Annotated in this window: 105 protein-coding genes and 2 tRNA genes (2 of these 107 cut by a window edge); 48 read left to right on the plus strand and 59 right to left on the minus strand. The window is 61.8% G+C overall.

What is annotated here, in order from left to right; all coding sequences use genetic code 11:
* Positions 1-49, plus strand: partial view of a recombinase RecA gene (gene recA, locus PQT43_RS02610; RefSeq protein WP_011059579.1) — the final stretch only. 1,004 nt of this gene lie to the left of the window's left edge; only the last 49 of its 1,053 coding nucleotides appear in the window; its start codon lies off the left edge, out of view; the stop codon is at positions 47-49.
* An 8-nt stretch (positions 50-57) separates the two neighbouring features.
* Positions 58-525, plus strand: a complete 468-nt coding sequence (recX, locus tag PQT43_RS02615) for a recombination regulator RecX (protein WP_102878592.1) — start codon at positions 58-60, stop codon at positions 523-525.
* 40 nt (positions 526-565) lie between these two features.
* Here the strand turns inward: recX and PQT43_RS02620 are convergent, their stop codons facing one another.
* Complete coding sequence (locus PQT43_RS02620; RefSeq protein ID WP_102878593.1) at positions 566-1,684, minus strand: LOG family protein; 1,119 nt, start codon at positions 1,682-1,684, stop codon at positions 566-568.
* 453 nt (positions 1,685-2,137) lie between these two features.
* Between PQT43_RS02620 and PQT43_RS02625 the strand changes: the two genes are divergently transcribed.
* Positions 2,138-2,332, plus strand: coding sequence for a hypothetical protein (locus tag PQT43_RS02625; protein ID WP_110594975.1), 195 nt, complete (start codon positions 2,138-2,140; stop codon positions 2,330-2,332).
* A 1-nt stretch (position 2,333) separates the two neighbouring features.
* Here the strand turns inward: PQT43_RS02625 and PQT43_RS02630 are convergent, their stop codons facing one another.
* Positions 2,334-2,759, minus strand: a complete 426-nt coding sequence (locus tag PQT43_RS02630; protein WP_102861428.1) for a quorum-sensing-regulated virulence factor family protein — start codon at positions 2,757-2,759, stop codon at positions 2,334-2,336.
* 191 nt (positions 2,760-2,950) lie between these two features.
* Here PQT43_RS02630 and PQT43_RS02635 point away from each other — a divergent pair, with 191 nt between their 5' ends.
* The gene (locus tag PQT43_RS02635) at positions 2,951-3,661 is read left to right on the plus strand and encodes a tRNA-uridine aminocarboxypropyltransferase (RefSeq protein ID WP_272753472.1); all 711 of its coding nucleotides are present in this window, start codon (positions 2,951-2,953) and stop codon (positions 3,659-3,661) included.
* On the opposite strand, the gene PQT43_RS02640 is transcribed toward PQT43_RS02635, so the two are convergent.
* The gene (locus PQT43_RS02640) at positions 3,645-4,553 is read right to left on the minus strand and encodes a DMT family transporter (protein ID WP_272753473.1); all 909 of its coding nucleotides are present in this window, start codon (positions 4,551-4,553) and stop codon (positions 3,645-3,647) included. The two genes, PQT43_RS02635 and PQT43_RS02640, sit on opposite strands and share 17 nt — an antisense overlap.
* Before the next feature lie 237 nt (positions 4,554-4,790).
* Between PQT43_RS02640 and erdR the strand changes: the two genes are divergently transcribed.
* Complete coding sequence (erdR, locus tag PQT43_RS02645; protein ID WP_102861431.1) at positions 4,791-5,441, plus strand: response regulator transcription factor ErdR; 651 nt, start codon at positions 4,791-4,793, stop codon at positions 5,439-5,441.
* 73 nt (positions 5,442-5,514) lie between these two features.
* Complete coding sequence (locus tag PQT43_RS02650; RefSeq protein ID WP_011059587.1) at positions 5,515-5,877, plus strand: diacylglycerol kinase; 363 nt, start codon at positions 5,515-5,517, stop codon at positions 5,875-5,877.
* On the opposite strand, the gene PQT43_RS02655 is transcribed toward PQT43_RS02650, so the two are convergent.
* Positions 5,874-6,800: a LysR family transcriptional regulator gene (locus tag PQT43_RS02655; protein WP_102861432.1), complete on the minus strand. Its 927-nt coding sequence runs from the start codon at positions 6,798-6,800 to the stop codon at positions 5,874-5,876. The genes PQT43_RS02650 and PQT43_RS02655 overlap by 4 nt on opposite strands.
* 119 nt (positions 6,801-6,919) lie before the next feature.
* On the opposite strand from PQT43_RS02655, the gene fpr reads away from it, so the two are divergent.
* Entirely contained in the window at positions 6,920-7,699 is a 780-nt protein-coding gene (gene fpr, locus PQT43_RS02660) for a ferredoxin-NADP reductase (protein ID WP_016966062.1), read from the plus strand.
* A gap of 122 nt (positions 7,700-7,821) precedes the next feature.
* On the opposite strand, the gene tsaA is transcribed toward fpr, so the two are convergent.
* The 5 genes from tsaA to rimO all read right to left on the minus strand — a co-directional run bounded on the left by tsaA (position 7,822) and on the right by rimO (position 11,823).
* Positions 7,822-8,517, minus strand: a complete 696-nt coding sequence (gene tsaA / locus PQT43_RS02665; protein WP_110594979.1) for a tRNA (N6-threonylcarbamoyladenosine(37)-N6)-methyltransferase TrmO — start codon at positions 8,515-8,517, stop codon at positions 7,822-7,824.
* A gap of 76 nt (positions 8,518-8,593) precedes the next feature.
* Positions 8,594-9,055 (minus strand): DUF1456 family protein, encoded by a 462-nt coding sequence (locus tag PQT43_RS02670; protein ID WP_110594980.1) that lies wholly within the window; start codon positions 9,053-9,055, stop codon positions 8,594-8,596.
* A gap of 66 nt (positions 9,056-9,121) precedes the next feature.
* Positions 9,122-9,832, minus strand: a complete 711-nt coding sequence (locus PQT43_RS02675) for an rRNA pseudouridine synthase (protein ID WP_272753474.1) — start codon at positions 9,830-9,832, stop codon at positions 9,122-9,124.
* An 82-nt stretch (positions 9,833-9,914) separates the two neighbouring features.
* Entirely contained in the window at positions 9,915-10,388 is a 474-nt protein-coding gene (locus tag PQT43_RS02680) for a GNAT family N-acetyltransferase (RefSeq protein ID WP_102861435.1), read from the minus strand.
* Between the two features lie 97 nt (positions 10,389-10,485).
* Positions 10,486-11,823 (minus strand): 30S ribosomal protein S12 methylthiotransferase RimO, encoded by a 1,338-nt coding sequence (gene rimO / locus PQT43_RS02685; RefSeq protein ID WP_047284184.1) that lies wholly within the window; start codon positions 11,821-11,823, stop codon positions 10,486-10,488.
* Between the two features lie 381 nt (positions 11,824-12,204).
* Here rimO and PQT43_RS02690 point away from each other — a divergent pair, with 381 nt between their 5' ends.
* The gene (locus PQT43_RS02690) at positions 12,205-14,046 is read left to right on the plus strand and encodes a potassium transporter Kup (protein ID WP_375106688.1); all 1,842 of its coding nucleotides are present in this window, start codon (positions 12,205-12,207) and stop codon (positions 14,044-14,046) included.
* A gap of 168 nt (positions 14,047-14,214) precedes the next feature.
* Here the strand turns inward: PQT43_RS02690 and PQT43_RS02695 are convergent, their stop codons facing one another.
* From PQT43_RS02695 to PQT43_RS02715, 5 genes are all read right to left on the minus strand, one after another.
* On the minus strand, positions 14,215-14,490 hold the full coding sequence (locus PQT43_RS02695) for a DUF3077 domain-containing protein (RefSeq protein WP_272753476.1): 276 nt from the start codon (positions 14,488-14,490) through the stop codon (positions 14,215-14,217).
* A gap of 436 nt (positions 14,491-14,926) precedes the next feature.
* The gene (locus PQT43_RS02700; RefSeq protein ID WP_272753477.1) at positions 14,927-16,225 is read right to left on the minus strand and encodes a virulence factor family protein; all 1,299 of its coding nucleotides are present in this window, start codon (positions 16,223-16,225) and stop codon (positions 14,927-14,929) included.
* Complete coding sequence (gene mprF / locus PQT43_RS02705) at positions 16,225-18,873, minus strand: bifunctional lysylphosphatidylglycerol flippase/synthetase MprF (protein ID WP_253083837.1); 2,649 nt, start codon at positions 18,871-18,873, stop codon at positions 16,225-16,227. Before mprF ends, PQT43_RS02700 begins: the two co-directional genes overlap by 1 nt.
* 278 nt (positions 18,874-19,151) lie before the next feature.
* A tRNA-Met gene (locus tag PQT43_RS02710) sits at positions 19,152-19,228 on the minus strand.
* A 202-nt stretch (positions 19,229-19,430) separates the two neighbouring features.
* Positions 19,431-19,507: transfer RNA gene (locus PQT43_RS02715), tRNA-Met, on the minus strand.
* 294 nt (positions 19,508-19,801) lie between these two features.
* Here PQT43_RS02715 and dinB point away from each other — a divergent pair.
* Positions 19,802-20,869 carry a DNA polymerase IV gene (gene dinB, locus PQT43_RS02720; protein WP_110594983.1) on the plus strand — a complete coding sequence of 356 codons (1,068 nt, stop codon included), beginning with the start codon at positions 19,802-19,804 and terminating at the stop codon, positions 20,867-20,869.
* A gap of 77 nt (positions 20,870-20,946) precedes the next feature.
* On the opposite strand, the gene PQT43_RS02725 is transcribed toward dinB, so the two are convergent.
* The 4 genes from PQT43_RS02725 to PQT43_RS02740 all read right to left on the minus strand — a co-directional run bounded on the left by PQT43_RS02725 (position 20,947) and on the right by PQT43_RS02740 (position 25,719).
* Positions 20,947-21,897: a hypothetical protein gene (locus tag PQT43_RS02725; RefSeq protein WP_102878604.1), complete on the minus strand. Its 951-nt coding sequence runs from the start codon at positions 21,895-21,897 to the stop codon at positions 20,947-20,949.
* A gap of 17 nt (positions 21,898-21,914) precedes the next feature.
* The gene (locus PQT43_RS02730) at positions 21,915-23,630 is read right to left on the minus strand and encodes a proline--tRNA ligase (RefSeq protein ID WP_102878605.1); all 1,716 of its coding nucleotides are present in this window, start codon (positions 23,628-23,630) and stop codon (positions 21,915-21,917) included.
* Between the two features lie 127 nt (positions 23,631-23,757).
* The gene (locus tag PQT43_RS02735) at positions 23,758-25,323 is read right to left on the minus strand and encodes an AmpG family muropeptide MFS transporter (RefSeq protein ID WP_102878606.1); all 1,566 of its coding nucleotides are present in this window, start codon (positions 25,321-25,323) and stop codon (positions 23,758-23,760) included.
* 42 nt (positions 25,324-25,365) lie between these two features.
* Entirely contained in the window at positions 25,366-25,719 is a 354-nt protein-coding gene (locus tag PQT43_RS02740; protein ID WP_253083838.1) for an MGMT family protein, read from the minus strand.
* 159 nt (positions 25,720-25,878) lie between these two features.
* On the opposite strand from PQT43_RS02740, the gene PQT43_RS02745 reads away from it, so the two are divergent.
* Positions 25,879-26,886 (plus strand): DUF481 domain-containing protein, encoded by a 1,008-nt coding sequence (locus PQT43_RS02745; protein ID WP_253083839.1) that lies wholly within the window; start codon positions 25,879-25,881, stop codon positions 26,884-26,886.
* Positions 26,887-26,991: 105 nt separating this feature from the next.
* Here the strand turns inward: PQT43_RS02745 and PQT43_RS02750 are convergent, their stop codons facing one another.
* On the minus strand, positions 26,992-27,201 hold the full coding sequence (locus tag PQT43_RS02750) for a cold-shock protein (RefSeq protein WP_002554837.1): 210 nt from the start codon (positions 27,199-27,201) through the stop codon (positions 26,992-26,994).
* Between the two features lie 352 nt (positions 27,202-27,553).
* Between PQT43_RS02750 and dcd the strand changes: the two genes are divergently transcribed.
* Both dcd and PQT43_RS02760 read left to right on the plus strand, forming a co-directional pair.
* Positions 27,554-28,120: a dCTP deaminase gene (dcd, locus tag PQT43_RS02755; RefSeq protein WP_016965530.1), complete on the plus strand. Its 567-nt coding sequence runs from the start codon at positions 27,554-27,556 to the stop codon at positions 28,118-28,120.
* 105 nt (positions 28,121-28,225) lie between these two features.
* Positions 28,226-28,438: a hypothetical protein gene (locus PQT43_RS02760; RefSeq protein ID WP_102861446.1), complete on the plus strand. Its 213-nt coding sequence runs from the start codon at positions 28,226-28,228 to the stop codon at positions 28,436-28,438.
* Positions 28,439-28,507: 69 nt separating this feature from the next.
* Here the strand turns inward: PQT43_RS02760 and PQT43_RS02765 are convergent, their stop codons facing one another.
* The 6 genes from PQT43_RS02765 to PQT43_RS02790 all read right to left on the minus strand — a co-directional run bounded on the left by PQT43_RS02765 (position 28,508) and on the right by PQT43_RS02790 (position 35,478).
* A complete protein-coding gene (locus PQT43_RS02765; protein WP_267269482.1) occupies positions 28,508-29,272 on the minus strand; it encodes an ABC transporter ATP-binding protein in 765 nt (254 codons plus the stop codon).
* 13 nt (positions 29,273-29,285) lie between these two features.
* The gene (locus PQT43_RS02770) at positions 29,286-30,404 is read right to left on the minus strand and encodes a succinylglutamate desuccinylase/aspartoacylase family protein (protein ID WP_267269483.1); all 1,119 of its coding nucleotides are present in this window, start codon (positions 30,402-30,404) and stop codon (positions 29,286-29,288) included.
* A gap of 23 nt (positions 30,405-30,427) precedes the next feature.
* Positions 30,428-31,138 carry an ABC transporter permease gene (locus PQT43_RS02775; RefSeq protein ID WP_102861449.1) on the minus strand — a complete coding sequence of 237 codons (711 nt, stop codon included), beginning with the start codon at positions 31,136-31,138 and terminating at the stop codon, positions 30,428-30,430.
* Positions 31,135-31,863, minus strand: a complete 729-nt coding sequence (locus PQT43_RS02780) for an ABC transporter permease (RefSeq protein ID WP_102861450.1) — start codon at positions 31,861-31,863, stop codon at positions 31,135-31,137. Before PQT43_RS02780 ends, PQT43_RS02775 begins: the two co-directional genes overlap by 4 nt.
* Before the next feature lie 56 nt (positions 31,864-31,919).
* The gene (locus tag PQT43_RS02785; protein WP_102878612.1) at positions 31,920-32,702 is read right to left on the minus strand and encodes a transporter substrate-binding domain-containing protein; all 783 of its coding nucleotides are present in this window, start codon (positions 32,700-32,702) and stop codon (positions 31,920-31,922) included.
* A 334-nt stretch (positions 32,703-33,036) separates the two neighbouring features.
* Complete coding sequence (locus tag PQT43_RS02790; RefSeq protein ID WP_267269484.1) at positions 33,037-35,478, minus strand: penicillin acylase family protein; 2,442 nt, start codon at positions 35,476-35,478, stop codon at positions 33,037-33,039.
* 266 nt (positions 35,479-35,744) lie between these two features.
* Between PQT43_RS02790 and PQT43_RS02795 the strand changes: the two genes are divergently transcribed.
* Positions 35,745-36,293, plus strand: a complete 549-nt coding sequence (locus PQT43_RS02795) for a cysteine hydrolase family protein (RefSeq protein WP_102861453.1) — start codon at positions 35,745-35,747, stop codon at positions 36,291-36,293.
* 49 nt (positions 36,294-36,342) lie between these two features.
* Here PQT43_RS02795 and PQT43_RS02800 read toward each other — a convergent pair whose 3' ends face one another.
* From PQT43_RS02800 to PQT43_RS02815, 4 genes are all read right to left on the minus strand, one after another.
* Positions 36,343-36,543, minus strand: coding sequence for an SEC-C metal-binding domain-containing protein (locus tag PQT43_RS02800; protein WP_007923047.1), 201 nt, complete (start codon positions 36,541-36,543; stop codon positions 36,343-36,345).
* 6 nt (positions 36,544-36,549) lie between these two features.
* Complete coding sequence (locus tag PQT43_RS02805; RefSeq protein WP_267269485.1) at positions 36,550-37,035, minus strand: LEA type 2 family protein; 486 nt, start codon at positions 37,033-37,035, stop codon at positions 36,550-36,552.
* Between the two features lie 63 nt (positions 37,036-37,098).
* A complete protein-coding gene (locus tag PQT43_RS02810) occupies positions 37,099-37,575 on the minus strand; it encodes a YchJ family protein (protein ID WP_102861455.1) in 477 nt (158 codons plus the stop codon).
* Positions 37,576-37,579: 4 nt separating this feature from the next.
* The gene (locus tag PQT43_RS02815) at positions 37,580-38,077 is read right to left on the minus strand and encodes a DUF6231 family protein (RefSeq protein WP_102861456.1); all 498 of its coding nucleotides are present in this window, start codon (positions 38,075-38,077) and stop codon (positions 37,580-37,582) included.
* 190 nt (positions 38,078-38,267) lie between these two features.
* Here PQT43_RS02815 and PQT43_RS02820 point away from each other — a divergent pair, with 190 nt between their 5' ends.
* The 4 genes from PQT43_RS02820 to PQT43_RS02835 all read left to right on the plus strand — a co-directional run bounded on the left by PQT43_RS02820 (position 38,268) and on the right by PQT43_RS02835 (position 40,950).
* The gene (locus tag PQT43_RS02820; protein WP_272753478.1) at positions 38,268-38,960 is read left to right on the plus strand and encodes an OmpA family protein; all 693 of its coding nucleotides are present in this window, start codon (positions 38,268-38,270) and stop codon (positions 38,958-38,960) included.
* A gap of 89 nt (positions 38,961-39,049) precedes the next feature.
* Positions 39,050-39,778 carry an OmpA family protein gene (locus PQT43_RS02825; protein ID WP_267270022.1) on the plus strand — a complete coding sequence of 243 codons (729 nt, stop codon included), beginning with the start codon at positions 39,050-39,052 and terminating at the stop codon, positions 39,776-39,778.
* Between the two features lie 139 nt (positions 39,779-39,917).
* Positions 39,918-40,199, plus strand: a complete 282-nt coding sequence (locus PQT43_RS02830; RefSeq protein WP_102878616.1) for a DUF1145 domain-containing protein — start codon at positions 39,918-39,920, stop codon at positions 40,197-40,199.
* Positions 40,192-40,950, plus strand: a complete 759-nt coding sequence (locus PQT43_RS02835) for a collagen-like protein (protein WP_253083844.1) — start codon at positions 40,192-40,194, stop codon at positions 40,948-40,950. Before PQT43_RS02830 ends, PQT43_RS02835 begins: the two co-directional genes overlap by 8 nt.
* 56 nt (positions 40,951-41,006) lie before the next feature.
* On the opposite strand, the gene PQT43_RS02840 is transcribed toward PQT43_RS02835, so the two are convergent.
* Positions 41,007-41,471, minus strand: a complete 465-nt coding sequence (locus PQT43_RS02840; protein WP_253083845.1) for a CopD family protein — start codon at positions 41,469-41,471, stop codon at positions 41,007-41,009.
* Positions 41,472-41,570: 99 nt separating this feature from the next.
* Between PQT43_RS02840 and dinG the strand changes: the two genes are divergently transcribed.
* The 5 genes from dinG (at position 41,571) to pdxH (ending at position 49,522) form a co-directional block, all read left to right on the plus strand.
* A complete protein-coding gene (gene dinG, locus PQT43_RS02845; protein ID WP_102878618.1) occupies positions 41,571-43,715 on the plus strand; it encodes an ATP-dependent DNA helicase DinG in 2,145 nt (714 codons plus the stop codon).
* 93 nt (positions 43,716-43,808) lie between these two features.
* Entirely contained in the window at positions 43,809-46,208 is a 2,400-nt protein-coding gene (locus tag PQT43_RS02850) for a beta-galactosidase (RefSeq protein ID WP_272753479.1), read from the plus strand.
* A 112-nt stretch (positions 46,209-46,320) separates the two neighbouring features.
* Positions 46,321-47,466, plus strand: coding sequence for a serine hydrolase domain-containing protein (locus PQT43_RS02855; RefSeq protein WP_267269486.1), 1,146 nt, complete (start codon positions 46,321-46,323; stop codon positions 47,464-47,466).
* Positions 47,467-47,606: 140 nt separating this feature from the next.
* Positions 47,607-48,851 (plus strand): OmpA family protein, encoded by a 1,245-nt coding sequence (locus PQT43_RS02860; protein WP_272753480.1) that lies wholly within the window; start codon positions 47,607-47,609, stop codon positions 48,849-48,851.
* A gap of 23 nt (positions 48,852-48,874) precedes the next feature.
* The gene (gene pdxH / locus PQT43_RS02865; protein ID WP_110594995.1) at positions 48,875-49,522 is read left to right on the plus strand and encodes a pyridoxamine 5'-phosphate oxidase; all 648 of its coding nucleotides are present in this window, start codon (positions 48,875-48,877) and stop codon (positions 49,520-49,522) included.
* A gap of 10 nt (positions 49,523-49,532) precedes the next feature.
* On the opposite strand, the gene PQT43_RS02870 is transcribed toward pdxH, so the two are convergent.
* Positions 49,533-49,769, minus strand: a complete 237-nt coding sequence (locus PQT43_RS02870) for a hypothetical protein (protein WP_102878622.1) — start codon at positions 49,767-49,769, stop codon at positions 49,533-49,535.
* A gap of 173 nt (positions 49,770-49,942) precedes the next feature.
* Between PQT43_RS02870 and PQT43_RS02875 the strand changes: the two genes are divergently transcribed.
* On the plus strand, positions 49,943-50,407 hold the full coding sequence (locus PQT43_RS02875; RefSeq protein ID WP_025127763.1) for a glycine zipper 2TM domain-containing protein: 465 nt from the start codon (positions 49,943-49,945) through the stop codon (positions 50,405-50,407).
* Positions 50,408-50,485: 78 nt separating this feature from the next.
* Here the strand turns inward: PQT43_RS02875 and nhaA are convergent, their stop codons facing one another.
* Positions 50,486-51,673, minus strand: a complete 1,188-nt coding sequence (nhaA, locus tag PQT43_RS02880; RefSeq protein WP_267269488.1) for a Na+/H+ antiporter NhaA — start codon at positions 51,671-51,673, stop codon at positions 50,486-50,488.
* Positions 51,674-51,992: 319 nt separating this feature from the next.
* On the opposite strand from nhaA, the gene PQT43_RS02885 reads away from it, so the two are divergent.
* A complete protein-coding gene (locus PQT43_RS02885; RefSeq protein WP_102878624.1) occupies positions 51,993-53,087 on the plus strand; it encodes a PLP-dependent cysteine synthase family protein in 1,095 nt (364 codons plus the stop codon).
* A gap of 132 nt (positions 53,088-53,219) precedes the next feature.
* On the opposite strand, the gene PQT43_RS02890 is transcribed toward PQT43_RS02885, so the two are convergent.
* The 3 genes from PQT43_RS02890 to PQT43_RS02900 form a co-directional block, all read right to left on the minus strand.
* On the minus strand, positions 53,220-54,833 hold the full coding sequence (locus tag PQT43_RS02890; protein ID WP_213664831.1) for an NAD(P)/FAD-dependent oxidoreductase: 1,614 nt from the start codon (positions 54,831-54,833) through the stop codon (positions 53,220-53,222).
* Positions 54,834-54,945: 112 nt separating this feature from the next.
* A complete protein-coding gene (locus PQT43_RS02895) occupies positions 54,946-55,623 on the minus strand; it encodes a COG3650 family protein (RefSeq protein ID WP_181430784.1) in 678 nt (225 codons plus the stop codon).
* A 194-nt stretch (positions 55,624-55,817) separates the two neighbouring features.
* Complete coding sequence (locus tag PQT43_RS02900; protein WP_102878627.1) at positions 55,818-56,417, minus strand: short chain dehydrogenase; 600 nt, start codon at positions 56,415-56,417, stop codon at positions 55,818-55,820.
* Between the two features lie 102 nt (positions 56,418-56,519).
* Between PQT43_RS02900 and PQT43_RS02905 the strand changes: the two genes are divergently transcribed.
* Entirely contained in the window at positions 56,520-57,428 is a 909-nt protein-coding gene (locus tag PQT43_RS02905; RefSeq protein WP_102878628.1) for a LysR family transcriptional regulator, read from the plus strand.
* A 71-nt stretch (positions 57,429-57,499) separates the two neighbouring features.
* On the opposite strand, the gene PQT43_RS02910 is transcribed toward PQT43_RS02905, so the two are convergent.
* From PQT43_RS02910 to PQT43_RS02950, 9 genes are all read right to left on the minus strand, one after another.
* Positions 57,500-58,009 (minus strand): DoxX family protein, encoded by a 510-nt coding sequence (locus tag PQT43_RS02910; RefSeq protein ID WP_110594999.1) that lies wholly within the window; start codon positions 58,007-58,009, stop codon positions 57,500-57,502.
* Positions 58,010-58,011: 2 nt separating this feature from the next.
* A complete protein-coding gene (locus tag PQT43_RS02915) occupies positions 58,012-58,782 on the minus strand; it encodes an HvfC/BufC N-terminal domain-containing protein (protein WP_102878630.1) in 771 nt (256 codons plus the stop codon).
* On the minus strand, positions 58,779-59,672 hold the full coding sequence (gene bufB / locus PQT43_RS02920; protein WP_416375946.1) for an MNIO family bufferin maturase: 894 nt from the start codon (positions 59,670-59,672) through the stop codon (positions 58,779-58,781). The genes PQT43_RS02915 and bufB overlap by 4 nt, the downstream gene beginning before the upstream one ends.
* Before the next feature lie 22 nt (positions 59,673-59,694).
* The gene (locus tag PQT43_RS02925) at positions 59,695-60,000 is read right to left on the minus strand and encodes a BufA1 family periplasmic bufferin-type metallophore (RefSeq protein ID WP_102861476.1); all 306 of its coding nucleotides are present in this window, start codon (positions 59,998-60,000) and stop codon (positions 59,695-59,697) included.
* A 148-nt stretch (positions 60,001-60,148) separates the two neighbouring features.
* Positions 60,149-60,850 carry an ABC transporter ATP-binding protein gene (locus PQT43_RS02930; protein WP_267269490.1) on the minus strand — a complete coding sequence of 234 codons (702 nt, stop codon included), beginning with the start codon at positions 60,848-60,850 and terminating at the stop codon, positions 60,149-60,151.
* Entirely contained in the window at positions 60,851-61,618 is a 768-nt protein-coding gene (gene livG / locus PQT43_RS02935) for a high-affinity branched-chain amino acid ABC transporter ATP-binding protein LivG (protein WP_253083850.1), read from the minus strand.
* On the minus strand, positions 61,615-62,871 hold the full coding sequence (locus PQT43_RS02940; protein ID WP_102861477.1) for a high-affinity branched-chain amino acid ABC transporter permease LivM: 1,257 nt from the start codon (positions 62,869-62,871) through the stop codon (positions 61,615-61,617). The genes livG and PQT43_RS02940 overlap by 4 nt, the downstream gene beginning before the upstream one ends.
* Positions 62,868-63,791 (minus strand): high-affinity branched-chain amino acid ABC transporter permease LivH, encoded by a 924-nt coding sequence (gene livH / locus PQT43_RS02945; protein WP_102861478.1) that lies wholly within the window; start codon positions 63,789-63,791, stop codon positions 62,868-62,870. The genes PQT43_RS02940 and livH overlap by 4 nt, the downstream gene beginning before the upstream one ends.
* Positions 63,792-64,021: 230 nt before the next feature.
* A complete protein-coding gene (locus PQT43_RS02950; RefSeq protein WP_102878632.1) occupies positions 64,022-65,149 on the minus strand; it encodes a branched-chain amino acid ABC transporter substrate-binding protein in 1,128 nt (375 codons plus the stop codon).
* Between the two features lie 339 nt (positions 65,150-65,488).
* Here PQT43_RS02950 and PQT43_RS02955 point away from each other — a divergent pair, with 339 nt between their 5' ends.
* Positions 65,489-65,794: a DUF2288 domain-containing protein gene (locus tag PQT43_RS02955; protein ID WP_102878633.1), complete on the plus strand. Its 306-nt coding sequence runs from the start codon at positions 65,489-65,491 to the stop codon at positions 65,792-65,794.
* Positions 65,795-66,048: 254 nt separating this feature from the next.
* Here the strand turns inward: PQT43_RS02955 and PQT43_RS02960 are convergent, their stop codons facing one another.
* Entirely contained in the window at positions 66,049-68,229 is a 2,181-nt protein-coding gene (locus PQT43_RS02960; RefSeq protein ID WP_102878634.1) for a hypothetical protein, read from the minus strand.
* A 197-nt stretch (positions 68,230-68,426) separates the two neighbouring features.
* Between PQT43_RS02960 and PQT43_RS02965 the strand changes: the two genes are divergently transcribed.
* Entirely contained in the window at positions 68,427-69,323 is an 897-nt protein-coding gene (locus PQT43_RS02965; RefSeq protein WP_267269491.1) for an NAD(P)-dependent oxidoreductase, read from the plus strand.
* On the opposite strand, the gene PQT43_RS02970 is transcribed toward PQT43_RS02965, so the two are convergent.
* Together PQT43_RS02970 and PQT43_RS02975 are read right to left on the minus strand one after the other, a co-directional pair.
* Complete coding sequence (locus PQT43_RS02970) at positions 69,214-71,490, minus strand: putative bifunctional diguanylate cyclase/phosphodiesterase (protein WP_267269492.1); 2,277 nt, start codon at positions 71,488-71,490, stop codon at positions 69,214-69,216. The genes PQT43_RS02965 and PQT43_RS02970 overlap by 110 nt on opposite strands.
* A gap of 142 nt (positions 71,491-71,632) precedes the next feature.
* The gene (locus tag PQT43_RS02975) at positions 71,633-72,001 is read right to left on the minus strand and encodes a YkgJ family cysteine cluster protein (RefSeq protein ID WP_102861484.1); all 369 of its coding nucleotides are present in this window, start codon (positions 71,999-72,001) and stop codon (positions 71,633-71,635) included.
* A gap of 329 nt (positions 72,002-72,330) precedes the next feature.
* On the opposite strand from PQT43_RS02975, the gene PQT43_RS02980 reads away from it, so the two are divergent.
* On the plus strand, positions 72,331-73,677 hold the full coding sequence (locus PQT43_RS02980) for a spinster family MFS transporter (RefSeq protein WP_110595004.1): 1,347 nt from the start codon (positions 72,331-72,333) through the stop codon (positions 73,675-73,677).
* Between the two features lie 64 nt (positions 73,678-73,741).
* Here the strand turns inward: PQT43_RS02980 and rapA are convergent, their stop codons facing one another.
* On the minus strand, positions 73,742-76,591 hold the full coding sequence (gene rapA / locus PQT43_RS02985) for an RNA polymerase-associated protein RapA (protein ID WP_102878638.1): 2,850 nt from the start codon (positions 76,589-76,591) through the stop codon (positions 73,742-73,744).
* A gap of 218 nt (positions 76,592-76,809) precedes the next feature.
* On the opposite strand from rapA, the gene PQT43_RS02990 reads away from it, so the two are divergent.
* The gene (locus PQT43_RS02990; RefSeq protein ID WP_102861487.1) at positions 76,810-77,151 is read left to right on the plus strand and encodes an aspartate-semialdehyde dehydrogenase; all 342 of its coding nucleotides are present in this window, start codon (positions 76,810-76,812) and stop codon (positions 77,149-77,151) included.
* On the opposite strand, the gene PQT43_RS02995 is transcribed toward PQT43_RS02990, so the two are convergent.
* The 3 genes from PQT43_RS02995 to PQT43_RS03005 all read right to left on the minus strand — a co-directional run bounded on the left by PQT43_RS02995 (position 77,148) and on the right by PQT43_RS03005 (position 79,778).
* Positions 77,148-78,356 carry an aminotransferase class V-fold PLP-dependent enzyme gene (locus PQT43_RS02995; protein ID WP_267269493.1) on the minus strand — a complete coding sequence of 403 codons (1,209 nt, stop codon included), beginning with the start codon at positions 78,354-78,356 and terminating at the stop codon, positions 77,148-77,150. The two genes, PQT43_RS02990 and PQT43_RS02995, sit on opposite strands and share 4 nt — an antisense overlap.
* The gene (locus tag PQT43_RS03000; protein ID WP_102878640.1) at positions 78,353-78,823 is read right to left on the minus strand and encodes a RidA family protein; all 471 of its coding nucleotides are present in this window, start codon (positions 78,821-78,823) and stop codon (positions 78,353-78,355) included. The genes PQT43_RS02995 and PQT43_RS03000 overlap by 4 nt, the downstream gene beginning before the upstream one ends.
* 88 nt (positions 78,824-78,911) lie before the next feature.
* Positions 78,912-79,778 (minus strand): LysR substrate-binding domain-containing protein, encoded by an 867-nt coding sequence (locus PQT43_RS03005; RefSeq protein ID WP_262924944.1) that lies wholly within the window; start codon positions 79,776-79,778, stop codon positions 78,912-78,914.
* A 205-nt stretch (positions 79,779-79,983) separates the two neighbouring features.
* Here PQT43_RS03005 and PQT43_RS03010 point away from each other — a divergent pair, with 205 nt between their 5' ends.
* Together PQT43_RS03010 and ccoM are read left to right on the plus strand one after the other, a co-directional pair.
* Positions 79,984-80,145, plus strand: coding sequence for a hypothetical protein (locus PQT43_RS03010; RefSeq protein ID WP_162884110.1), 162 nt, complete (start codon positions 79,984-79,986; stop codon positions 80,143-80,145).
* A gap of 144 nt (positions 80,146-80,289) precedes the next feature.
* Positions 80,290-80,406: a cytochrome c oxidase subunit CcoM gene (ccoM, locus tag PQT43_RS31200; protein WP_015634423.1), complete on the plus strand. Its 117-nt coding sequence runs from the start codon at positions 80,290-80,292 to the stop codon at positions 80,404-80,406.
* Positions 80,407-80,533: 127 nt separating this feature from the next.
* Here ccoM and PQT43_RS03015 read toward each other — a convergent pair whose 3' ends face one another.
* On the minus strand, positions 80,534-82,009 hold the full coding sequence (locus PQT43_RS03015; protein WP_272753481.1) for an inorganic phosphate transporter: 1,476 nt from the start codon (positions 82,007-82,009) through the stop codon (positions 80,534-80,536).
* A 376-nt stretch (positions 82,010-82,385) separates the two neighbouring features.
* Entirely contained in the window at positions 82,386-82,586 is a 201-nt protein-coding gene (locus PQT43_RS03020) for a hypothetical protein (protein ID WP_102861491.1), read from the minus strand.
* A gap of 687 nt (positions 82,587-83,273) precedes the next feature.
* Here PQT43_RS03020 and pcaR point away from each other — a divergent pair.
* From pcaR to pcaC, 11 genes are all read left to right on the plus strand, one after another.
* The gene (pcaR, locus tag PQT43_RS03025; RefSeq protein ID WP_016962563.1) at positions 83,274-84,116 is read left to right on the plus strand and encodes a pca regulon transcriptional regulator PcaR; all 843 of its coding nucleotides are present in this window, start codon (positions 83,274-83,276) and stop codon (positions 84,114-84,116) included.
* Positions 84,117-84,405: 289 nt separating this feature from the next.
* A complete protein-coding gene (locus PQT43_RS03030) occupies positions 84,406-85,752 on the plus strand; it encodes an MFS transporter (protein WP_253083857.1) in 1,347 nt (448 codons plus the stop codon).
* Positions 85,753-85,942: 190 nt separating this feature from the next.
* On the plus strand, positions 85,943-86,800 hold the full coding sequence (locus PQT43_RS03035) for a CoA transferase subunit A (RefSeq protein ID WP_102861493.1): 858 nt from the start codon (positions 85,943-85,945) through the stop codon (positions 86,798-86,800).
* The gene (locus PQT43_RS03040; protein ID WP_102861494.1) at positions 86,800-87,579 is read left to right on the plus strand and encodes a CoA-transferase subunit beta; all 780 of its coding nucleotides are present in this window, start codon (positions 86,800-86,802) and stop codon (positions 87,577-87,579) included. Before PQT43_RS03035 ends, PQT43_RS03040 begins: the two co-directional genes overlap by 1 nt.
* On the plus strand, positions 87,576-88,781 hold the full coding sequence (gene pcaF / locus PQT43_RS03045) for a 3-oxoadipyl-CoA thiolase (RefSeq protein WP_180988530.1): 1,206 nt from the start codon (positions 87,576-87,578) through the stop codon (positions 88,779-88,781). The genes PQT43_RS03040 and pcaF overlap by 4 nt, the downstream gene beginning before the upstream one ends.
* Positions 88,782-88,818: 37 nt before the next feature.
* Entirely contained in the window at positions 88,819-89,523 is a 705-nt protein-coding gene (gene pcaH / locus PQT43_RS03050) for a protocatechuate 3,4-dioxygenase subunit beta (RefSeq protein WP_272753482.1), read from the plus strand.
* Position 89,524: 1 nt separating this feature from the next.
* Positions 89,525-90,091, plus strand: coding sequence for a protocatechuate 3,4-dioxygenase subunit alpha (gene pcaG, locus PQT43_RS03055; protein WP_102861497.1), 567 nt, complete (start codon positions 89,525-89,527; stop codon positions 90,089-90,091).
* A 251-nt stretch (positions 90,092-90,342) separates the two neighbouring features.
* Positions 90,343-91,638: an MFS family transporter gene (locus PQT43_RS03060; protein ID WP_102878644.1), complete on the plus strand. Its 1,296-nt coding sequence runs from the start codon at positions 90,343-90,345 to the stop codon at positions 91,636-91,638.
* 48 nt (positions 91,639-91,686) lie between these two features.
* On the plus strand, positions 91,687-93,051 hold the full coding sequence (locus tag PQT43_RS03065; RefSeq protein ID WP_272753483.1) for a 3-carboxy-cis,cis-muconate cycloisomerase: 1,365 nt from the start codon (positions 91,687-91,689) through the stop codon (positions 93,049-93,051).
* A gap of 11 nt (positions 93,052-93,062) precedes the next feature.
* Entirely contained in the window at positions 93,063-93,851 is a 789-nt protein-coding gene (pcaD, locus tag PQT43_RS03070) for a 3-oxoadipate enol-lactonase (RefSeq protein WP_253083859.1), read from the plus strand.
* Between the two features lie 22 nt (positions 93,852-93,873).
* Positions 93,874-94,266: a 4-carboxymuconolactone decarboxylase gene (gene pcaC / locus PQT43_RS03075; protein ID WP_102861501.1), complete on the plus strand. Its 393-nt coding sequence runs from the start codon at positions 93,874-93,876 to the stop codon at positions 94,264-94,266.
* A 69-nt stretch (positions 94,267-94,335) separates the two neighbouring features.
* Here the strand turns inward: pcaC and PQT43_RS03080 are convergent, their stop codons facing one another.
* Complete coding sequence (locus PQT43_RS03080) at positions 94,336-95,598, minus strand: OprD family porin (protein WP_170002632.1); 1,263 nt, start codon at positions 95,596-95,598, stop codon at positions 94,336-94,338.
* A 622-nt stretch (positions 95,599-96,220) separates the two neighbouring features.
* On the opposite strand from PQT43_RS03080, the gene PQT43_RS03085 reads away from it, so the two are divergent.
* The 4 genes from PQT43_RS03085 (at position 96,221) to PQT43_RS03100 (ending at position 100,185) form a co-directional block, all read left to right on the plus strand.
* Entirely contained in the window at positions 96,221-96,478 is a 258-nt protein-coding gene (locus PQT43_RS03085; RefSeq protein WP_102861503.1) for an Os1348 family RiPP precursor, read from the plus strand.
* A gap of 93 nt (positions 96,479-96,571) precedes the next feature.
* Entirely contained in the window at positions 96,572-97,042 is a 471-nt protein-coding gene (locus tag PQT43_RS03090; RefSeq protein ID WP_267269494.1) for a GNAT family N-acetyltransferase, read from the plus strand.
* A 20-nt stretch (positions 97,043-97,062) separates the two neighbouring features.
* Positions 97,063-98,223, plus strand: coding sequence for an aKG-HExxH-type peptide beta-hydroxylase (locus PQT43_RS03095; protein WP_102878647.1), 1,161 nt, complete (start codon positions 97,063-97,065; stop codon positions 98,221-98,223).
* A 15-nt stretch (positions 98,224-98,238) separates the two neighbouring features.
* The gene (locus PQT43_RS03100; RefSeq protein ID WP_267269495.1) at positions 98,239-100,185 is read left to right on the plus strand and encodes a multinuclear nonheme iron-dependent oxidase; all 1,947 of its coding nucleotides are present in this window, start codon (positions 98,239-98,241) and stop codon (positions 100,183-100,185) included.
* 209 nt (positions 100,186-100,394) lie between these two features.
* Here PQT43_RS03100 and adeC read toward each other — a convergent pair whose 3' ends face one another.
* From adeC to emhA, 3 genes are read right to left on the minus strand one after another with little or no spacing between them, the layout of a single operon-like run.
* Complete coding sequence (adeC, locus tag PQT43_RS03105; RefSeq protein WP_267269496.1) at positions 100,395-101,855, minus strand: AdeC/AdeK/OprM family multidrug efflux complex outer membrane factor; 1,461 nt, start codon at positions 101,853-101,855, stop codon at positions 100,395-100,397.
* Positions 101,852-104,995 (minus strand): efflux RND transporter permease subunit, encoded by a 3,144-nt coding sequence (locus PQT43_RS03110; RefSeq protein ID WP_102861507.1) that lies wholly within the window; start codon positions 104,993-104,995, stop codon positions 101,852-101,854. The genes adeC and PQT43_RS03110 overlap by 4 nt, the downstream gene beginning before the upstream one ends.
* Positions 104,996-104,998: 3 nt before the next feature.
* Positions 104,999-106,156, minus strand: a complete 1,158-nt coding sequence (gene emhA, locus PQT43_RS03115) for an efflux RND transporter periplasmic adaptor subunit EmhA (RefSeq protein WP_102861508.1) — start codon at positions 106,154-106,156, stop codon at positions 104,999-105,001.
* Between the two features lie 265 nt (positions 106,157-106,421).
* Between emhA and emhR the strand changes: the two genes are divergently transcribed.
* Positions 106,422-107,054, plus strand: coding sequence for an efflux system transcriptional repressor EmhR (emhR, locus tag PQT43_RS03120; protein ID WP_102861509.1), 633 nt, complete (start codon positions 106,422-106,424; stop codon positions 107,052-107,054).
* Between the two features lie 162 nt (positions 107,055-107,216).
* Positions 107,217-108,101, plus strand: a complete 885-nt coding sequence (locus tag PQT43_RS03125) for a DMT family transporter (RefSeq protein ID WP_102878650.1) — start codon at positions 107,217-107,219, stop codon at positions 108,099-108,101.
* A gap of 64 nt (positions 108,102-108,165) precedes the next feature.
* Here the strand turns inward: PQT43_RS03125 and PQT43_RS03130 are convergent, their stop codons facing one another.
* Both PQT43_RS03130 and PQT43_RS03135 read right to left on the minus strand, forming a co-directional pair.
* Positions 108,166-109,215 carry an alkene reductase gene (locus PQT43_RS03130; protein ID WP_267269497.1) on the minus strand — a complete coding sequence of 350 codons (1,050 nt, stop codon included), beginning with the start codon at positions 109,213-109,215 and terminating at the stop codon, positions 108,166-108,168.
* 33 nt (positions 109,216-109,248) lie between these two features.
* Positions 109,249-110,410, minus strand: partial view of an MFS transporter gene (locus PQT43_RS03135; RefSeq protein ID WP_272753484.1) — the 3' portion only. 5 nt of this gene lie beyond the right edge of the window; the window shows 1,162 of its 1,167 coding nt (coding positions 6-1,167); its start codon lies beyond the right edge, outside the window — the gene reads right to left on this strand; it ends in the stop codon at positions 109,249-109,251.

A 110,410-nucleotide genomic window follows, 5' to 3' on the forward strand; every position in this document is an offset into this window, starting at 1 on the left:
CAATCCGGTGAAAGAGACCGAAGACGATATGGCCGACGCTGATATCTGATTGATCCAATGACCGCCGTACTCGATACCCTCGTCGCGGTGCGGCGAACTGCAATGGACCTGCTCGCGCGACGCGAGCACGGTCGAGTCGAGCTGACGCGTAAACTGCGTCAGCGCGGCGCTCCTCCTGAAATGATCGAAGCCGCCCTGGACCGTTTGACGGAAGAGGGGCTGCTGTCCGAATCCCGTTATCTCGAAAGTTTTGTTTCCTATCGTGCGCGCTCAGGCTACGGGCCGATGCGTATTCGCGAAGAACTCAGCCAGCGTGGCTTACAGCGAGGTGATATCGATCTTGCTCTGCGCGAGTGCGGTATCGACTGGCAAGAGCAGTTGCGAGACGTCTGGCAGCGCAAGTTTGCCGGGCAGTTTCCTGTGGATGCCCGTGAACGGGCCAAGCAAGGGCGCTTTCTGAGTTATCGCGGGTATTCCATGGACATGATCGGCCGTCTTTTGAGCGGCCGAGGGATGGATGACTGAGGTTGTACCCGCTGCCTGGTGCAGCGGGTGATGGTGCAGGTCAGCTGACTTTGCTGGTTTCTCGTGCGCGCTGGCGGGTCTCGGATTGTTGCCTGGTCCAGTTCTCCGGCAGGTTGATAAAGTCGATCAGTTCCCGCAGACGGCCGTTGTCACGGGCGTTGAAAACGAACGATAGCCGCGTCAGATGGCTGAACTGAACTTCGTCGTGCTCCTCTCCACTGTAGGTATGTTGCCGAAACTGGCCACTCAGGCACAGGTCGGCGAATGCTGTCTGCATGTGTTCCAGCGCCTGCTCATTGAGGCTGTGGTTCATGCGGATGACAAACTCCTGTTTTAGCCAGCGGCTGGAGTGGAAGTTGGCGTAGAACTGCTGGATTTCCTTAACTGCTTCTTCGGTGCTGTGTACTAGGCGCACCAGCTTCATGTCGCTGGGCAGGATGTAGCGATTGGCCTCCAACTGGTTATGGATGAAGTCCAGGGCGCCTTGCCAGAACTGCCCGCCAGGTGCGTCCAGTAATACCACCGGTACCAGAGGGCTTTTGCCGGTCTGGATCAGGGTCAGGACCTCCAGGGCTTCGTCCAGGGTGCCGAAACCACCAGGGCAAAGCACCAGGGCATCGGCTTCCTTGACGAAAAACAGCTTGCGTGTGAAGAAAAAGTGGAACGACAGCAGGTTTTCCGTGCCGCCCACAGTGGGGTTGGCATGCTGTTCGAAGGGTAGGGTGATGTTGAAACCCAGGCTGTGCTCCAGCCCTGCGCCATCATGAGCCGCTGCCATGATGCCGCCGCCAGCGCCGGTGATCACCATCAGGTCCGAGCGGGCCAGGGCTGCTCCCAGTTCCTTGGCCATGGCATAAAGCGGATGTTCGCTGGGCGTTCGCGCCGAGCCGAATACCGTCACTTTGCGCCGGCCCTTGAACTGTTCCAGTACCCGGAAGGCATGTTCCAGCTCGCGCAGCGCTTGCAGGGTAATCTTGGCGTTCCAGCGATTGAGGTCGTCCTCGGCCATGCGCAGGACGGTGAGAACCATGTCGCGGTAGAGGGGGATATTCGGGCTGTTGGGGGCAATCTGGTTGAGTTGCGCTTCGACCTGGCTTGTGAGGTCGACGCCCTTGCTTTGGAAATGACGAGTTAACAGGTCATTCGATTGGTAAGGCATTCAGCTTCTCCTTCTGCACAGAACCTTGTGCACGGCCGAGGTATTCGAACGTGCCACGACACAGCCTGTGTCGCTGCCTGCTCAGCCCAGCGTGTGAGCAACTCTCTTGACCCGATCACCGCTGACCGTCGCTGGGCAGCAATCGAGGTATCCACAGAGGTTCTGCTTTCCTTTATTAAGAAAAAATTGCACTGCAAGACGCACAAGAACGGCCTCCTGAACCGTCCTGGAACAATCGATGGGAACCTTCGGACATGACTTGATCATGTGCCCATAAAGTCTTGGCTGGCAACCGCTTCTTAGTGAATTTAGCGGCCTTGGCACCATTGGTCAGGCGCCGCGGCAAGGGCTCGAGCCTCTGATTTACTAAAGTGCAGCGCTTGGTTCAGGAGCCGGCTCCAGGAAGGGGGCGCGGCCATCCGTCCGTGCAAGCCGAGGGCAGGGAGGCAAGGGATGACCACTGTCGTGCTGGAAGTCGATCCGCAGTTGTACCAGCTGTTGCAAGCTGCGGCGGCAGCCCATCATTTGAGTCTTGAGGAAGAGTGCCGGCGTCGCTTGGCGGGGGAGGAGCGGCCTTCGCGATATCTGCAGGCCCTGGTAGCGGAGTTGCGCGCCGATGATCAGCAGCGGCGCGCGTCCCGTTCTTGATTCACTTCTTCTTGGGCGTGTTTTGGGAAGGGCAATCCGATTCCTGGAAGCGCGCCGAGGCTACAGGGCGATTGGTGCGGTTTTCGGTGAACTCGTAGCGCATGACTGCGCCTTTGGCCATCAGCTTGCGGTAGTTGGGGTTGCGGCAGACGCTGGCACCCAGCTGCAAGTAGACGGCCTTGGGATTGGCGCGCATTTGTTCGGCGTGGCCGGCCTGGACGCTGAGGTGATTGATCAACTCCTTGCCTTCAACGGTATAACCCTGATCGAGAATGTTCTCGTTGACTTCCCGGGGAGTGCCGACGTTGCTTTCCGCAGCGACCTTCTCCAGCATTTTGCTCAGTTCGAACTCTTGCAAGGACGCAGCCTGGACACCCAGGGGCAAGGCCAGCAGAAGGGCGACGGTAGGGATGGTAAAGCGCAACATGAAACTCTCCTGGTGCAGTGACTGATGCTTCGACCAGCCACTCGACTGTGCGTTCAGTGGCGACGAATTATAGGGGGAGAGCTAGGAAGGCGGTACAGGTTTGAACAGATGGCTCTGATAAACTTGTCCGACTTTTTACCCCTTCGAGTTATTTCCGTGTCGATTCCTGTCCTTTGCCGGTGTGCACAGCGATGAGCCATGCTGTATCCCGTCTACGTGATCTGCGCATGGCTCGTGCGGTCAAACCCTTTTTTGCGCGGGGCTCACGCGCTGAGCGCTGCCCGCGTTGCCGAGTGATTCCCAGCCACTGCCTGTGTGCCTGGCGGCCCAAGGTCAGCGCCGAGTCGGCCATGTGCCTGGTGATGCACGATGTGGAGCCGCTCAAACCGAGTAATACCGGCTGGTTGATCGCTGATGTGATTGCCGATACCTGGGCGTTTCACTGGTCCCGTACCGAGGTCGATCCGCAATTGCTGGCCTTACTGGCTGATCCGCAGTGGCAGCCTTATATCGTCTTTCCCGGAGAGTTCGTGGCCTCCGAGCGGGTGGTCAGCGAGGTCCGGCAGCAGGAAAGCAAGCGCCCGCTGTTCATTCTGCTGGATGCCACCTGGAGCGAAGCCCGCAAGATGTTTCGCAAGAGCCCCTATCTTGAGCACTTGCCGGTGCTGAGCCTGTCATCGGAGAAGCTCTCGCGCTACAAGTTGCGGCGCTCCAAGCGTGACGACCATTTCTGTACCGCCGAGGTAGCTGCCCTGTGCCTGGAGTTGGCGGGGGACGAGCAGGTCAGCCAGGTCATGGACGCCTACCTTGACGTATTCAGCACTCATTACCTGTCGGCGAAGTTCCAGAAGGCCATCGATCCTCTGGATGAAGTGCACTCCCGGCTCAAGCCCTTTGTGTAGTGGCGGTGCTGGCCTGGGGTTTTTGCGGCCATAGCTGGGCCACCAACATGCCGCTGAGCATGAGTGCGCAGCCGAAGTAACCGCGCAGCTGCAGTGATTCATCCAGCAGCCAGGCCCCGGCGATGGCGGCAAACACGGCTTCGAGGGACAGAATGATTGCCGCGTGGGAGGCGATCGCGTCCCTCTGGGCAATCACTTGCAGGGTGTATCCGATGCCGACTGCAATCACGCCCCCGTAAAGAATGGCCGGACCGGCGGCGACAATCGCGTTCCAGTGAATCGGCTCCAGGCACAGCGCGAGGATCAGGCTCACCACCGAACAGGTGGCAAATTGCAGGAAGGCCAGGCGAATCGGGTCGTGGCGGCTGGCGAATACTCCCACCAGAATCACGTGTGCGCCCCAGATAAAGGCGCCGATCAATTGCAGCCAGTCGCCGGATGCAACGTGAAAGCTGGCGCTGACGGTCAACAGGAACATGCCCACCACGGCCAGCACAGCGCCGAGCCAGGTACCTAGTCCCGTCTTGTGGCCGATCAGCAGTCCCAGCAGCGGCACTACAATGACGTAGAGCCCGGTGATGAACCCGGCATTGGTTACGCTGGTAAACATCAGACCGACCTGCTGCAGGTTGATCCCCAGAGTAAGGGCCAGGCCCATGAGTACGCCGCCCAGCAACAGGCCACGATTGAGCAGGGGGGCGGGGTGGTGATCGGCGGGCGTTCTGCGTAGTACCAGTGGTAGCAGGCAGAGTGAGCCCAGAGCAAAACGCAGGCCGGAATAGAGGAAGGGGCCGATATGATCCATGCCGGAGGATTGTGCGACAAACGCAGCCCCCCAGATGACAGCGGTGATCAGCATCAGGACATCGGCACGCAAGGCTTGGCTTCGCATGAGGGCTCTCTTATTAGTTAGCTGGCTAAGATGCCGCAAAGCTTCACGCTTGACCACCCTGGCTTCGCTGGGCATGCTTGGCGCCGATTAGGGCGCCAGCGCTGTTTGAACCACCGTTTTGCTCAGGCTTTTCGCGGTGTTCGTGCTCTTTGGGTATCGCATTCTGGCGAGCCCCCATGTTGCTGGGTGAGGGCTGAATGCATCAGTCCTGCCATGAAAAACAGGATCATTTGAAAAATGGCCACATACGAAATCCTGATTGCCGATGACCACCCGCTTTTTCGCAGCGCACTGCATCAAGCTGTCACTCTGGGCCTGGGTCCTGATGTGCGTCTGGTGGAAGTGGCGAGCATCGCCGAGCTGGAAGCCCGCCTCACCGAAAAAGCTGACTGGGATCTGGTGCTGTTGGACCTGAACATGCCTGGTGCCTACGGTTTTTCTGGCCTGGTGCTGTTGCGCGGGCAGTATCCGCAGATTCCGGTAGTGATGGTTTCGGCGCAGGAAGAAGCGTCCGTCATGGTTCGTTCCCGTGAGTTCGGGGCCAGCGGTTTCATTCCCAAGTCCAGTTCTCTGGAAGTCATTCAGCAGGCGGTGCGCAGTGTCCTCGATGGTGACGTCTGGTGGCCGCCGCAAGCTTTTGAAGAAGTCAGTGTTTCGGCGGAAGCCAAGGCCGCCAGTGAAGGCCTGGCAAGCCTGACGCCTCAGCAGTTTCGGGTACTGACCATGGTCTGCGAGGGGTTGTTGAACAAGCAGATCGCTTATGAGCTGAGTGTTTCCGAGGCGACGATCAAGGCTCACGTGACGGCAATTTTCCGCAAGCTCGGGGTTCGCACCCGTACCCAGGCGGCCTTGCTCTTGCAACAACTTGAGTCAATTTCCAGCCATTAACCGGCTGCTTGTTCACGCTTTTTTGACTTTGGTTGAACTAGTTTCCCCACTCCTTTTTTCAGTTGCTCAGCTTATGTCGCCTTTCAAAGGTCAAACCGGTCTCAAACGTATCCTCAACGCCGCCGGCTATTCGTTCGATGGCTTGCGCGCCGCCTTCACCGGCGAGGCGGCATTTCGTCAGTTGGTGTTGCTCAACGTGATCCTGATTCCCTTGAGCTTCCTGCTCAACGTCAGCCGGGTCGAGCGCGCGCTGCTGATTGCCGTGTGCCTGCTGGCACTGATCGTCGAATTGCTCAACTCGGCGGTGGAGGCAGCGATCGACCGGATTTCCCTGGATCGTCACCCGTTGTCGAAGAACGCCAAGGACATGGGCAGCGCGGCGCAGTTTGTCGCCCTGAGCATGATCACCATCGTGTGGGCCGTGATCCTGATCTAAGGAATGCTCGGCAGGACGATTTCGTCGCTGCGCTGTACCCCGGCGGTAAAGGAACGGCACAGTTCGAGGAACTCGCGCATGGCTGAAGTCTGATACTTCTGTTTATGCCAGATGAAGTAGAACTGCCGGGCCAGATCCAGGCCCGGTGTTTCCACTGGCACCAGGCTGCCACGACGAAAGGCATCTCGCAGCGCCAGCCTGGAGATGCAACCAATCCCCAATCCCGACTCCACCGCACGCTTGATGGCTTCGGTGTGCTCCAGTTCCAGGCGGATGTTCAGCGCGCTGCGATGATGACGCATGGCCTGGTCGAAGGTCAGGCGTGTCCCGGAACCCTGCTCCCGGAGAATCCAGGCTTCGTGGGTCAGCTCCTCCATGGTGGCGTGGCCGCGTTTGGCCAGTGGATGCTGGGGCGCGCAGAACACCACCAACTCATCCTCGACCCAGGTTTGCACCTCGATATCCGGGTGACTGCAGTCGCCTTCGATTAGACCCAGATCAATTTCGTAGTGGGCCACCTGTTGCACGATATGCGCAGTGTTTTGCACATGGAGCTTCACCTGGCTTTCCGGATGCACCTGCATGAAGCTTCCGATCAGCAGCGTCGCCAGGTAGTTGCCAATGGTCAGGGTCGCGCCCACCGACAGCGAGCCGAATCCGGACTTGCCATTGAGCAGGTCCTCGATCTCCTTGGCCTGGTCCAGCAGTGCCACCGCTTGTGGCAAAAGCTGTTTGCCCAGGGCGTTGAGGCTCAGGCGCTTGCCGGCGCGATCAAACAGCTGGCAACTGGATTGGCGCTCGAGTTCGGTGATCGAGGTGCTGGCCGCCGATTGCGACAGGGCCAGAAGCCCGGCAGCACGAGAAACGCTCTCTTGCTGGGCGACGGCGACGAAGACTTGCAGTTGACGGAGAGTAAATCGCATATCGATATAACCGATAACCCTTATCTTAATAATCCAGTTAACAGATATTGTCGCCGCCATTAGAATGCTGTGCAATTGCGCTCATGGTTAGCGCAGGCAATTTCTAGGAGCCCCCGTACATGAGCAACATGAACCACGAGCGTGTCCTCAGTGTTCATCACTGGAATGACACTCTGTTCAGCTTCAAGTGCACCCGCGACCCGGGTCTGCGCTTCGAGAACGGTCAGTTCGTGATGATCGGCCTGCAACAGCCTAATGGCCGTCCGCTTATGCGTGCCTACTCCATTGCCAGCCCGAATTGGGAAGAGCATCTCGAATTCTTCAGCATCAAGGTTCCAGACGGTCCGTTGACTTCCCAACTGCAGCATCTGAAGGAAGGCGACGAGATCATCATCAGCAAAAAGCCTACCGGCACCCTGGTGCTGGATGACTTGAAGCCGGGCAAACACCTGTACCTGCTCAGCACCGGCACCGGCCTGGCGCCGTTCATGAGCGTGATCCAGGATCCGGAAACCTACGAGCGTTTCGAAAAAGTGATCCTGTGCCACGGCGTTCGCTACGTCAACGAAGTCGCCTACCGCGAGTTCATCACCGAGCACTTGCCGCAGAACGAGTTCTTCGGCGAAGCGCTGCGTGAGAAGTTGATCTACTACCCCACCGTGACCCGCGAGCCGTTCGAGAACGAAGGCCGCCTGACCGACCTGATGCGCAGCGGCAAGCTGTTCCGCGACATCGGTCTGCCACCCATCAACCCGCAGGACGACCGCGCCATGCTGTGCGGCAGCCCGAGCATGCTGGAAGAAACCAGCGAAGTGCTCAACAGCTTCGGCCTGACCGTTTCGCCGCGCATGCGCGAGCCGGGCGACTACCTGATCGAGCGCGCCTTCGTCGAGAAGTAGGAGCGAGCTTGCTCGCGAAGATCGCCCAAGCAGCGCATTCGTGCTGATTGGGCACGATCTCCCGAACGCAAAAAAGCCCGCGTTGCCTGTCAAGGCAACGCGGGCTTTTTCGTTTCTGCGGTTCAGCCCGCCGGGACTACTTCCAACACCCGGATCAGCCCTGGCTCGGGGTAATGCCAGCGCACATCCAGGTCCCAGAACTGCGCACCGTATTCCCGCTCGGCAGTGGGCACCTGATAGGCCGGGCGCGGGTCCTGGGCCAGGCACTGCTCGATGAGCTCCACCAAGGGCTCCTGCAGGCGCTGAGCGTGGGTCTGAGCCTGGTGCAGGGCATTATCCTGCCACTGCACTGGTATCAACTGTGGTGCAGCGCTAGCGATCTCATTGCTCGCCGCAGCAATGATGTCGGCGTAAGGCACGTAGGGTTTGATATCGAGGATCGGTGTGCCGTCCAGCAGGTCGATGCCGGAGATCCACAGGCGGTTGGCCTCGACCTTGTCCAGCTTGACCACCGACTGGCCGATGCCGTTGGGTCTGTGGGTCGCTCGGGTAGCGAAGACCCCCATGGACTTGTTGCCCCCTAGGCGCGGCGGGCGCACCTTGAGCCGCGGCTTGTCTTCCAGGGCCTGGTGAAACAGGAACAGCAGCCAGATATGGCTGACCCGCTCCAGCCCTTGCACCGCCTCGCCCTGATCGAAGGGCGCCACCAGTTCCAGTACCCCACGGGCGGCGGGTGCCAGTTGCGGCTGGCGCGGGATGGCGAACTTCTCCTTGAAACAGGAGCGCACGAAACCGATGGGGGAAACGCTGTAGGTCATTTGGCAGGCCTCAAGCTTTGAGCCACAAGCCGCAAGCTACAAGCGTTGAACTGGCAGCTTGAGGCTTGCAGCTGTCTTAAGCTCTAACCCGCAGGGTCAGGCCCTTGAGGAAGTTACGCAGCAACTGGTCGCCGCAAGGGCGGTAGTTGGTGTGGCCGAACTTGCGGAACAGCGCGCTGAGCTCAGGCTTGGACACCGGGAAGTCGGCGGCCTTGAGCACGGCGTGCATGTCGTCTTCCTTAAGCTCGAAGGCCACGCGCAGCTTCTTCAGGATGATGTTGTTGGTCACCGGCAGTTCGATCGGCAGCGGCGGACGGCTTTCATCCTTGCCACGCTTGAAGATCACCAGGCCGTCGAGGAAGTGCGCCATGACTTCGTCCGGGCAATGCACGAAGCCTTCTTCCTCATCCTTTTTCAGGTAGCTGACGATATCGTCCAGGCTGACCTTGAAGCCGGTGAGCTTGATGATGTCCACGACCTTCTTGTCGCTGATGTCGAGCATGTAGCGCACGCTGCGCAGTACATCGTTATGAATCATGGTTACAGTCCTGATCAATGCGCGTTGAGCGCCGCGCCAGGGCACGGCGTCTGAATGGGGGCGGTTTTAGAACTTTTCTTTGGCCGACAGGTAGCGCCACTGGCCCAGCGGCACTTTGCCGATGGACACGCCGCCGATCCGGATGCGGCGAATGGCGACGACCTTGAGGCCGACGGCTTGGCAAAACAGTGCGATCACGCCCGGCTGCGGGTTCTTCATGGCGAAGCGCAGGCGGTTTTCGTTCTGCCAGCTGGCTTTGACCGGCGGCAGCTCGCGGCCCTTGTAGGTCAGGCCGTGGTTCAGGCGGTTGAGGCCGTGATCGATCATCTCGCCTTCGACCTCGACCACGTATTCCTGCTCGATCTTGGCCGCATCGGCCGTCAGCTTGCGTAGCACTTTCCAGTCCTGGGTGAACACCAACAGGCCACTGGCGTTGGGCTGCAGGTCCTCACTGGCGGTCAGGCGCAGGAAGTGCCCGCGCAGCGGACGTTTGCCGTAGCGGTGCTCGTCCGACAGGCTGTCGGTGCCGATGGATGCCAGGGCGCTGTCCAGATCCTGGCCGGCGGGCACGTTGAGCAGGATGGTTACCGGCTCCGGGGCGGTGGCCTTGGCCTCGGGGTCGAGGACGACCTTTTGCGCGCCGACCTTGAACTGCGGTTCGTCGATGACTTCGCCGTCTACGGTGACCCAGCCGCCCTCGATGAACAGCTCAGCCTCCCGGCGGGAGCAGCCGACCAGTTCGATGAGGCGTTTGGAGAGACGAATCGGGTCAGTCATGTCAGGGGCCGTATCAAAAGAGGGCGGCTATTGTACCTGCCTGGCGCCGGTTAATCGCGGGTCCATTTGCCCGCTGTGGCTTTTAGCCGCGTCGGGCCTGCAGTTGTGGTTGTTTCAGGCGCATGTGCAGCAACGGGTAGGGCTGGCCCATGCCGTCCTGTTCGGAGCGGCCGACCACCTCAAAGCCCTGCTTGAAGTAGAAGCCCAGGGCCTGGGGATTCTGTTCATTGACGTCCAGTTGCTGGGCATTCAGGTGTTCCACCGCGTAATGCAGCAGTTGCCGGCCCAGGCCCTGGCCGCGATGGGCCGGGTCGATGAACAGCATCTCGATCTTGCCCGCTGCCACGCCAGCGAAACCGGTGATGCGTTGCCGCTGATCCCGGGTACAGATCAGCATCACCGCATCCAGGTAGCGGGTCAGTACCAGGTTTCTCAGCAGCTCTATATAGCTGTCCGGGAGAAAGTCGTGGGTGGCGCGCACCGAGTCTTCCCAGACGCGGACCAGTTCCGGGTAGTCGCTGAGTTTGGGGGTGTGGATGACCGAGTGGTGGCGCATGCCGCTTGTCCCTGAAGTGATTGGCAAGGGCTAACGATAGACCGAAAAAAGCCCCGCATCTCGTGGCGAGAGCGGGGCTTGGCAGTTTTTTTACGCCTTACAGGGTTTCGGCCCAGAGGTCGTATTCGTCGGCGTCGGTGACCCGGCACCAGACCTTGTCACCCGGCTTCAGGTCGCCCGCACCGTCGATGAACACGTTGCCGTCGATCTCCGGCGCATCGAAGAAGCAGCGGCCCACGGCGCCATTCTCGTCGACTTCATCGATCAGCACTTCGATCTCTTTGCCGATGCGCTGTTGCAGGCGTGCGGAGCTGATTTCCTGCTGGTGCGCCATGAAGCGCTCCCAACGGTCTTGCTTGACCTCGTCCGGGACCACTTCCAGGTCCAGGTCGTTGGCCGGAGCGCCTTCCACCGGCGAGTACTGGAAGCAACCAACACGGTCCAGCTGGGCTTCGGTCAGCCAGTTGAGCAGGTACTGGAAGTCTTCCTCGGTTTCGCCAGGGAAGCCGACGATAAAGGTCGAACGGATGATCAGCTCCGGGCAGATCTCGCGCCAGGCCTTGATCCGCGCCAGGGTCTTGTCTTCGAAGGCCGGACGCTTCATGGCCTTGAGCACTTTCGGGCTGGCGTGCTGGAACGGGATATCCAGGTACGGCAGGATCTTGCCGGCGGCCATCAGCGGAATCAGCTCGTCCACGTGCGGGTACGGGTACACGTAGTGCAGGCGCACCCACACGCCCAGGGTGCTCAGGGCCTCGCAGAGCTCGGTCATGCGGGTTTTCACCGGCGCGCCGTTCCAGAACCCGGTGCGGTATTTGACGTCGACGCCGTAGGCGCTGGTGTCCTGGGAGATCACCAGCAGTTCCTTGACCCCGGACTTGACCAGGCGCTGGGCCTCGTCGAGCACATCGCCCACTGGGCGGCTGACCAGCTTGCCGCGCATCGACGGAATGATGCAGAAGCTGCAGCTGTGGTTGCAGCCTTCGGAAATCTTCAGGTAGGCGTAGTGGCGCGGGGTCAGCTTGATGCCTTGCGGCGGCACCAGGTCGATCAGCGGGTTGTGGTCCTGTTTCGGCGGCACCACTTCGTGCACGGCGTTGACCACCTGCTCGTACTGCTGCGGGCCGGTCACGGCCAGCACGCTTGGGTGCACGTCACGGATATTGCCTTCTTCCACGCCCATGCAGCCGGTGACGATGACCTTGCCGTTTTCCTTGATGGCTTCGCCGATCACTTCCAGGGATTCGGCCTTGGCCGAGTCGATGAAACCGCAGGTGTTGACCACCACGACATCGGCGTCCTGGTAGGTGGACACCACGTCATAGCCTTCCATGCGCAGTTGAGTGAGGATGCGCTCGGAGTCGACCAGAGCTTTTGGGCAACCCAGGGATACGAAGCCGACTTTCGGGTTGGCCGGCGCGGAGGGGGTGGACATGTCTAACCTCGGTATTGGGTGTCGAATCACTTGGGGGGCAAGTGCGACGCTTGGGCGCTGGCTGCGCCTCTGATCAAAAAGTGCGCAATTCTAGCGATGGTCGACGCGCTTGACCAGCTTTATACGGGGGAAATACGACCAGCGCTGGACTATGCTTCGTCCCGTTATGCCCGGTCGCTTTCATACAGCGTTAGTTGGCGCCTTAGTGGTAATAAGAATCCGCAAATTACATGGCAAACTGCGCAACTTAAGAGAATAGCGCTTGTATAACCTTGCGCTTTCTATATAAGAAGCCCCGGTCTTGAGTAGTGGGAGTCATTGATGGGTCAGGCAAGTAGTCAGGCGGCGAGTGGCGAGCACTCCGGGGGCAAGCCTCTGGGGATGCTGGTGGCGGCGGTCGGGGTGGTGTATGGCGATATCGGTACCAGTCCGCTCTACACCCTCAAGGAGGTGTTTGCCGGCCATTATGGGGTTCCAGTCAATCATGACGGGGTGTTTGGCATCCTCGCGCTGATTTTCTGGTCGTTGGTCTGGGTTGTCTCGATCAAGTACGTGCTGTTCGTCCTGCGGGCCGACAACCAGGGCGAGGGCGGCATCATGGCCTTGACCGCGCTGGCCAGGCGTGCTGCCGGGTCCTATCCGCGCTTGCGCTCGATGCTGGTGATTCTGGGCCTGATCGGGGCGGCGCTGTTCTATGGCGACAGCATGATCACCCCGGCGATTTCCGTACTGTCGGCGGTCGAGGGCCTGGAGTTGGCATTCAGCGGCCTGGAACACTGGGTGGTGCCGATGGCGCTGGTGGTACTGGTGGCCTTGTTCCTGATCCAGAAACACGGCACTGATCGCATCGGCAAGCTGTTTGGTCCGGTGATGGTGGCCTGGTTCGTGGTCCTTGGCGGGTTGGGGGTCAACGGCATTCTCCAGCACCCGGAAGTGCTGCAGGCGTTGAACCCGATGTGGGGCGTGCGTTTCTTCATCGTTCATCCGGGCATGGGGGTCGCCATCCTCGGGGCGGTGGTTCTGGCATTGACCGGTGCCGAAGCCTTGTACGCCGACATGGGGCACTTCGGACGCAAGCCCATTGCCCGGGCTTGGTTCGCCCTGGTGCTGCCGGCGCTGGTGCTGAACTACTTCGGCCAGGGCGCGTTGCTGCTGGAAAACCCTGAAGCCGCCCGCAACCCCTTCTACCTGCTGGCGCCGAGCTGGGCCCTGATTCCGCTGGTGGTGCTGGCCACCCTGGCCACGGTGATCGCGTCCCAGGCAGTGATTTCCGGCGCCTTCTCCCTGACTCGCCAAGCAATCCAGTTGGGTTACATCCCGCGGATGCACATTCAGCACACGTCCAGCGCCGAGCAGGGGCAGATCTACATCGGTGCGGTGAACTGGGCGCTGATGGTGGGTGTGATCCTGCTGGTGCTCGGTTTCGAGTCCTCCGGTGCCCTGGCTTCGGCCTACGGCGTGGCGGTGACCGGAACCATGCTGATCACCAGCATCCTGGTGTCGGCGGTGATCCTGCTGCTGTGGAAGTGGCCGCCGATGCTGGTGGTGCCGCTCCTGCTGGGATTCCTGTTGGTGGATGGGCTGTTCTTCGCCGCCAACGTGCCGAAGATCTTCCAGGGCGGCGCCTTCCCGGTGCTGGCGGGGATTGTGCTGTTCCTGCTCATGACCACCTGGAAACGCGGCAAGGAATTGCTGGTGGATCGCTTGGACGAAGGCGGGCTGCCGCTGCCAATCTTTATCGGCAGTATCCGCGTACAGCCGCCGCATCGGGTGCAGGGTACTGCCGTGTTCCTCACGGCCCGTCCAGACGCCGTGCCCCACGCCTTGCTGCACAACCTGCTGCATAACCAGGTGCTGCACGAACAAGTGGTGCTGTTGACGGTGGTCTACGAGGATATTCCACGGGTGCCTGCAAATCGGCGCTTCGAGGTGGACTCCTACGGTGAAGGTTTCTTCCGGGTGATCCTGCACTTCGGTTTCACCGACGAACCGGACGTCCCGGAAGCCCTGAAACTGTGCCACCTGGACGAGCTGGACTTCAGCCCCATGCGCACCACCTACTTCCTCAGCCGTGAAACCGTGATCGCCTCCAAGCTGGTGGGCATGGCCCGCTGGCGCGAAGCGTTGTTCGCCTTCATGTTGAAGAACGCCAACGGCAACCTGCGCTTCTTCAAGCTGCCGGTGAACCGGGTGATCGAGCTGGGTACTCAGGTCGAGATGTAATCCTGACCAGACAAAAGCCCCCGTTGCCTTGCGGCAGCGGGGGCTTTTTCGTTTCTACGGTTCTGTAGGAGCGAGCTTGCTCGCGATAACGGACCGACCATCGACATCGATGCTGATGACAGGACGGTTTCTCCCGGAGCCCACCGGCCCCCTGATCGCCCTTAGTCTTTACGCGGCTAGCGCCTGCACCACATCGTCCACCACCGCCTTGCCCATGGCGGTCAGGTAGTGCGCGGCCCAGGCGTGACGATCGCTGTCCTTGCTGTAGGCGGCGTCCTCGGCAAAGGCCTTGGCCAGGGATAACAAGTCGGAGGCTTGGGCCAGGGCGTCGCCAATGGGCAGGCCGGGGCTGACCTGGAACAGCGGGCGTTCCGAGCAGTAAAGGAAAGTGCTTAAGCCGACTGTTTTAAGATTTGAAAGTTGAGGCGGGTTTGTATTGTTCATGGTTCAACTCCAAGGTTTGAGGAGCTACCACGTTCGTTTCCAAGCGAATGGGTGGCAGCTATGCGCAGGTTGGAAAACCGGAAACCAAGGAAACCGGCAGACCCGAAGGTCTCCCACGCACAGCCGCCATAACAGATGGATTGCAGGCGCAAAATTTATCTGCAATCAAGCGGGGCGCTAGTTGCCAAGGTTCTTCGGGTTTCCAAGCCCGGTCACTGAATGTTCAGCGACACCCGGAGCCTAGTCCGTCGAAGCCAATCCCAACAAGGCAGCAACGTGCCCAAAACGCCCCCCTTACGCAACTCTCGGAGTTTGCCTACAACCTGCGCGGGAGTCATCCGCAATTACGCGGTCTTCAGCGAGGAAGCTCAGGCCGCTGATGTAAAAAAGCCCCCGCAACCTGAGGCTGCGGGGGCTTTGTCGGGCGAGGCTCAGCTCACTCTTGAGCGGTGGCCTGATCCTTGGCCTGGCGCTTTTCGATGACATCCACCAGGCGCTTGGCCAGTGCCGGGTAGTTCTCATCGAAGTGATGGCCGCCCGGCAGCTTCATGGCTTCACCGACCGCAGTCTTGTCGGTGCAGCCGCTTTCGTCGACTTCTTCCTCACCGTAGATGCACACCACCTTGGCGGCGGGCAGCTTGGCCATTTCCGGGCCGGTGGCAGCTTCCTTGCCAGCATTGCCCAGCCAGCCTTCGACTTCGATCTCGAAGCTGCCGGTACGGGCGAAGGCCAGCAGGATAATGGCGTCGACCCGCTGCTGCTCGGCTTCCGGCAGACGGTTGTAGATCGCCGGCAGCACGTCGGCGCCGAAGGAGTAGCCGGTCAGCACGAAGCGCTTGGTGCCCCACTTCTGCCGGTAGTGCTGCATCAGTTCGGTGAGGTCAACGGCGCTTTGCTCAGGCGTCTTGTGCTGCCAGTAGTAGCGCAGGGTGTCGATGCCCACCACCGGGTAGCCGATCTTGGCCATCTCGCCAGCCACGTCGCGGTCCAGGTCGCGCCAGCCGCCGTCGCCGGAGAGGAACAGGGTCACGGTGTCCTTGGCCTGGCCGGCCGGGACTTCCACCACGGGAATGTTCAGGCCGCCGTTTTCCGAACCGACCAGCAGCTTGCGCAGCTCGTTGTTCAGCACTTGGGGCAGGTGGATGTCGTAGTCGCTGATGCTGGTGGTGGCGTTGGGGGTATCACGCACGAAGCCGGCACTTTCGTCATCCGGGTTGTCGTTCCAGGCCACCAGCCAGTGGCCGTGGGCCAGGGTCTTGGGCAGTGGATCGGTGCAACCGGGCGCCGGGTTGATGGTGAAGCCTACCGACACGGCTTGGGCCTTGTCGTCGTTCTGGGTGGCGACCCAGCGCCAGGCCAGGGCGGCGCCAGGGCCGATGCCGCTGACCAGGGTGGCCGGGCCACTGAGCTGGGGCAGGGCGCTTTGCAGGGCTTGTTCCTGCAGTTTGCAATCGTCCTTGGGCAGGATCACCTGGACGATCTGCGCCGCACCGCTGCGGCTCAGGGCCAGCAGTTGTTTATCGGTCAGGGTGGCGTCAGGCAGCACCGCCACCACCACCCGGGCCTTGGCCTTGGCGCCTGGGGTCACTCGGGTCAGGGTCGAGCCGTCGGCCTGGGTCAGTTGTTCCAGGGTCGGTTCAGGGGCGGGGCGGTTCCACCACCAGTAGCCACCACCCGCAAGCAAAGCCAGTACCACCAGTGTGGCCAGCAGATACCGCCAAGAGCGTTGAATCATCAGCGTTTCACCAATCCAGTCAGGCCGCCTGCGATCAGGGCGGCGGTGTCGGCCAGTGCCACCAGCGGGTCGAGCCCGGCCGGCACGGCCATGTAACGGGGTTCCCAGTCGGGCTGGAACTTGTCTTTGAAGCGGCGCAAGCCTTGGAAGTTATACAGTTGCTCGCCACGGCGGAAGACCATCGAGCCGAGGCGTTGGGTCAGCGGCGCGCCACGCCGCGGTTGCAGGCCGGACAGCGGCACCATGCCCAGGCTGAAGCGGGCGTATCCATGATTTTTATAATGCTGGATCAGGCCGACCATCATGAACTCCATGGTCAGCTTCGGCGCGTCCGGGTGCGCGCGCATCAAGTCGAGGCTGGCCAGGTCATGGCTGTAGGTCTCGAGCAGGTTGGCGAAGGCCACCGGGCGTCCTTCAAAACGGATGATGGCGATGCGGAAGTGCTTGAGGTAGTCGTCGCTGAAACGGCCCAGGGAGAAGCCTTTCTCGCGGACATTCTTGCCGGTCAGCCAGGCGTCTGAGATCACTTTCAGCTCGTCCATCGGCGCTTGCCCTGGCTCGTGGATCTCCAGCGACAGGCCGTCGCGGGTGCCACGGTTCCAGGTGTAGCGCAGGTCTTTCATCTCCTTGCCCTTGGCTTCCAGATCAAAGCGCTTGAGGTCGACCCGGGCTTCTTCGCCGAGCTTGATCGCGGTCAGGCCGATGTCCATGTAGTAGGGCAGGTTTTCCGCCCGTACCTGGTAGAACACCGGGCGCGCGTGGTGCAGGTCGCACAGGTCGCGGAACTGCCAGATCATTTCCGCGCGCTGCTGGGTCGGGCCGATGGGATCGTACAGCGCCACCAGGCTGCGGCCGCGGCGGGCGTACATCAAGAAGGCATCGTCGTTGGGGTGGAACAGCAGCGCCTTGTCGCCGGTCAGGGCCAGGCCGCCGTCAGGTTGGGACGAGGCCATGAGGATCTTCGCGGCCTTGTCCAGCTCGTCGCTGGTGGGCAGGTGGATGACCGGGCGTGCGGTACGCAGCAGCCAGGTCAGGGACACCACCAGCAACAGCACCGCAGCTCCCAACAGCGAGCGCAGGCCCCGGGGTGCGTCGGCGTCGAGGGTGAACTGCCACCACAGTTGATGGCTGTAGGGTACGTCCTGATAGGCGAACAGCAGCAGCCAGGTGGAGGCGCCGAGCACGCAGACGCTGGCCACCAGGTACAGCGGCGAGAAGGGCAGTTCGGTGAGGCGGCTGGGGCGATAGAACGAGCGCCGGAACACCGCCAGCAGGCTGGCGGTGAGGGTCATCAGGCAGGCTTCTTCCCAGTCAAAGCCTTTAAGCAGCGAGAGCAGGGCGCCCACCAGCAACAGAATGGTGGTGAGCATCCAGGCGGCGGACAGGCGCCGGCGCAGGCCTTGGGCCAGCAGCAGGCAGAGCACGCCGATCAGGCTGGCGCCGAAGTGCGAAGCGTCCACCAGGCGGTGAGGAATCAGGAAGCCGATGTGCTGCAGGCGGGTATCGATTTCCGGGGTGGCGCCGGAGAACAGCAGCACCACGCCGGAGAGGAACACCAGCACCGCCAGGATCGGCGCTGCCAGGCCGGAAGCTACCCGCAGGGATTGTCGGGTCTGGAACAGGCGCTGGGCTTCGTTGATCAGCAGCAGGATGCAGGCCACCAGCATCGGCAGCACCACGTAGATCAGGCGATACAGCAGCAATGCGGCCGCCAGGGGCGCGGCCCCGAGCTTGTCGGCAAACGCCGCCAGCAGGATGGCTTCGAACACCCCGACGCCGCCAGGCACGTGGCTGAGCACACCGGCGGCCAGGGCCAGCAGGTACACCAGCAGGAAGGCGCCGAACGGCGGTGCCTCGGGCAGCAGCAGGTAGAGCACGGTGGCGGCTGCGGCGACGTCCAGGGCGGTGATGATCAGTTGCAGGAAGGTCAGGCGGCGTCCAGGCAGGCGCAGGGTGCGACGTCCGACCCGGACCAACAGGTTGTCGCGCAGGGGCTGTTCCGGCAGGCGTCGGCGATAGATACCGACGGCCAGTACCGCGCCCAGCAGCAGGATGGCCAGGGCAATGCCGGCCAGCAGGCTTTCGGGCAGGCGCAGGGCCGCCGAGGCTGCCGGCAAGTTGCTCAAAGTGGCCAGTGCCGCCAGCGGTGGCAAGGCACAACCCAGAGAGAGGCTGGCAAACAGGGTCATGTGCGCGACGTCGGAGGCCCCCAGCCCATGACGTGCATACAGGCGATAACGTACCGAGCCGCCGGACAGCAGCGACAGACCAATGGCGTTGCCGATGGCGAAGGCGGTGAAGCCGCCCAGGGCCAGGGTGCGGCCGGGCAGGTTGACTCCGGCATAGCGGCTGGCGGACCACTCGTACCCCAGCAGAATGATGAAGCCGACGATGGTCGCGCCCAGGGCGCCCAGTAGGGCGGGCTTGGGTACTTCGAGGATCGAGTCGTGCAGGGCGTAGAAATCCAGCTCGCTAAGCAGGTGACGGCAAGCGATCAGGGCAATGGCGAACAGCAGCAGGGTTATGGCCAGGCCCAGAGGTTGGCGGTACTTGCTCAACAGGTCCAGCCAGCGCAGGCGAGTGGTTGTCACAGGTTGAGTGGCGGTAGTGGTATCGCTGTCTTGCGAATCAGACGTGTTGGCGCGCATCAATCACCTCGTGGATTGTGCGCGACAGGATGGGGGTATCCGGCCAAGTTACCAATCCCTGTAGAAAAAATAGTTTCAAATATTAACGCGTCTCACCGTGGCCCGGCGACCCTGGGCGATGGCCGCCGGGTGGTTGCTCGAGACAGAGCATAGCTCGCATCTTGAAGGGTCGAAGCATCGCTAAAAGGCTCGCAACACTTTGCCAGGTCATTGTTGCGAAAGGACTTTTTCAACAGATACAAAAAAGGCCACTCTTTCGAGCAGCCTTTTTTGATGTTTGGTTGCGGGAGCCGGATTTGAACCGACGACCTTCGGGTTATGAGCCCGACGAGCTACCAGACTGCTCCATCCCGCGTCTGTGTGGCGGCATTCTACAGGCGAACGACTGAGTGTCAACCATTAATGGTTCGACAGGTCAAATAAACGTCGAATGGCCGGTTCCGTCTCTTAAGTCATCGACAGCTAAAGAGTTTTGCCCATGCCGTGTTTGAGAGGGAGTAGTGCAAAACAGGCGCGCACAAAAAAGGCCACTCTTTCGAGTAGCCTTTTTTGATGTTTGGTTGCGGGAGCCGGATTTGAACCGACGACCTTCGGGTTATGAGCCCGACGAGCTACCAGACTGCTCCATCCCGCGTCTGTGTGGGCGGATTCTACAGCGTCGCTGGCGCCTGTCAATCATTAATTTTTAAAAAAGGCTTCCTGTTCAATCGCTTAGCGTCCGGCCTGAGGTGTTTTAGGAGGCTTCGACCTAGGTAAAACGTGGCTTTCAGCTCTATTGATGAGTTTGTGGTCATTGAGAAAATAAATTCACTCCGCCGCTGTGCTCGTTGATCTGAGATGCAAGGTACTGGTGCTATATACAGGTGTCGGTAGATACTGGCTGCCCGCTTTGATTCCAACTTCGGCTTTCAATGATCACTGCCTTTATATGATGCAGCGCAAAATCATCCACATCGACTGTGATTGCTTCTACGCCGCCATCGAAATGCGCGACGACCCGCAACTGGCCGGCAAGCCGCTGGCAGTGGGTGGTTCCGCAGATCGGCGGGGGGTGATCGCCACCTGCAACTACGAGGCGCGGGCCTATGGCGTGCGTTCTGCCATGTCGTCGCGGCACGCGTTGACCCTGTGCCCGGACCTGGTGATCGTCAAGCCGCGCATGGATGCCTATCGCGAGGCGTCGAAAGAGATTCATACGATCTTTCGTGACTACACCGATCTGATCGAACCCTTGTCCCTGGACGAGGCCTATCTGGATGTTTCCGATAGCCCGAACTTCGCCGGTAGCGCCACGCGCATTGCCCAGGACATTCGCCGGCGGGTTTCCAACCAGTTGCATATCACGGTGTCGGCCGGGGTCGCGCCCAACAAGTTTCTGGCCAAGATTGCCAGCGACTGGAAAAAGCCCAATGGATTGTTCGTGATTACCCCGGATCAGGTGGAGGATTTTGTCTCCGAACTGCCGGTGAGCAAGTTGCATGGGGTGGGCAAGGTCACGGCGGACAAACTGGGTCGCCTGGGGATTGTCGACTGCCTGCAGTTGCGCGACTGGAACAAGCTGGCCCTGGTGCGCGAGTTCGGCAGTTTCGGCGAACGCCTGTGGAGTCTGGCCAGGGGGATCGACGAGCGGCCGGTGCAGAATGACAGTCGGCGCCAGTCCATCAGCGTGGAAAACACCTATGACGTGGATCTGCCGGATCTGGACAGTTGCCTGCAGAAGCTGCCGGAGCTGATGGAGACTCTGGCAGGGCGCATTGCGCGTATCGACAGCAGTTATCGGCCGGGCAAACCCTTCGTCAAAGTGAAGTTCCACGACTTTACCCAGACCACTCTTGAGCAGGCGGGGGCCGGACGGGATCTGGAGAGTTATCGGCAACTGCTGACCCAGGCCTTCAAGCGTGGCGGCAAGCCAGTGCGGCTCTTGGGGATTGGCGTGCGATTGCAGGATCTACGCGGTGGTCACGAACAGCTGGAGCTGTTTCGGGGCGTGTTGTAGGCGCTGGCTGGCTGGCGAATTGGGCGTCGCGATCGATCCGCGGCGTGGTGTTCGCCGGCAAGCCGGCTCCTTGTCAATCAGTGACCGGGATCGGCGACCAGGCGGCCGGCGTTCTTGGTCAGGGACTTGAGAAACTCGCTCTGCAGTTCCGGATCGTTGCGGGTCAGCTCGATCAGGCTCTGCTCCAGCTCGCTGGCTTCTTCTTCCAGCCCCAGTTCCGACAGGCGCTTGACTCGGTGCACCCATTGGCTCACTTCGTCATCTTCCAGGTCGTCGTAGATCAGTGCGTGAGCTTCCACCAGCTTGCCGCGCAGGGTGCTACTCAGGCTCAGGGACGAGTCGGAATGCACTTCGTCCTGAGCATCCTCGACACTGATCTGCAACTTGCCGATGTGGTTCAGATCCTGTTCGGAGAATGGCGCGTCTAGCAGGTTCAAGCGCAGCACGCCATTACGATCGGTGCTCATGTCGTAGGTTTGCTTACCGGCCTTGACCTGCACCGGGCGCTCGCTCCAGGGCAGGCTCGAATACTCCAGGCGCTTGTCACGCTGGACTTCATCGATGGCTGCCAGGTTCTGCTGAGCCCGACCGTGGGACGGCATGTTCATGAACGGGTTGAGCCCGGACACGCCATAGCTGACCCAGTCCTTGGTGACGCTGTCCGGCAGGTTGCCCAGAGCAAACACGTTGACCACATTGGCGCCGACGCCAGCCACTAGGGCTACCGCGCCCAGCGGGATCTCGTAGATTTCCCGCCAGGGTTGATAGGGCGTATAGCGATCGTAGCGGCGAGTGACCTCGAACTCAGTCACTTCGAAGGTCTTCTGCTCGTGGATGCGTACCCGGCGTTGCGGCAGCTCAAGCACCTTAGGCTCACCGACATCGATCTGCAGGCTGTGGTCGAGCAGTTTGCGCTCGACGCGTTCCTCGTGTTCGCTGCGTTGCGACATCTGGTTGGCGCAGCCGCTGACCAGCAGGGCGCCGCATAGAGCGGCGCCCCCGAGGCTTAAGGTGTTTCGCTTGAACATGACTTCTCTATCTGGTTTCAGCGACGGATACGGGCTTGGAGGAAGGGCAGGACGTCGGCCACTGGCAGCGCTTGTGCCTGGGCTTCGGTACGGCTCTTGTATTCCAGGTTGCCTTCGGCAAGGCCGCGGTCACTGACCACGATCCGGTGAGGAATGCCGATCAGCTCCATGTCCGCGAACTTGATGCCCGGGCTGGTTTTCTTGTCGCGGTCGTCCAGCAGCACTTCGAAACCGGCGGCAGTCAGTTCTGCGTAGAGTTTGTCGGTGGCTTCGCGAACCTGCTCGGTTTCGTAGCGCAGCGGTACCAGGGCGATCTGGAACGGCGCCAGGGTATCGCTCCAGATAATGCCGTTTTCATCGTTGTTCTGCTCGATGGCGGCCGCCACCACGCGGGACACGCCAATGCCGTAGCAGCCCATTTCCAGGGTCACTGGCTTGCCGTTTTCGCCCAGCACTTCGCACTTCATCGCCTTGCTGTACTTGTTGCCCAGCTGGAAGATGTGCCCGACCTCGATGCCGCGCTTGATTTCCAGGGTGCCCTTGCCGTCCGGGCTCGGGTCGCCGGCCACCACGTTGCGCAGGTCGGCAACAGTCGGAACCGGCAGGTCGCGTTCCCAGTTGACGCCGAAGTAGTGCTTGTCGTCGATGTTGGCGCCGACGCCGAAGTCGCTCATCAGCGCCACCGAGCGGTCGATGATGATCGGCAGTGGCAGGTTCACCGGGCCCAGGGAGCCGGCGCCGGCGCCGATGGCGTCACGCAGTTCGGCTTCGGAGGCCATGACCAGCGGGCTGGCAACGCCAGGCTGGTTGGCGGCCTTGATTTCGTTCAGTTCGTGGTCGCCACGGATGATCAGGGCGATCAGCTTGCCGGCTTCTTCGGCATGCACCACCAGGGTCTTGACGGTCTTCTCGATCGGCAGGTTGTAGCCTTCCACCAGCTGGGCGATGGTTTTCGCGTCAGGGGTGTCAACCAGGCGCATCTCTTCGGTCGGAGCCGGGCGCGAGGTTTCGCGCGGCACGGCTTCAGCCTTCTCGATGTTCGCTGCGTAGTCGGAACCGTTGCTGAAGACGATATCGTCTTCGCCGGACTCGGCCAGTACGTGGAATTCGTGGGAACCGGCGCCGCCGATGGAACCGTTGTCTGCTTCAACCGGGCGGAACTTCAGGCCCAGGCGGGTGAAGACGTTGCAATAAGCCTGGTGCATGCGGTCGTAGGTGACCTGCAAGGACGCCTGGTCGGCGTGGAAGGAGTAGGCGTCCTTCATGATGAACTCGCGGCCGCGCATCAGACCGAAGCGTGGGCGGATCTCATCGCGGAATTTGGTCTGGATCTGGTACAGGTTCAGCGGCAGCTGCTTGTAGCTGCTCAGCTCGTTGCGGGCCAGATCGGTGATCACTTCTTCGTGGGTCGGGCCGGCGCAGAAATCGCGCCCGTGACGGTCTTTGAAGCGCAGCAGCTCAGGGCCGTACTCTTCCCAGCGACCGGATTCCTGCCACAGCTCAGCCGGTTGAGTGCTCGGCATCAACACTTCAAGCGCGCCCGCGGCGTTCATTTCTTCGCGAACGATGGCTTCAACCTTGCGCATCACTCGCAAGCCCATCGGCAGCCAGGTGTACAGGCCGGAAGCCAGTTTACGGATCATGCCGGCGCGCAGCATCAGCTGGTGGCTGATCACGACCGCGTCGGAAGGCGTTTCTTTCTGTGTGGCGAGCAAATATTGACTGGTACGCATGGTAGGCCGTTGTCGGTTGCTGAGACTGGAAGTGACGGAGCATTGTACGGGCGAGTTCCGCTGGCGTACAGGATTGCGCTTTGAGGGGACGGGAGCCGCGGAGAAAAGCCGCAACTCCCGGGATTTTCTAGGATTCCTCGCCCACGACAGCGCCCTTGGCGGGCTGCTCCGACGGGTCTTTCGGTCCGGCGCGGCGGCTCTCCTGGAACCAGTGAATGGCGATCAGAATCAGGGTCGGCACCCCGAGTATGGCGGTGATGAGGAAGAAGTCGTGATAGCCGTATTTTTCCACCATGACTCCGGAATAGCCGCCGATCAGGCGTGGAAGCAGCAGCATGATGGAGCTGAGCAGGGCGTACTGAGTGGCCGAGAACTTGAGGTTGGTCAGGCTCGACAGGTAGGCGACGAAGGCGGAAGTGGCCATTCCCGAGCTGAAGTTGTCCAGGGAAATGGTGGCAATCAGCATTTTCAGGTTCGGGCCCATGTCGGCGAGCATGAGGAACAGCAGGTTGGTGCCGGCAGACGCGGCACCACCGATGAACAGGATCGGCAGGATGCCGAAGCGCACGATCAGCAGGCCGCCCATGCCGGCCCCAAGCAGGGTCATGATCAGGCCGAAGATCTTGCTGACCCCGGCAATCTGGTCCTTGGTGAAACCCTGGTCGATATAGAAAACATTGGCCATCACGCCCATGACCGTGTCCGACATGCGATAGGTGGCGATCAGACCCAGTAGCAGGAAGGCTTGCCAGCGGTAGCGCAGGATGAAGTCGTTCACCGGGGTCAGCACCGGCGCCAGGCCTCGACGGCCCATGGCCGACAGGCACAGGGTGCTGAGGGTGATGTAGAGGATCGCCCGCAGGAATGCCCGGTCTTCCAGCAGCAGGTCCAGCAGGCTGACGCCGTCGAAGATCACGCTGGCGAAGTCGGTGTTGTACAGCTGGGTAAAGGTGGCAGGCACTGAAACCAGGAGCACGATCAGGACGAATACCGAGATCAACTGGTGGGCGAAGCTGTAGCGCCCAGCCGACAGTTGAGTGCGCAATGGCACTGCTGGTTCACGCATCAGCAGGGTGGTGAGCAGTGCTGGAATCATCAGCACGCCGAACAGCACGTAGGTACCGGTCCAGGCCGAATGCTTGTAGCTGAAGCCGGTGGAGCCAAAGCCTTCGGCGAAGAACAGCGCGCCGGCGGTGGCCAGCAGTACCGCGACCCGATAGCCGGACATGTAGCTGGCGGCCAGCGCGGCCTGTCGACTGTCGTCGGCGATTTCCAGGCGATAGGCGTCGATAGCGATGTCCTGGGTCGCCGAGGCAAAGGCCACGACCACCGCAATGGCGATCAACCAGGACAGGTGTTTTTGCGGATCGCAGAAGCCCATGCCGATCAGACCGAGAATCACCAGGACCTGGGCCAGTACCAGCCAGGAGCGGCGTCGGCCGAGCTTGCCCAATAGAGGCAGGCGCCATTGGTCGAGCAGTGGCGACCACACCCATTTAAAGGCATAGGCCAAACCGATCAGGCTGGCGTAGCCGATGGTTTCGCGGGCCACACCGGCCTCGCGCAACCACACCGAAAGAGTCGAGAACACCAGCATGTAAGGCATGCCGGCAGCGAAACCAAGCAGCAACAGCACGAGCGTCGAGGGGCTGGCATAGGCGGCAAGTGCGGCGCGCCAGGTTTTACGGGGCATGGGCTGAAGTCTGCCTCAGATTACGGAAACAAAGCGCGCACTCTAACCGCTGTGCTCTACCGGGCGCCAGCCATGGCGCTGAATATCCACGCGATTGTTCAGGATAGAGACACCTTCGCCGCGCAGTCTGGCGCGCTGCTCGTCGCCTGATGGGCTACCGACGGGCAGGCTGATGCGGCCGTCAGCACCGAGTACCCGGTGCCAGGGCAGGCTGGTATCGGCGGGTAGCTGACTGAGGGTGCGTCCAACCCAGCGCGCGGCCCGGCCCAGGCCTGCCATTTCTGCCAGTTGGCCATAGCTGACGACCTTGCCTTCGGGGACTTGGGCCAGGGTCAGGTACAGCGCCGTGCGTCGGATTTGCGCGGGGGTTTGCGAGTCTTCGCCGTGTTCGGTCACATTCGCGGTTCCAGATAGGGGCAGGGGCACGGGGAGATTGTGAGGATGAAAGTCTTGTGAGTATTGAACTCACTCTCGATACCCGGGTCAGTCCTGACTAAGGCTTGTTCAGCAGGAATAATGCCGTTTTTTTTCGCAAGATCGAGTCCTGTATTACTTATGTTGCCTAGAACGTTGCTGTGTTTCGCGGTGCTCAGCGCCTCCATGCCTGCTCTGGCCGATACCGTCTGGTTGAAGAACGGTGACCGGTTGAGCGGCAAGATCAAGGTTTTCGACGGCGGTAAGCTGTTGATCCAGACCGATTACGGTGGCGCCATTTCCATTGATTGGAAGCAGGTCAAGACCCTGGAAAGCGATCAGGAGTTGCTGGTCAAACAGGATGCCTACACCGGGGAAAAGGCCAAGTCGCTGCAGGCGGCGGAGGAGGGCAAGGTTGTCCTGGCCAACGGTGAGGCGCCCAAGACCGTGGAGTTGGCCAGTATCCAGCAGATCATGAAACCCAAGCCGCTGGTGGAGGATGTGGTCTGGAAGGGCAATGTCGACGTGGCCATGGATTACAAACGTGCTGAAAAGGACACCGATGACTATGACATCGACTTCAAGACTTCGGCGCGCCATGGTGCCTGGCGTCACAACGCCCAGGGTGAGTACAACCGTGAGTTCCAGAATCAGGTGGTGACTACCGACAACTGGAATGCCGAGTACGCTCTGGACCGCTTCATTACCGAGAAGTGGTTCTGGGAAGGACGCCTGACCTACAAGCGCGACAAAGTAGAAGATCTTGCGCGGCAACGGGTGGTAGGTACGGGTCCCGGCTACCAGTTCTGGGACGATGAGCTGGGGGCGTTCTCCTTGGGCTCGCTGCTCAACCGCACGGATTACGAGTACGCCGAGGGCGGTAAGGACAGCTTCTACTCACTGGCAATGAAGTGGGATTACAACCGTTACCTGATTGGCAAGCGGGTGGAGTTCTTCACTAATGGCGAAGTGGGCAGGCCGTTTTCCGGCGTCGCCGATTACGCGTTGGATGCGGAGATGGGGCTGCGCTACAAGGTCACGGACTGGGCGTCGCTCAACCTCAAGGCGGAAAAGGATCTGATCCGCGGTACCGAGGACAGCGACTTGGATAAGACCCGCTATACCGTGGGCTTTGGCGTGACCTGGTAACGGGGTACCAGCCAGGTGCATTCGCGAGGATGCACGCCGCAAAAACCTGCGGGCACAAAAAAGCCCCGCTGTTGAGGGCGGGGCTTTTTACTGGATCAGTACAAGTTAGATAACTTGAACTTCTTCAGCTTGCATACCTTTCTGACCGCGGGTAGCGATGAAAGAAACCTGTTGGCCTTCTTTCAGGCTTTTGAAGCCGTCGGATTGGATAGCTTTGAAGTGTACGAACAGGTCGTCACCGGATTGTGGAGTGATGAAGCCGAAGCCTTTTTCATCGTTGAACCACTTAACGGTACCGGTTTGGCGATTAGACATGGTGTATCTCCTTGGACAAAGTTAACTGCGACTCAGGAAAAGCCCTGGCCGAGACTGAGTGCAAAGAGCAGGAAAAATTCTTGGAGATGGTTGGATCGAAATTCAACATCGTGTAGAGATTCTCAGTGACACAAGCAGCACAGTGGCGCCACCTTAACCCTTTTTCCTGGACGTGCCAATGGCTAGGGCCAAGGTTTCTCGGTTTTCGTGACTGACGGCCCGTCGTTCGTCGCCGAACCCTTGAAAATCCTGGTGTCAGGCGAGAAAAACGTCCCGGACTTTGAACCCGACCCCGCGCCCCGGTAAGATGCCGGACAGATTTTTTTCACCTCGTTATTTCAGGACACCCGCCATGAGCATCAAATCGGACAAGTGGATTCGCCGCATGGCGCAAGAGCACGGCATGATCGAACCCTTCGTAGAGCGCCAGATGCGTGGCGAAGGCCCGGATCGGCTGATCTCTTTCGGGGTGTCGAGCTACGGCTACGATGTGCGTTGCGCCGATGAATTCAAGGTGTTCACCAACATCAATTCGGCCACCGTCGACCCGAAGAACTTCGATGAAAAGAGCTTCGTCGACATCAAGAGCGACGTCTGCATCATCCCGCCAAACTCCTTCGCCCTGGCCCGTACCGTCGAGTATTTCCGCATTCCGCGCAACGTGCTGACCATCTGCCTGGGCAAGAGCACCTATGCCCGTTGCGGCATCATCGTCAACGTGACTCCGCTGGAACCCGAGTGGGAAGGCCACGTGACCCTGGAGTTCTCCAACACCACCACCTTGCCGGCCAAGATCTACGCCAATGAAGGCGTGGCGCAGATGCTGTTCCTGGAGTCGGATGAAGAGTGCGAAGTTTCCTACAAGGACCGTGGCGGCAAATACCAGGGCCAGCGTGGCGTGACCCTGCCGCGTACCTGATTGCGTCCGTCTGACAAATAGCGGGAATTCCTGAGCACACCCACACTCTATTGGGTGTATTTCCGGTATGCGCAAGGCGTACCGGGCACAGCTCAGGAGTGCCCCATGAAGATAGATCCGCGAATCAGCGCCACCTTGGCCAGGCTGGAACCCAATCAGGTTGGGGTATTGGCCTGGACCCTGCTGGCACATCCGCCTGTCAACATGGCAGGCGGCATTCCCGGTCAGCCCGACCCTGACTCTCCCCAACCCCCAGAACCTACCGAACCTGGTGAGCCCACTTTGCCGGACGAGCCGCCGCCCGCGCCTGTGGCTTGAACTCACTGGATACCGTCAGTCGCCCCGTCCGCGACAATCTTGCGCGGACGGTGGCGTTCTACGCGGCCGCTACTTCAGGTTGCCACTGAGAAACTGCTGCAGGCGCTCGCTTTTCGGGTTGCCTAGCACCTCTTCAGGAGTGCCTTCCTCTTCCACCAAGCCCTTGTGCAGAAACAGCACCTGGCTCGACACCTTGCGGGCGAAGCTCATCTCGTGGGTGACCATGATCATGGTCCGGCCTTCCTCGGCCAGGCCGTGGATCACCTTGAGCACCTCGCCCACCAGCTCCGGGTCCAGGGCTGACGTGGGTTCGTCGAACAACATGACTTCCGGCTCCATGGCCAATGCCCGGGCGATGGCCACTCGCTGCTGCTGGCCGCCGGAGAGGAAGGCCGGGTACTGGCCAGCGACGCGGGCCGGCAGGCCGACCTTGTCCAGATAGCGCCGGGCCCGTTCTTCGGCGTCCTTGTTACTGACTCCCAGCACCCGACGCGGGGCCATGGTGATGTTTTCCAGCACCGTCATGTGGCTCCACAGGTTGAAATGCTGGAACACCATCGCCAGGCGCGTACGAATCCGCTGCAGTTCGGCAGGATCGGCCACGTGCATGCCGTGGCGATCGCTGACCATGCGGATCGGCTGGCCATCCAGGCTCATGGCGCCGTCGTCCGGGGTTTCGAGAAAGTTGATGCAACGCAGAAAGGTGCTTTTGCCCGAACCACTGGCGCCGATCAGGCTGATCACGTCACCGGTCTTGGCCTTCAGAGACACACCTTTGAGCACCTCATTATCGCCGTAGCATTTATGCAGGCCTTCAACGGTCAGTTTGTACATGGGGCTTGCATCCTCAAGGCGAAAGTAGATAGCCGCTGCGATAGGCCTCGCGGCCGGCGACATGGGCGATCACCATGCCGGCGGTGGCCATGCGCCGCAGCGAGCGGGCATACAGGAGCCCGGCATTGTTGCAATGGATAGGGGTGACCCGGTCATGGATCGGGTCGATGATTTCAGCCACCAACTGCCCGGCCTCCAGGTATTCCCCCGGTAGCGCAGCGAACACCAGCAGCCCGCCCACAGGCGTCGCTACCGGTTCGACCGCCGCCAGCGGCGTGGCCGGAAAGGGCAGCTCAGGCAGCGGCGGAACCTGGCCGGCAATGGCGCCGAAGCGGGTCAGGTAGTCCAGCATGGCCTGGCAGTCGAGGCTGGCCAGGCCGTGGTTGACGTCGCCCTGACCACGCAGCTCGACCGTGACCGCAAAGGTGCCCGTGGGAATGGCGAAGTGTTCGCCGAAGCGCTGTTGCAGTTGCCACCACAGCAGGCTGAAGCACTCGTCGAACGACCAGGCCGCGGAGTCGGTGGCCAGGAGGCAGGCTTCGGCGCCGAGGTAGCGGGCCAATGGCTCTACCTGGGGCCAGGCTTCGGGGGTGGTGTACAGGTGCGCCACGGCTTCGAAGTCGCAGTGCAGGTCCAGCACCATGTCGGCATCGCAGGCCAGCCGTTGCAGGGCCAGTTGCAGGGACTGCAATTGCGTCTGTGGTCGTTGACGGCTCAGGGCATCGCTCAGGTGTCGGCGAATCAGGTCGAGGTTGTGCTGCGGATCGTGAGTGAGCAGCCCTTCGATGGCGTTGCCGACCTCTTCACTGAGGTCGACGAAGCCGCGATTGAAGTTCTGGCCGCTTTCCAGCTGGTAGCGCCCCAGTGGAACGTCCATCAACACCTGTTCCAGGCCCACCGGATTGGCCACCGGCACCAGGACTATTTCATGCAACAGGCGACCGGCGGCTTCCAGCTCCGTCAGGCGCTGTTTGAGGTGCCAGGCCACCAGCATGCCGGGCAATTCGTCGGCATGCAGGGAGGACTGGATGTAGACCTTGCCTTGGGCCTGGGCGGGGCCGAAATGAAAACTGTGGACCTGGCGCGCGGTGCCCGGCAGCGGAGCGAGCAGGTCGTGGATCTCGTGGCGCATTGATGATTTCCCGGCAGCAAGTCCTAGTGGGTCGGCCCGAGGAAGGCCAGCCAGCGGCGTTCAGCGAGACGGAACAGGCCCACCAGGGTGAAGGTCACGCACAGGTAGATGATGGCGGCGATACCGAACGACTGAAACGTCAGGAAGGTCGCCGAGTTGGCGTCCCGGGCGATTTTCAGGATGTCGGGAATGGTCGCGGTAAAGGCCACCGTGGTGGAGTGCAACATCAGGATCACTTCGTTGCTGTAGTAGGGCAGCGAGCGGCGCAGGGCCGAAGGCATGATCACGTACGCATACAGCTTCCAGCCGCTCAAACCATAGGCCTTGGCTGCCTCCACTTCGCCGTGGGCCATGCTGCGGATCGCCCCGGCGAAAATTTCCGTGGTGTAGGCGCAGGTATTCAGGGCAAACGCGAGGATGGTGCAGTTCATCGCGTCGCGAAAGAACGCATCCAGCAGCGGTTGCGCGCGGATCGCGGCGATGCTGTAGATCCCGGTGTAGCAGATCAGCAGCTGGATATAGAGCGGTGTACCGCGAAACAGGTAGGTGTAGAACTGCACCGGCCAGCGGATGTAGCGCTTGGGCGAGACCCGGGCGATGGACAGCGGGATCGACACCAAAAAGCCAATGCAGATCGAGGCCGTGAGCAGCCACATGGTCATGGCCAGCCCGGTCATGTGGTAACCGTCGCTGTAAAGGAAGGGACGCCAGTATTCCTGCAGGAGTTCGATCATCGCACGGCCTCCCGGGCGCCGGCGGCATAGCGCCGTTCAAGCTTGCGCAGGACGAAGTTGGAGGCGCTGGTGATCAACAGGTAGATCAGTGCCGCCAGGACCAGGAAGTAGAACAGCTGATAGGTGCTCTTGCCGGCATCCTGGGCGGCCTTGACCAGATCGGCCAGGCCGATGATCGACACCAGGGCCGTGGCCTTGAGCATCACCATCCAGTTGTTGCTGATGCCCGGCAGGGCGAAGCGCATCATCTGCGGGAAGACCACGAAGCGAAAGCGCTGGCCGCGCTTGAGGCCATAGGCGGTGGCCGCTTCTACCTGGCCCCGGGGAACGGCGAGGATCGCCCCGCGGAAGGTTTCGGTGAAATAGGCGCCATAGATGAAACCCAGGGTGATCACCCCGGCGCTGAAAGGATTGATCTCGATGTATTCCCACTCCATGAAGTCGGTGAAGGAGGTCAGCCAGGTTTGCAGGCTGTAGAAAATCAGCAGCATCAGTACCAGGTCCGGCACCCCGCGGATCAGGGTGGTATAGAGCTGGGCGGGGACCCGCAGCAAGGCAACGCTGGAGAGTTTGGCACTGGCGCCGAGCAGGCCGAGCAAGACGCTGACCAGCAGCGACAACACCGACAACTTGATGGTCATCCAGGTACCTTCCAGCAGCAGAGGGCCGAAACCCTTCAGGCTGAAGGCGGAAAGCCCCAGGTTTTTTAGAAGTTCTTCGAGCATTGATCAATGACCCGTGGCGATAAAAAAGGCGCCCATCGAGGATGGGCGCCGGCAGGTTATTTACCGCTGTAGAGGTTCAGGTCACCGAAGTGTTTTTTCTGGATGGTGGCGTAGGTGCCATCATCGTGTAACGCTTTGATACCTTTATCCAGGAGCGCTTTCAGCTCTTTGTTACCTTTTGAGATACCGATGGCGGTCTTGGACGGCAGCAGTGGGTCATCCACCGGCTTGCTGACTTCGTAGCCCGCGCCCTGCGGCGATTTGAGGAAGCCCAGTTCGGCTTGCAGCATGTCCTGGATCGAGGCATCCAGGCGCCCTGAAGTCAGGTCGGCATAGACCTGATCCTGGTTCTGATAGGCCTGGGTCTTGACTCCTGCCTTGTCCAGTACGGCCTTGGCATAGGCTTCCTGAATGGTGCCCTGCTCATAGCCCACGGTCTTGCCCTTGAGCGAGGCGGTGTCTGCGCTCAAGCCCGAACCTTTCTTGAACACGAACGAGGTGGGACCGGAGAACAGCTCGTTGGAGAAGTCGATGACTTTTTCCCGGGCCGCAGTGACGGTCATGGACGAGATCACACCGTCGAATTTATTGGCTTTCAGCCCGGGAATCATGCCGTCGAAGTCACTTTCGACCCATTTGCACTTGACCTTCAGCTCGGCACAGATGGCGTTGCCCAGGTCGATGTCGAAGCCCACCAGGCTACCGTCGGCGGCCTTGGACTCGAAGGGGGCATAGGACGGATCGACGCCGAAGCGCAGTTCCTTGTATTCCTTGGCCAGCGCGGAGCCGGCGGCCATGCAGAGAGCCAGTGCGGAAAGGGTCAGCAATGCTTTTTTCATTATTCAATCCCTAAGAACCAATATGAGCGCTTGTGGCGCATGAGTACTGTTACTGGAACGCATAAGACTTATTGAAAGTAGCAATTTCCGAACCAGAGCCCCGAACAAGTGTTTTAAAAGCAGTTGGCAACACCTGGGCAAGGCCTGTTGTGCACTGAAAGGAGGCGTGTGGGCGGCGCGGCGCCAAGAGGGGGCGGCGATGCTGGGGAGCGGACTACGAGGCGCTGCAGAGCGGATGTCTGCTGGTTTGGGCGCTGGCGTCTGGAGAGCTAGTGATCGTTATGGGGCGACACCGCTGGCGCAGGATGCGCCAGCGGGTTCGGCCGGGGGGAGGTTACTTGCCCGGGACCAGGGTCAGGCGGGTCTTGCCGTAGCTGCGTTCAAAGTTCTGCGGTTGCATCGGGAAGCTCAGGTACTGGGCCTTGAGCCAGCCGTCGATGCCGTTGGCGTAGTTCGGGCTCACCGGGTTGCTGGATTGGCCACTGCTGTTGAGGCCCATCAGCGGCTCGTTCAGCGCGAAGTCGACGACGAAACGCAGGGCCGGGGTCGTGGTGATGGCAAAGTCCTGTCCCCAGCGATAGCCGGCGCTGTTGACGGTGTTCTGGTCGCCACCGGCCTGCAAGGGGCCGCGTATCGCCTGGCCGCTGTTGTGGGTCCAGCGGTAGCTGTGCAACTTGCCCCACTGCCAGGCCTTGCGGTCCGTGCCCAGCAGTTGCTCGCCCGAACTGACGGCCGCCGCCAGGCTGCGGGCGAGAATGGTCGGCTTGTCCTCTTTTTGCCCGTTGCGCGAGTCGCCCCAGAACGGGCTGTCTTCCCGGCTCAGAAGATGGTCGGCCTGGGCCGGATAGGACAGGCCCGCATTGGCAACGAACGCCTGCCAGGCAACGCCGGGCTCCGGACCGAGCTGTTTGAGGAAGGTCTGCTTGGCGCTTTCCTGGAGGAACAGTTCGTAGAGCGCGGCGTCGGCGGAGCCGGCGCTGAGCTTGCCGTCGAACGCCATCAGCCGGCTGTAGGCTTCACGGGCCTTGGCGCGGTCTGCATCGGGCAGGGCGTCGATGGCGTTTTTCAGCGGCAGGGCCATGCCCGGCGCCTCGAACATCTTCTTCAACTTGGCGGCGAACAGGGTGGTCTGGTCGTACTGCAGGGCAATCAGGCTGCGGTTGTCCTGCTTGCCGCCAGACAGCCATTGGCCGATGCGCTCGGCCCGCTCCGGAGCGTCCCAGGAGTTGGACAGCTGCATGCCGTAACCGCGGGGGATGACCCGCTGATTGGCGGTGGCGATCCAGCCTTGCGCCGGGTCCTGGTCATAAGGGTGGAGCATCGGGTCGGCGTAGCCATCCCAGTCATAGCGTCCGTCCCAGCCGGGAGAGGGCAGCAGGCCTTCGCCCTCGCGGCGGTTGGGGAAGCGCCCGGTGACCTGCCAGCCGATGTTGCTGGCATCGGCATAGACCATATTCAGGGCAATGGCGCGGATCTCGCGGCTGGCGTCGGAGGCCTTCTCCACATTCTGGGCCCGCGACAGATCGAAGAACGCATCCAGGCTCCTGTCGTCCTTGAGCTCCGGCATTTGCAGCGCCAGGCCGTAGCCACTGGCCAGGGCATTGTTGGCGTTGATCCCCAGGGTGCTGTTGAGCAGTGGACCGTGGCGGGTTTCGTACACCGCTTCGCGAATTGGCCGCTGTCCTTTGATGAAGTAGGTCTCGTTGCGAACGATGACCGGCTGCCATTTTCCGTTGTTCTGGTAGTACAGAGCGTTGCCCTGGCGTTTGAGTTTTTCCAGGAACAGGTCCTGGTTGTCGCCCATCGCCGAGCTCATGCTCCAGGCCAGCTTGCCGTTGAAGCCTTGCAGAATGGCCGGTAGACCAGCGATCGAGGCCCCGGCCGCCTGATATTTCGGCGCGCGGATCTGTACGTAGTACCAGGCGCCGATCTGGCTGTCGCTGGCCAGCAGGCTGCGACCGCTGCGAGCGCGCTGCGGGGCGACGGCCAGGTTGCTGCCGGCGGTGACACCCAGTGAGTTAAGGGTCGACATCTGCTTGGCGGCCAGGCTGAGTTCACTCAAGCCCGGCACATGCAAGGCCAGCCCCTTGAGCTTGTCGGCCTCGGCCGTGGGCAGCGGTTCATCGGGGTAGCTCGGGGTCAGCCAGGGCAATTTGTCGCTGCCGACCTTTTGTGCCAGTACCAGGCTATTGATCTCTTCCAGCAGATTGGCGGACTGGCCGAAATTCAGCAGGCAGAAAATCAGTGCCGAATCCTCGGCCTTCCAGTATTCAGGGATGTAGCCGCGGGCGGCCAGGTCTGGCGGCAGCTTGTCGCGGTAGCGGAACAGGTAGGCGTTGACGCCTCGAGCGTAGACCTCGAAGAAACGCTTGATCCGTGGTGATGAGGCCTTGTACAGCTCGTCGGCGCTTTTCTTCAGATTCACCGCGCGCATCAGGCGGTCGACTTCCAGCACCTCGGCGCCGGACATCTCCGCCAAGCGGCCCTGGGCCAGCAGGCGCAGGGTGACCATCTGCTCGATACGATCGCTGGCGTGCACATAGCCCAGGGTGAACAGCGCGTCGTGGAAGCTGTTGCTTTCGATCAGCGGTACACCGACGACGCTACGCCTAACCGAAACATTCTGCGCCAGGCCCTTGAGGGGCTGTACGCCGGAGGTGGGTGGCAGGCTGTTTTGAGTGTTCCAGGACTGGCAACCGGCCAGGCTGAGAGCACCGGCCACTGCCGCGGCAACGCCGAACCGGGGAAGAAAATGTGAGAGGGCTGGCGAGGCCATGGCAAAGCTCCTGCGGGGGGTAGCGTCGATAAAGGCGCTACGTTAGTGAGCAGGCGAGTGCCGCGCAAGCGGGGGCTGGAGGTATTTCTTGACCGCGCCACAAATAGCCAGCGCCGGAGCGCCGTCATCTGTCGTTTCATGCTCGACGATGGCACGACAGCAAGCGTCTGCATTAGGTCGTGCGGTGTGCAATGAGTGGCTTGCCTGTCACAGCAGGTGATGTTGAAGTTGGCAAAATTCAATGACGCTCCAACGGAGAATGTTGCATGCCCATTCCGGCCGACACGGCGCTGCTAATCATCGATCAACAGCAAGGCATCCTGCATCCCCGGCTCGGTCCACGAAACAATCCCGAGGCAGAGGAGCGGATGCTCGAGTTGCTGGCCCACTGGCGCTCCCGGGGTTGGCCGGTGATCCATGTGCAGCATCTGTCGCGCTCGACGGATTCGGTGTTCTGGCCCGGGCAGTCCGGCGTGGAGTTTCAGCCACGTTTTCGTCCGCAAACGGGGGAGGGACTGATTCAGAAACAGGTGCCGGATGCCTTTTGTGGCACCTCGCTGGAGGCGGATCTGCGCCAGCAGGGGATCGGGCAGTTGGTGATAGTCGGTGTGGCCACCAACAATTCGGTGGAGTCGACGGCAAGAACCGCCGGTAATTTGGGCTTTGCGGTATGGGTGGTGGCCGACGCCTGCTTCACCTTCGACAAGCGCGACTTTGCCGGTCGAGCCCGTTCTGCCGAGGAGGTGCATGACATGTCGCTGGCCAACCTGCACGGCGAGTACGCCACGGTGTTGAACCTGGCGCAGCTTTTTTAGGAGAGGCCGGACGACGACGTGGCGCGGACAGGCCTCTTGCGCAATCAGATCAAGCGCCGTGGCACTTCTTGAACTTCTTGCTGCTGCCGCATGGGCAAGGATCGTTGCGGCCAACGTCTTTCAGCGCGTTGCGCACGGGTTCCTGGTGGGCGTGGTTGCAGTGCGGACCGTGAACATGGCCATGGTCATGATCGTGGTGGTCATGGTCGTGGTTGCAGTCCGGGCCATGGACATGAGGTTGCTGGGTCATTGCGGGTTACTCCGGGATAAAATCGCCGGGAATTATCACGCCATTGCGCTTCAGGTGCACGTCCTGGCCGATGAATAATCCGATTTCCAGCTCCCCTTCGAGGCGATAGGGGATCGGCCGTTCGGGCTTGCGCAACAGTTTCACCACATCCCGGATCTGCGGCCAGAGATTGGTGCGCACCGGCACCTTGAAGTAGCGGCTGCTGTGGGGCGTGACGGTGAACCAGTGTTCATGCTCGCCCTCGCTGAGCAGAAAACGCTCCAGGTAGACCCGGTAGGTCAAGCGGCGCACGGTCAGGTCGCTGTCATTGGGATTGTCGACCCGCAGGTGCAGGGTGAAGCGCTGCTCAAGCAGGTTGGCCTTGACCACTTCGACCTTGACCAGGTGGACCGTAGGGGCCAGGTCCTCATCGGTGAACCAGGACGCGCATCCCGACAGGCTCAATAGTCCGAACAGGCAGACGGCCCGTAGTGCGCGCAGTTCACCGATCATTGCAAGACTCCCTTTGAACCCCCTGTACCCGTCCTGGGCATGGGGTGCCTGGCCTGCAAAGGCTCAGCGTGTGAAATAGCCGGCGCAGCACTTCTTGAATTTTTGCCCGCTACCACAGGGGCAGGCGTCGTTGCGTCCGGCATTCAGGGGCACGGTGGGGTCGATGAAATACCAGCGTCCATGATTCTGCACGAAGGACGAGCGTTCGCGATGGCTGTGTTCGCCCTGGTTGTCATGCCAGCGCGCAGTGAAGGTGACGAAGGCATGTTCGGGCTGACCGCCGAAGACCTCCGAGCTTTCTACCTCCAGCCCCAGCCAGGTGCTTTGTGCGCTCCAGTCACTGATGGATTGGCGATCCAGGCCTGCCTGTTGTACGGGCAGTGTGGTGGCCAGCAGGTAGTCCACTTGCCCCAGCACGTAGGCGCTGTAGCGCGAACGCATCAGGGCTTCGGCGCAAGGGGCGGGATGACCGGCGTGGTAGTGGCCGCAGCAGGCGTCCAGCAGGTTGCCGCTGCCACAAGGACAAATCGAGGCGCTCATTGTGTTACCACCAATACTTTCCAAAGTTTTCCGGGTTCGCCCAGAAGCGAGCGTTGAGCCAGTCGGGCACTTGTTTGTATTCAAGCAGATCATAGGTAAACAGGGTCAGCACCTGTTCGTCCCGCTGGAAGCGTTCACTGGCCTGCAGCGCCAGGGAGAAAAAGTCGGTCTCCTGCCAGCCGCAGGCACTCAGGTCGGCCAGCACGGCAATCCGGCTGGCATTGAGGTTGCGAATGCCCCCAAGCAGGTTCAGGCCATCACGCTTGGGCAGGTGCTCCAGGCAATCCACCGCCAGGGCCAGGTCGAAACGCCGTGCAGCCAGCTCCGCAGGTAAGGGGCCGGGGGCCGCCTGAGCCACCTCGGTAGCGGGATGAGCCTCCTTGAATGCGGCCAGGGCGGGGAAGTCGCTGGCGCCGATCAGCAGCAGCTGTTGGGGGGCGTAACGGTCCAGCAAGGCCGCCAGAGCCTGCTGGGGGGTACGGGTAGAAATTCCGGCGCTCATTGTAGCTCCTCGATCAGAACGCCCAAGACTAGCGTGCTGGCACCCTCGGGCCTAGAGCGGTTCGCCACTAAATCGGCGAACCTCCCGTATTTACGGGGCGAAATCACTGATAGCCCGGTGCTGGCGCAGATGAAATGTGCAGTCTTTACTCCGTGAATCGGCCTCGAGCCGATCCCTCAGGAGAAATCAGATGAGCATCATTCGGACGGCAGTACCCTTGGTTCTGTTAACCAGTGTGTTGACTGGTTGTGCAGGTTTGCAGAAAACCGACTGGCCAACCTGTGCCGCAGTCGGCGGCGTCACGGGCGCGGCGTTGGGCGCCACCGAAAGCGCCTCGTGGGCGGGTGGTGGCGCACTGTTGGTCGGTGGTCTGGCAGGTGCCTACTGCTGGGTAAAAGGCGATGGCGACGAAGACGGCGATGGCGTGCCGGACAGCCGCGACAAGTGCCCGCATACCCCCAAAGGTGTACAGGTCGATGCCAACGGTTGCCCACCGCCGCCACCACCGGTTGTGGAAGAAGTCGTGGTGGTCAAGGAGGAAACCATCGTCATCCGCGATGTCTACTTCCATTTCGACTCGGCCAAGTTGACCGACGCCGACAAGACCAAGCTCAACACCATCGTGAGCCGCCTGAAACAGGAAGCGCCGACTGCACAGCTGCGCGTGACCGGCCACACCGACAGCGTCGGCAGCGATGCCTACAACCAGAAACTCTCGGACAAGCGTGCCCACTCGGTCGTGGACTATCTGATCAGCAACGGCATTCCCCGCAACAGTTTCGTGTCAGTGACCGGAGCCGGTGAAAGCAAGCCGGTGGCGGACAACAAGACGGCCGCGGGCCGGGCGATGAACCGTCGTACGGAGATCCAGATCAACCGCTGAAACCCTTTGCCTGCGCGGCTTGTGCAGCCGTCGATGGCAGTCTTTACTCCTGTGTGACCGGTCTTGCCGGTGACACAGGAGCATTCATGATGAACCTTCTTCCTCGGGCCGTTTTCCCGGTCCTGTTGCTCGGCGGCCTACTGACAGGTTGCGCAACCCACAGTGATGGCACTGCTCCCCTCAACCAACGCACCTGGCCCCTATGTAGTCTGCTCGGCGGGCTGGCCGGCGGTGGCTTGGGAGCGATCGAGAGTGGTAGTTGGGCGGCTGGAGGCGCGGCCCTGGGGCTGATCGGTGGAGGCCTGATCTGTTACGCCCAGGATGGCGACGAGGATGGCGATGGGGTATTCGATCGTCGCGATCGTTGCCCGGACACGCCTTCCAACACGGCGGTGGATAATCGCGGTTGCCCGATGCCCGAGTATCCGGCAGTGGTCAAGGCGCCGGAGCCTGAGGTAGCAGCGCCTGCGGAAGTGATCACCCTGAGTGACCAGGGCAATGTGCTGTTCGCCTTCGACTCCGCGGAGTTGACCGCCGAGGCGCGCAACCAGCTGCAGGGGCTGATGGCCAAGCTGGCCAATGCCGATGTGGTCAGCATCAAGGTGCTCGGGCATACCGACAGCCAGGGTTCCGATGCCTATAACCAGAAGCTCTCGGAGCGCCGCGCTAGCAGTGTCGTCGCCTTTCTTGTTGGCCAGGGCGTGGCGTCGGAAAAAATCAGCAGCCAGGGCCTGGGAGAAAGTCAGCCGGTAGCGGATAACGACAGTGAGCAGGGGCGAGCAACGAATCGTCGCGTGGAACTGCATCTCCAACGTTGAAACGAGGCGGTCCGGGTCGGCGATCCTCGCCGATCGGGCCGCTAAACAGACGCTTCGGGGAGAATTTTCATCGACCTCTGGCGTATCCCCGGGGTAAGTCGTTACTGTGCGCGCAAAGAATAATTCACAAGGGGAGCCTATGAAGGTCTTATGGGGGGCGGGGAAGTTTCTGACCTTGGTCTTTTGGCTGGTGGTGTTGATCAATCTGGTCAATCCATTGATCAATCCGTTGCACCTGCTGGTCAACCTGGCGGGTAGCCTGTTGCTTTTGACCCATTTGCTGGAACTGCTGCTGTTCAATGGCAGCCTCAAGGAGCGTCCACATCCCTGGCGTGATCGTTTACACATCCTGCTGGTGGGGATCTTCCACCTGCAAACCCTTCCCGCTGCTGCTCCTGTTGCCGAGACCGACCATGCGTAAGCTTTGCCTGCTGGCCCTGTTCTGCAGTCCTCTGGCCGTGGCCCAGGTGGTCCAGGTTGAAACCAACTCCTTCATGCGCCTGCCCAATACCGCCAGCACCCTGCAGCTGGAGCGTCTGGACGTGGCGGACTACGGCACCTTGCTGATTCCGGCCAATGTCACCGAACTCAAGGTCGACGACCTGCATCTGGGACGTGACGCGCGGATCGCCATCGTGCCTACCGGGCAAAGCCTGCAACTGATTGTCCGCCATGCGCAGTTGGAGAGCGGCAGCCAGATCAGCTCCCGTGGTGCACCGGGCACCTATGAGAAGGTGGCCAAGCCGGGGCGCAATCTGAACCTGCGAATCGAGTCCTTGAAGGCCGAGCAATTGTTCGTGGACGCCCGCGGTGGCAAGGGGGCTCCCGGTTACGTCGGCCTTGATGGCGCCAATGGTCAGGAGCCGGGTTGCACCTGGGGGCAGGCCGGGCGCGGTGCCGACGGTGACAACGGCGGTGACGGCCGGCCGGGGGCTTCGGGCGCCGTGGTCCGGCTGGAGTTGCCCCGTGATTACCCCAGCGAGCAGATCAAGGTCATGGTCGATGGTGGCGCCGGCGGCCTGGCCGGTGCTGGCGGCAAACCGGGCGCCGGGGGCAAGTCCAAGGGCTGCCTGGTTTACCGAACCGACGGCGGCAAAAGCGGGCGTCCCGGTGCTCAGGGGCAGCCGGGCCCTGTGGGCGAGGCGGGGTCACTGACGGTCCAGCGCTTGTAGTCAACTTCGAAAGATGGATTGTTCCAGCCGCCCGCTCCTGTAGCGGGCGGTTGCTTTCAGAAGCTTGGCCGGGCCGCTGCCAGGGCCACCAGTACCAGGCCGATGATCAGGTTGCTGCCCACCAGCCGGCGGATCTTGCCCAGCGCCGCGGCGCCGACCGGCCAGTCCTGCGCCGCGACGGCCTTGCGCAGCTCCGGCAGTTGCAGGGACTGGATGCGGATGAACAGGGCGGTCATCACCAGATACAGCCCCATCATGATCTGCACATACTTCGGTGCGGTTTCAAAGCCGCTGAAGCGCAAATGCAGCAGGCCGATACCGCTGATCGGCAACAGCACCACGGCGACCCAGACCCAGACGAAAAAACGCGGAAACACTTGCACCCAGAGCTGCAGTCGCGCCGGCCCCTCAAGGGCCGCCACGGCTGCCGGGCGCAGGACCATCCAGGCGAAAAACATGCCGCCGACCCAGACCAGGGCGGCCAGTACATGCAAGGTGTAGGCAAGGGCGAAAGCGGTCATTCGGGTACTCCGTTCTGCGCGACATGAATTAGCGGGGTATGATAGCGGTCGATTCGAACCACTGAAAATTTATCCAGCGTTTTGTGCGCCCGAAAAACCATGATCAGCAACGAACTCAAAACCACGATCCAGGGCGCCTACTCGCGTTTTCTCGAAGCCAAGAGCCTCAAGCCGCGTTACGGCCAGCGCCTGATGATTGCCGAAGTGGCCAAGGTCCTGGGTGATATCGACACCGACGACGAGGGGCGGCGCAGTGGCGACCCGGCGGTCGTCGCGGTGGAAGCCGGCACCGGTACTGGCAAGACCGTGGCCTACAGTCTGGCGGCCATTCCCACGGCCAAGGCCGCCGGCAAGCGCCTGGTGATTGCCACCGCCACCGTCGCCCTGCAGGAACAGATCGTCTACAAGGACCTGCCGGACCTGATGCGCAACAGCGGGCTGAACTTCAGCTTCTCCCTGGCCAAGGGCCGCGGGCGCTACATGTGCCTGTCCAAGCTCGACATGCTGCTTCAGGAAGGCCACGCGCAGACCGCCACGGCCCAGCTGTTCGAGGAAGAAGGCTTCAAGATCGAAGTGGATGAAGCCAGCCAGAAGCTGTTCACCAGCATGATCGAGAAGCTCGCCGGCAATAAATGGGACGGTGACCGCGACAGCTGGCCCACCGCCCTTGAAGACGCCGATTGGGCGCGCCTGACCACCGACCACAGCCAGTGCACCAATCGACACTGCCCGAACTTCGGCCAGTGCGCCTTCTACAAGGCTCGGGAAGGCATGGGCAAGGTGGACGTGATTGTCACCAACCATGACATGGTCCTGGCCGACCTGGCCCTGGGCGGCGGCGCGGTGCTGCCGGACCCGCGCGACACCCTCTATGTGTTCGACGAAGGCCACCACTTGCCGGACAAGGCCATCGGCCACTTTGCCCATTACACCCGGCTGCGCTCCACCGCCGACTGGCTGGAGCAGACCGCCAAGAACCTCACCAAGTTGCTGGCCCAGCACCCGCTGCCGGGGGATCTGGGGCGCTTGATCGAGCAAGTGCCGGAGCTGGCGCGGGAGATCAAGACCCAGCAGCAATTCATGTTCAGCGCCTGCGAGCAGATCGCCGACTTCAAGACCGGCGAAGACATGGAAGGCCGCGAACGGCCACGCCATCGCTTCGTCGGCGGGCTGATTCCCGACCACATGCGCGAGATGGGCATCGAGTTGAAGAAGGGCTTCTCCCGTCTCACCGATCTGTTCACCCGCCTCACTGAGCTGCTCAAGGAAGGCATGGATGGCGAGGTCAATATCGGCATCGCCAGCAACCAGGCCGAAGAGTGGTATCCGCTGTTCGGTAGCCTGCTGGCGCGGGCGTCGGGCAACTGGGAACTGTGGACCGCGTTCACCATCGAGGACCCGGAAGACAATCCGCCCATGGCCCGTTGGCTGACCCTGGCCGAGAGCGGCTCGCTGTTCGACATCGAGGTCAACGCCAGCCCGATCCTCGCGGCGGAGATGCTCCGACGCAATTTGTGGAACGTGGCCTACGGCGCCCTGGTGACGTCGGCGACCCTGACCGCCCTGGGCACCTTCGACCGCTTCCGCATGCGTGCCGGGCTGCCGAAGAAAGCCGTGACTGCGGTGGTACCCAGCCCGTTCCATCACGCTGATGCCGGGGTGTTGCGAGTGCCTGACCTGCGTGCCGATCCGCGGGATGCGCCGGCGCATACGGCGGCGATCATCCGCGACCTGCCGGAACTGGTGGAAGGCTCCCGGGGCACGCTGGTGCTGTTCTCTTCGCGCAAGCAGATGCAGGACGTGTTCGACGGTCTGGATCGGGATTGGCGCAAGCAGGTGTTCATCCAGGGCAACCTGTCCAAGCAGGAAACCCTCAACAAGCACAAGGCCCGGGTCGACGGTGGCGATTCCAGCGTGCTGTTCGGCCTGGCGAGCTTTGCCGAAGGGGTGGACTTGCCCGGTGCCTACTGTGAGCACGTGGTGATCGCCAAGATCCCGTTCTCGGTACCGGATGATCCGGTGGAAGCGGCGCTGGCGGAATGGATCGAGGCCCGGGGTGGCAATCCATTCATGGAAATCTCGGTGCCGGATGCTTCTCTCAAGCTGGTTCAGGCCTGCGGCCGTCTGCTGCGTACCGAGCAGGACCGCGGCACCATCACCCTGCTGGACCGCCGCCTGGTCACCCAGCGCTATGGCAAGGCTATCCTCAATGCCTTGCCGCCATTTCGCCGAGAAATATCATAAGCAAGGCGCGCACCTTTGCGCGCCTTGCTGTCTATTTCATATCACCGCTTCAGCACCGGCCGTTCATCGGTCTTTAGGGAGAGCCAGGTTCATATGATTCGCCGTTCGTTGCCCGCTGTATTTGCCCTGTTGTTTACCGCGCCTGTGTGGGCGGCCCCGACCGGACAACAGACGCTGTTCAACTTTGTCCGGCCTGCCGCTGTGGTGCAGGTGGCGACACAAGATGCCAGCCTGCCGCAGTCCAACGCGGAGCAAACGGCCGAAGGCGAAGTGCTGCGGCGCATCATCTTCAACCCGACCAGTCGGCCCAGCCTGACCCTGACGCCCCAGAGCGGCGCTTGGGACTGGTCGCAGTCGGGGATGATGAGCCTGCGCATCCAGAGCGCCATGAACTGGGCCCTGACCCTCTATGTGACCATTCAAAGCAACGACGGCAAGACCCTGGTCAGCCGCGTCGATCTGCCCGCGGGGCCGGCGCAGACCCTGCTGGTGCCATTGGTGGCCAACACTCCCCTGAGCCAGGGCATGAAGGCCGCGCCGCCGATGCCGATGACCGTGGACGGCCAGCGCATCCTGCTGGCCAGCAGCGAGGGACAATTGGACCGCAGCCAGGTGGTGTCGGTGACCTTGTCCCTGGATAGCCCCAAGGCCGCTCAGAGTATCCTCCTCGAGCGCTTTGGTGTGCAGGACGGCGAGGGCGTGATCAAGGCGGTCTACGGTTCCCTGGTGGATGGCTACGGCCAGTCGACCCGGTCCCGCTGGCCGGAAAAGATTACCAGCGACGATCAGCTCGAGGCGGCCGATGCCAAGGAACAGCAGCAACTCAAGGCGTGGCTTGGCGAGCGCGAGAAGACTTCCCTGGACAAGTTTGGCGGCTGGGACAAGGGCCCGAGCTTCAAGGCCAGCGGTTTCTTTCGCACGGAAAAGCGTGACGGGCGCTGGTTCCTGGTGACTCCGCAAGGTCACCCGTTCTACTCCCTGGGCGTCAACACCGTGGCCCCGGATAACAGCCAGACCTATGTCGCCGGGCGTGAGTGGATGTTCAGCGCCTTGCCCAAGGACGGCGAGCCCCTGGCGAGCCATTACGGTGAGGGCGACAACCGTGGCGGCAACGGCGCCGACCGGGGACGTGGTTACAACGCCGGCCGCTGGTACGACTTCTATCGGGCCAACCTGCAACGTACCTACAGCTCCCCCTGTGCAATGGCCAGCGAAGCTCCGGCCGAAGCCTCCAGTACCGAGCCCAAGCCAGCGGCGCCTGAAGCCGCCGCAGCCCCATGCGCGACACCGACCTTCGATGAGCGACGCTGGGTCAGCCACACCCTGGACCGCTTGCAGGCCTGGGGGTTCAACACCATCGGTAATTGGAGCGCCCCGGCGCTGGGGGCGGCCGACCGGGTGCCCTACACCTTGCCGCTGTCGATCGTGGGTGATTACGCCAGCATCAGCACGGGCAGTGATTGGTGGGGCGGCATGCCGGACCCCTTCGATCCGCGCTTTGCCATGGCCACCGAGCGCGCCGTGGCCATCGCCGCCCGCGACCATCGGGATGATCCCTGGCTGATTGGTTATTTTGCCGACAACGAGCTGGCCTGGGCCGGTCCCGGTGATGATCCGCAAGCCCGCTATGCCCTGGCCTACGGCACCCTGCGTCTGACCACCGATGTGCCGGCCAAACGGGCCTTCCTCAAGCAACTGCGGGACAAATATCGTAACCAGGCGGGCCTGTCGAAAGCCTGGGGCATCGATCTGCCGGCCTGGGAGTTGATGGAAGACCCGGGTTTCGTGCCGCCACAGCCAAGTCCCGAACACCCGGAGATCGAGGCTGACTTCAAGTATTTCCAGAAAGTCTTTGCCGAGACCTATTTCAAGACCATCGCCGACTCGCTGAAGTGGCATGCCCCCAACCATCTGCTGCTGGGCGGTCGCTTTGCCGTCAGCAATCCCGAGGCGGTGGCGGCCTGTGCCCAGTACTGCGATGTGCTGAGCTTCAACATGTACACCCTCAAGCCTCAGGACGGTCAGGACTTTGCGTACCTGCGCAGCCTGGACAAGCCGGTGCTGGTGACCGAGTTCAATTTCGGCTCCCGGGATCGTGGCCCGTTCTGGGGCGGGGTGACCGAGCTGGCTCGGGAGGAAGATCGTGGACCGGCCTACGCCAACTTCCTCAAACAGGCCGTGAGTGAGCCATCGATTGTCGGTGTGCATTGGTTCCAGTATCTCGACCAACCGGTAACCGGACGTCTGCTGGACGGTGAAAATGGCCATTTTGGCCTGGTGGGCATTACCGATGTGCCCTTCCAGGGGTTTGTCGACAATGTGCGCAAGAGCAACCTGCAGGCGATTGAACAACTGGCCAAGGAAACACAGAAGGCCCGGGTTCAGGCGCAGCAGGCTGAAGCCGCCGAGCATGGCAGCGAGGGAGCGGGCAAGGGCCACGAAGGCAAGGGCGCGGGTGAGCACGCTGGCGGCCATTCCGCTAACGGTCATTGATCGATCCGGGGCTCTGCCGCGCTGCGCAGAGCTCCGTTGGCTGTTCCCAAATCCGTTTCGGGCTGGAACAATGCGCGCCTCGTTGTCGAGCAAATGTGCTGGGGGAGTCAGGGTGCAGATTCAGGGTCATTACGAACTTAAATTCGAGGCGGTACGCGAAGCCTTCGCGGCACTGTTCGACGATCCCCAGGAGCGCGGCGCGGCGCTGTGCATCCAGATCGGCGGGGAAACCGTCATCGACCTGTGGGCCGGCACCGCCGACAAGGACGGTGCCGAGCCCTGGCACAGCGACACCATCGCCAATCTGTTCTCCTGCACCAAGACCTTCACTGCGGTCACCGCCCTGCAACTGGTGGCCGAAGGCAAGCTCAGGCTGGATGCGCCGGTCGCCAGTTACTGGCCGGAGTTCGCCGCAGCAGGCAAAGCTGCCATTACCTTGCGCCAATTACTCTGTCATCAGGCGGGCTTGCCTGCCCTGCGCGAGTTGCTGCCTGCCGAGGCCCTCTACGACTGGCAGACCATGGTCGATGCCCTGGCCGCCGAGCAGCCCTGGTGGACGCCGGGTGACGGGCATGGCTATGCCGCTATCACCTATGGCTGGTTGGTGGGTGAACTGATCCGACGCGCCGATGGACGCGGTCCGGGAGAGTCCATTGCGGCCCGGGTGGCAAGCCCCCTGGGGCTGGACTTCCATGTCGGCCTGGCCGACGAAGAGTTCCATCGGGTGGCGCATATCGCCCGTGGCAAAGGCAATGTGGGTGACGCAGCAGCCCAGCGCTTGCTGCAGGTGACCCTGCGCGAGCCGACGGCCATGACCACCCGGGCCTTCACCAATCCACCGTCTATCATGACCAGCACCAACAAACCCGAATGGCGGCGCATGCAGCAGCCGGCAGCCAATGGCCATGGCAACGCCCGCAGTCTCGCCGGGTTCTACAGCGGCCTGCTCGATGGCAGCTTGCTGGAGGCCGATATGCTCGAAGAGCTGACCCGCGAACACAGCCTGGGCATGGACAAGACCCTGCTGACCCAGACCCGATTCGGCCTGGGCTGCATGCTTGATCAACCCCAGGTCGCCAATGCCACTTTTGGCCTGGGGGCTCGGGCGTTCGGGCATCCGGGGGCCGGGGGTTCCATCGGTTTTGCTGACCCGGAGCATGATGTGGCGTTCGGTTTTGTGACAAATACCCTGGGGCCTTATGTATTGATGGATCCACGGGCACAGAAGCTGGTGCGGGCTTTGTCGGATTGTCTGTAAAAAGGTTGCTGTTAAGCACTTTTTTGCTTAAACATGCTTGGAAAGCTGCAGGACGGAACCCTGTGGCTTTTATAATTTCCAAGCGTCTGTTTGTACCGGTCATGTAGACCGAATTTTTTATCTCATTTTGTGGATATCCCATGTCGTCGAACAAGTCTCTAGCCTTGGCCATCTGCCTGACCGTCACCGGTTGTGCACAAACCCCACAAAATGAAGCGGATGGCGGCCATTGGTGGTCGTTCGGGTCCGATAAGGCCAGCAGCAAGGAAGCCCCGCAGGCCGCTGAAAAACCCGTCGCAGCCGAAGCGCCAGCTCCTGCCGCTCCAGCGGGCAAGCCGGCAGTGGCGGCCAAGCCCGCTGCTCCTGCGGCCGCTGCCGGTAAAACCACCGCCTCCGCGAAGCAGGCAGCACCGGCAGGCAAAGCTCCGGTTGCCGCCAAGACGGCAGCAGCCGAGCCTGCTCCAGCTCCTGCCCCTGTAGCCGCAGCACCTGCCGCTCCTGCCGCCAAGGCCGAGAGCAGCAACTGGTGGTGGCCGTTCTCCTCCAAGGAATCCGCCGACAAGCCTGTGGCTGAGACCAAGAAAGCCGAGCCGACTCCAGCTCCAGAGGTCGCCAAGGCCGCCGACTCCGAGACCCACTGGTGGTGGCCGTTTGCCAAGAGCCAGCCCAAGCCCCTGAGCAAGGTCAATGTGGCGGACATTCCAATGCCCGACCCGAAAATCACCCAGGCCTGGCTGGACGACTACGAGCCGCGCCTGCGTGAAGCGGTGAAGGACAGCAAGCTGCAAGTAGAACGTCGCGAAAACGTGCTGGTGGTGACTGCGCTGGTCGATGCGTCCTTCAACCCGGACCGTCCAGCCATGCTGCTGCCGGTGACCCTGGGCCCATTCACCCGCGTGGCCAAGGCTGTTGAAGGTGACCCCAAGACCGCCGTACTGATTCTCGGCCACGCCGATGCGACTGGCCCGACCCTGGCCAACCAGAAGCTGAGCCGTGATCGCGCCCAGTCCGTTGCTGCCATCTTCAGCCTCAGCGGCTTGAAGCAGGACCGCCTGATGCTTCGTGGCATGGGTGCGGTCATGCCACGTGCTGCCAATGACAGCCCTCAAGGCCGTTCGCTGAACCGTCGAGTGGAAATCATGCTGACCCAGCGCAGCACCATGCTGGGCCTGTTGAGCAAATACAACCAGCCGACACCGTCCGAGACCGAAATGGTCGCGGTGCAAGATGCCAAGCTGCCCGTTCCTGCCGCCTCCGGCAAAAAGGCCGCAGCGCCGGCGAAGAAGTCCACCGTTGCCAAGAAGCCTGCCGCCAAGAAGGTTCCAGCGAAGAAGGCCGCAGCTCCAGCGAAGAAAACAACGGCTACTGCTCAGGCTAAAAACTGATTCTCAAGGATAAGGAAGCAGGCATGACTCAGTCTCTGGCTGATATGCGCCGGGATTACACCCGCGATGGTTTGTCCGAGGCCCAGGCCCCGGGTGAACCCTTCGCGCTGTTTCATCAGTGGTTTGCCGAAGCGGTGAAGACCGAGCAACCGCCGGTAGAGGCCAATGCCATGACGCTGGCGACTGTCGATACCGACGGTCGTCCCCACTGCCGCATCTTGTTGCTCAAGGGGCTGGATGAACAGGGTTTCACCTTCTTCACCAACTACGAAAGCGCCAAGGGCGAGCAACTGGCCGCACGGCCCTTTGCCGCCATGACCTTCTTCTGGCCGACCCTGGAGCGTCAGGTGCGGATCGAAGGAAGGGTGGTCAAGGTCACTCCCCAGGAGTCTGATGCCTATTATCAGGTGCGCCCTCTGGGGAGTCGGTTGGGGGCCTGGGCTTCACCGCAAAGCCGGGTGATCGCCGATCGCAACGAGTTGCAGGAATTGCTCAAGGCCACCGAGGCGCGTTTCAGTGATAGTCAGCCCGATTGCCCGGAACATTGGGGTGGTTATCGCCTGCTGCCGGAGCGCATCGAGTTCTGGCAGGGTCGCCCTAGCCGCCTGCATGACCGTTTGAACTATCGCCTGCAGGCGGGGCAGTGGAGCCGGGAGCGCCTGGCCCCCTGAAGCGCGCAGGTCAGTCGCCGGGATAACCGGCCGCGGCGGCTTCCAGCCATTGCGGCAGGTCCCGGCGTTTTACTTTCTGGCGTTGGGCCTCGGCCAGCTGTTGCAGCATGAATTGTTTCTTCTGTTCATCGGTTCCGGCCAGGGACAAAGCCAGGTCCCGGTCCACCCAACGCTTGATGCGCACGTAGAGCCACCAATGGAAATACAGACCGGCGATGGTGGTCACGATGATGATGAAGTAATCCATGAAAATCCCTTGCTGGTTGGCGCTATGCTGGAAATCGGCGTTACCGTATTGAGACGGTTTGGCTTTTTTGCAGTCTGTACTTTGGCTGAATGAAACCAATTTTATCCGGGCGGTGCCGTGACAGGCGTCAAGCTGCGGAGTCTAATGGCTATCTGTCCTTTGGAGTTGATCCTATGCGTAAGTCTGTTTTGCTGGTTGCGTCTTTCACCACGATGGCAATGTTGCTCGGCGGTTGTGCCTCTAACCTGACCGGTGACTCCTACTCCCGTGATGAAGCACGTCGTGTGCAAACCGTGCGTATGGGCACCATCGAGTCCCTGCGTCCGGTGAAAATCGAAGGCACCAAGACCCCCATCGGCGGCGCTGCTGGCGCTGTGATTGGTGGCGTGGGTGGCAGCGCCATCGGCGGCGGCCGTGGCAGCATCGTCACCGCTGTGATCGGTGCGGTAGCTGGCGGTCTGCTGGGTTCGGCCACTGAAGAAGGCCTGACCCGTACCCAGGGCGTGGAAATCACCGTGCGTGAAGACGATGGCAGCATGCGTGCCTATGTACAGCAGGTACAGGAAAACGAAGTGTTCCGGGTTGGCGATCGCGTACGCATCATGAGCGTCAACGGTACCAGCCGCGTTACCCGCTGATATTTCTGCTACAAAACAAAACCCCGGCCAGGCAACTGGTCGGGGTTTTGTGTTTTCAGGCGGTCGGATCGGTGTGGATCAGGAGGCCAGCGCCGTGTTCTTGCGGCTGGCGGCGGCGGTAACCGCATAGCCAATCAGTGCGGCCAGCAACGAGCCGGTGAGAATCCCCATGCGATCCATGCCGGCGTATTCGCTGCTACCGGGCACGAAGGCCAGGGAACCGACAAACAGGCTCATGGTGAAGCCGATGCCGCAGAGAATTGCCACCCCGAGGATCTGGCCCCAGTTGGCGCCGGCAGGCAAGGCCGTAAGTCCGGCTTTGACCGCCAACCAGCTGAGGCCGAACACACCGATGGTCTTGCCCAGCAACAGGCCGATGGCGATGCCCATAGGCACATGGTGGGTGAAGCTCTCAAGGGTCACGCCGTTCAGGGACAGGCCGGCGTTGGCGAAGGCGAACAGTGGCAGGATGCCGAACGCCACCCAGGGATGCAGCGCATGTTCCAGGGCCAGCGAGGGCGAGGGTTCGGCATTACGGGTACGCAAGGGAATGCAGAAGGCCAGGGTCACGCCGGCCAGGGTGGCGTGGACACCACTCTTGAGCACGCAAACCCAGAGAATCAGGCCGATGATCATGTACGGCCCGAGTTTCACCACCCCCATGCGGTTCATCGCCACCAGGGCGGCAATACAGGCGGCCGCCAGCATCAGTGACAGGGTCGACAGGGCGCCGGAATAGAAGATCGCGATGATCACGATGGCCCCCAGGTCATCGATGATCGCCAGGGTCATGAGGAACAGTTTCAGCGATGTCGGCACCCGCTTGCCCAGCAGGGCCAGGACCCCCAGGGCGAAGGCGATGTCGGTGGCGGTGGGAATCGCCCAGCCATTGAGTGCCGCCGGATTGTCGCGGTTGAGGAACCAGTAGATCAGCGCCGGGACCAGCATGCCGCCAATGGCTGCTGCGCCGGGCAGGACAATCTGTGAAGGCTTGGACAGTTGGCCATCCAGGACTTCGCGCTTGACCTCAAGGCCGATCAGCAGGAAGAACAGCGCCATCAGGCCGTCGTTGATCCACAACAACAACGGTTTGGCGATTGTCAAAGCGCCGACCTGAGCCACCACCGGGGTTTCCAGCAGGCCGTTGTACAGCCAGGACAGTGGCGAGTTGTTGATGATGAGAGCCAGGATGGCAGCGGCGATCAATAACAGACCGCTGGCAGCTTCCATGGCAAAGAAACGAGTGAAAGTGCTACGCAGAGGCAAGGTCGCTCTCCATCTAAATCTAAAAAAGGTGGCACACCCTAACCCGTACAGATAGTTGTTAAAACAAAAATTATATTCTTTTTTGTTATATGCAGAGGCTAAAGGGCTAGCTTGAAAATGCGCTTTTGCAGTTGTGTTTCCAATTGCTTCTCAGCTGTACCTGTAAGGTCCGAAAGTTATTTCATAACATGTCTTTTCAGGGCCGTTCCGAGCTGTTTTTCCCGGGAAAACGCCAGTCAGCCACGAACCCGGATTATCTCCGCCGGGTGCATTTCATCTTCTTGCGCCGGTACGGCGTTCGATCTGACGAGAATAGAACATGAGTGACAATCGCCAGTGGGCCCGTGAGGCCATCCGCATCATCGAAGCCGACTTCCAGCGCAGCGCCGACACCCACCTGATTCCGCTGCCTTTGCCGGGACTGCCGGGCATTGAATTGTATTTCAAGGATGAATCCAGCCATCCCACCGGCAGTCTCAAGCACCGCCTGGCTCGCTCGCTGTTTCTTTATGCCCTGTGTAACGGCTGGCTCAAGCCCGGTGCGCCAGTGATCGAGGCCTCCAGTGGCTCCACGGCGATTTCCGAGGCTTATTTCGCCCGTCTCCTGGGATTGCCTTTCATTGCCGTGATGCCAGCCACCACCTCCCAGGAAAAGATCGCCCAGATCGCCTTCTATGGTGGCAAGAGCCATCTGGTGCAGGACCCCACGCAGATCTACGCCGAATCCGAGCGCCTGGCCCGGGAGAGTGGCGGCCACTTCATGGATCAATTCACCTACGCCGAGCGGGCCACCGACTGGCGGGCCAACAACAACATTGCCGAGTCGATCTTCCAGCAGCTGCGCTTCGAGCGTTATCCCGAGCCCAGCTGGCTGATCTCCAGCCCTGGTACCGGCGGCACTACCGCGACTCTGGGGCGCTACGTGCGTTATCGCCAGCACGGCACCCGGGTGTTGTGTGCCGACGCCGAGCGTTCGGTGTTCTTCGACTACTACCTGAGCGGCGATGCTAGTTTGCGTTTGGACTGCGGTTCGCGGATCGAAGGCATCGGCCGGCCGCGGGTCGAAGCTTCGTTCCTGCCCAAAGTGATCGACGCCATGGTCAAGGTGCCGGATGCCTTGTCCCTGGCAGCCATGCATTACCTGGCCCAGCGCCTTGGCCGACGGGTTGGCGGCTCCAGCGGCACCAACCTGATTGGCGCACTGATGGCCGCGCAGCAGATGGCCGCCGCGGGTGAGACGGGGTCGATCGTGGCGATTCTCTGTGACGGTGGCGAGCGCTATGCGACCACTTACTACGATGAGCAGTGGCTGGCGGAGCAGGGGTATGAGTTGGATGCCTTGATCGATGCGGTAGCGGCCAGCGTCGAGCGTGGCGAGGCACTCCCGGCCAGCGTATTGCGCGCCGGCATCTGAACCTGTCGTAGGAGCCGGCTTGCCGGCGAAGAGGCCCTTGAGCCTTGCACTGTCCTGGATGACATCTTCGCTGGCGAGCCAGCTCCTACGGCAGGTGGTAGGAGCCGGCTTGCCGGCGAAAGGGTCGGTGCGTCAGGCCTGAATGCCGAGGATGTCGCGGGCCACGGCTTCGGCAATACGAATCCCGTCCACTCCGGCGGAAAGAATTCCCCCGGCATAACCGGCGCCTTCGCCAGCGGGGTACAGACCCTTCACATTCAGGCTCTGCATCGAGGCATCACGGGTAATGCGCAGTGGCGATGAGGTGCGGGTTTCGATGCCGGTCAGCACCGCATCGTGCAACGAGTAGCCCTTGATCTGCCGTTCGAAGGCCGGCAGCGCCTCGCGAATGGCCTCGATGGCGAAATCCGGCAGGGCCAGCGCCAGATCCCCCAGGCTTACGCCGGGCTTGTAGGACGGTTCGACGCTGCCCAGTACCGTGGTGGGTTTGCCGGCGATGAAGTCGCCCACCAACTGCGCTGGGGCCTGGTAGTTGCTGCCACCCAGGACGAAGGCGTGGGACTCCAGGCGCTCTTGCAACTCGATACCCGCCAACGGCCCGCCCGGGTAGTCCACTTCAGGAGTGATGCCTACCACGATGCCCGAGTTGGCATTGCGCTCGTTGCGCGAGTACTGGCTCATGCCGTTGGTCACCACCCGGTTTGGCTCAGAGGTGGCGGCAACCACGGTGCCGCCCGGGCACATGCAGAAGCTGTAGACCGAACGGCCGTTCTTGGCGTGGTGCACCAGCTTGTAGTCGGCGGCGCCGAGTTTCGGGTGGCCGGCGTACTTGCCCAGGCGCGCGCTGTCGATCAGCGATTGCGGGTGTTCGATGCGGAAACCCACCGAGAACGGCTTGGCTTCCATGTACACGCCCCGACTGTGGAGCATGCGGAAGGTGTCGCGGGCGCTGTGGCCCAGGGCCAGGATCACGTGCCGGGAATGCAGTTGTTCACCGCTGGCCAGTTCCACGCCCTGCAATTGACCGTCTTCGATCAGCACGTCGGTGACCCGCTGCTCGAAGCGCACTTCACCGCCCAGGGCGATGATCTGCTGGCGCATGTTTTCCACCACGCCAGTGAGGCGGAAGGTGCCGATGTGCGGCTTGCTGACGTAGAGAATCTCGTCTGGCGCACCGGCCTTGACGAACTCGTGGAGCACCTTGCGGCCGTGGTGCTGCGGGTCCTTGATCTGGCTGTAGAGCTTGCCGTCGGAGAAGGTCCCGGCGCCGCCTTCGCCGAACTGCACGTTGGACTCGGGGTTGAGCACGCTTTTGCGCCACAGGCCCCAGGTGTCCTTGGTGCGCTGGCGCACTTCCTTGCCGCGCTCGAGGACGATCGGCTTGAAGCCCATCTGTGCCAGCAACAGGCCGGCAAAGATGCCGCAAGGGCCGAAACCCACCACGATCGGTCGCTCGCTCAGGTCTGCCGGAGCCTGGCCCACCACCTTGTAGCTGACATCCGGCGCCGGGTTGACGTTACGGTCGTCGGCGAACTTGAGCAGCAGCGCCGCTTCGTCGCGCACGTTGAGGTCGATGGTGTAGATGAAACACAGCTCGGAAGATTTCTTGCGCGCATCGTAGCTGCGTTTGAACAAGGTGAAATCGAGCAGGTCATCGCTGGCGATCCCCAAGCGCTGCACGATAGCGGCGCGCAGGTCTTCATCGGGATGGTCGATCGGCAACTTGAGTTCGGTGATTCGTAACATGACAGGATCCGGGTAGGCGGTGCGCAACAGTGCGCCGGCTTGCTTTGCACAAACCGGCGATTATAAGCCGCAATCCACCGTCGCCGTGAGGCTAAAACCGCTGCTCGTCGAATCAGTCGTTGCGCGAGCCGCCGAAATAGCCGCAACCGCGCTGCACCTGACCATCCACCCGCAGCTCGGCGCTCAGGTGCTGGACGCTGCCGGTAACGGGGTCGACGCAGCGTTGCGGTGCGACCCAAAGCTCCACGCGCTGGTGATTGGCTTCGCTGCTGAGGTTGAAACGGCCGTCGCCCAGTTGCTCTTCGAGATACGGCAGGGCCAGGTTTGGCTGGCCGGCGCGCTCGATCATCATGCCCTTGGCACTGACATCGACATTCCAGGCCGGATTCTTGCCGCCGGCCCGCAGGATCAGACGCTGGAAATTCGGGTCGTTGCAGGCATTGCCGGAACCTTCGATGCGATACAGCTGGCGCAGGTCCAGCTGCCCGTCGCTGCTGCCGCTGGCGGAAAACTTGCCTCGCAGGTCGGCGAACAGCTTGCCCTGTTTTTCAGCCAGGGTAGCGGCCTCTTGCAGCACGCTGGTGTCGCCGCCATCGCTGACCACATAACGGCGATCTTCGGCGCAGGGCTTGAACAGCAACTTGCCGTCTGCCGCGCTGAGTTCACCCTGCATCCGGGTCAGCCCGGCCATGGAGGGCGCCTCGGGTTGTGAGTTGAACATCGGCAACATCTGACAGCCGGCAAACAGCGGTAACAAGGCGAAGCAAAGCAGTGAACGGGCGGTGCGCATCATGGGGCCTCCAAGCGGAAGCCGACACGTTACGCAGCCCGCCCGGTCACCACAACCCCGGATTGAACGCAGCAGCGCCATCAACCGCAGGAGCCGGCTTGCCGGCGAAGAGGCCCTGGAGCCTTGTGTGGTTCGGGAGGACGCCTTCGCTGGCAAGCCTGCTCCTACACAAACCAGCTCCTACACAAGCCGGATCAGCCGACGTGGTAGGTCTGGCCGGTCTGCAGGCCTTCCACGCTCTTGGCGTAGGCCAGGGCCACGTCGGCCGCCGGCACCGGCTTGAAGCCGCGAAAGTACGGGGCATAGCTGCCCATGGCTTCCTGCAGCACGTTGGGGCTGATGGAGTTGACTCGCAGGCCCCGGGGCAGCTCGATGGCGGCGGCCCGCACGAAGCTGTCGATGGCGCCGTTGACCAGGGCGGCCGAAGCGCCGCTGCGGATCGGGTCGTGGCTCAGCACGCCGGTGGTGAAGGTGAAGGACGCACCGTCGTTGGCGTATTCGCGGCCGATCAGCAGCAGGTTGACCTGGCCCATCAGTTTGTCGTGCAGGCCCAGGCTGAAGTGTTCGGCGGTCATTTCTGCCAAGGGGGCGAAAGTGACGTTGCCTGCGGCACAGACCAGCGCATCGAAGCGACCGGTCTTTTCGAACAGTGCGCGGATCGACTGGGCATCACTGATATCCACCTGGAAGTCACCGCTGGTGCGGCCGATACGGATCACTTCGTGGCGCTGGGACAGTTCCCGGTCTACCGCCGAGCCAATGGTGCCGTTGGCACCGATCAAGAGAATCTTCATGGGCTGTTCCTCGAAAAGGGGGGGAGGTTGCAGTCTAGAGTGGTTTTTTTCATGGATTAACGCGCTAATAGGCAACCTTTGGTTTTCAAATGGAAACAATCCATGAGCGAGATGGATGATCTGGTGGCGTTTGCAGTGTTGGTGGAGGCGGGCAGCTTTACCCTGGCAGCCCAGCAACTGGGGTGCAGCAAGGGCCAGCTGTCCAAGCGCATCAGTGCTCTGGAAGCCAAGTTCGCCGTGGTGCTATTGCAACGCACCACTCGGCGCCTGGACCTGACCGCCGCCGGCGCGGCGCTTTTGCCTCAGGCCCAGGCGCTGGTGGCTCAAGTCGAGCGAGCGCATCAGGCCCTGGCGCGGCTCAAGGACGACATGGCCGGCCCGGTGCGCCTGACGGTGCCGGTGTCCTTGGGCGAAACCTTTTTCGACGGCCTGCTGCTGGAGTTCTCCCGGCACTATCCCCAGGTGCAGATCGAGCTGGACCTGAACAACAGCTACCGCGACCTGGCCCGGGAGGGGTTTGATCTGGCGGTGCGCTCGGAAGTGGCCAACGATCAGCGCCTGGTCGCCCGGCCGCTGCTGGCCTGGCATGAGATGACCTGCGCCAGCCCGGCCTATCTGGAGCAATACGGCGAGCCGCAGACTCCCGCGGAGCTGGCCGAGCATCGCTGCCTGCTCAACAGCCACTACAGTGGGCGGGAAGAGTGGCTCTATCACCAGCGTCACGAACTGCTGCGGGTGCGGGTCAGCGGTCCTTTTGCCAGCAATCACTACAACCTGCTGAAGAAGGCCGCCCTGGTGGGGGCGGGAATCGCCCGGTTGCCTTCCTACATGCTGCACAGCGAGCTGGCCGATGGCCGCTTGCGCTGGCTGTTGCGGGACTACCAGACCCGCAGCATGCCGATGTACCTGGTGCATCCCTATCAGGGCGGCCTACCCAGGCGCACCCAGGTGCTGGCCGATTACCTGATGGACTGGTTCCGCCGCAGCGGTGAGGCGCTAGATCGTCTGTAGCCGCGGCCAGTGGGGTGCGAACTTGAATCGGTTCAAGGGGCTGTGGCCCTTTTCGCAGCCTGCGGCAGCGGCTACAGAGGACGGTGGTGAAAATGCCGGGCCAGCAGGTGGTCGAGGGAAAACATGCCCGGGCCACGGGCCATCAACAGCAGCAAGATCGCCGCCCAGGTGCCGTGGGTCGGGTAGGCGTCGGGGTAGACGAAAAGCTGGATGGTCAGGGTCATCCCCAGCAGCGCCAGTGCGGAAAAGCGCGTGGCCAGGCCCAGCAGAATCAACACCGGGAAAAAGTGCTCGGCAAAGGCCGCCAGGTGCGCCGCCACTTCCGGCGTCAGCAGGGGTACGTGGTATTCGCTCTGGAACAGGGGAATGGTGGAGTCCGCCAAACGCGGCCAGCCCAGTTCGAAGGTGCCGTCGACCAGGTCGATGGCCAGTCCCTCGACCTTGGTCTGGCCGGATTTCCAGAACACCGCGGCGATGGAGAAGCGCGCGATAAAGGCGATCAGGCTGTAGGGAATACGCTCGAACCCTTGAATGATTCGGTGCAGCAGTCCGCTAACGGGGGCAGGTGTCTGGGTGTTCATGGTCAAGCCTTTTGGTGAGGTTGCAGGTCGATGAGGGCGCCGTGGGCCAGCAGCAGGCCCAGGCACTGGCCCAGGTCGAAGTCGGCCTGGGCGTCCAGGGCATAAGCGGCGGCGATTTCCAGCGGCCAGTGGTGGCGCAGGCTGTCGATGAAGGTGGCGCTGCCGGCGTCCAGTGCGATCACCCGCACTTCCAGGGCATTGCGCAGCACCAGGGCGTGCTGGCTCTGGTGCAGGTCGAACGCTGGCCAGGCAGCGTCGCTCTGGTGAGCGGCCCACAGGCTGACGACGGCGAACGCCGAGTGCAGGGTGCGCAGTGACGGATGCAACTGCAGGCAGAGCTGGCCGAGGCGATCGGGCTGGTTCATCGCCGCCAGCAGTTGGGCCGGTTGCAGAGGCTCGGCGTCGGCGGCGTGATAAGCCTCGACCCGCAGCCGTTCCAGGCGCGCCATATCGGCCAGATAGGGCAGGGCCGCCGCCGGAGCGAAACCCTGGATGAAGTCCGCCAGGTCCTGGCCGTAGTCGTTGAGCAGCGGGCTGTGTGGAGGGAAATCCTGCACATACAGACGGGCCATGGCGTTGAAGAATGTCTGCCCCACCAGTTGCGCCAGCACTGGGTAGGCCTCCGCCAGGGCGTTGATCAGCGAGCCTTGCACGTTGTTGCGATAGACCGCGAAGCGACTGGCCGGATCGGCGCCGTTGCTGCTGCAAAGCCCCTCCGGGCAGATGGATTCGGCGCTCAGTAGCGCCTGGGCAAAGAGGGCGTGGTTGCTCATGGCTGCACCCGCGCCTGGTGTAACAGCGCCTGGGCCTGAGCGGCCTCCCCCAGCAGCGTAGTCAGGCTCGGCACCTGATTGTCCCGTTCGATCAGGGTGGCCATGGGGCCGATCCGCCCCAGCACCTGTTGGTACAGGGCCCAGACTGCCCGGTCCACCGGGGCGCCGTGGTCGTCGATCAACAGGCGGTCGCCGAGGTTGTCCCGGTCTTCGGCGAACCCGGCCAGATGGATCTCGCCCACGGCCTGCAGCGGCAGTGCCTGCAGATAGGCCAGGGGATCGCGCTGGTGGTTGATGCAGGAAACGTAGAGGTTGTTGACGTCCAGCAGCAGGCCGCAACCGCTGCGCTGGATCACTTCGCGGATGAAGTCCGTCTCGTCCAGGGTCGAGCGTTGGAACTGCAGGTAGGTAGCGGGGTTTTCCAGCAGCATGGTTCGCCCCAGATGATTCTGCAGTTGGTCGATGTGGTCGCAGACCCGTTGCAGGGTCGGCACATCGTAGGCCAGGGGCAGCAGGTCGTTGAGAAACACCGGGCCGTGACTGGACCAGGCCAGGTGTTCGGAAAAGGACTGGGGTTGATAGCGCTCGATCAGGACCGCCAGACGCCGCAGATGCTCGCTGTCCAGGGGGCCTGCGCCGCCAATGGACAGACCGACACCGTGCAGCGACAGCGGATACTCCTGGCGAATCAGGCCCAGGTAATGATGGAAGGGCCCGCCCGCCACCATGTAGTTCTCGGCATGCACCTCGAAAAAGCCAATGTCGGGACGCTGTTCGAGGACGTCCTTGAAGTGTTGGCTCTTGAGCCCCAGGCCTGCACAGGGCGGCAGGCTCGGGGTGGACGCCTGAATGTCGTGGCGGGGACGTGGGATCAAGGCTGTGTTCATCATCGACACTCAGGCTGGCGCAGGATCAGGACTTGGCTTTGAAGGCTTCGAGCTGGCCGAAACCGGTGGGCGAGGTGCTGCTGGCGGTTTTTTCGCAAGTGCCCTTGGGCACCAGTTTCCAGGCGTTGGCCTGGTCGTTGACCTTGGAGGTGCCGGCGCAGCTGGTGCCGGCGCCCGCGGCGCAGTCGTTCTTGCCCTTCATGGCCACGCCGAAGCATTTCTCCATGTCGTCGGCGGCGTGGGCGGTGGTGGAGACGGCAGCGATGCTCAGGGCGGAGCCCAGGGCCAGGACCAGGGCGGTGGCGGACAGGGTGCGAGTGGTGCTCATGATGTTTCTCCAGATCGGTTGGGTAAGGAAGCATTTGTGCTTGCTTACCCCTCTAGAGAAGGCTCATTGGCATTCGTTACAGCCCGGGACAGTTTTTTATCCCGGAATAAAAAAAACGGCCCCGAAGGGCCGTTTTCATTGACGCAGGTGCTTAGCCGCCCAGATAGGCTTCGCGCACCTTCGGATCGGTCAGCAGCGCTTCGCCGGTGCCTTGCATCACCACCCGGCCGTTTTCCAGCACATAGGCGCGGTCGGCGATCTTCAGCGCCTGGTTGGCGTTCTGCTCCACCAGGAACACCGTCACGCCGTCGCGGCGCAGTTGTTCGACGATGTCGAAGATCTGCTGAATGATGATCGGCGCCAGGCCCAGGGACGGTTCGTCCAGGAGCAACAGCTTGGGCTTGCTCATCAGTGCCCGGCCGATGGCAAGCATTTGCTGCTCGCCGCCGGACATGGTGCCGCCGCGCTGGGTGAAGCGCTCCTTGAGCCGCGGGAACAGCTCCAGGACCTTGTCCATCTGCTCCTGATAGTCACCCTTGTCGGTGAAGAAACCGCCCATGGCGAGGTTTTCTTCCACGGTCAGGCGGGCGAACACTCGGCGGCCTTCCGGCACCACGGCAATGCTTTTACGCATGATCTGCGCCGAGCTTTGCCCCACCAGCTCTTCACCCAGGTAACGGATGCTGCCGCTGTGGGCCTGTGGCGAACCGCAGAGGGTCATCAGCAGGGTGGATTTGCCGGCGCCGTTGGCGCCGATCAGGGTGACGATTTCGCCCTGGCGGATCTCGACGTTGACGCTGTGCAACGCCTGGATCTTGCCGTAGTAGGTGGAAACGTTTTCGAACTGCAGCATTTACGCTTCCCCCAGGTAGGCTTTGATCACTTCGGGATTGTCGCGGATCTGTTCCGGCGTGCCGTCGGCCAGGGGCGTGCCCTGGTTGATCACCACGATGTGGTCGGAAATGCTCATGACCAGCTTCATGTCGTGCTCGATCAGCAGCACGGTGACGTTGTGCTCCTCACGCAACACGCCGATCAGCGCCTTGAGGTCCTCGGTTTCCTTGGGGTTGAGGCCGGCGGCCGGCTCGTCGAGCATGAGAATCCGCGGGCGGGTCATCATGCAGCGGGCGATTTCCAGACGGCGTTGCTGACCGTAGGCCAGGGTGCCGGCGGGACGGTTGGCGAATTCCCGCAGGTTGACCTTGTCCAGCCAGTAGCCGGCGTACTCCATGGCCTCGCGCTCGCTCTTGCGGAACGCCGGGGTCTTGAACAGACCGGCCAGGAAGTTGGTGTTCAGGTGACGGTGCTGGGCGATCAACAGGTTCTCGACCGCGGTCATGTCCTTGAACAGGCGCACGTTCTGGAAGGTTCGCACCACACCCTTGCGGGCGATCTGGTGGCCCGGCAGGCCTTCGATCGGCTCACCGTCCAGGAGGATGCTGCCGGCGCTGGGTTGGTAGAAACCGGTCAGGCAGTTGAACACCGTGGTCTTGCCGGCGCCGTTCGGGCCGATCAGCGCCACCACTTGTTTTTCCTTGACGGTCAGGGCCACGCCGTTGACCGCCAGCAGGCCGCCGAAGCGCATCGACAGGCCGGTTACTTTGAGGATCTCACGGCTCATTTGCGCAGCTCCATGTGAGGACGTTGCATGGGCAGCAGACCTTGAGGACGCCAGATCATCATCAGCACCATCATGGCGCCGAACATCAACATCCGGTATTCGCTGAATTCACGCATCATTTCAGGCAATAGGATCATCACGATCGCCGCCAGGATCACACCCAGCTGCGAGCCCATGCCACCCAGCACGACGATGGCGAGGATGATCGCCGACTCGATGAAGGTGAAGGACTCCGGGGTCACCAGGCCTTGGCGCGCGGCGAAGAAGCTGCCGGCGAAACCGGCGAACGCGGCGCCCAGGGTAAAGGCCGAGAGCTTGATCACGGTGGGGTTCAGGCCCAGCGCGCGGCAGGCAATCTCGTCTTCACGCAGGGCTTCCCAGGCACGGCCGATGGGCATGCGCAGCAGGCGGTTGATGACGAACAGCGCCGCCAGCGCCAGCAGCAGGGCCACCAGGTAGAGGAAGATCACCTTGTTGATCGAGTTGTATTGCAGGCCGAAGAACTCGTGGAAGGTCTGCATGCCTTCTGCTGCCTTGCGCTCGAAGGTCAGGCCGAAGAAGGTCGGCTTGTCGATGTTGCTGATGCCGTTCGGGCCGCCAGTGAGATCGGTCATGTTGCGTAGCAGCAGACGGATGATCTCGCCAAAGCCCAGGGTCACGATCGCCAGGTAGTCACCGCGCAGGCGCAGCACCGGGAAGCCCAGCAGGAAGCCGAAGGTGGCCGCCATCATCCCGGCGATCGGCAAGCAGATCCAGAAGCTCAGGCCGAAGTAGTGCGAGAGCAGCGCGTAGCTGTAGGCACCGACGGCATAGAACCCCACGTAACCCAGGTCCAGCAGGCCGGCCAGACCGACGACGATGTTCAGGCCCAGGCCCAGCATCACGTAGATCAGGATCAGCGTGGCAATGTCCACCGCACCGCGGGAGCCAAAGAATGGCCAGACCAGGGCAACGACGATCAATGCCAGGATGATCCAGCGCTGGGTGCCCGGCAGGGTCAGGAAGTTGCTGGCCTTGGCCGGAATCAGCGGCATGCTGGGAGAAGACTTCCAGGCGGCGCTGATCTGGCTATGGAACAGCACCCGCAGGAACATCAGCACCGAGCACACCGCGATGGTGGCCAGGATGGTCGGGCTGGTGTTGTGGACTTCCAGGTTGATGCCGACGATGGTCAGTTTCAGGCCCAGTACCGGGTAGGCGACGGCCCAGACCAGCAAGGCGCTGAACAGCGCCGATTTAAGATTCCTAGTCATACTTTCTCAACCTCCGGACGGCCCAGAATGCCGGTCGGACGGAACAACAGCACCAGAACCAACAGGCCGAACGCCACGACGTCCTTGTACTGGTCGCCGAACACGTCGGCGCCAAAGGCTTCGGCCACCCCCAGCACCAGCCCGCCGAGCATCGCGCCCGGGATACTGCCGATGCCGCCCAAGACCGCTGCGGTGAAGGCCTTGAGGCCCACCAGGAAACCGGCGTTGGGGTTGATCACACCGTATTGCATGCTCAGCAGCACGGCGGCGATGGCCGCCAGTGCGGCGCCGATCACGAAGGTCAGGGCGATGATGTTGTTGGTATTGATCCCCAGGAGGTTGGCCATCTTGATGTCTTCGGCACAGGCACGGCAGGCGCGCCCCAGACGAGAACGGGAGATGAACAGCGTCAGACCGAGCATGGCGACCAGGGTCACCACGAATACCACGATCTGCATGTAGGAAATCAGCACTTCATGTGCGCCACCTGGCCCGATGGAGAAATTGCCCGGGATCAGGTTGGGAATGGATTTGTCCTTGGAGTCTTGCGCCAGCAGAACGGTGTTCTGCAGGAAGATCGACATGCCGATGGCCGAGATCAGCGGGATCAGGCGGTTACTGCCCCGCAAGGGGCGGTAGGCGATCCGTTCGATGCTGTAGCCGTAGGCACTGGTGACGACGATGCTCGCGATAAAGGCTGCGGTCATCAACAGCGGCACGCTGTCGAGTCCCATCATGGCCAGCCCGGCGATGGCGATGAACGCCACATAGGAGCCGATCATGTACACCTCGCCGTGGGCGAAGTTGATCATTCCAATGATGCCGTAAACCATCGTATAGCCGATGGCGATCAGGGCATACGTGCTGCCAACGGTGAGACCGTTAACCAGCTGTTGGAAAAAGTGATAGAGGTCAGGCATTACAACGCTCCTAAAAACCTGATACGCATTTCACTGGTGGAGTCATTTTCCCGCCCAGGCCCCGTGGATCTGCACCCACTTCGGGCTGGGTTTTGCCAGCGAACCGCTGATGACGGTTTTGAGATTTTCAGGTGGGCGGGATTCCGGATCACGGAACACAGGCCCATACATTCGTAAAACAAAGCCCACGGCGAGCCGTGGGCTTTATTGGCAGTCAGTCAGGGCGCGCCTTACTGAGGAGAGGCTTCGGTTTTAGGTTTGCCGAAGTGCCACTCGTAGACCACGAATTTGAAGTCTTTCAAGTCGCCCTTGGCGTCGAAGCTCAGGTCACCGGTCGGGGTCTTGAAGGTCCCGGCGTGGATGGCTTCAGCCACCTTGGCCGCGTCTTCGCTCTTGGCGTTGGTGATGGCGCCAGCGATCACTTCAACCGCGGAGTAGGAGGGGAATACGAAAGGACCGCTCGGGTCTTCTTTCTTGGCCTTGAATGCGTCAGCCAGGGCGACGTTGGCCGGGTCCTGGTCGAAGGATTTGGGCAGGGTCACCAGCAGGCCTTCGGACGCGTCCTTGGCGATCTGCGAGATGGAGTCGTTACCCACGCCTTCCGGACCCATGAACTTGGCCTTCAGGCCCTTTTCCTGGGATTGACGCAGGATCAGGCCCAGCTCCGGGTGGTAGCCGCCGTAGTAGACGAAGTCGACGTTGGCTTGCTTGAGCTTGGCGATCAGCGAAGAGAAGTCCTTGTCGCCGGCGTTGATGCCTTCGAACACGGCCACCTTGGTGCCTTTCTTCTCCAGGGTCTGCTTCACGGCGCTGGCGATGCCTTCACCGTACTGCTGTTTGTCGTGGAGGACGGCAACGACTTTTGGCTTCACGTGGTCGGCGATGTAGTTACCGGCGGCAGGGCCCTGGGCGCTGTCCAGGCCGATGGTGCGGAACACCATTTTGTAACCACGGGCGGTGATGTCCGGGCTGGTGGCTGCCGGGGTGATCATGATCACGCCTTCATCTTCGTAGATGTCGGAAGCGGGTTGAGTGGAGCTGGAGCACAGGTGGCCGACCACGAACTTGACGCCATCGTTGACCACTTTGTTGGCCACCGCCACGGCTTGTTTTGGATCACAGGCGTCATCGTATTCAACGGCTTCGAGCTTCTTGCCGTTGACGCCGCCCTTGGCGTTGATCTGCTCGATGGCCATTTTCGCGCCACTGAACTGCATGTCGCCGTACTGGGCTACCGGGCCGGTCTTGGGGCCGGCGATACCGATCTTGATGGTGTCAGCTGCGAACGAATGGCTGGCAACACCGGCCAGGACCATAGCGGCAAACAGTTTGGAAATCTGCTTAGTAGCCTTATTCATAGTGCTCCACTCTTACTGTTGTAATTTTTATAGTTCCGGCGGCCTTGGTCGCAGAACCGAATCAGATATATCGCGAATATCCGTCGGAAGTGCCCCTGGCAACTGTACCGGTACAGTGTAGAGCGCCGGTTGTTCGCTTGAAAAGCTGGCGGCTGGGGGCAAAAACGCGGGGTGTCGCTTAATCGAAAGAAAAAGACAGATTTGCGGCGTGGCTTGCGCCCGGTTCGGCGTCAGTCCCTGGCGCTTCTGAGCTTCTCGATCGGTGATGCATTTGCTTCTGGGTTTTTCTGCCAGAGCACCGACGTTATGATTGCGCCGATTTCATTTCTGGACAGTCCCATGACTCAAGAACCTAGCACCCTCTATGCCAAGCTGCTTGGTGAGACCGCATCTATCAGCTGGAAGGAACTGGAGCCGTTCTTTGCCAAGGGTGCCCTATTGTGGGTCGACGCCGACCTGGATCTGATCGAGGCGGCCCAGGCGGTAGCGGAGAATCAGGCACAAAAAGTCGCGGCCTGGCTGGCCGAAGGGAAGGTTGAAAAGCTGTCTGCGACGCGGGCGTCCGATCTGTTGGAGCGTGATCCGCAGCTGTGGGCCGTGGTGGTCTCGCCCTGGATTCTGACCCAGGAGAGGGCGTCGCGCTGAAGGTGCGCGCCAATCTGGTGCGCTATTTTGTCGGACAAAAGTGTGTAGCCGAGTAACCGTGAGTCCAGTGATGGCATCTTGCCGTGGAGAAAGGCCCCACAGGGATTTCAGCCAGGGTGACGTTCACGGAAGGGGCACAGTTTCAAGTCGGTCCGACGAGCTGCTTAATTGTTTCGTGGTGTAAGCAAATTGACCGTTCGCCGACGAGCCGGCTCCTACACCTTGTAGGAGTCGGCTCGTCGGCGAAGCCCTTCTTAATAGGCCGTCTTGCCCGTGTGGCTATTGAGGGAGATGACCCGGGTCTTGCCGATGCGGTGACGGTAGATCTCGCGCAGGTACTTGATGGCCTTCTTCACGCAATCGCGGGACAGGCGGATGTCGTTGATCGAGACGAACTTGTCCTTGTCGTTGATCAGCTCGCGGTACTTCTTCTCGTACATCGGCTTGATCGCGTACCAGTTGGTATCGAGGATCTTCGCCGGGTTCTCGAATTCGTTGAGCAGATCGTCGATGCGGTCTTCGTCGAATTGCTCGCTGACGATGAAATCCAGCACCGAGTTGTCCAGGGTGTCGTCGAAGCGGTACGGATTGCGCGCAAAGCAACGCTTGATAAAGGCCACGATCAGGGTCAGGAAATCATCCGACAGGCACGGGCTCTTGGCGATCAGGGTAGTCAGCGACAGGTTGGCCGAGGCGCCGATCACCAGCGCGTAGCGCTTGAGGGTGGTGTTGGGGAACAGGCTGTTGAGGTGAGTCTTGAGCCGGTTCAGATCCATGTAGGACAGCTTGTAGTCCTTGGGCAGGGACACAATCGATACCACCGACGAGCAGTTCTTGAAGAAATGCAGGTCGTGCAGCGCCGCGGCGTCATACCCCGAGGCCTTGTACTGCTCCAGGGCCGCACGATAGCGCTTGGACTCGATGGGCAGCAGGCTGATGCCTTCAATGGCCTGGGTCACCTTGTTGAAGTGCGGCAGGTCGATGGAGCGGAAGAACAGGTCGTCGATGTTCAGGCGCTGCGGCTCTTTCTCGAACACCTTGAACTTGTCGCCGCTGGGCACCGGCTGCTCCGGCACCACGGATTCGGCGTAGGCGATCGCCACCGGGCCGGCCAGGCTCATGAACAGGTCGTTGGCGTCCAGGCGGATGGTCTCGCCGATGTCGATGCCGGCGCGACGGAAGTAGTTCTGGTCGTAGTCGGTGGTCACTGCCTGGGCAGTGAGGATGTTGAAGATCTGCTGGGAGATGTACTGGTTGGCGTGCTTCTCCATGGCGTTGACGTCAATGTTCTGGATGTTGCCGTCATCGCTTTCTTCGGCGTAGCGCATGATGTCGTTGGAGATCAGCATCATCGCGTTCCAGGGGCGGATCCGCCCCATGACACTGGCTTCGCTGCTGTCTTCATTGTCGAAGTTGTAGGAGAAGTCCCACTCTTCCGAAAGGTATTTGCACAGCAGGCGGCCGGCGTTGATGTGCAGCGCCTCGGACATTTCGCTGCGATGGTCCGAGATGTTCGGCAGCACGCAGATGCCGCTGGTGAAGATCGGCTCGAAGACGAAGGAGTGCCCGCTCTTGCTGTCGTGCTCGTCCATCGGCTTGGTGTCGAAGGTCTTGTTCATATACGAGTACTGCTGGGCCAGGCCGAATTCCGAGGCCATGCCCGAGCCGGTGCCGCCACCGGCACTGAAGATCGAGAAGTACAGGCGCGACTGGTTGGCCTTGATCCCGCAGGAATCGATCAGGTACGAGTGGATCATTTTCCAGTCAGGGCTGGAGAAACGCTGGGTGTCCTTGTTGAGGATGATCTTGGCCAGGTACTGGCCGAGGATCGGCGCGTTACCGGCGCCACCGGCGTGGACTTCCGAGAGGTCCATGATCTTCATCTTGCTGTAGTCGCGGATGAAGCCGCTTTTCTCGCCCTTGCGCGAGAAGCGGATGCGCCCGGCGATGTCCTTGTCCAGGTCACCGAGCATTACCAGGGGCTCCACCAGGAATACTGGCTTGCTGGCCTTGCTCTGGCCCAGGCGCAGGTTCTGGCGGATCCACTGGCCGGGGCTGTAGCCGCCTTCGTAGGCCTTGTCTTCGTTATTGAATTCGTTGAGGTAGAACTTGCGGGCGTTGTACACCAGCTCCGCCACGTCCAGGGCGATGTTGGAGCCGCAGCGGCCCAGGCCGATCAGGCACACCGACGGGAATTCCTGGTCACGGCGATTTTCCTGCTCGTCTTCCAGGTGCGGCGGGCGCGGGAACACGGAGTCGCGCAAGCCATCGAGGTTGTCGAGGATGCGGTCGGTGTTGGTTTCGGTGAAATACAGGTACTGCTGGGTCGACAGGGGGCGTGAACTGGACAATGGCTTCGTATCTGAGTGGCTTGATGTGGGGGAGGTCAGCGTCATCTCGGAGACTGCGTTGGCAGGATTGTTTTTAGAAGTCATTGTGCGCCATATGCCTGGTCTGGTTGGCTCGAGACGAGGTGTCAGCGAACCATCACGGAATGGGACCTCGCCGCTGCGTGGAGCGCGAATTTTGCCCAAGGCGTCAGGGTATTTACTGAGCGTCGCTCGGGGGAATCCTTTCCTGAATCATGATGAATCGGCCAGTATTCGATGATCTTTAATCAAATGGGGGCAATATGATGTCAGCGTTACCTTCACTCGGGTTTGCCGGGATCGGCCTGATGGGGCTGCCCATGTGCCGGCGCCTGCTGGCTGCGGGCTATCCGCTGACGGTGTGGAACCGCAATCCGCAGAAGTGCGCGCCCCTGGTGGCCGCCGGGGCGCGACAAGTGGCCACACCCGCGCAGCTGTGCGAGCACGCGGATCTGGTGCTGCTGTGCCTGGCCAACACCGAAGTGGTGCGCCAGGTGGTGTTTGCTGCCGATGGCATCGCCCAGGGCGCCCGGGCCGGGCAACTGCTGCTGGACCTGTCCAGCCTGGAACCCACCGCCACCCGGGAGATGGCCGCGATGCTGGCTCGCGACACCGGCATGGCCTGGGTCGATGCCCCGGTTTCCGGTGGAACCCCCGGTGCCGAGTCCGGCAGCCTGGCGATCATGGTGGGCGGTGAGGCGGCGGATATCGAACGGGTTCGCCCAGTGTTGCTGGCCCTGGGGCAGCGGGTCACGCACATGGGGGCTGTGGGGGCAGGCCAGGTCACCAAGGCCTGCAACCAGATGATTGTCGCCTGCAATGCCCTGGTGATTGCCGAAGTGGTGGCCCTGGCGGAGCGTTCCGGCGTGGATGCACGGTTGATTGCCGAGGCCCTGGCCGGCGGTTTCGCTGACTCCAAGCCGCTGCAGATCCTGGCCCCGCAGATGGCTGAGAGCCGTTTCGAACCGGTTAAATGGCATGTGCGGACCCTGCTCAAGGATCTGGACGGTGCGGTGAAGTTTTCCCGGGAGCAGGGTTCGGCTACGCCGATCAGCGGATTAGCTGCACAGTTGATGCGTCTGCATGGTGGTCAGGGCTATCTGGAGCAGGACCCGGCGACCCTGGTTCGCCTCTATCGAGACCCGGCATCCGCAGATTGAGCCTGTCGTGGCGCTGGTTCAGTTCATCCAGTACCCGACCCAGGTCCTGCAGCGGCACCGGGCGACTGAGCAGGTAGCCCTGCAGGTAGTCGCAGCCGTAGTGTTCGAGGAACTGCTGCTGCTCCAGGGTCTCGACCCCTTCGGTGACCACCTGCAGGTGCAGGGTGTGGGCCATGACGATGATTGCCTGGACTATTTCCCTGTCCTGGGTCGACTTGGGGATGTCCTGGATGAACGATCGATCGATCTTCAGGGTATTGAGCGGCAGGCGCTTGAGGTAGGCCAGGGATGAGTAACCGGTGCCGAAGTCGTCGATCGACAGGGATACACCCAGGTCGCGGATCTGCTGGAGCAGGGCCAGGGTACTGGCGATGTTGCCCATCAGGGCGTTTTCCGTGACCTCCAGTTCCAGGCGTTGCGGGGCTACCTGGGCGTCACGCAGGGCGGCCGCGATTTCCTCGGCCAGGGTGTCACGGGTCAGGTTCAGGGCCGAGCAGTTGACTGCGATCTTCAACTCGCCACTGCCGTTTTGGGACAGGTAGGCCAGGTCCTCGCAAGCCTTGCGCAATACCCAGTTGTCCAGCTCGGCGATCATGCCGTTGGTTTCGGCAATGTCGATGAAGCGATCCGGTAACAGCAATCCATGCTGCGGATGTTGCCAGCGGACCAGGGCTTCGAGCTTGGTGACCCTGCCGAGCTTGAGGTCGTAGATCGGTTGGTAATACAGCAGCAGCCCTTGATCGTCGCGCAGGGCATTGCGCAGCTCTTCTTCCAGTTGCAGCTCCAGGGTGGCGCGGGTCTTCAGGCCGGAACTGAAGAAGTGCAGGCTGTTGCGCCCGGCACCCTTGGACTGATAGAGCGCCAGGTCGGCGTTCTTCAGCAGCTCCTCGCAGGTCTTGCCGTCGTCAGGGAAGACACTGATGCCGATGCTGGTGGTCATCACCATGCGCCGGCCCCCCAGTTCGATCGGTTCCTTCATCTTCTGCATGATGCGCTGGGCCATGAGCCGCGCCTCATCTCGCTCATGGAGGTTGATGAGAATGCAGAATTCATCGCCACCCAAGCGTGCCACCACGTCTTCGTGGCTGCGGGTGGAACTCTTGATATGCCCGGCGATGACCTTGAGCAACTCGTCGCCGGCATCGTGGCCGAGGCTGTCGTTGATTCGCTTGAAGTGGTCGATGTCGAGGAACATCACCGCCAGCATGCCGCCGAAGGTGTTTTTCTCCATGAGTTTTTCCGCGAACAGCTGGTTGAAGCCACGGCGGTTGATCAGGTTGGTCAGGGCATCGTAATGAGCCACCTGCTGCAGCGAGACCCTGGCCTGGTCCAGTTGCGAGAGCAAGGCGTTGACCCGACGCAGGTCCCGCTCCTTGTGTTGCAGCTTCTTGTCCGCCAGGGCCGCACTGATACCGCTGGCGATGATCAGGAGCGTGATCACGCTGAGGGTCAGGCCCAGTTGCATGTGGCCGTTGGGTGCCACTGAGGTCGGCAGGCTGCCTGCGGGCAGCACCAGGGTCATGGACCAGATGCCGGTGAAATGCATCAGCACGATGGCGCCACCCAGCACCAGGCTGATGGCGTACTTGAGCAGTTGATGGAACATCCCGCTGCCATCGCGCAGGTGCCGGGACAGCAGCAGCGCGGCCAGGCTGCCGCCGATCGCCACCATCAGCGACAGCCCCATGAGCATTGGTTCGTAGTACAGGCTGGCACTGGAGCGCATAGCGGCCATGCCCACGTAATGCATGCAGCAGATGCCCAGGCCAATCCACACCGAAGCCACGCCATAGCGCCAGAGCGGCAGCTCGATATGGCTCAAGGTGTTCATTGCCAGCCAGGCGGCGATCAGGGCGAGGAGCAGGGAAACCAGGGTCAGTGGCAGGTCGTACTGGATCTCCAGGGGCACTTCGAGCGCCAGCATGGCGATGAAGTGCATGGCCCAGATACCGCCGGCCAGACAGCAGACACCGACCCAGCGCCACAGGCGTTGATGGGTGGCTTGTTCGACGTGGCTGACACGTTCGGCCATATCCAGTGTCGCGAAGCTGGCGGCACAGGCCACTATATAAGCCAGCAGCACCAGGACCGGGTTGTGACTGCATTGCAGAACCACTTGCCCGCTATCTGGAAGCTCGGTGAGGAAATGCAGACCCAGCCATTCCATAGCATGCCCATCTCTGAGTCATGTGGTGTCGGCGGACCCGCGCGCCAACAAGTGCTTGCAGTATAGAAGGCACCCGTTGGCTGCAATGGGAGGTGGCAATCTGGCTCTAATGATTTGCTTATGAGCCCTATCGCCAATGGTGCTATGCGCTTTTCTCGAACCAGGGCTCGTGATCCAGCGGCTCCAGGGGCGCCAGGCCAAAGGCGGCCCGGGCGGCGTCGCAGTCGCTGTTGTGCTGGCCGTCGGCCCAGGAGGCTTCGAACTCCCGGCAGGGGCTGGAACGCTGCTCATAAATCGAGCAGCTCACGCCCTGGCCGACCTCGCCTTCAAGGGCGATGCAGCGCGGCGATTTGCAGTCGGTGCCGAGCATGGCTACCCGAGTGGGACTGATGCTCTGCACCAGATCGTCGGGGACCGTGCCACCGGATGAGGCGCATTCGCCCCAGAAAAAAGACACACGAAAGTATGAACAGCAGGCACCGCAATTCAGACACGGACTGGCTTCGGACATAGGCGTATTCAAAGGGAGAGGGAAGGGTAAGGGGGGGCAGGCAAGGCGGCTATTCTAGGCTTCCCATCGGCCTTGGGAAGGGGGGGCGCCAGGTATTTTTTCAGTGCCGGCCAAGCCCTTGAAAAGACTGGGAAAGCCCCGGGTCCTGGGGGCTGTGGCGAATTCGCCGCGCCGCGCTGTGAGGGTTTTGAAGGTCGCGGCCGGGGCCTGCATGCGATGGTTTGATATCAGGCTGACGAATGATCACAGACAGCCAAGCCGGGCCTGACTAGATTGCAGCTTCCAGGCTCGCTCGCGTCTGGCCGAATAACAATAAAGAGATCGACCCCATGGATAACTCGACTCAAGCGGCAAATGCCTGGCGCATTCTGTTCCTGTTGTTTTTGGCAAACCTGTTCAACTTCTTCGATCGCACCATTCCCGCGATCATCATCGAGCCGATCCGCATGGAATGGCACTTGAGTGACTTCCAGCTGGGGATCATCGGCACCGCCTTTACCATCGTCTACGCCATCGCCGGCCTGCCCCTCGGGCGCCTGGCCGATACCGGCTCGCGGAGCAAGTTGATGGGCTGGGGCCTGGCGGTGTGGAGCGGGCTGACGGCGGTCAACGGCATGGTCGGCAGTTTCTGGAGTTTCCTGCTGGTGCGCATGGGGGTGGGCATTGGCGAGGCGAGCTACGCACCGGCGGCCAACTCGCTGATCGGCGACCTGTTCCCCGCGCACCGCCGGGCCCGGGCCATGGGTATCTTCATGCTTGGGTTGCCCCTGGGGCTGGTGCTGGCCTTCTTCACCATCGGGGCCATGGTCAAGGCTTTTGACAGCTGGCGGGCACCGTTCTTCATCGCTGCGGTACCCGGGTTGGTGCTGGCGGTGTTCATGTTTTTCATCAAGGAGCCCAAGCGCGGCGCGGCGGAAGCGGTGAAGGTGGCACAAGTGCCTGTCGACCGTCCGATTCGCCGGGTGTTGGCGATTCCGACCTTTCTCTGGCTGACCTTGGCCGGGCTGACCTTCAACTTCGCCACTTACGCCTGCAACTCCTTCCTGGTGCCGATGCTGCAGCGTTACTTCCTCATGCCCTTGCAGGAGGCGGCCATGGCGACGGGGCTGATTGTCGGTGTTACCGGGTTGGTGGGTTTGACCCTGGGGGGCTGGGTCGCCGACAAGATTCATCAGCGGGTTGCCAACGGCCGCCTGCTGTTCGCGGCCTGCAGCCTGATCATCTCGACCTTGGCCACCGGCTGGGCGTTGCATGCCGGGCGCGTCGAGATCGGGGTATTTGTCGCGGTGTTCAGCGTCGGCTGGCTGTTTGCCTACAACTTCTACACCTGTGTCTATACCGCTTTGCAGGACGTGGTCGAACCCCGTTTGCGGGCCACGGCCATGGCCTTGTTTTTCGCCGGTCTGTACCTGCTGGGCGGCGGGTTGGGGCCAGTGGTGGTCGGTGCGCTGTCGGATCACTTCGCCCACTCGGCGATGTATGCCGCCGGTGCCGAGCTGATGACCGAGGAGTTCAAGGCCATCGGCCTGCACGACGCCATGTACCTGATTCCGGTGGCGCTGTTCCTGACCCTGCTGTTTCTGTTCCAGGCCGCTCGTTGCTTTGTCCGCGATGCCCAGCGCATGAAGGAGGGGCTGGCGCTGGCTGAGCCTGCGGCGACGGCGTTGGCGGTCTGATCTGGCAGATGAAAAAAAGGCCCGCACGATGCGGGCCTTTTGTTTAGCGCTTGGCGTCGGGCAATCAGCCCGCCACCAGCACCCGGATCGCTTCCAGGCGCAGGGCGGCTTTTTCCAGCATCGCCAGACCCTGTTCCCGTTGCTTGCGCAGGGCGACCAGCTCGCTGTCACGGACGGTCGGGTTGACCGCCTGCAACGCGGTCAGGCGCGCCAGTTCTTCATCGGTATCGGCCGCCAGGCGACGTTGGGCCTCGGCCACGCGCTCGGCGTGACGCGGTGCGACCTTGGCTTCGCCAGCGTTGATCTTCGGCGCCAGCTGGTCGCGCTGGGCCTGGATGAACTTGTTGGCGCTGGCCTTGGGCACGCTTTCCAACTGGTCGTTGAGGGTCTCGAAAGCCACCCGTGCCGACAGGTCGTTACCGTTGGCGTCCAGCAGGCAGCGCAGGGCGGCCGGCGGCAGGTAGCGGCCCAGTTGCAGCGAACGCGGGGCCACGACTTCACTCACATACAGCAGTTCAAGCAGCACGGTGCCGGGTTTGAGCGCCTTGTTCTTGATCAGCGCCACGGCGGTGTTGCCCATGGAACCGGACAGCACCAGGTCCATGCCGCCCTGCACCATCGGGTGCTCCCAGGTGATGAACTGCATGTCTTCGCGGGACAGCGCCTGGTTGCGGTCGTAGGTGATGGTCACGCCTTCGTCATCGCCCAGGGGGAAGCTGGCATCGAGCATCTTCTCGCTGGGCTTGAGGATCAGGGCGTTTTCCGAATGGTCCTCGCTGTCGATGCCGAAGGCGTCGAACAAGGTTTCCATGTAGATCGGCAGGGCGAACTGGTCGTCCTGTTCGAGGATCGCTTCCACCAGCGCATCGCCTTCACCGGCGCCGCCGGAGTTGAGCTCCAGCAGGCGGTCACGGCCGGTATGCAACTCGGCTTCCAGGCGCTCGCGTTCGCCACGGGCTTCGTCGATCAGGGCTTGCCACTCGCCGTCGTCGGCGTTTTCCAGCAGCGGCAGCAGGCGCGGGCCGAACTGGTGCTGCAAGGCGTTGCCGGTCGGGCAGGTGTTGAGGAAGGCGTTCAGGGCTTCGTGATACCACTGGAACAGGCGCTCTTGCGGGCTGGTTTCCAGGTACGGCACATGCAGTTCGATCACGTGTTTCTGGCCGATCCGGTCGAGACGGCCGATCCGCTGCTCCAGCAGGTCCGGGTGCGACGGCAGATCGAACAGCACCAGGTGGTGGGCGAACTGGAAGTTGCGGCCTTCACTGCCGATTTCCGAGCAGATCAGCACCTGGGCGCCGAACTCTTCATCGGCGAAGTAGGCGGCAGCCCGGTCGCGTTCGAGGATGTTCATGCCTTCATGGAAGACCGTGGCCGGAATGCCGGAGCGCACGCGCAGGGCGTCCTCCAGGTCCATGGCGGTTTCCGCGTGGGCGCAGATCACCAGGACCTTGGTGCGCTTGAGCATCTTCAACTGGTCGATCAGCCACTCGACCCGCGGGTCGAATTTCCACCAGCGCTGTTCTTCATCGCTGGCGTCGGGCTGGGCCTGGAAGCTGACTTCCGGATACAGCTCGGCGTGTTCGCCCAAGGGCAGTTCCAGGTATTCGTCCGGGCACGGCAGCGGGTAGGCGTGCAGCTTGCGCTCCGGGAAACCTTGCACGGCGGCGCGGGTGTTGCGGAACAGCACGCGGCCGGTGCCGTGGCGGTCCAGCAGTTCGCGCACCAGGCGCGCGCTGGCTTCGCTGTCGCCGTCGTTGACTGCGGCCAGCAGGGCTTCGCCTTCGTTGCCGAGGAAGCCGTGGATGGTCTGGTGCGCCTCGGGAGACAGGCGGCCCTTGTCCAGCAACTCCTGGACGGCCTCGGCCACCGGGCGGTAGTTCTCGCTCTCGGCGCGGAAGGCCGCGAGGTCGTGGAAGCGATTCGGGTCCAGCAGGCGCAAACGGGCGAAGTGGCTGTCCTGGCCCAGTTGTTCCGGGGTCGCGGTCAGCAGCAGCACGCCAGGGATGGTCTCGGCCAGCTGTTCCACCAGGGCGTATTCCGGGCTGACCTGATCTTCGTGCCAGACCAAGTGGTGGGCTTCGTCCACCACCATCAGGTCCCAGCCGGCGGCGAACAGCGCGTCTTGGGCCTTCTCGTCGTCCACCAGCCACTCCAGGGCCACCAGGGCCAACTGGGTGTCTTCGAACGGGTTGCTGGCATCGCTTTCGATAAAGCGCTCTTCGTCGAACAGTGCCACTTGCAGGTTGAAGCGCCGGCGCATTTCCACCAGCCACTGGTGCTGGAGGTTTTCCGGAACCAGGATCAGCACCCGGCTGGCGCGGCCCGAGAGCAGTTGGCGATGGATGACCAGGCCGGCCTCGATGGTCTTGCCCAGGCCCACTTCGTCCGCCAGCAGGACCCGTGGCGCGATACGGTCGGCGACTTCACGGGCAATGTGCAACTGGTGGGCGATGGGTTGGGCGCGCACGCCGCCCAGGCCCCAGAGCGAGGACTGCAGTTGGCGGCTGGTGTGTTCCAGGGTGTGGTAGCGCAGGGAGAACCAGGCCAGCGGGTCGATCTGTCCGGCGAACAAACGGTCGCTGGCCAGACGGAACTGGATGAAGTTCGAGAGTTGGGTTTCCGGCAGGGTAACGGCTTCGTTCTGCCCGTTGAGGCCGTGATAGACCAGCAGGCCGTCGACGTCGTCGACTTCCTGAACAGTCATTTTCCAGCCTTCGAAGTGGGTGATGCTGTCCCCTGGAGAGAACCTCACGCGAGTGAGGGGCGCATTCCGTAGCGCATACTGGCGGGTGTCGCCAGTGGCCGGATAGAGCACGGTCAGCAAGCGACCGTCCTGTGCCAGAACGGTGCCTAAACCTAGCTCGGCTTCGCTGTCACTAATCCAGCGTTGCCCCGGTTGATACTGCTGCGCCATGCTGCCTGACTCCCGCTTTGAAAAAGCCGACTATCTTAACGGAACGACGCTTCCAGTCCAAAGAACTCTGACAAAAAACCCTGGAATAAAAGGTAGCGTACAGCGGCGTTCGTCGGCCCCGAGGGCACTATCGGCTGACGACCGGGTCACAGTTTTGCGACCGATGGCTCAAGTCGCCCGTGCCGCAGCCGACAGCCTGCCGACAGGAGACCCATAACATGCTGCCACCGATGCTCCCCTTGAGTGCCGTGCCCATCACCGCCCAGCAGGACCCGATCCGGCAGCGTCCGGATATCCCGCCAGTGGTGCCGGTGCAGGAAAGCTCCAACGAAAGCACCATCGACTTGCAAAAGCGCGATGCCGAGCAGTCGGCCCTGCTCTTGCGCGAGGAGCAGCAGCGCCAACAGGAAAAGCAGCGGCGCAAGCGTGAGGCCGATGACGATCCGGAGCAGCACCTGGCAGTGCCCGGCGACGAATTGAACGCCGACAACACCGTGCCGGTGGCACCGCTGATCGAGGATGCCCCGCGCCAGGGCCTGTGGGTGGACGTGCAGGTCTAGCCCGCGGGGCCGCGTTCGGCCAGTTCCGTCAGCGCCTCCAGCAGGCACTGGATTTCCGCTTCTGTATTCAAATAGCTCAAGGCGATCCGGGCAACCTGGGTCAGGCCTCGGGCCTGCATGTCCAGCGGGGTGTAGGCCACGCCATTGGCACCGATATTGATGCCCCTTCGAGCCAACGCTTCCTTCAGTGCAAAACAGTCCCAGCCCTTGAGGGTGAAGGCAATCAAGCCTGACTGCTGCCCGGCGACCCCCAGGTCCTGGCGCTGCAGGCCGGGCAGGCGGTCGAGGTCCTGACGCAGCGTGTCGGCCAGGGTCTTGATCCGCTGGTGAATGGCCTCGATACCGATGCTGTTCAGTTCCTGCAAGGCATTGGCCAGCCCCGCCAGCAGCACCAGCGAAACTTCGCTGGTTTCGAAGCGCCGTGCATCGTCTCGCAAACTGAAGCCCTGGCCGTTCCAGGGAGCAGACAAGACATCCCGCGGCAGTGGCTGCAACTGTTCCAGAAAACCCGGCCTGACATAGAGTAGGGCCGTGCCCCGTGGCCCGCGCAGGTATTTGCGTCCCGCGCCTTTGAGCACGTCGCACCCCAGCGCCTCTACATCACAGGGCAGTTGCCCCAGGGCCTGGCCGGCGTCGATGAAATAGGGAATGCGCCTATTTCGCGCCAGTTGGCCGACGGCGGCGGCCGGATTGATCAAGCCGCCGTTGGCCGGCAGCCAGGTCAGGGCGATCAGGCGCACGCGCGAGTCGAGCATGGATTCCAGCGCTTCCACCGAAACCGCGCCATGGCGGTCGCAGGGGATGATTTCCAGTTGGACGCCGGCACTTACCGCCTGGGCTAGGCAGGCCAGGTTGCCACCCCATTCATGGCGCCCCACCAGAATCCGGTCTCCCGCTTGCCACGGGGGCAGGGCGCTGAAGGCCATGCTCCAGGCCGCCGAGCCGCTGCTGGCAAAGGCGATTGCAGCGGGACTGGTATTGAGCAGCCGGGCGGCGGCCTCACGGGCCTGTTCCTGCAGCTGTGCGCCGGTGATGGCGGCCTCCATCGGCCCTTCACGGGCTTCCCGTTGCAGTTGCCCGAGCATGGCGTCCAGGGTGCCCTGGCTGGGCAATGAAGCACCCGCGTGGTTGAAGTGACAGACCCGGGCGCAGCCGGGTGTGGCCTCGCGCAGACGGGCGAGGCGCGCTGGGTCCAGGGGACTCATGGCTTGAGTTCGAAAATCGCGTCGACCTCTACGGCGACCCCGGCGGGCAGGCTGGCCACGCCCACCGCGGTGCGTGCATGCCGGCCTTTCTCGCCCAGGGCGTTGACCAGCAGGTTGGAAGCGCCATTGGCCACGATGCCATGGCTCTGGAAATCGGCACTGGCGGCAATGAATACACCGAGCTGGCTGATGCGCTGCAGCCGCGACAGGTCGTCGTCCAGCGCCGCGCTCAACTGGGCCAGCAAGGCCAGGGCCGCGAGCTCGGCGGCCTGGGTGCCTTGCTCCACCGTCAGGCTTTCGCCGAGACGGCCCTGCAGGGTCGGTTGACCTTGCAACAAGGGAATCTGTCCGGAGATCAGCAGCAGGTTCTGGCTGCGTACATGGTTGACGTAGTTGGCGATTGGCTGGCTGGGGGCGGGTAGTTCAAGCCCCAGTTGCTGCACGCGGTGTTTCAGGGAGTCGCTCATGGGAAGTCCTCGGATGCAAGGCCTGCAGCATCCGCGTTCAGTCCAGGAGCGACAAACGGATAGATCTAATTCGACGTATCTGAATTTCTCATGGGTCGAGGCCTTGCTCCAGTAGCCACTGTGCAAAACACTCCAGAGCCGGGTTCGACGCTCCTTCAGCGGTCACCAGCCAGTAGCCGATCTGACTGCACAAAGGGGGCAGGTCGAAGGCATCCACCAGGCTGCCCTGGGCCAGATGGCGTTGGATCAACTGGCGACGCCCCATGGCGATGCCCTGTCCGGCCACGGCCGCTTCCACCACGATGTTGTAGTCGTGCAGCATCACCCTGGGGTGGGAGGCAAGGTCCATAGCCTGTTGCCTGCTCCAGTCATCCCACTCGAAGGGTTGATGGGAGCGAGCCATCAGCAAGGGGCCATTGGCCAGGGAGGTGGCTTTGAAGGCAGGGCTGCAGACTGGCGATAGCTGCTCGGCGAGAAAACGCGTGGCCCGGACCTTTGGCCAGTTGCCCTTGCCGTAGCGAATAGCCAGGTCGACCTCGGCGCCGGCGACATCCGCCAGGTCGATGGCCGGTAGCAATTCCAACTGGATCTTTGGATGGCGGCGGTTGAAGTCTGCCAGGCGAGGCGCCAGCCACAAGGTGGCGAAGGACGCCAGCAGACCGATGCGCAACACCTGTTGCCCAGCGGGCGCAAGCAGCGCCTGGGTGGCTTGGGCGATCTGCTCCAGGGCCGGACGAATCTGTCGGTAATAGGTGTCGCCGGTGGCGGTCAGGTCGATGGCGCGGGTACGGCGAACAAACAAGCGTTGGCCCAGGTGCTGTTCGAGTTTCTGCACTTGATGGCTGACCGCGCTCTGGCTCACGCACAGTTCCCGAGCCGCCTTGATAAAGCTCAGGTGGCGGGCCACGGCCTCGAATGCGCGCAGGGCCAGCAGTGGCGGCAGGTGCTTGGGCATTTCCACATCAGGCTCCGTGGGGCGGTTTGCAAAGGGCCATTGTGCTGATAAAAACTCTTCACGGCAGCGACTTTATTGCCTTTGTGCCGGTCTGATCACTGGTCAGGTGCGGCGGCACGCCGCATTATTGGCCTATCCGCCAGGGCCGCTCTGCATCCTGTAGCAGTGCGGTTGATATTGACCTCCCAGTGATGCCAGCCAAGCCATGAATCAAGACGACAAGCTGATCGACCTGAATGCTGAACGCGCCAAGCGTGTGCATGACCTGAACGAGAAACGCCTGAATGAAGTACGCCAGGCATTCGAGCAGGCCATGCCTTTGGGCAAGGCCAAGAAAAAGCCGAAAAACAAACCGAAAAAGCGCTGAACTGGGCGCTTTCTGTTGATACAGGTCAGTTATTTCCCCTTCCTCGCGCCCAGTCTTGGGCGACATTGACCCCGGTCAATTTTCCCCGCGGCCTCTTTGGTTAACTTAGCCCCATCGCAACAGGGCAAGAGCAGGAGGCCAGTCATGTTTTTCGACAATGTGGTGATCGCCGGAGTGCTGACTGTCGGCCTCATGGTTCTGTTTTTCGCAGGGTTTGGTTTCTTCATCTGGAAAGACGCGAATAAGCGTAAAAAACCTTAAGTCTCTCCAGAGCAACGAGCACGCAAGGCATTTTGGGCAACTTCGGTTGCCCTTTTTTTTGCCTGTGGAAAAGGCATAAAAAAAGGTGCGTCCCGAGGGGCGCACCTTTTTTGTTGGCGCTGGGGTATCAGGTACCCAGGACTTTGGAGGCCGCCCAGAACAGACCGGCAGACAGGGCCACGGTCGCCGGCAGGGTGAGGACCCAGGCCAGGAGGATGGTTCTCACCGTACCGCCTTGCAGGCCGCTCTTGTTGGCGACCATGGTCCCGGCCACGCCGGAGGAGAGTACGTGGGTGGTGGAGACCGGCAGGCTGAAGATGTTCGCCAGGCCGATCAGGCCCGCGGCGGTGATCTGTGCCGACATGCCCTGGGCGTAGGTCATGCCTTGCTTGCCGATCTTCTCGCCAATGGTCAGCACCACACGCTTCCAGCCGATCATGGTGCCCAGGCCCAGTGCCAGGGCGACGGCCAGGATCACCCAGAACGGTGCGTACTCGGTGGTGGCGGTCAGGTCCTTGCGCAGCTTGTCCAGGTCAGCCTTTTCACGGGCCGACAGGTTCGGCAGTTTGCCCACTTTTTTCGCTGTGTCATCCAGGCACAGCAGGTAGCGACGCACTTCGATGCGGCTTTCCGGCGACAGCGAGTGGTAGTCGGCGACACCCTTGAGGCTGTTCAGCAGGGCGCTGATGGTGGGCTCGGTCTGTTGCGGGTTGCAGCGGAACTTGCCCGGCAGGTCGTCTTTCACGCTCTTGCCCAGGGCCAGGAACTCGCCCAGGGAGTCGTGGTTGCGCTCGTAGAACTGACTCAGGTGCAGGGTCGCGTCGCGGGTACGCTCGATCTGGTAGGTGGTGCTGTTGAGGTCCAGCACGAACTGCGCGGGCACGATGCCGATCAGCACCAGCATGATCAGGCCAATGCCCTTCTGACCGTCGTTGGAGCCGTGGACGAAGCTCACGGCCATGGCCGAGATCACCAGTACCAGGCGGTTCCAGAACGGTGGGTGCTTCTTGTCATCGACCTTGCGGCGCTGTTCCGGGGTCTTGTGCATCTTCGAGATCGGACGCCACCATTTCAGACCAATCAGCACCAGCGCAGCTATAAGGAAGCCGGCCATCGGCGAGAACACCAGGGAGGCCCCGATATCGATCGCTTTCTGCCAGTTCACGCCGTCCCCCAGGGGAATGTCGTTGATCAGGGCGTTGGCCAGGCCGACACCGAGGATCGAGCCGATCAGGGTGTGGGAACTGGAAGCCGGGATGCCGAAGTACCAGGTGCCCAGGTTCCAGGCGATGGCCGCGGCCAGCAGCGAGAAGACCATGGCCAGACCGTGACCGGTGTTGACATTGATCAGCAGCTCGACCGGCAGCAGGTGAACGATGGCATAGGCCACGCCGACGCCGCCCAGCAGCACACCGAGGAAATTGAAGACACCGGAAAAGAACACGGCCAGGTGTGGCGGCATGGCTTTGGTGTAGATGACAGTGGCAACCGCGTTTGCGGTGTCATGAAAGCCGTTGATGAACTCGTAGGCGAGGACAAAAGCCAGGGCGAGCAAGAGGCTCACAAGCACCCAAGCATCCAGTCCGCTGAATAAATCGATCATGAAGGTTTTCTGACCCGGTCATAAGGGGGCGCGATTATGCCAGAAAACCCTGCTAATCAATGCACAAGGTGCTAACCGGTAACATTCTTCAACGAAAAAACTGACCGGGAGCAGAGTTTTCGCCAATTCTCGCCAAATGTGGCAAGTCATTGAGTTTATTGGGCCAAAGCACGATGACGAGGGTTTGAGCCCGGGAGTGAGAAGGTTCAAACGCTTGTATGAAATTTCAACGAAAGGGCCTGCCGGGTACCGTTTCTCGCTGTGGGTGGGGCGAGGCGGTGAGGGGCCCGGGGTAGCGAGCATCAATGGTCTGCCTGGCCGCTGGGGTGATCGAGCGGACAAGAGAGCAAGCCCTGAGAAGCTCAGGCCGCCGGCATTATGGCTGTTCGGCCTTGAGCTCTTTTTCCATCTTTTGCAGTTCTTGGGTGAACGCCTGGTCGCGAATACTTGCGCGTTTGCGCCAAGGTTTGCGTTCAGGTTCCGGTTGGGCGGCATAACGGGTGATCTCGCCGCCGTAAACTTCCTTGTAACGTTGTTCCTGGCGCTCAAGTTCCGCGCGCAGTTCGTCTTTCGTCACAGTGTTACCTAATTGAGTAAGGGTCCATTCCGGTGCAACGCATTGCTTGTGGGCGACTATCAAGAAAGCAGACTGATTGCCTGCCGAGGCCTTGGGGCCTGCTCTTTCCAGTCAGCCTTTTGTTGCATGCGGCCACGTCACCGGATGAAAACGACTGTCGTAGCAACAGTGTTGTTTGTTGCAAGCGGATTGGCCGAATCTGGTTAGGGGTCAAGCGCTTGCGACAGGTGACCGATTGCAGCCTTAGGTCACCTGAGCGAGGTACGAGCGGGACTGATTGCGCGTTACTCACTTCGGCAGTATAGCCTCGGCAAAGAATAACTCTACGCTCGGCAAGTTTAAAACTGTCAACTTTATTGTGAGCGTTTTGTGACACGGAAGTTCTAATGAATTCCTACACGGCGCTTCCCGTCTTCGTACTCCGTTGGTAGAAATCTATATGGGGCTAATCCGCTCTTGATACAAGTGGCAGGTCTGAAGATGGTCACTGAGTCCACCGCCTGCTGGTGATTATTACCATGAGTTTTTGCAATAAAAGAGTGGGGCGAGTGGTTGGCAGCGGCAAGCACCGCAGATTGCGATTATCGGTCGACGGTTCGATAATCGCCCAATCTTGCAGGGGCTGACTTGTGCTGCCTCTCCAATACGGCTTGTAATACGGAAGAATTTCATCGCAGAGACCCTGAAATGAACGATCAGATGCGTAATTCCTTCACCTCAGTGGCGCCGCCCATCGTGGCTTCGGCAGCGAAGAGGATTCAGGCGTTGACCGGTGACCCGGATTTCATGACGTCTCTGGCCCGTGGCCTGGCGGTGGTGCAGGCGTTTCAGGAACGCAAGCGTCACCTGACCATCGCCCAGATCAGCCACCGCACGGAGATTCCCCGAGCGGCAGTGCGCCGCTGCCTGCATACCCTGATCAAGCTGGGGTACGCCACCACCGACGGGCGTACCTATTCGCTGCTGCCCAAGGTGCTGACCCTGGGGCACGCTTACCTGTCGTCGACGCCCCTGGCGGTTTCCGCGCAGCCTTATCTGGACCGCATGAGCGAGCAACTCCATGAAGCCTGCAACATGGCCACCCTGGAAGGCGACGACATCCTCTATATCGCCCGTTCGGCCACTACCCAGCGGTTGATTTCCGTCGATCTTTCGGTGGGCGGCCGGCTACCGGCCTATTGCACGTCCATGGGGCGGATTCTGTTGGCCGCGCTGGATGACTCCTCGCTGCATGAGTATCTGGAGCACGCCGACCTGCAGGCCAAGACCAGCCGTACCCTGCATACCCCCGAAGCCTTGCTGGAGTGCTTGCAACAAGTGCGTCAGCAAGGCTGGTGCATCGTCGACCAGGAGCTGGAGCAGGGACTGCGCTCCATAGCGGTGCCGGTGTACGACGCCTCGGGCCAGGTGCTGGCAGCATTGAACGTCAGCACCCACGCGGGTCGGGTCAGCCGCGCCGAATTGGAACAGCGTTTTCTCCCCGGCCTGCTGAGCGCCAGCCGCGATCTCAGCGCCCAGCTGTTTGCTTAAGCGTTCGATAAACGCACAGATCCGCCTTTGACGAATTGACGCTCTTTCCCCTGGCTCATTAATGTCGCGCCAGCGTCATCGGCGGCCAGCCGGCATTGCCAGCCTGCTGCCGATGACCCGTCCAATAATAATGAAGAGGCCAACTCATGAGCATGCTCTCCCTGCGTCGTTGCCGTGACCGTTCCTGCCGTCCCGCTCGAATCGCCTGATTTTCGCCACCTTTTCTACGTGACCTGATCAGCCCTTGGCGGCCTGTGCGCGCCTGCGTTTTAGTGTGGAAATAAAAACAATGAATCAACCCCAATCTGCTGTAGGGAACTGCCTCGATGTGCAGTCCTTCATCAATTCCCAGCCGCTGTCGCGTTACCAGTGGCGAGTCGTGATCCTGTGTTTCCTGATTGTCTTTCTCGATGGGCTGGACACCGCGGCCATGGGCTTCATCGCCCCGGCGCTGTCCCAGGACTGGGGCATCGACCGTGCCAGCCTGGGCCCGGTGATGAGTGCGGCGCTGATCGGCATGGTCTTCGGTGCCCTGGGTTCCGGGCCCCTGGCTGACCGTTTTGGTCGCAAGGTGGTGCTGGTAGGGGCGGTGCTGCTGTTTGGCGCCTTCAGCCTGGCTTCGGCCTACAGCACCAACGTCGACCAGTTGCTGGTGCTGCGCTTTCTCACCGGCCTGGGATTGGGGGCGGGGATGCCCAATGCCACCACGCTGCTTTCGGAGTACACCCCCGAGCGCCATAAGTCGCTGTTGGTGACCAGCATGTTTTGTGGGTTCAACCTGGGCATGGCGGGCGGTGGTTTCATTTCCGCCAAGCTGATCCCGGCCTTCGGCTGGCACAGCCTGCTGCTGATCGGCGGCGTCCTGCCGCTGATCCTGACCCTGGTGCTGGTGGCCTGGCTGCCGGAGTCGGCGCGTTACTTGGTGGTGCGCAATCGTGGCACCGACAAGGTGCGCAAGACCTTGGCCCCCATCGCTCCAGCCATCGTCAGCGAGGCCGGCAGTTTCAGCGTGCCGGAACAGAAGACGGTGAAGGCGCGCAACGTCTTTGCCGTGATCTTCTCCGGCACTTACAGCGTCGGCACGCTGTTGCTGTGGCTCACCTATTTCATGGGCCTGGTGATTGTCTACCTGCTGACCAGCTGGCTGCCGACCCTGATGCGCGACAGTGGCGCGAGCATGGAGCAGGCAGCCTTTATCGGCGCCTTGTTCCAGTTTGGCGGGGTGCTCAGTGCAGTCGCCGTGGGCTGGGCCATGGACCGTTTCAATCCGCACAAGGTGATTGGCTGCTTCTACCTGCTGGCCGGGGTCTTCGCCTACGCCGTGGGACAAAGCCTGGGCAATATCACCGTGCTCGCCACCCTGGTGCTGATCGCCGGCATGTGCGTCAACGGTGCGCAATCGGCGATGCCTTCCCTGGCGGCGCGTTTCTATCCGACCCAGGGACGGGCCACCGGGGTGTCCTGGATGCTCGGCATCGGTCGATTCGGCGCCATTCTCGGTGCCTGGATGGGCGCCACCCTGTTGGGCCTGGGCTGGAACTTCGAGCAGGTGCTGACCGCGCTGGTGATCCCGGCGGCGCTGGCCACCACGGCGGTGGTGATCAAGGGCATGGTCAGCCATGCCGACGCCACCTGACAGGCAATAAAGGCCAGGATTGAGTGCAGGGCGAAGAATCGATAGCCCTGCAACAATCCGTTCGATAATCGAACACTCAGTCGATTATCGGATTGTTTGGGGTATTGCTCCGGCTTAATCTTCAGTCACTGCGGCGCGCCTAGAGCGCCTTTTTCTCCAGTCGCTGAATAACAATCGGGAGACCCCATCCATGGCTGAAATCCTTTCGCTGCACGACGCGGTGAAGCAATTCGTCAACGACGGTGACACCGTCGCACTCGAAGGCTTCACCCACCTGATTCCTACGGCCGCAGGTCATGAAATCATCCGCCAGGGCAAGAAAGACCTGACCCTGGTACGGATGACGCCTGACCTGATCTACGACCAGTTGATCGGTGCCGGTTGCGCTCGCAAGCTGATTTTCTCCTGGGGCGGCAACCCGGGTGTCGGCTCCCTGCATCGTCTGCGCGACGCCGTGGAAAAGCAGTGGCCACAGCCCCTGGAAATTGAAGAGCACAGCCACGCCGACCTGGCCAACGCCTATGTGGCCGGGGCCTCCGGCCTGCCATTCGCGGTGCTGCGGGCCTATGCCGGCTCCGATCTGCCCAAGGTCAACCCACTGATCAAGACCGTGACCTGTCCCTTCACCGGTGAAGTGCTGGCGGCAGTGCCTTCGGTGCGTCCCGACGTGACGGTGATTCACGCGCAGAAAGCCGATCGCAAGGGCAACGTCCTGCTGTGGGGCATCCTTGGGGTGCAGAAAGAGGCCGCCCTGGCCGCCAAGCGCTGCATCGTTACCGTCGAGGAAATCGTCGACGACCTGAATGCGCCGATGAACGCCTGCGTGCTGCCGACCTGGGCCCTGAGCGCGGTGTGCCATGTGCCCGGCGGCGCCCATCCGTCCTACGCCCATGGTTATTCCGAGCGCGACAACCGCTTCTACCAGGCCTGGGACCCGATCGCCCGCGACCGTGAGACCTTCACCGCGTGGATCAACGAATACATCCACGGCAGTGCCGACTTCAGCGAATTCCAGGCCAAGCTGGCCGCAGCTTCGGAGGCCCAGTAATGACCTACTCCACCAATGAAATGATGACCGTGGCCGCGGCCCGTCGCCTGCAGAACGGTTCGGTATGCTTCGTCGGCATCGGCCTGCCGTCCAAGGCCGCCAACCTGGCGCGCCTGACCTCGTCGCCGGACGTGGTGCTGATCTACGAATCCGGCCCGATTGGTGCCAAGCCCAGCGTGCTGCCGCTGTCCATCGGTGACGGTGAACTGGCGGAAACTGCCGACACCGTAGTCCCCACCGGAGAGATTTTCCGCTACTGGCTGCAAGGCGGGCGCATCGATGTGGGGTTCCTCGGCGCGGCCCAGGTCGACCGCTTCGGCAACATCAACACCACAGTGGTGGGTGATTACCACCGGCCCAAGGTGCGCCTGCCGGGGGCCGGCGGTGCTCCGGAGATCGCCGGTTCGGCGAAAAGCGTGCTGATCATTCTCAAGCAGTCTTCCCGTTCCTTTGTCGACAAGCTGGACTTCATCACCTCCGTCGGTCACGGCGAGGGCGGCGACTCGCGCAAGCGTCTGGGCCTGCCCGGCGCCGGGCCGGTGGGGATCATCACCGACCTGTGCATCATGGAACCGGAAGCTGGTACCCACGAATTCGTCGTCACTTCCCTGCACCCGGGGGTGACCCGCGAGCAGGTGGTGGCCGCTACCGGTTGGGCGATCCGTTTTGCCGAGCATGTGGCCGAGACGGCCGCGCCTACTGAAGTCGAACTGACCGCCCTGCGTGAGCTGGAAGCACGCACCGCTGCGGCCCACGGCCAAGCACCTGGAGAAGCCTGATGCGCGACGTATTCATCTGTGATGCCATTCGTACCCCCATCGGCCGCTTTGGCGGCGGCCTGTCGGCGGTGCGCGCCGACGACTTGGCGGCGGTGCCGATCAAGGCGCTGATGGAGCGCAACCCGACGGTGGACTGGACTGCCGTGGACGAGGTATTCCTCGGCTGCGCCAACCAGGCCGGTGAAGACAACCGCAACGTGGCGCGCATGGCGCTGCTGCTGGCGGGCCTGCCGGACAGCGTGCCGGGCGTCACCCTCAACCGCCTCTGCGCCTCGGGCATGGATGCCATCGGCACCGCCTTCCGCGCCATTGCCAGTGGCGAGATGGAACTGGCGATTGCCGGCGGCGTCGAGTCCATGTCCCGTGCGCCCTTTGTCATGGGCAAGGCCGATGCCGCCTTTTCGCGCAACATGAAGCTGGAAGACACCACCATCGGCTGGCGTTTCATCAACCCGTTGATGAAAGCCCAGTACGGTGTGGATGCCATGCCCCAGACCGCCGACAACGTGGCCGACGACTATAAAGTGTCCCGCGCTGACCAGGACGCCTTCGCCCTGCGCAGCCAGCAGCGCACCGCCGCGGCCCAGGCCGCCGGTTTCTTCGCCGAGGAAATCGTCCCGGTGCGCATTGCCCACAAGAAGGGCGAGAGCGTGGTGGAACAGGACGAACATCCACGGGCCGACACGACCCTGGAAGCCCTGGGCAAACTCAAGCCGGTCAACGGCCCGGACAAGACCGTCACCGCCGGCAACGCGTCCGGAGTCAACGACGGCGCTGCCGCACTGATCCTGGCGTCGGCCGAGGCGGTCAAGAAACACGGCCTGACTCCACGTGCGCGAGTGCTGGGCATGGCCAGCGCCGGTGTGGCGCCACGAGTGATGGGCATCGGCCCGGTGCCGGCGGTGCGCAAACTGATCGAGCGCCTGGGTGTGGCCGTCAGCGATTTCGATGTGATCGAACTCAATGAAGCTTTCGCCAGCCAGGGTTTGGCGGTACTGCGGGAGCTGGGTCTTGCCGACGATGCGCCGCAGGTCAATCCCAATGGCGGCGCCATTGCCCTGGGTCACCCCTTGGGCATGAGCGGCGCGCGCCTGGTGCTGACAGCCCTGCATCAGCTGGAAAAGAGCGGCGGTAAAAAAGGCCTGGCGACCATGTGCGTGGGCGTCGGCCAAGGGCTGGCACTGGCCATCGAGCGGGTTTGAATGCCTGCCCTATATAAGAAGAGAACGAGGAAGCACCATGAGTGACAAGCCCGGTTACCGGCGCCCGCAAGCGGGTACTCAGCCTGATTACCTGCACCCGGCCTACCAGTCGACCAACACCCGCTCGCCGTCCAAGCCGCTGGTGTTCCTGCCCCATTCGCTGTCGGAAATCACCGGCCCGAGCATCGGCGCCGAGTCGATCCAGGAGCGGGACAACGACCTGACAGCCCAGCACCAAGGCCAGCCCCAGGGCGAGCGGATCATCATCCACGGCCGGGTGCTGGACGAGAACGGCCTGCCGGTGCCGGGCATCCTGGTGGAGATCTGGCAGGCCAACGCCGCCGGTCGCTACAACCACGACCGCGACCTGCACGACGCGCCCCTGGACCCGAACTTCACCGGCACCGGGCGTACCGTCACCGATGCAGAGGGCTGGTATCAGTTCCAGACCATCAAGCCCGGCGCCTACCCCTGGGGCAACCACCACAATGCCTGGCGTCCGGCGCATATCCATTTTTCGCTGTGCGGCCCGAGCATCCTCACCCGTCTGGTGACCCAGATGTATTTCCCCGGGGACCCGCTGCTGGAATATGACCCGATCTACAACTGCGTGCCGGACACCCGTGCCAAGGAACGCTTGATCGCCCGCTTCGACCTGGAGAAAACCATTCCTTCCTACGCCCTCGGTTACCGTTGGGACATCGTCCTGCGCGGCCGCGATGCCACGCCGATGGAGAAATAACATGAGCCTGACCGCGACTACCTCCCACACCGTCGGCCCCTACTACCACATCGGCCTGACCTGGCTGAACCGCGAAGACCTGACCGAGGAAGGCACCCTGGGCGAGCGAGTGGCAATCACCGGCCAGGTGGTGGACGGCAACGGCAACTTCGTCAACGACGCCATGCTGGAAGTCTGGCAAGCCAACGCTGCCGGCAAGTACCGCCACTGCGAGGACGACCAGGACAAACCTCTGGACCCGAGCTTCCAGGGTTTTGGCCGGGTCCCGGTGGATGGCGAAGGGCGCTTCCGCTTCACCACCATCAAGCCGGGCGCGGTGCCGGGTCTGAAGGGCACGACCCAGGCGCCGCACCTGGTGGTGCTGGTGTTCGCTCGGGGCCTGGTCAAGCACTTGCTGACCCGGATCTATTTCGAGGGTGAACCGGCCAATGCCACTGACCCCTTGCTGGCCTGTGTACCCGAGGAACGCCGCAGCACCTTGCTGGCCAAGTCCGATGCCGAGGGCCGCTATCAGTGGAACGTGATCCTCCAGGGCACCGACGCCGAAACCGTGTTCTTCGACTACTGAGCCGGAGCACTGTGTAGCCGCAGCCGCAGGCTGCGAACGACCCGAAGGGGCGCGGGGTTCTCAAGGTTGCGGCGAGTTTGGCGAGAGATTGCCGAGCAAGGCCCTGCGTACCGAACGCGGCCCGGCCTTTCGCAGCCTCGCCGTGGCTCGGCAGCGGCTACAGGGCAGAACCACAGAGCCCACGTCCCGTAGGGAACGGGATTGTTGCAAAGTGTGTCTAGATTCGCACTGTCCCCCATGAGTGAAAAACCATGACTACAACGACAAGTCACTACACCGCAGAGGAGCGCAGCAAAAGGATCTTTGCCATTGTCGGTGCGTCCTCCGGCAACCTGGTGGAGTGGTTCGACTTCTACGTCTATGCCTTTTGTGCCATCTACTTCGCTCCGGCTTTCTTCCCCTCTGACGATCCCACCGTGCAACTGCTCAACACGGCCGGGGTATTCGCTGCGGGGTTCCTGATGCGTCCCATCGGCGGCTGGCTGTTCGGCCGGGTTGCCGATCGTCATGGGCGCAAGAACTCGATGATGATCTCGGTGCTGATGATGTGCGCCGGCTCCCTGGTCATCGCCTTCCTGCCAACCTACGCCAGCATCGGTGCCTGGGCGCCGTTCCTGCTGCTGGTGGCGCGCCTGTTCCAGGGCTTGTCGGTGGGCGGTGAGTACGGCACCACCGCCACCTACATGAGTGAAGTGGCGCTCAAGGGCCAGCGCGGTTTCTTCGCGTCCTTCCAATACGTGACCCTGATCGGCGGACAACTGCTGGCGGTGTCGGTGGTGGTGATCCTCCAGCAGTTCCTCGATGAGGCCGAGCTCAAGGCCTGGGGTTGGCGCATTCCCTTCGTGATCGGCGCCATCGCGGCGGTGATCTCGTTGCTGCTGCGGCGTTCGCTGAAGGAAACCACCAGCAAGGAAATGCGTGAGAACAAGGACGCCGGCAGCATCGCCGCGCTGTTCAAGCATCACTCGGCGGCCTTTATCACCGTGCTGGGCTACACCGCTGGCGGCTCGCTGATTTTCTACACCTTCACCACCTACATGCAGAAGTACCTGGTGAACACCGCGGGCATGCACGCCAAGACCGCCAGCTACATCATGACCGGCGCGCTGTTCCTTTATATGTGCATGCAGCCGCTGTTCGGAATGCTCGCGGACAGGATTGGCCGGCGTAACTCGATGCTCTGGTTCGGCGCCCTGGGCACCCTGTTCACGGTGCCGATCCTGATGACCCTCAAGACCGTCACCAGTCCGTTCCTGGCCTTTGTACTGATCACCCTGGCCCTGGCCATCGTCAGTTTCTACACCTCCATCAGCGGTCTGGTGAAGGCGGAGATGTTCCCGCCACAAGTGCGGGCGCTGGGGGTAGGCTTGGCTTATGCGGTGGCCAATGCGATCTTCGGTGGCTCGGCAGAATGGGTGGCCCTGAACTTCAAGAACATGGGCATGGAAAACACCTTCTACTGGTATGTCACGGCGATGATGGCGATTGCTTTCCTGTTCAGCCTGCGTCTGCCGAAACAGGCTGCATACTTGCACCATGACCTTTGACCCGTACGCCTGTGCCCGCCCAGGGCACAGGCGCACCAAGGACTGTTTATGACCTTACCTGCGAGCAACCAGTTGTTCGATGCCTACTTTACTGCCCGGGAAATGCGTGGGGTGTTCTGTGACCAGGGACGGGTCCAGGCCATGCTCGACTTCGAGGCTGCCCTGGCCCGGGCCGAGGCGCGCACCGGGTTGATTCCAAGCGCGGCGGTTGCCCCCATCGAGGCGGCTTGCCACGCCCATCTCTATGACTTCCAGGCCCTGGGTGAAGCGATCGCCACGGCCGGCAATTCGGCGATTCCTCTGGTCAAAGCCCTGGGCAAGCAGACCGCCCGGACCGATGCCGAGGCCGAGCGTTATGTGCACCTGGGCGCCACCAGCCAGGACGTGATGGACAGTGGGCTGGTGCTGCAATTGCGCCGCGCCGTGGACTTGCTGGAGGGGGACCTGAACCGCCTGGGCGGCATACTCGCGGCCCAGGCCCAGCGCTATGCCGACACGCCCCTGGCCGGCCGTACCTGGCTGCAACATGCCACGCCGGTGACCCTGGGCATGAAGATCGCCGGTTGGCTGGGGGCCGTGACCCGCAGCCGCGAACGGCTGCAGCAACTCAAGCCGCGTCTGCTGGTGCTGCAGTTCGGCGGTGCCTCCGGAACCCTGGCGGCCCTGGGCGAACAGGCCCTGCCGATTGCCCAGGCCCTGGCGCAAGAACTGCAACTGAGCCTGCCGGAACAGCCCTGGCACACCCAGCGCGACCGTCTGGTGGAGTTCGCCTCGGTGCTGGGCCTGCTGGCCGGCAGCCTGGGCAAGCTGGGGCGGGATATCAGCCTGTTGATGCAGACCGAGGCGGCGGAAGTCTTCGAGCCTTCGGCGCCGGGCAAGGGCGGTTCGTCCACCATGCCGCACAAGCGCAATCCGGTGGGTGCGGCGGTATTGATCAGCGCCGCGACCCGGGTTCCGGGCCTCTTGGCGACGATGTTTGCCGCCATGCCCCAGGAGCACGAGCGCAGCCTCGGCCTGTGGCACGCCGAATGGGAAACCCTGCCGGAGATCTGCTGCCTAGTGTCCGGAGCCCTGCAACAAGCCTTGCTGGTCGCCGAGGGCCTGGAGGTCGACAGCGCACGCATGGCGCGCAACCTTGACCTGACCCAGGGCCTGGTTCTGGCGGAAGCGGTGAGCATTGAACTGGCCCAGCGCCTGGGGCGGGAGACGGCCCATCACCTGTTGGAACAATGCTGCAAGCGTGCGGTGGCTGAACGACGCCATCTGCGCGAGGTATTGGCGGACGATGCCCAGGTCAGCGCCGAGCTGTCGGCGCCAGAGCTGGATCGTCTGATGGACCCGGCGCACTACCTCGGTCAGGCCCAGGCCTGGGTCGAGCGCGCCGTGGCTGAACATTTTGCCTTGAAGGCCTGAAGGAGACTGCTGTGGGATTCGTGAAACTCGCCGAGGGCGATCTGCACTATCAACTCGAAGGACCAGAGGGCGCGCCGGTACTGGTGCTGTCCAACTCCCTGGGCACCGATCTGCACATGTGGGACAAGCAGATCGCGGCGTTCACCCGGCACTTTCGGGTGTTGCGCATGGACACTCGCGGCCATGGCCGTTCGCTGGTGACCGAGGGGCCTTACAGCATCCAGCAACTGGGCCAGGATGTGCTGGCACTGCTGGATGCCCTGGATATCCGCCGGGCGCATTTCTGCGGTCTGTCCATGGGCGGCCTGATCGGCCAGTGGCTGGGGATCAATGCCGGCGAGCGTCTGCACAAGCTGGTGGTGTGCAACACCGCGGCGAAGATCGGCGACCCGTCCATCTGGAACCCACGGATCGAGACCGTGCTGCGTGACGGCCAGACCGCCATGGTGGCGCTACGCGATGCCTCCATTGCCCGCTGGTTCACCGAGGACTTTGCCGCCGCGCGTCCTGATCAGGCCAAACTGATCACCGACATGCTCGCCGCCACCTCGCCCCAGGGTTATGCCGCCAACTGCGCAGCGGTGCGGGATGCGGATTTCCGTGAGCAACTGGCAGCGATCAAGGTGCCGACCCTGGTGATTGCCGGCAGCGAAGACGCGGTGACGCCGCCTTCTGGCAGTCACTTCATCCAGCAGCACGTGGCCGGCGCCGAGTACGCCGAGTTCTATGCCGCGCATCTGTCCAACGTCCAGGCCGGTGACGCGTTCAGCGACCGTGTCGTGGAATTCCTGCTGGCCTGACCCCGGATTCAAGGAGCCCTTTGTGGACGAGAAACAACGTTATGACGAAGGCATGCAGGTCCGCCGCGCCGTACTGGGCGACGCCCATGTGGACCGCAGCCTGAATGCCCTGAACGAGTTCAACTCGGAGTTCCAGGAAATGATCACCCGCCATGCCTGGGGTGATATCTGGACCCGTCCGGGCCTGCCGCGGCATACCCGCAGCTTGATCACCATTGCCATGCTGATCGGCATGAACCGCAACGAAGAACTCAAGCTGCACCTGCGGGCTGCTGCCAACAACGGCGTGAGCCGAGCCGAGATCAAGGAAGTGATCATGCAGAGCGCGATCTACTGCGGCATCCCGGCAGCCAATGCCACCTTCCACCTGGCCGAATCGGTGTGGGACGAACTGGGCACCGAATCGCGTGTGTAACCCGTTCCATGGCCCAACAAAAAGGCCAGCCCGATCACCGGGCTGGCCTTTTTGTTGCGCGTTGCGCGGTTACAGCAGGCTCAGCGGATAGCTGACGATCAGGCGGTTCTCGTCGAACTCGTTGTTGCTGAAATCACGGCGCATGGTGGAGTTGCGCCATTTCAGGTTGAGGTTCTTCAAGGTGCCGCTCTGCACCGTGTACCCAAGCTCGCTTTCCCGGCCCCATTCCTTGCCATCGCTGACGGTGGTGGTGTGCACGTTGCTGCCGCTGATGTAGCGGTTCATCAGGGTCAAACCAGGCACGCCCAGGGCGGCGAAGTTGTAGTCATGGCGCAGTTGCCAGGATTTTTCCTTGGCGTTGTCGTAGCTGGCGTTGTAGCTGTCGTTGGCCAGGGTCCCGCCGCTGGTGCCATTGACCCGCATCCAGCCGCTGTCGCCAGTGAGCTTCTGCAGGCCGACGTAGAAGGTGTTGCCGCCGTATTTGGCCGAGAACAGGCCGGACCAGGTGCGGTTTTCCAGATCGCCGGCCCGGGCGCTGCCGTCTTCCTTGCCGTAGAAGAAGCCCAGGTTGGCCCCCAGGGTCCAGTCGCCCAGCGGCTGGGTGTGGATCAGGTTAACGAACTTCTGGCTGTAGATGTCCTTGAGCTCGGCATTCCACAGGCCGATCTGGGTGCGCTTGTCATTGAAGGCGTATTCGGCCCCCTGGAAGTTGAAGCGATCCGAGGTGAAGGCCGCTTTGCCGAACATCGTCATGTCGCTCATGCTGCTGTCGTCGCGTGGGCTGTTGCCACGGAACTGACCGCCGTAGAGGGTCAGGCCGGCGATTTCCTTCGAGGTGATCTGGCCGCCGCGGAAGGTTTGCGGCAGCGAGCGACCGTCATCCGAACGCAGGATCGGCAGCACCGGCATCCATTCGCCAACCTTGACCTCGGTCTGCGACAGCCGGGCCTTGAAGGCCACTCCCAGGCGCCCGAAGTTGTCCGCCGGGCGCCCGTCGTGGTCCAGGGGCAGCAGCTGGGTGCCGCCGGTGCCCTTGCCACCGTCGAGCTTCAGCGAGTACAGGCCCAATACATCCATGCCGAAGCCTACCGTGCCCTGGGTGAATCCTGACTTGGCGTCGAGGATGAAGCTCTGGGTCCACTCTTCAGCCTTGCCCTGGACCTTGCTCGGGTTGGTGAAGTTGCGGTTGATGTAGAAGTTGCGCAGGTTCAGGTTGGCCTGGGCATCTTCGAGAAAGCCCGACTCTGCGGCCATGACCGGCAGGGCGGCGCTGGTCAGCGCCAGGGCCAGAAGGCTGGGCAGAAGGTGTTGCGGCGGGGTGATTGGCTTCATTCGTCGGTCTCTCTAATTGTTAGGGGTGCAACGATCCACTGCCGCAAAAAGCCCATGCGGACAGCTTTCAAGGTGTGGGAGGTGGCGCTTGCAGGATCAGCCGGAGCGGGCAGGACGTGAGGGCATGGCATCGAACCTGTTGTTATTGGTGTGTTCGGGTGCCGGGAATGGTGCGTCGCGGATCAGGGCCGATCAATTGGCGAATGCGGGTTCTGGGCGATAAACGAACAGTTATCGGGCCGGGTGTGGTGGGGCGCCAGGGGATATATCCCTGATGAATCCTGAGGTTGTCCTCGCTGATCGATCAATGCTGGAAGTTGCGCTATTTCCATGACGCTGCGGGCGGCATCAATTAGTTAATAAAAAGGACTTATCGCTTTAGTAGTAAATCCTTGTTGTTGGATGTTGTTCTTATATAAAAGGATATAGGGCTAATCGCCAGTTAAACTTGATATTCGGTGTTATCGATTATCGTAAAAAGGTTTAAGTGAAAGGTTTGTGCTCGCTGGAAAAGCAGGTTTGCCTTGCTATATTGAAGTTCCTCAAGGCGGACAAGGATAAGTTTAAAGTTTCGTCGGGAGAGGGCTTTTTATCGTGTTGTGAATATACAAGGAGAAATACCATGAGTACGAGAGTCAATCAGGAACGCTTGGCGTCGGTAGTCGGTCGCGCACTTCTGGATAAGGAGTTCGCCGCACAGTTGCAAAAGGACCCAGAAGCAGCGGCCAAAGGTATCGGTGTGCACCTGAGTGTTACCGAAGTGGGTGCAGTGAAAAGTATCGATACGGCAAAACTGACCAGCGCCGGTTCGGCGATTCGCGACAAAATTGGTGTCGCGGCAATCTTTGACACTCAACAGCAACAGGCGCGCATGGACTGAGCCAGGCGTGTGCAGTCCGGTGTGCCGCGCTCAAGTTTTCATCAGTGCGGCGCACCGGAACCGGGATTCAAGGTCATCGTGGAGTGCCTGTCCGTGTCCATCACCCTGGTGTCGATGCAGGAAGCCGACTTCAGTCGTTTCGCCCAGCGAGCCCTGGATGAATACGCCACCGGCATGGTGGCGGCCGGGGAATGGTTGCCTGAGCAGGCGTCGCTCCAGGCGGCAGAGGTGTTCCGCCAGTTGCTGCCGCAGGGGCGTCTGAGTACGCACAATCACTTGTGGCGGGCGCTGTGTGCGGGACGGGCGGTGGGCGAGTTGTGGATCGCCGAGCGCCAGGTGGGCTCTCGACGGATTGCCTTCATCCTCGATCTTTATATCGAACCGATCGAACGTCGCCGGGGTTACGCCAGGCAGACGCTGCTGGCCGGTGAGTCGGCGGCGCGTGAGTGGGGGTGTGACGAGATGCGTTTGCATGTCTTCGGGCGCAACCAAGGGGCGCGTCGTCTTTATGAACTGCTGGGCTATGAAGTCGCCAGCCTGACGATGAGCAAGCCCTTGCCGTGACCTTAAGGGAAGGTTGAACCATGGACAGTGTTAACAGTCAGCAACCAGAACTTTCCATTGATGAGCTATTTCAGGGCACTACTTTTCTCCCGGACAGCGAGCCGGAACGTTTTTTAAAGTTACAGGAGCAAGTCGAAAAGAATCGTTATACGATGTTTGTCGCGTTATATGCCGAGCTGTCAAAGTTGTTTGCTGCCGATTCTGCGTTGAATCTTTTTTTTAAACAGGCGCTGGATATTATTCTGTCTCCACCCAGTGTTCGCGCCAAACTTATCGCCCATCCAGTGTTTCAGATCTGGAACATTCTGACGTTTCGTGATGTTAACTATCTGTTGACCGGAACGACGCTGGATGATGCTGAAGTTAAAGCCAGGCTGCTGGAGTTTGCGCAAGTACTGCAACGGATCGAAGCTTCGCAGGATGCACAGGTCGATGAGCAATACCCGCCGGTTTATCGATTCGATGTCGACCCGCTGATCACCCAGGTCACGCCGCCCAGTTATGACTATCCGCCAGATGAGCAAACCCGGCGTCAGCTGGAGCGGGCGGGTTATTCCAAAGCCTTTTTCAAGGACGTCATGCAGCTTGCCCTACTGCGGATCAAGCACACCTGGCCGGCCTGTCATGAACAGTGGCAAGTGCTGGTCAAGGCCGTGTGCTATTTGCCCGACGGCAGTTTTCGCAGTTGCTCGGCGTCCCGTTATACCGGGGTGATCCTGCTGTCGAGCCGGGACAACTCGATACTCGACATGGAAGAGTCGCTGGTGCATGAAGCGACCCACCAGCTGCTGTACAACATCGTCGAAGTCGCTGCGGTGGTGGAGCCTCATGCCTCCAAAGAGGCCCTGTATTCCTTGCCCTGGTCGGGGCAGCAGCGGGACTTGTATGGCTACTTCCACGCCTTCTACGTCTACATCGCCCTGGTCAAGTACCTGGAGCGGGTCCAGGCCCGTCCGGCAGAGGAAATGCGCCGGGCCGAGCAGCGCATGCTGTTTATCCTGCGGGGCTTGAGCAAGGCGCTGGCGGATTTTGAAACCGCACCGGGTTTCACCGCGCAAGGGCGGGAACTGCTGGGCAACCTGATGCAGGAAGTGCATCGGCTGGAGCGTCGTCATGCCGGGTTGCTGAGTCGGGGCGAGGGTGCCAGCACCGTTGCCGCGCCCCTGCACCTGACGGCCTGAGCCAGGGAGGCGGACATGCAAAACTTCGATTCTTCGCGTTTCCCCGAAGCCGGGGTGGGGCTGGAATACCATTTGCCACATGGCGCCGGGGCCGGCTCAGCAGGGCTTGATCCCACCATCGAGCGGATTCTGGATGAAGGGCTGCCGTACTTCGATTACCTGGAGTTCCAGCCCACCCACTGCATTCTGCAGCCGCGGCTGAACGAGCTGGGCGGACGGGTGCCGGTGCTGCTGCATTCTTCCAGCCTGTCCCTGGGCAGCGTCGGCATTGAGATGGACCGGGAGTTTTTGCGCATGACCCGTCGTCTGTGCGACCGAACCTCATCCCCCTGGCTGGCCGAGCATATTTCCTGGTCACGGTTTCAGGGGGGTGATACCCAGCATTTCATTCTGCCGAGCCTGGCCCGTGAAGTGGCCGATACGGTGGTGGCCAATGCCATCGAGCTGCAGGCCTTCACCCGGACCCCCCTGGTGCTGGAGAACGCCCCCCGGCTGTTTTCCATGGACATTGGCCAGGAACTCTCCGAAGGCGGGTTCATTTGCAGTGTGGTCGAACGCAGTGACAGTGGCTTTCTTCTGGACCTGGACAGCGCCATCAGCACGGCCAGGGCCCTGGGCTACGACTTGCGCGATTACCTGCGCTCATTGCCGCTGCAACGTCTGATTGAGGTGCATATCGGCGATCCGCGCCGGGACTGGGACATATTGCGCCAACTCTTGCAGTGTGCGCCGCTCAAGGCGGTCACCATCGAGTGGGACATTGCCGATCGAGCCGAGGACCCGCAGTTGTCGGCGCTGATCAAGGAGATCAAGGCCCTGCGGCCCGAACCTCTGTTCTGGCAGGCCGCGCCTGTTGCCAGCGCGCCGGCCCCGACGGTTGGCGCGGTGGATGGCCAGAGCTTGTTCGAACTGCGGCCGGGGACCTGGCTCGGTTTCGCCCATCAGGCCTTTTCCCTGCGCGATCGCCGGCGCGGCCTGGACCTGGAGTTGTCGACGGAGTTTTTGCCGCTGGTACGGCATTTTCTCTGCCCGCGGACCCTGGACAGCGCCCTCTTGCTACCCGGCGCGTTGCAGGGCGAGAGCCTGGCGGTACTCCAGGAGCTGATTGAGTTGGGCCTGTTGCAGCCCGGGCAGTCCCAGGGCCTTGCCGAGCCCGAGGACGCCGGCGATATCTGGGCCCATTGGCAGGACGCCCTGGATTTCTACCTGGGGACTCGCACTCAAACCGCTACGCCCTACATCAGTGTGGCTCAGATGGAAGAACAGCTGGCTGGCAAGGCGTTGCAGCAGCGTCAGCCATCGGCGTTCAAGGACTACTTTTCACACCCGTTCCTTGCCCTGGACAATCCTCTGTTGGCATCTGCACCGGCGTTGGGTCAGCAGGGCCTGGTGGATACCTTGAGCGATCGCGAGACTTGCCGGACCTTCGACGGTTCGCCCTTGAGCGCCCGGCAGTTGTCCCTGCTGCTGTATTACACCTGGGGCGCTACCCAGATGCGCCGCAACCCCATGGGCGACTTCTTCCTGAAGAAAACCTCGGCCTCCGGCGGCTCTCTGCATGCCATCGAGGTCTATCCGATCCTGCTCAATGTGCAGGGCTTCGAGGCGGGGTTGTACCACTATTCGGTGCGTCGGCACGGGCTTGAACTGCTGTCGCGAGAGGACCCCAGGGCGTGGATTGGCGCAGCCTGTGGCGAGCAGGACTGGATCAGCAAGGCCGCCGTGGTGTTTCTGTCCACCGCGCGGCTTGAGCGCCTGGCCTGGAAATACCCGGGCAGCCGGGCCTTGCGCGTGGCCTTGATGGACTGCGGCCACCTGAGCCAGAGCTTCGCCTTGGTGGCCACGGCGCTGGGGCTCAAGAGCTGCACCACGGCAGCCTTGCGCGACGAGACCTTCGAAACCCGACTGGGCCTGGATTACCTGCGCGAGCCGGTGTTCCTGCTCAATGGTGCCGGCGGCTGAGGGGAGGGCGCGGGAGGCATAAAAAACCCACCGTCACAGGCTGTGTGAAAACTACTGCGTTTGGCAATACTGCGTTAAAAACAGGCTCGGAATGCTCATTTAGGCCCCTAAACTCCGCTTCCTCGCCTGTTTTTGCCTTGTCTTGCCTTCACTCGCAACGTTTTCACACAGCCTGGTCAAGTGGGTTTTTCATACAGACAGACTGTGCTTCAGAACAGGTGCAGCGCCGGGGCCTTTTCAGCCAGTGGCTCGTTCTTCGCGGTCTGTTCGCTCCAGCCGCCGCCGAGTGCCTTGTACAGGTTGACCTCGCTGGTCAACTGCGACAGGCGATCGGTGATCAAGGCCTGCTGGGCACTGAACAGCGAGCGCTGGGCGTCGAGGAAGGTCAGGTTGCTGTCGACCCCGATGCGATAGCGACGCTCGGCCAGGCGGTAGTAGTCCTGGTTGGCGTTGACGAAGTCACGCTGGGCCTGCAACTGCTGGTTGTAGGTCTGGCGTGCGGCCAAGCCATCGGAGACTTCCTGGAAGGCGGTCTGGATGGACTTCTCGTACTGCGCGACGCTGATGTCTTTCTGGATCTTCGAGTAGTCCAGGCTGGCCCGCAGGCTGCCGGCGTTGAAGATTGGCAGATTGATCTGCGGCTGGAACAGCCAGGTTCCCGAACCGCCCTTGAACAGCCCGGAAAGGTCCGGGCTCAAGGTGCCGGCGTTGGCCGTCAGGCTGATGCTCGGGAAGAACGCCGCCCGCGCCGCGCCTATATTGGCGTTGGCTGCTTTGAGCTTGTACTCGGCTTCGAGGATGTCCGGACGCCGTTGCAGCAGTTCCGACGGCAGGCCGGCCGGCAGCTCGCTCAACAGATTGGCCGACAGCGGCTGGGCCGCCGGAAGATTGCTCGGAATCGCCGTGCCCAGCAGCAGCGTCAGGCTGTTTTCATCCTGGGCCACCTGGCGGGTGTAACGGGCCAGTTGAACCCGGGCGTTTTCCACCGAGGTTCGCGCCTGGCTCAGGTCCAGTGCCGAGGCCACGCCTACTTCGTTGCTGCGGGAGGTCAGCCGGTAGCTTTCCTCGTAGGCACCGAGGGTGTCCTGGGTCAGTTTCAGCAGTTCCTTGTCGGCCTGCCAGGTCATGTAGGCATTGGCCACGCTGGCCACCAGGCTGATCTGGGTGCTGCGCCGGGCCTCTTCGCTGGAGAAGTAGGTCTGCAGGGCTTGTTCGCTCAGGCTGCGTACCCGGCCGAACAGGTCCAGCTCATAGGCGCTGACGCCCACGGTGGCCGAGTACTGGCTGGTGATCCCGGCTTCGCCGGTCTGCGACATGCGTGCTGGAGTACGCTGGCGGCTACCGCTGGCGTTGGCCGAAACCGCAGGGAACAGGTCAGCCCGCTGGATCTGGTACTGCGCGGCGTAGGCATCGATGTTCAGCGCCGCGACTTTGAGGTCGCGATTGTTTTCCAGTGCAGTCTGGATCAGCTGCTGCAACGCCGGGTCATGGAAGAATTGCCGCCAGCCCTGTTCGGCGGCCGCCACGTTGGCGGCCTCCTTGGGCGAGTAGGCAGGACCTTGGGGGAATTGCACCGCCACCGGCGCCTGCGGTTGCTGATAATCCGGTATCAGCGAGCAACCACTTAGCGCGATGGCGGTGATTGCCAGGGAGAGTAGCGACTTGCTCATTGGCCAGCCTCATTAGCAGTTGCAGTAGTTTCTGATTGGTCCGCTTTCCTGCGGCCCATGGACGACACGGTGACGAAGAACAATGGCACCCAGAAGATCGCCAGGATCGTCGCGGTGAGCATACCGCCAATCACCCCGGTACCGATCGCATGCTGGCTGCCCGAGCCGGCGCCGGTGGAGATGGCCAGTGGCACAACCCCGAGGACGAAGGCCAGGGAGGTCATGATGATCGGCCGCAGACGCATGCGGCAGGCTTCCACCGCCGCGTCCACCAGGGAGCGGCCCTGCTCGTGCAGTTCCTTGGCGAACTCGACGATCAGAATGGCGTTTTTCGCCGCCAGGCCGATGGTCACCAACAGCCCCACCTGGAAGTACACGTCGTTGGACAGACCTCGCAGGCTGGTGGCCATCAGTGCACCGATGATCCCCAGAGGCACCACCAGCATGACCGCGATCGGAATCGACCAGCTTTCATACAGGGCTGCCAGACACAGGAACACCATCAGCAGGGACAAGGCGTACAGCGCTGGGGCCTGGGAACCCGACAGGCGTTCCTCGTAGGACAGACCAGTCCAGGAAATGCCCACACCCGGCGGCAGCTTGGCGGCAATGGCTTCGACTTCGGCCATGGCCTCACCGGTACTGTAGCCAGGGGCTGGAGCACCGAGGACTTCCATGGCTTCCACGCCGTTGTAACGGGCCAGTTTCGGCGAACCGTAGATCCACTCGCCCTTGGCGAAGGCGGAGAACGGCACCATGGTCCCGGCGCTGTTGCGTACGTACCACTTCTTCAGGTCTTCAGGGCTCATGCGAGCACCGGCCTGACCCTGGATGTAGACCTTCTTCACTCGACCGCGGTCGATGAAGTCGTTGACGTAGCTACTGCCCAGGGCAATCGACAGGGTGTTGTTGATGTCGGTGAGGGTCACGCCCAAGGCACTGGCGCGCTCGTCATCGATGGTCAACTGGTACTGCGGTTCATCGTTCAGGCCGTTCGGACGCACCTGGGACAGCACCTTGCTCTGGGCGGCCATGCCGAGGAACTGGTTGCGTGCCGCCATGAGTTTCTCGTGGCCGATACCGGCGCGGTCCTGGAGGAACACGTCGAAACCGGTGGCGTTACCCAACTCCAGTACCGCCGGAGGGGCGAAGGCGAACACCATCGCGTCACGGAAGCTGAAGAAGTGCTGCTGGGCGCGGGCCGCCAGGTTGAACACGCTGTTTTCTGCGGAGCGCTCGCCCCAGGGCTTGAGCATGATGAAGGCCATGCCCGAGCTCTGGCCGCGACCGGCGAAGTTGAAGCCGTTCACGGTGAACACCGAGGCCACGGTGTCCTTTTCCTTGTCCAGCAGGTAGGCGCGCATCTCGTCCACCACCACTTGGGTCCGTTCGGCACTGGAGCCGGCTGGGGTCTGTACCTGGGCGAACAGAACGCCCTGGTCTTCTTCCGGCAGGAACGCGGTCGGGATGCGGGTGAACAGCCAGATCATGCCCAGGACGATCAATACGTAGGCCAGCAGGTACGGGACCTTGTGGCGCAGCATGTTGCCGACGCCGCGCTCGTAGCTTTTCACGCTGCGATCGAAGGTGCGGTTGAACCAGCCGAAGAAGCCGCGCTTCTCGTGATTCTGCCCCGCAACCACAGGCTTGAGCATGGTGGCGCACAGGGCCGGGGTGAAGATCAGGGCCACCAGCACCGACAGGGCCATGGCCGACACCACGGTGATCGAGAACTGTTTGTAGATCACGCCCGTGGAGCCGCTGAAGAAGGCCATCGGCAGCAGTACCGCGGACAGCACCAGGGCGATACCCACCAGGGCGCCCTGGATCTGGCCCATGGATTTCTTCGTCGCTTCCTTGGGTGACAGACCTTCCTCGTGCATCACCCGTTCGACGTTTTCCACCACGACGATGGCGTCGTCCACCAGCAAGCCGATGGCCAGTACCATGCCGAACATGGTCAGGGTGTTGATGCTGAAGCCGGCCGCCGCAAGGATGCCGAAGGTCCCCAGCAGTACCACCGGCACCGTCATGGTGGTGATCACCGTGGCGCGGAAGTTCTGCAGGAACAGGAACATCACCAGGAACACCAGGACAATCGCTTCCACCAGGGTTTCAACCACACCCTTGATGGATTCGGTCACCACTGGCGTGGTGTCGTACGGGAACACCACCTTCATGCCTTGCGGGAAGAAGGGTTCCAGGTCGCTGATGGTCTTGCGCAGCGCCTTGGCGGTGTCCAGGGCGTTGGCGCCGTTGGCCAGTTTCACCGCCAGACCGGAAGCCGGCTTGCCGTTGAACTGGGCGCTGATGGCGTAGTTCTCGCCGCCCAGCGCTACATCGGCAACATCACCCAGGCGTACTTGCGAACCGTCCTTGTTGACCTTGAGCAGGATTGCCTTGAACTGCTCGGCCGTCTGCAGGCGAGTCTTGCCGATGATGGTGGCGTTCAGCTGCTGGCCGGGCAGGGCGGGCAGGCCACCGAGCTGGCCGGAGGACACCTGGACGTTCTGCGCGGCAACCGCGGTCTTCACGTCCACCGGGGTCAGGTTGAAGTTGTTCAGCTTGGCCGGGTCGAGCCAGATCCGCATGGCGTACTGGGCACCGAACACCTGGAAGTCACCCACACCCGCGGTCCGCGAGATCGGGTCCTGCATGTTCGACACGATGTAGTTCGACAGGTCGTCCTTGGACATGCTGCCGTCCTCGGAAACCACGCCGATCACCAGCAGGAAGTTCTTCACTGCCTTGGTTACGCGGATACCCTGTTGCTGCACTTCTTGCGGCAGCAGCGGGGTGGCCAGGTTGAGCTTGTTCTGTACCTGGACCTGCGCGGTGTCCGAGTTGGTGCCCTGCTCGAAGGTGGCGGTGATGGTCATGCTGCCGTCGGAGTTACTTTCCGAGGACACGTAACGCAGGTTGTCGATACCGTTGAGCTGCTGCTCGATCACCTGGACCACGGTGTCCTGCACGGTCTGTGCAGAAGCGCCTGGGTAGGTCACGGAGATCGCAATCGCCGGAGGGGCGATGCTCGGGTACTGGTTGATCGGCAATTTGAGGATCGATAGAGCCCCGACCAACATGATCACCAGGGCAATTACCCAGGCGAAAATCGGACGGTCGATAAAAAATTTCGACATGGTTTACTCCCCTTTGCCGCCTGCAGCTTTGTCAGTTGCCTGTGCAGGGGCCGGGTTCTTGGTTGCTACATTGGTCGCTTCGCTGGCCTTGACTTCAATGCCTGGCTTGACGAATTGCAGGCCTTCGGTGATCAACCGATCACCAGCTTTCAGGCCATCTTCCACCAGCCACTGGCTACCGACGGTGCGGCTGGCCTTGAGCTGGCGCAGCTCGACCTTGTTGTCCGGGCCAACCACCAGGGCGGTCGGGGTGCCTTTCAGGTCGCGGGTCACGCCTTGTTGTGGGGCCAGGATCGCCGCACTGTTCACCCCAGCTTGCAGCTGGGCGTGGACGAACATGCCCGGCAACAGGGTGTGCTGGGGGTTGGGGAACACGGCGCGCAGGGTCACCGAGCCGGTGGTTTCATCCACCGAGACTTCGGAGAACTCCAGCTTGCCGTCGAGCTTGTACTGGCTGCCGTCTTCCAGAGTCAGTTTGACCTTGGCGGCGTTGTCGCCGACTTTCTGCAGGCGACCGCTTTCCAGCTCGCGGCGCAATTCCAGCAGCTCAACCGAGGACTGGGTGACGTCGACGTAGATCGGGTCCAACTGCTGGATCACCGCCATGGCATTGGCCTGGCCGTTGCTGACCAGGGCGCCTTCGGTCACCGAGGAGCGGCCAATGCGGCCGGTCAAGGGCGACAGCACTTTGGTGAAGCGCAGGTTGATCTGGGCACTTTGCAGGGAGGCTTCCGATTGCAGACGGTTGGCCACGGCGGTGTCGTATTCCTGGCGGCTCACGGCCTGCTCATCGACCAATTGCTTGTAGCGATCTGCAATTGACTTGGTCGATTGCAGATTGGCCTCGGCGCTCTTCAGCGTTGCCTCATAGACCGATGGATCGATCTGATAAAGCTGCTGACCTTCCTTAACATCTCCGCCTTCTTTGAACAGACGCTTGAGAATGATCCCGTTTACCTGTGGGCGAACTTCGGCGATGCGGAAAGCGGTGGTCCGGCCCGGGAGTTCGGAAGTCAAGGTAAAGGCTTGTGGTTGCAGGGTAACGACGCCGACCTGAGGGGCTTGAGGGGCTGGCGCCGCCTCTTCCTTTTTACATCCGCTGAGCAGCGATGCCAGGGCGACGGCAGTGACCAGAGCGGTAACAGCTGGCTTGAGTTGCATGAAGATCCTCGGGTCAGGCACGCAAGATGCGCACAAGAAAAGTGGAAGGGTAAAAAGAGTTGGCTGAGTGGATTAGTAGCTTGCTAAGGAATATACTTACGTTCATGGTTGTTTGTAAATACCCTGGCGGCGTACCCATCCGGTTACAAAAGCCCCTGTAGGTGTTGAATTGTAGGTTGGGCAAACGGCACTCGAGATGCCGTTCCATATTTATTCAGAAGGTCTTCACGCATCGCTGAAAGATCCTGATCGAGGTTTTACTGCCATGGTCCGTCGTACCAAAGAGGAAGCTCAAGAAACTCGCAGCCAGATACTCGAGGCCGCCGAAAAGGCCTTTTACGAGCGTGGCGTGGCGCGTACCACCCTGGCCGATATCGCGGCGCTGGCAGGGGTGACTCGGGGTGCCATCTATTGGCACTTCAGCAATAAGGCCGATCTGGTACAGGCCATGCTCGACAGCCTGCGTGAACCCTTGGATGAGATGGCTGCCGCCAGTGAAAATGTAGATGAAATGGATCCGTTGGGCTGGATGCGCAAGTTGCTCATTCATTTGTTTCATCAAGTTGCCCTGGACCCGAAAACCCGACGCATTAATGAAATTCTGTTTCATAAGTGCGAATTCACCGATGAAATGTGCGACCTGCGTCGCCAGCGTCGTGCCGCCAGCCTGGACTGCAACCTGCGTATCGAGTTGGCGCTGACCAATGCAGTGAATCGTGGGCAATTGCCCGAAAACCTCGACACTATGCGAGCGGCTATCAGCATGCGGGCCTTTATCGATGGCATCCTTTATCAATGGCTGCTGGCCCCTGACAGCTTCGCTCTGCACACCGAGGCAGAGCGCTGGATCGACATCGGGCTGGACATGCTGCGCTTGAGCCCGAACCTGCGTCATTAAGACAAAATGCGTAATTGAGTCCAGTTATGTCAAGATTTACGGCGAGGGAGATTCATTACCGCGTTCGCCGGATCGCGATGGGGTGCTTTTATATACGGGCTGGCTGCATCTTGATAGATAGCGAGCTACGTATTTTGTAGTGATTTTGTTGCGGGTGTGTGAATGAGTGTGAACCCTTCACCGTTCAAAGGCGCAGAACAGCCAATCAAGGGGATCGCCCTGATTTGCCTGGCGGTTCTGCTCTTCGCCAGTCACGACACGCTGTCCAAATATCTCTCGGCCTTTTACCCCATCGTCATGGTGGTCTGGGCTCGTTACGTGGTTCATACCTTGATGATGCTGGTGGTGTTCGTCCCTCGCAGCGGTTTTTCCGCGGTGGTACGAACCAAGCGTCCCGGCCTGCAACTGCTCCGGGCCTTGTGCCTGATCGGCACCAGCCTGCTGTTCACCACTGGCCTGCGCTATATCCCCCTGGCGGAAGCTACCGCGGTCAACTTTCTTGCGCCCTTGCTGGTCACGGCCTTGTCTGTGCCGTTCCTGGGCGAGCGGGTCAGCCGCGGGCAATGGCTGGCGGTGCTCGCGGGCTTCGTCGGGGTGCTGATCGTGGTGCGCCCTGGTGGCGTTCTCTTCACTCCGGCGATCCTGCTGCCCCTGGGGTCGGCGCTGTGCTTCGGCTTTTATCAGTTGCTCACCCGCAAGCTCAGCGGCATCGACAGCCCGACCACCAGCAACTTCCTGACCGGGATCTTCAACAGCCTGATCATGAGCGCGTTGTTGCCGTTTTTCTGGAGCACGCCAAGCTTTGTCCACGGCCTGTTCATGATCGGCCTCGGCACCTGCGGCATGCTTGGCCATATGCTGCTGACCCAGGCCTTCCGTCATGCCGCCCCGGCGATGCTGGCGCCTTTCAGCTACGGACAGATACTGTTCGCTGGCCTTTATGGCTACCTGATCTTCGACCACACCCCGGACCGCTACGGCCTTATCGGAATTGCGGTGATCTGCCTGAGCGGGCTGGCGGTGGCCTGGACTCAACGCAAGCGTTAATCCTGGCACTCAAAGAAAAGCCCCGGCTCGCGAGAGTCGGGGCTTTCTATTTTCAGAGGCAGGCTTACAGCGTCGGGTAGTCGATGTAGCCCACCGGGCCCTTGCCGTAGAAGGTTTCCGGATGCGCCTCATTCAAGGGAGCATCGGCCTTCAAGCGGGCCGGCAGGTCTGGGTTGGCGATGAAAGGTACACCGAACGCGACGGCATCAGCCTTGCCGGCGGCCAGCCAGGCATTGGCACTGTCCTTGGTGAAGCGCTCGTTGGCGATGTAGGGGCCACCGAAAGCCGCTTTCAACTGCGGGCCCAGGCTGTCGGCGCCTTCTTTCTCGCGGGAGCAGATAAAGGCGATGCCGCGTTTGCCCAGCTCGCGGGCTACGTAGGTGAACGTCTCTGCCAGGTTGTCGTCGCCCATGTCATGGGAGTCGGCACGGGGTGCCAGGTGCACGCCCACTCGGCCAGCGCCCCAGATCTCGATGGCGGCGTCGGTGACTTCCAGCAGCAGGCGGGCACGGTTCTCCAGAGAACCGCCGTACTGGTCGGTACGCTGGTTGGTGCTGCTTTGCAGGAACTGATCCAGCAGGTAACCGTTGGCGCCGTGGATTTCCACACCGTCGAAACCGGCGGCCTTGGCGTTTTCCGCACCGACCCGGTAAGCGTCGACGATGTCGGCGATCTCAGCGGTTTCCAGGGCTCGCGGGGTTGGGTAGTCGGCCAGTGGACGCACCAGGCTGACATGGCCCTTGGGCTGGATGGCGCTTGGCGCCACTGGCGTTTCACCGTCCAGGTAGGACGGGTGGGAAATCCGCCCCACGTGCCACAGCTGCAGGAAGATCTTGCCGCCAGCGCCGTGCACGGCCTTGGTTACATTGGCCCAGCCACGCACCTGGTCGTTGGACCAGATGCCGGGGGTGTCCGGGTAGCCCACCCCCATTGGGGTCACCGAGGTGGCCTCGCTGAGGATCAGGCCAGCGGAGGCCCGTTGCACGTAGTACTCGGCCATCAGCGCATTGGGCACGCGGCCGGCGTCGGCGCGGCAGCGGGTCAGTGGGGCCATGATGATGCGGTTGGACAGCTCGAGGTCGCCGATCTTGATCGGATCAAAGAGAGTGGTCATGGAATACAGCCTTCTATATAGGAAAGGAACGGATCAGTGGGTTGCAGCAGCCAGTTCGGCGTTGCCGCCCTGGCGGAAGGTAATCAGCGTCACCAGCAAGGCCAGGATCGCCAGGGCCGCCGCCGCCAGGGGTACGCTGGTCAGGCCGAAACCGTGGGCGATGACGCTGCCGCCGACCCAGGCGCCCAGGGCGTTGCCGATGTTGAAAGCGCCGATGTTCAGGGTCGAAACCAGGTTGGGTGCGGCTTTGCCGAAGGTCACCACATTGACCTGCAAGGCCGGCACCGCAGCAAACGAAGCGGTGGCCCAGAGGAACAGAGTGATCTCGGTGGGAATCAACGCCACGCTGGTCCAGGTCAGTACGGTGGAGACCACGGCCATGGCCGCGAACACGCCGATCAGGGTGGCGCCCAGGCGCTTGTCCGCCAGCTTGCCGCCGATGATGTTGCCCAGGGTCAGGCCCAGGCCGATCAGCAGCAGGGTCCAGGTCACGCCCCGGGGCGAGACGCCGGTGACATCGCCGAGCAGCGGCGCAACGTAGGTGAAGAGGGTGAACATCGACGCGGCGAACAGTGCGGTCATGCTCAGGGATAGCCAGATCCCCGCGCCCTTGAGGGCCGCCAGTTCCGCGCGCATATCGAGTTTTTCCTCATCGCGCTTGGCCGGCAAAAAGCGCAGCAGGCCGATCAGCGCCACCACACCGATGACCGTCACCGCCCAGAAGGTCGAACGCCAGCCGGCTGCCTGGCCCAGGGCAGTACCCAGGGGCACGCCGAGTACGTTGGCCAGGGTCAGGCCGGTGAACATCAGGGCCACGGCCGAGGCGCGCTTGTTGGCGGGCACCAGGCCGGCAGCCACCACTGAACCGATTCCGAAGAAGGCACCGTGGCACAGCGCCGTGATTATCCGGGCGAACATCAGCACGTTGTAATCACTGGCCAGTGCACACAGCAGGTTGCCGACAATGAAGATCCCCATCAGTGCTACCAGGGCTGCCTTGCGCGGCAGCCGTGCGGTGGCCAGGGCCATGAACGGCGCGCCGATGGCCACGCCCAGGGCGTAGCCGGTCACCAGCCAGCCAGCACCGGGAATCGACACCCCGAGGTCCGCCGCCACATCGGGCAAAAGCCCCATGATGACGAACTCGGTGGTGCCGATGGCGAAGGCACTCAAGGCCAGGATGATGAGTGAAAGG

It is taken from the genome of Pseudomonas sp. BLCC-B112, from assembly GCF_028550695.1.
Classification (GTDB): Bacteria; Pseudomonadota; Gammaproteobacteria; order Pseudomonadales; family Pseudomonadaceae; genus Aquipseudomonas; species Aquipseudomonas danubii.

What these genes read in the sequence shown, in the direction of transcription:
- ccoM (WP_015634423.1), top strand. Translation starts at nt 80,290, where the DNA reads ATGTTTTTCGACAATGTGGTGATCGCCGGAGTGCTGACTGTCGGCCTC.
- PQT43_RS02830 (WP_102878616.1), top strand. Translation starts at nt 39,918, where the DNA reads ATGAAGGTCTTATGGGGGGCGGGGAAGTTTCTGACCTTGGTCTTTTGG.
- PQT43_RS03035 (WP_102861493.1), top strand. Translation starts at nt 85,943, where the DNA reads ATGGCTGAAATCCTTTCGCTGCACGACGCGGTGAAGCAATTCGTCAAC.
- PQT43_RS03005 (WP_262924944.1), bottom strand. Translation starts at nt 79,778, where the DNA reads ATGCCCAAGCACCTGCCGCCACTGCTGGCCCTGCGCGCATTCGAGGCC.
- PQT43_RS02625 (WP_110594975.1), top strand. Translation starts at nt 2,138, where the DNA reads ATGACCACTGTCGTGCTGGAAGTCGATCCGCAGTTGTACCAGCTGTTG.
- rimO (WP_047284184.1), bottom strand. Translation starts at nt 11,823, where the DNA reads ATGTCCACCCCCTCCGCGCCGGCCAACCCGAAAGTCGGCTTCGTATCC.
- pcaH (WP_272753482.1), top strand. Translation starts at nt 88,819, where the DNA reads ATGAGTGACAAGCCCGGTTACCGGCGCCCGCAAGCGGGTACTCAGCCT.
- PQT43_RS02870 (WP_102878622.1), bottom strand. Translation starts at nt 49,769, where the DNA reads ATGGATTACTTCATCATCATCGTGACCACCATCGCCGGTCTGTATTTC.
- PQT43_RS02885 (WP_102878624.1), top strand. Translation starts at nt 51,993, where the DNA reads ATGAGTGACAATCGCCAGTGGGCCCGTGAGGCCATCCGCATCATCGAA.
- PQT43_RS02670 (WP_110594980.1), bottom strand. Translation starts at nt 9,055, where the DNA reads ATGATTCATAACGATGTACTGCGCAGCGTGCGCTACATGCTCGACATC.
- PQT43_RS02745 (WP_253083839.1), top strand. Translation starts at nt 25,879, where the DNA reads ATGTTGCCTAGAACGTTGCTGTGTTTCGCGGTGCTCAGCGCCTCCATG.
- PQT43_RS02975 (WP_102861484.1), bottom strand. Translation starts at nt 72,001, where the DNA reads ATGTCCGAAGCCAGTCCGTGTCTGAATTGCGGTGCCTGCTGTTCATAC.
- PQT43_RS02690 (WP_375106688.1), top strand. Translation starts at nt 12,205, where the DNA reads ATGCTGGTGGCGGCGGTCGGGGTGGTGTATGGCGATATCGGTACCAGT.
- livG (WP_253083850.1), bottom strand. Translation starts at nt 61,618, where the DNA reads ATGAGCCGTGAGATCCTCAAAGTAACCGGCCTGTCGATGCGCTTCGGC.
- dinG (WP_102878618.1), top strand. Translation starts at nt 41,571, where the DNA reads ATGATCAGCAACGAACTCAAAACCACGATCCAGGGCGCCTACTCGCGT.
- rapA (WP_102878638.1), bottom strand. Translation starts at nt 76,591, where the DNA reads ATGGCGCAGCAGTATCAACCGGGGCAACGCTGGATTAGTGACAGCGAA.
- PQT43_RS02780 (WP_102861450.1), bottom strand. Translation starts at nt 31,863, where the DNA reads ATGCTCGAAGAACTTCTAAAAAACCTGGGGCTTTCCGCCTTCAGCCTG.
- PQT43_RS02640 (WP_272753473.1), bottom strand. Translation starts at nt 4,553, where the DNA reads ATGCGAAGCCAAGCCTTGCGTGCCGATGTCCTGATGCTGATCACCGCT.
- recX (WP_102878592.1), top strand. Translation starts at nt 58, where the DNA reads ATGACCGCCGTACTCGATACCCTCGTCGCGGTGCGGCGAACTGCAATG.
- PQT43_RS02735 (WP_102878606.1), bottom strand. Translation starts at nt 25,323, where the DNA reads ATGCCCCGTAAAACCTGGCGCGCCGCACTTGCCGCCTATGCCAGCCCC.
- PQT43_RS02765 (WP_267269482.1), bottom strand. Translation starts at nt 29,272, where the DNA reads ATGTACAAACTGACCGTTGAAGGCCTGCATAAATGCTACGGCGATAAT.
- PQT43_RS02700 (WP_272753477.1), bottom strand. Translation starts at nt 16,225, where the DNA reads ATGATTCAACGCTCTTGGCGGTATCTGCTGGCCACACTGGTGGTACTG.
- PQT43_RS02965 (WP_267269491.1), top strand. Translation starts at nt 68,427, where the DNA reads ATGATGTCAGCGTTACCTTCACTCGGGTTTGCCGGGATCGGCCTGATG.
- PQT43_RS02760 (WP_102861446.1), top strand. Translation starts at nt 28,226, where the DNA reads ATGAAGATAGATCCGCGAATCAGCGCCACCTTGGCCAGGCTGGAACCC.
- pcaG (WP_102861497.1), top strand. Translation starts at nt 89,525, where the DNA reads ATGAGCCTGACCGCGACTACCTCCCACACCGTCGGCCCCTACTACCAC.
- PQT43_RS02900 (WP_102878627.1), bottom strand. Translation starts at nt 56,417, where the DNA reads ATGAAGATTCTCTTGATCGGTGCCAACGGCACCATTGGCTCGGCGGTA.
- PQT43_RS02635 (WP_272753472.1), top strand. Translation starts at nt 2,951, where the DNA reads ATGAGCCATGCTGTATCCCGTCTACGTGATCTGCGCATGGCTCGTGCG.
- PQT43_RS02895 (WP_181430784.1), bottom strand. Translation starts at nt 55,623, where the DNA reads ATGCGCACCGCCCGTTCACTGCTTTGCTTCGCCTTGTTACCGCTGTTT.
- emhR (WP_102861509.1), top strand. Translation starts at nt 106,422, where the DNA reads ATGGTCCGTCGTACCAAAGAGGAAGCTCAAGAAACTCGCAGCCAGATA.
- PQT43_RS02950 (WP_102878632.1), bottom strand. Translation starts at nt 65,149, where the DNA reads ATGAATAAGGCTACTAAGCAGATTTCCAAACTGTTTGCCGCTATGGTC.
- PQT43_RS03000 (WP_102878640.1), bottom strand. Translation starts at nt 78,823, where the DNA reads ATGAGCGACTCCCTGAAACACCGCGTGCAGCAACTGGGGCTTGAACTA.
- PQT43_RS03010 (WP_162884110.1), top strand. Translation starts at nt 79,984, where the DNA reads ATGAATCAAGACGACAAGCTGATCGACCTGAATGCTGAACGCGCCAAG.
- PQT43_RS03100 (WP_267269495.1), top strand. Translation starts at nt 98,239, where the DNA reads ATGCAAAACTTCGATTCTTCGCGTTTCCCCGAAGCCGGGGTGGGGCTG.
- dcd (WP_016965530.1), top strand. Translation starts at nt 27,554, where the DNA reads ATGAGCATCAAATCGGACAAGTGGATTCGCCGCATGGCGCAAGAGCAC.
- PQT43_RS03085 (WP_102861503.1), top strand. Translation starts at nt 96,221, where the DNA reads ATGAGTACGAGAGTCAATCAGGAACGCTTGGCGTCGGTAGTCGGTCGC.
- PQT43_RS02990 (WP_102861487.1), top strand. Translation starts at nt 76,810, where the DNA reads ATGCTGCCACCGATGCTCCCCTTGAGTGCCGTGCCCATCACCGCCCAG.
- PQT43_RS02725 (WP_102878604.1), bottom strand. Translation starts at nt 21,897, where the DNA reads ATGTTCAAGCGAAACACCTTAAGCCTCGGGGGCGCCGCTCTATGCGGC.
- PQT43_RS03080 (WP_170002632.1), bottom strand. Translation starts at nt 95,598, where the DNA reads ATGAAGCCAATCACCCCGCCGCAACACCTTCTGCCCAGCCTTCTGGCC.
- pdxH (WP_110594995.1), top strand. Translation starts at nt 48,875, where the DNA reads ATGACTCAGTCTCTGGCTGATATGCGCCGGGATTACACCCGCGATGGT.
- PQT43_RS02930 (WP_267269490.1), bottom strand. Translation starts at nt 60,850, where the DNA reads ATGCTGCAGTTCGAAAACGTTTCCACCTACTACGGCAAGATCCAGGCG.
- PQT43_RS03130 (WP_267269497.1), bottom strand. Translation starts at nt 109,215, where the DNA reads ATGACCACTCTCTTTGATCCGATCAAGATCGGCGACCTCGAGCTGTCC.
- PQT43_RS03065 (WP_272753483.1), top strand. Translation starts at nt 91,687, where the DNA reads ATGACCTTACCTGCGAGCAACCAGTTGTTCGATGCCTACTTTACTGCC.
- PQT43_RS02970 (WP_267269492.1), bottom strand. Translation starts at nt 71,490, where the DNA reads ATGGAATGGCTGGGTCTGCATTTCCTCACCGAGCTTCCAGATAGCGGG.
- PQT43_RS02980 (WP_110595004.1), top strand. Translation starts at nt 72,331, where the DNA reads ATGGATAACTCGACTCAAGCGGCAAATGCCTGGCGCATTCTGTTCCTG.
- PQT43_RS02650 (WP_011059587.1), top strand. Translation starts at nt 5,515, where the DNA reads ATGTCGCCTTTCAAAGGTCAAACCGGTCTCAAACGTATCCTCAACGCC.
- PQT43_RS03030 (WP_253083857.1), top strand. Translation starts at nt 84,406, where the DNA reads ATGAATCAACCCCAATCTGCTGTAGGGAACTGCCTCGATGTGCAGTCC.
- PQT43_RS02800 (WP_007923047.1), bottom strand. Translation starts at nt 36,543, where the DNA reads ATGACCCAGCAACCTCATGTCCATGGCCCGGACTGCAACCACGACCAT.
- tsaA (WP_110594979.1), bottom strand. Translation starts at nt 8,517, where the DNA reads ATGACCTACAGCGTTTCCCCCATCGGTTTCGTGCGCTCCTGTTTCAAG.
- PQT43_RS03060 (WP_102878644.1), top strand. Translation starts at nt 90,343, where the DNA reads ATGACTACAACGACAAGTCACTACACCGCAGAGGAGCGCAGCAAAAGG.
- pcaR (WP_016962563.1), top strand. Translation starts at nt 83,274, where the DNA reads ATGAACGATCAGATGCGTAATTCCTTCACCTCAGTGGCGCCGCCCATC.
- PQT43_RS02680 (WP_102861435.1), bottom strand. Translation starts at nt 10,388, where the DNA reads ATGCGCCACCACTCGGTCATCCACACCCCCAAACTCAGCGACTACCCG.
- livH (WP_102861478.1), bottom strand. Translation starts at nt 63,791, where the DNA reads ATGCCTGACCTCTATCACTTTTTCCAACAGCTGGTTAACGGTCTCACC.
- PQT43_RS02850 (WP_272753479.1), top strand. Translation starts at nt 43,809, where the DNA reads ATGATTCGCCGTTCGTTGCCCGCTGTATTTGCCCTGTTGTTTACCGCG.
- PQT43_RS02890 (WP_213664831.1), bottom strand. Translation starts at nt 54,833, where the DNA reads ATGTTACGAATCACCGAACTCAAGTTGCCGATCGACCATCCCGATGAA.
- PQT43_RS02810 (WP_102861455.1), bottom strand. Translation starts at nt 37,575, where the DNA reads ATGAGCGCCTCGATTTGTCCTTGTGGCAGCGGCAACCTGCTGGACGCC.
- PQT43_RS03095 (WP_102878647.1), top strand. Translation starts at nt 97,063, where the DNA reads ATGGACAGTGTTAACAGTCAGCAACCAGAACTTTCCATTGATGAGCTA.
- PQT43_RS02835 (WP_253083844.1), top strand. Translation starts at nt 40,192, where the DNA reads ATGCGTAAGCTTTGCCTGCTGGCCCTGTTCTGCAGTCCTCTGGCCGTG.
- PQT43_RS03040 (WP_102861494.1), top strand. Translation starts at nt 86,800, where the DNA reads ATGACCTACTCCACCAATGAAATGATGACCGTGGCCGCGGCCCGTCGC.
- dinB (WP_110594983.1), top strand. Translation starts at nt 19,802, where the DNA reads ATGATGCAGCGCAAAATCATCCACATCGACTGTGATTGCTTCTACGCC.
- PQT43_RS02770 (WP_267269483.1), bottom strand. Translation starts at nt 30,404, where the DNA reads ATGCGCCACGAGATCCACGACCTGCTCGCTCCGCTGCCGGGCACCGCG.
- PQT43_RS02630 (WP_102861428.1), bottom strand. Translation starts at nt 2,759, where the DNA reads ATGTTGCGCTTTACCATCCCTACCGTCGCCCTTCTGCTGGCCTTGCCC.
- mprF (WP_253083837.1), bottom strand. Translation starts at nt 18,873, where the DNA reads ATGCGCGCCAACACGTCTGATTCGCAAGACAGCGATACCACTACCGCC.
- PQT43_RS02785 (WP_102878612.1), bottom strand. Translation starts at nt 32,702, where the DNA reads ATGAAAAAAGCATTGCTGACCCTTTCCGCACTGGCTCTCTGCATGGCC.
- PQT43_RS02675 (WP_272753474.1), bottom strand. Translation starts at nt 9,832, where the DNA reads ATGACTGACCCGATTCGTCTCTCCAAACGCCTCATCGAACTGGTCGGC.
- PQT43_RS02805 (WP_267269485.1), bottom strand. Translation starts at nt 37,035, where the DNA reads ATGATCGGTGAACTGCGCGCACTACGGGCCGTCTGCCTGTTCGGACTA.
- PQT43_RS02655 (WP_102861432.1), bottom strand. Translation starts at nt 6,800, where the DNA reads ATGCGATTTACTCTCCGTCAACTGCAAGTCTTCGTCGCCGTCGCCCAG.
- PQT43_RS02790 (WP_267269484.1), bottom strand. Translation starts at nt 35,478, where the DNA reads ATGGCCTCGCCAGCCCTCTCACATTTTCTTCCCCGGTTCGGCGTTGCC.
- PQT43_RS02820 (WP_272753478.1), top strand. Translation starts at nt 38,268, where the DNA reads ATGAGCATCATTCGGACGGCAGTACCCTTGGTTCTGTTAACCAGTGTG.
- erdR (WP_102861431.1), top strand. Translation starts at nt 4,791, where the DNA reads ATGGCCACATACGAAATCCTGATTGCCGATGACCACCCGCTTTTTCGC.
- bufB (WP_416375946.1), bottom strand. Translation starts at nt 59,672, where the DNA reads ATGATGAACACAGCCTTGATCCCACGTCCCCGCCACGACATTCAGGCG.
- PQT43_RS02940 (WP_102861477.1), bottom strand. Translation starts at nt 62,871, where the DNA reads ATGACTAGGAATCTTAAATCGGCGCTGTTCAGCGCCTTGCTGGTCTGG.
- PQT43_RS02910 (WP_110594999.1), bottom strand. Translation starts at nt 58,009, where the DNA reads ATGAACACCCAGACACCTGCCCCCGTTAGCGGACTGCTGCACCGAATC.
- PQT43_RS02875 (WP_025127763.1), top strand. Translation starts at nt 49,943, where the DNA reads ATGCGTAAGTCTGTTTTGCTGGTTGCGTCTTTCACCACGATGGCAATG.
- PQT43_RS02795 (WP_102861453.1), top strand. Translation starts at nt 35,745, where the DNA reads ATGCCCATTCCGGCCGACACGGCGCTGCTAATCATCGATCAACAGCAA.
- PQT43_RS02840 (WP_253083845.1), bottom strand. Translation starts at nt 41,471, where the DNA reads ATGACCGCTTTCGCCCTTGCCTACACCTTGCATGTACTGGCCGCCCTG.
- PQT43_RS02695 (WP_272753476.1), bottom strand. Translation starts at nt 14,490, where the DNA reads ATGAACAATACAAACCCGCCTCAACTTTCAAATCTTAAAACAGTCGGC.
- PQT43_RS03015 (WP_272753481.1), bottom strand. Translation starts at nt 82,009, where the DNA reads ATGATCGATTTATTCAGCGGACTGGATGCTTGGGTGCTTGTGAGCCTC.
- PQT43_RS02960 (WP_102878634.1), bottom strand. Translation starts at nt 68,229, where the DNA reads ATGACTTCTAAAAACAATCCTGCCAACGCAGTCTCCGAGATGACGCTG.
- PQT43_RS02955 (WP_102878633.1), top strand. Translation starts at nt 65,489, where the DNA reads ATGACTCAAGAACCTAGCACCCTCTATGCCAAGCTGCTTGGTGAGACC.
- PQT43_RS02825 (WP_267270022.1), top strand. Translation starts at nt 39,050, where the DNA reads ATGAACCTTCTTCCTCGGGCCGTTTTCCCGGTCCTGTTGCTCGGCGGC.
- fpr (WP_016966062.1), top strand. Translation starts at nt 6,920, where the DNA reads ATGAGCAACATGAACCACGAGCGTGTCCTCAGTGTTCATCACTGGAAT.
- PQT43_RS02995 (WP_267269493.1), bottom strand. Translation starts at nt 78,356, where the DNA reads ATGAGTCCCCTGGACCCAGCGCGCCTCGCCCGTCTGCGCGAGGCCACA.
- PQT43_RS02860 (WP_272753480.1), top strand. Translation starts at nt 47,607, where the DNA reads ATGTCGTCGAACAAGTCTCTAGCCTTGGCCATCTGCCTGACCGTCACC.
- PQT43_RS02730 (WP_102878605.1), bottom strand. Translation starts at nt 23,630, where the DNA reads ATGCGTACCAGTCAATATTTGCTCGCCACACAGAAAGAAACGCCTTCC.
- PQT43_RS02620 (WP_102878593.1), bottom strand. Translation starts at nt 1,684, where the DNA reads ATGCCTTACCAATCGAATGACCTGTTAACTCGTCATTTCCAAAGCAAG.
- adeC (WP_267269496.1), bottom strand. Translation starts at nt 101,855, where the DNA reads ATGAGCAAGTCGCTACTCTCCCTGGCAATCACCGCCATCGCGCTAAGT.
- PQT43_RS02750 (WP_002554837.1), bottom strand. Translation starts at nt 27,201, where the DNA reads ATGTCTAATCGCCAAACCGGTACCGTTAAGTGGTTCAACGATGAAAAA.
- emhA (WP_102861508.1), bottom strand. Translation starts at nt 106,156, where the DNA reads ATGCAACTCAAGCCAGCTGTTACCGCTCTGGTCACTGCCGTCGCCCTG.
- PQT43_RS02915 (WP_102878630.1), bottom strand. Translation starts at nt 58,782, where the DNA reads ATGAGCAACCACGCCCTCTTTGCCCAGGCGCTACTGAGCGCCGAATCC.
- PQT43_RS03110 (WP_102861507.1), bottom strand. Translation starts at nt 104,995, where the DNA reads ATGTCGAAATTTTTTATCGACCGTCCGATTTTCGCCTGGGTAATTGCC.
- PQT43_RS02905 (WP_102878628.1), top strand. Translation starts at nt 56,520, where the DNA reads ATGAGCGAGATGGATGATCTGGTGGCGTTTGCAGTGTTGGTGGAGGCG.
- PQT43_RS02815 (WP_102861456.1), bottom strand. Translation starts at nt 38,077, where the DNA reads ATGAGCGCCGGAATTTCTACCCGTACCCCCCAGCAGGCTCTGGCGGCC.
- PQT43_RS02775 (WP_102861449.1), bottom strand. Translation starts at nt 31,138, where the DNA reads ATGATCGAACTCCTGCAGGAATACTGGCGTCCCTTCCTTTACAGCGAC.
- PQT43_RS03125 (WP_102878650.1), top strand. Translation starts at nt 107,217, where the DNA reads ATGAGTGTGAACCCTTCACCGTTCAAAGGCGCAGAACAGCCAATCAAG.